General features: G+C 35.4%; 81 protein-coding genes (2 of these 81 running past the window's edge). 50 read left to right on the top strand and 31 right to left on the bottom strand.

Going from position 1 to position 115343, the window contains the following annotated elements; genetic code table 11:
- The 14 genes from LNP81_RS16520 to LNP81_RS16455 form a co-directional block, all read left to right on the top strand.
- A protein-coding gene (locus LNP81_RS16520) for a histidine kinase (RefSeq protein WP_230037690.1) crosses the window boundary here: on the top strand, nt 1-20 show its end. It extends 1543 nt beyond the left edge of the window; 20 of the gene's 1563 nt are visible here — the last part of the coding sequence; its start codon lies beyond the left edge, outside the window; it ends in the stop codon at nt 18-20.
- Nucleotides 21-125: 105 nt separating this feature from the next.
- Nucleotides 126-2726, top strand: a complete 2601-nt coding sequence (locus tag LNP81_RS16515) for a zinc-dependent metalloprotease (protein ID WP_230037688.1) — start codon at nt 126-128, stop codon at nt 2724-2726.
- A 25-nt stretch (nt 2727-2751) separates the two neighbouring features.
- Entirely contained in the window at nt 2752-6096 is a 3345-nt protein-coding gene (locus LNP81_RS16510) for a SusC/RagA family TonB-linked outer membrane protein (protein ID WP_230037686.1), read from the top strand.
- Between the two features lie 11 nt (nt 6097-6107).
- Nucleotides 6108-7427 carry a RagB/SusD family nutrient uptake outer membrane protein gene (locus LNP81_RS16505; RefSeq protein ID WP_230037684.1) on the top strand — a complete coding sequence of 440 codons (1320 nt, stop codon included), beginning with the start codon at nt 6108-6110 and terminating at the stop codon, nt 7425-7427.
- Between the two features lie 59 nt (nt 7428-7486).
- Nucleotides 7487-8245 (top strand): LytR/AlgR family response regulator transcription factor, encoded by a 759-nt coding sequence (locus LNP81_RS16500; protein ID WP_230037682.1) that lies wholly within the window; start codon nt 7487-7489, stop codon nt 8243-8245.
- Between the two features lie 154 nt (nt 8246-8399).
- Entirely contained in the window at nt 8400-9044 is a 645-nt protein-coding gene (locus LNP81_RS16495) for a hypothetical protein (RefSeq protein ID WP_230037680.1), read from the top strand.
- Between the two features lie 130 nt (nt 9045-9174).
- Nucleotides 9175-9627, top strand: a complete 453-nt coding sequence (locus LNP81_RS16490) for a carboxymuconolactone decarboxylase family protein (protein WP_230037678.1) — start codon at nt 9175-9177, stop codon at nt 9625-9627.
- A 310-nt stretch (nt 9628-9937) separates the two neighbouring features.
- Complete coding sequence (locus LNP81_RS16485) at nt 9938-10276, top strand: YciI family protein (RefSeq protein WP_230037676.1); 339 nt, start codon at nt 9938-9940, stop codon at nt 10274-10276.
- 70 nt (nt 10277-10346) lie between these two features.
- On the top strand, nt 10347-11597 hold the full coding sequence (locus LNP81_RS16480; protein WP_230037674.1) for an RNA polymerase sigma factor: 1251 nt from the start codon (nt 10347-10349) through the stop codon (nt 11595-11597).
- Nucleotides 11598-11761: 164 nt separating this feature from the next.
- Nucleotides 11762-13435: a circadian clock protein KaiC gene (gene kaiC / locus LNP81_RS16475; protein ID WP_230037672.1), complete on the top strand. Its 1674-nt coding sequence runs from the start codon at nt 11762-11764 to the stop codon at nt 13433-13435.
- A gap of 6 nt (nt 13436-13441) precedes the next feature.
- A complete protein-coding gene (locus LNP81_RS16470) occupies nt 13442-13738 on the top strand; it encodes a circadian clock KaiB family protein (protein ID WP_055092894.1) in 297 nt (98 codons plus the stop codon).
- A 4-nt stretch (nt 13739-13742) separates the two neighbouring features.
- Nucleotides 13743-14039 (top strand): circadian clock KaiB family protein, encoded by a 297-nt coding sequence (locus LNP81_RS16465; RefSeq protein ID WP_230037670.1) that lies wholly within the window; start codon nt 13743-13745, stop codon nt 14037-14039.
- 1 nt (nt 14040) lies between these two features.
- Nucleotides 14041-15297 carry a sensor histidine kinase gene (locus tag LNP81_RS16460; protein ID WP_230037668.1) on the top strand — a complete coding sequence of 419 codons (1257 nt, stop codon included), beginning with the start codon at nt 14041-14043 and terminating at the stop codon, nt 15295-15297.
- 1 nt (nt 15298) lies between these two features.
- The gene (locus tag LNP81_RS16455) at nt 15299-15703 is read left to right on the top strand and encodes a response regulator (RefSeq protein ID WP_230037666.1); all 405 of its coding nucleotides are present in this window, start codon (nt 15299-15301) and stop codon (nt 15701-15703) included.
- A gap of 92 nt (nt 15704-15795) precedes the next feature.
- Here LNP81_RS16455 and LNP81_RS16450 read toward each other — a convergent pair whose 3' ends face one another.
- Both LNP81_RS16450 and LNP81_RS16445 read right to left on the bottom strand, forming a co-directional pair.
- On the bottom strand, nt 15796-16809 hold the full coding sequence (locus LNP81_RS16450; protein ID WP_230037663.1) for a zinc-binding alcohol dehydrogenase family protein: 1014 nt from the start codon (nt 16807-16809) through the stop codon (nt 15796-15798).
- Between the two features lie 177 nt (nt 16810-16986).
- On the bottom strand, nt 16987-17865 hold the full coding sequence (locus LNP81_RS16445) for an NmrA family NAD(P)-binding protein (RefSeq protein WP_230037661.1): 879 nt from the start codon (nt 17863-17865) through the stop codon (nt 16987-16989).
- A gap of 83 nt (nt 17866-17948) precedes the next feature.
- Between LNP81_RS16445 and LNP81_RS16440 the strand changes: the two genes are divergently transcribed.
- From LNP81_RS16440 to LNP81_RS16420, 5 genes are all read left to right on the top strand, one after another.
- A complete protein-coding gene (locus LNP81_RS16440) occupies nt 17949-18314 on the top strand; it encodes a winged helix-turn-helix transcriptional regulator (RefSeq protein ID WP_230037659.1) in 366 nt (121 codons plus the stop codon).
- Between the two features lie 80 nt (nt 18315-18394).
- On the top strand, nt 18395-18826 hold the full coding sequence (locus tag LNP81_RS16435; RefSeq protein WP_230037657.1) for a DoxX family membrane protein: 432 nt from the start codon (nt 18395-18397) through the stop codon (nt 18824-18826).
- 254 nt (nt 18827-19080) lie between these two features.
- A complete protein-coding gene (locus LNP81_RS16430) occupies nt 19081-19296 on the top strand; it encodes a hypothetical protein (protein WP_230037655.1) in 216 nt (71 codons plus the stop codon).
- Between the two features lie 714 nt (nt 19297-20010).
- The gene (locus tag LNP81_RS16425) at nt 20011-20847 is read left to right on the top strand and encodes a sulfite exporter TauE/SafE family protein (RefSeq protein WP_121319401.1); all 837 of its coding nucleotides are present in this window, start codon (nt 20011-20013) and stop codon (nt 20845-20847) included.
- A gap of 4 nt (nt 20848-20851) precedes the next feature.
- Nucleotides 20852-21241: a DUF1634 domain-containing protein gene (locus LNP81_RS16420; protein ID WP_228520443.1), complete on the top strand. Its 390-nt coding sequence runs from the start codon at nt 20852-20854 to the stop codon at nt 21239-21241.
- A 191-nt stretch (nt 21242-21432) separates the two neighbouring features.
- Here the strand turns inward: LNP81_RS16420 and LNP81_RS16415 are convergent, their stop codons facing one another.
- Nucleotides 21433-22848 carry an aminotransferase-like domain-containing protein gene (locus LNP81_RS16415; protein ID WP_230037653.1) on the bottom strand — a complete coding sequence of 472 codons (1416 nt, stop codon included), beginning with the start codon at nt 22846-22848 and terminating at the stop codon, nt 21433-21435.
- Nucleotides 22849-22909: 61 nt separating this feature from the next.
- Nucleotides 22910-23293 carry a hypothetical protein gene (locus LNP81_RS16410; protein WP_230037651.1) on the bottom strand — a complete coding sequence of 128 codons (384 nt, stop codon included), beginning with the start codon at nt 23291-23293 and terminating at the stop codon, nt 22910-22912.
- A gap of 329 nt (nt 23294-23622) precedes the next feature.
- Between LNP81_RS16410 and LNP81_RS16405 the strand changes: the two genes are divergently transcribed.
- Nucleotides 23623-24645 carry an LLM class flavin-dependent oxidoreductase gene (locus LNP81_RS16405; RefSeq protein WP_230040920.1) on the top strand — a complete coding sequence of 341 codons (1023 nt, stop codon included), beginning with the start codon at nt 23623-23625 and terminating at the stop codon, nt 24643-24645.
- Nucleotides 24646-24876: 231 nt separating this feature from the next.
- Here LNP81_RS16405 and LNP81_RS16400 read toward each other — a convergent pair whose 3' ends face one another.
- A complete protein-coding gene (locus LNP81_RS16400) occupies nt 24877-27267 on the bottom strand; it encodes a TonB-dependent receptor (protein ID WP_230037649.1) in 2391 nt (796 codons plus the stop codon).
- Nucleotides 27268-27570: 303 nt separating this feature from the next.
- Between LNP81_RS16400 and LNP81_RS16395 the strand changes: the two genes are divergently transcribed.
- Nucleotides 27571-28851 carry an acetyl-CoA C-acetyltransferase gene (locus tag LNP81_RS16395; protein WP_230037648.1) on the top strand — a complete coding sequence of 427 codons (1281 nt, stop codon included), beginning with the start codon at nt 27571-27573 and terminating at the stop codon, nt 28849-28851.
- 217 nt (nt 28852-29068) lie between these two features.
- On the opposite strand, the gene LNP81_RS16390 is transcribed toward LNP81_RS16395, so the two are convergent.
- Nucleotides 29069-29680, bottom strand: coding sequence for an FMN-dependent NADH-azoreductase (locus tag LNP81_RS16390; protein WP_230037646.1), 612 nt, complete (start codon nt 29678-29680; stop codon nt 29069-29071).
- Nucleotides 29681-29786: 106 nt separating this feature from the next.
- Between LNP81_RS16390 and LNP81_RS16385 the strand changes: the two genes are divergently transcribed.
- The 5 genes from LNP81_RS16385 to LNP81_RS16365 all read left to right on the top strand — a co-directional run bounded on the left by LNP81_RS16385 (nt 29787) and on the right by LNP81_RS16365 (nt 38185).
- The gene (locus LNP81_RS16385; protein WP_230037644.1) at nt 29787-30164 is read left to right on the top strand and encodes a winged helix-turn-helix transcriptional regulator; all 378 of its coding nucleotides are present in this window, start codon (nt 29787-29789) and stop codon (nt 30162-30164) included.
- Between the two features lie 339 nt (nt 30165-30503).
- Nucleotides 30504-31607 carry a hypothetical protein gene (locus tag LNP81_RS16380; RefSeq protein WP_230037643.1) on the top strand — a complete coding sequence of 368 codons (1104 nt, stop codon included), beginning with the start codon at nt 30504-30506 and terminating at the stop codon, nt 31605-31607.
- A 154-nt stretch (nt 31608-31761) separates the two neighbouring features.
- Complete coding sequence (locus tag LNP81_RS16375; RefSeq protein ID WP_230037642.1) at nt 31762-34683, top strand: PQQ-dependent sugar dehydrogenase; 2922 nt, start codon at nt 31762-31764, stop codon at nt 34681-34683.
- 827 nt (nt 34684-35510) lie between these two features.
- Nucleotides 35511-37421 carry a fumarate reductase/succinate dehydrogenase flavoprotein subunit gene (locus tag LNP81_RS16370; protein ID WP_230037641.1) on the top strand — a complete coding sequence of 637 codons (1911 nt, stop codon included), beginning with the start codon at nt 35511-35513 and terminating at the stop codon, nt 37419-37421.
- A 17-nt stretch (nt 37422-37438) separates the two neighbouring features.
- On the top strand, nt 37439-38185 hold the full coding sequence (locus tag LNP81_RS16365) for a succinate dehydrogenase/fumarate reductase iron-sulfur subunit (protein WP_230037640.1): 747 nt from the start codon (nt 37439-37441) through the stop codon (nt 38183-38185).
- 103 nt (nt 38186-38288) lie between these two features.
- Here LNP81_RS16365 and LNP81_RS16360 read toward each other — a convergent pair whose 3' ends face one another.
- Nucleotides 38289-39620 (bottom strand): S41 family peptidase, encoded by a 1332-nt coding sequence (locus tag LNP81_RS16360; protein ID WP_230037639.1) that lies wholly within the window; start codon nt 39618-39620, stop codon nt 38289-38291.
- Between the two features lie 730 nt (nt 39621-40350).
- Here LNP81_RS16360 and LNP81_RS16355 point away from each other — a divergent pair.
- Entirely contained in the window at nt 40351-41205 is an 855-nt protein-coding gene (locus tag LNP81_RS16355; RefSeq protein WP_230037637.1) for a helix-turn-helix domain-containing protein, read from the top strand.
- A 109-nt stretch (nt 41206-41314) separates the two neighbouring features.
- Nucleotides 41315-41713 (top strand): nuclear transport factor 2 family protein, encoded by a 399-nt coding sequence (locus LNP81_RS16350; RefSeq protein WP_230037635.1) that lies wholly within the window; start codon nt 41315-41317, stop codon nt 41711-41713.
- An 85-nt stretch (nt 41714-41798) separates the two neighbouring features.
- Here LNP81_RS16350 and LNP81_RS16345 read toward each other — a convergent pair whose 3' ends face one another.
- On the bottom strand, nt 41799-42548 hold the full coding sequence (locus LNP81_RS16345; RefSeq protein ID WP_230037634.1) for a 4-hydroxy-tetrahydrodipicolinate reductase: 750 nt from the start codon (nt 42546-42548) through the stop codon (nt 41799-41801).
- Nucleotides 42549-43243: 695 nt separating this feature from the next.
- Here LNP81_RS16345 and LNP81_RS16340 point away from each other — a divergent pair.
- The 6 genes from LNP81_RS16340 (at nt 43244) to LNP81_RS16315 (ending at nt 50453) form a co-directional block, all read left to right on the top strand.
- Complete coding sequence (locus LNP81_RS16340; protein ID WP_230037633.1) at nt 43244-43678, top strand: DUF1810 domain-containing protein; 435 nt, start codon at nt 43244-43246, stop codon at nt 43676-43678.
- 148 nt (nt 43679-43826) lie between these two features.
- The gene (locus LNP81_RS16335) at nt 43827-44177 is read left to right on the top strand and encodes a hypothetical protein (protein ID WP_230037632.1); all 351 of its coding nucleotides are present in this window, start codon (nt 43827-43829) and stop codon (nt 44175-44177) included.
- Nucleotides 44178-44627: 450 nt separating this feature from the next.
- On the top strand, nt 44628-45323 hold the full coding sequence (locus tag LNP81_RS16330) for an ABC transporter ATP-binding protein (protein WP_230037630.1): 696 nt from the start codon (nt 44628-44630) through the stop codon (nt 45321-45323).
- Nucleotides 45324-45353: 30 nt separating this feature from the next.
- The gene (locus tag LNP81_RS16325) at nt 45354-47648 is read left to right on the top strand and encodes a TonB-dependent siderophore receptor (protein WP_230037628.1); all 2295 of its coding nucleotides are present in this window, start codon (nt 45354-45356) and stop codon (nt 47646-47648) included.
- A 5-nt stretch (nt 47649-47653) separates the two neighbouring features.
- Nucleotides 47654-49105 carry an ABC transporter permease gene (locus LNP81_RS16320; RefSeq protein WP_230037627.1) on the top strand — a complete coding sequence of 484 codons (1452 nt, stop codon included), beginning with the start codon at nt 47654-47656 and terminating at the stop codon, nt 49103-49105.
- Nucleotide 49106: 1 nt separating this feature from the next.
- Nucleotides 49107-50453: a DUF3526 domain-containing protein gene (locus LNP81_RS16315; RefSeq protein WP_230037625.1), complete on the top strand. Its 1347-nt coding sequence runs from the start codon at nt 49107-49109 to the stop codon at nt 50451-50453.
- A gap of 169 nt (nt 50454-50622) precedes the next feature.
- Here LNP81_RS16315 and LNP81_RS16310 read toward each other — a convergent pair whose 3' ends face one another.
- Together LNP81_RS16310 and LNP81_RS16305 are read right to left on the bottom strand one after the other, a co-directional pair.
- Nucleotides 50623-52551: a glycoside hydrolase family 97 protein gene (locus LNP81_RS16310; RefSeq protein WP_230037622.1), complete on the bottom strand. Its 1929-nt coding sequence runs from the start codon at nt 52549-52551 to the stop codon at nt 50623-50625.
- A gap of 171 nt (nt 52552-52722) precedes the next feature.
- Nucleotides 52723-53763: an aldose epimerase family protein gene (locus tag LNP81_RS16305; RefSeq protein WP_230037620.1), complete on the bottom strand. Its 1041-nt coding sequence runs from the start codon at nt 53761-53763 to the stop codon at nt 52723-52725.
- Between the two features lie 137 nt (nt 53764-53900).
- On the opposite strand from LNP81_RS16305, the gene LNP81_RS16300 reads away from it, so the two are divergent.
- From LNP81_RS16300 to LNP81_RS16285, 4 genes are all read left to right on the top strand, one after another.
- On the top strand, nt 53901-54809 hold the full coding sequence (locus LNP81_RS16300; RefSeq protein WP_230037618.1) for an AraC family transcriptional regulator: 909 nt from the start codon (nt 53901-53903) through the stop codon (nt 54807-54809).
- A gap of 128 nt (nt 54810-54937) precedes the next feature.
- Nucleotides 54938-56347, top strand: coding sequence for a sugar porter family MFS transporter (locus LNP81_RS16295; RefSeq protein ID WP_230037616.1), 1410 nt, complete (start codon nt 54938-54940; stop codon nt 56345-56347).
- Nucleotides 56348-56365: 18 nt separating this feature from the next.
- Complete coding sequence (locus tag LNP81_RS16290) at nt 56366-59677, top strand: DUF5107 domain-containing protein (protein ID WP_230037614.1); 3312 nt, start codon at nt 56366-56368, stop codon at nt 59675-59677.
- A 524-nt stretch (nt 59678-60201) separates the two neighbouring features.
- Nucleotides 60202-61176 carry an IS110 family RNA-guided transposase gene (locus LNP81_RS16285; RefSeq protein WP_230033283.1) on the top strand — a complete coding sequence of 325 codons (975 nt, stop codon included), beginning with the start codon at nt 60202-60204 and terminating at the stop codon, nt 61174-61176.
- A 104-nt stretch (nt 61177-61280) separates the two neighbouring features.
- Here LNP81_RS16285 and LNP81_RS16280 read toward each other — a convergent pair whose 3' ends face one another.
- The 10 genes from LNP81_RS16280 to LNP81_RS16235 all read right to left on the bottom strand — a co-directional run bounded on the left by LNP81_RS16280 (nt 61281) and on the right by LNP81_RS16235 (nt 83870).
- The gene (locus LNP81_RS16280; RefSeq protein WP_230037612.1) at nt 61281-63548 is read right to left on the bottom strand and encodes a GH92 family glycosyl hydrolase; all 2268 of its coding nucleotides are present in this window, start codon (nt 63546-63548) and stop codon (nt 61281-61283) included.
- 221 nt (nt 63549-63769) lie between these two features.
- Entirely contained in the window at nt 63770-66109 is a 2340-nt protein-coding gene (locus LNP81_RS16275) for a glycoside hydrolase family 95 protein (RefSeq protein WP_230037610.1), read from the bottom strand.
- An 84-nt stretch (nt 66110-66193) separates the two neighbouring features.
- Nucleotides 66194-69133 (bottom strand): discoidin domain-containing protein, encoded by a 2940-nt coding sequence (locus LNP81_RS16270; protein ID WP_230037608.1) that lies wholly within the window; start codon nt 69131-69133, stop codon nt 66194-66196.
- A 194-nt stretch (nt 69134-69327) separates the two neighbouring features.
- Nucleotides 69328-70860, bottom strand: coding sequence for a RagB/SusD family nutrient uptake outer membrane protein (locus tag LNP81_RS16265; RefSeq protein WP_230037606.1), 1533 nt, complete (start codon nt 70858-70860; stop codon nt 69328-69330).
- Nucleotides 70861-70885: 25 nt separating this feature from the next.
- Entirely contained in the window at nt 70886-73912 is a 3027-nt protein-coding gene (locus LNP81_RS16260; protein ID WP_230037604.1) for a SusC/RagA family TonB-linked outer membrane protein, read from the bottom strand.
- Nucleotides 73913-74978: 1066 nt separating this feature from the next.
- Nucleotides 74979-76571, bottom strand: a complete 1593-nt coding sequence (locus LNP81_RS16255; protein ID WP_230037602.1) for a solute:sodium symporter family transporter — start codon at nt 76569-76571, stop codon at nt 74979-74981.
- 3 nt (nt 76572-76574) lie between these two features.
- Nucleotides 76575-77591 (bottom strand): GntR family transcriptional regulator, encoded by a 1017-nt coding sequence (locus LNP81_RS16250; RefSeq protein ID WP_230037600.1) that lies wholly within the window; start codon nt 77589-77591, stop codon nt 76575-76577.
- A gap of 62 nt (nt 77592-77653) precedes the next feature.
- Nucleotides 77654-79858: an alpha-galactosidase gene (locus LNP81_RS16245; RefSeq protein WP_230037598.1), complete on the bottom strand. Its 2205-nt coding sequence runs from the start codon at nt 79856-79858 to the stop codon at nt 77654-77656.
- Nucleotides 79859-79873: 15 nt separating this feature from the next.
- On the bottom strand, nt 79874-81844 hold the full coding sequence (locus tag LNP81_RS16240; protein WP_230037596.1) for a sialate O-acetylesterase: 1971 nt from the start codon (nt 81842-81844) through the stop codon (nt 79874-79876).
- Between the two features lie 10 nt (nt 81845-81854).
- A complete protein-coding gene (locus tag LNP81_RS16235) occupies nt 81855-83870 on the bottom strand; it encodes an alpha-amylase family protein (protein ID WP_230037594.1) in 2016 nt (671 codons plus the stop codon).
- 787 nt (nt 83871-84657) lie between these two features.
- On the opposite strand from LNP81_RS16235, the gene LNP81_RS16230 reads away from it, so the two are divergent.
- From LNP81_RS16230 to LNP81_RS16195, 8 genes are all read left to right on the top strand, one after another.
- A complete protein-coding gene (locus tag LNP81_RS16230) occupies nt 84658-85257 on the top strand; it encodes an RNA polymerase sigma-70 factor (RefSeq protein WP_230037592.1) in 600 nt (199 codons plus the stop codon).
- A gap of 67 nt (nt 85258-85324) precedes the next feature.
- Nucleotides 85325-86428, top strand: a complete 1104-nt coding sequence (locus LNP81_RS16225; protein ID WP_230037589.1) for a FecR family protein — start codon at nt 85325-85327, stop codon at nt 86426-86428.
- A gap of 10 nt (nt 86429-86438) precedes the next feature.
- On the top strand, nt 86439-89795 hold the full coding sequence (locus LNP81_RS16220) for a SusC/RagA family TonB-linked outer membrane protein (RefSeq protein WP_230037587.1): 3357 nt from the start codon (nt 86439-86441) through the stop codon (nt 89793-89795).
- Between the two features lie 3 nt (nt 89796-89798).
- A complete protein-coding gene (locus LNP81_RS16215) occupies nt 89799-91280 on the top strand; it encodes a RagB/SusD family nutrient uptake outer membrane protein (RefSeq protein WP_230037585.1) in 1482 nt (493 codons plus the stop codon).
- Nucleotides 91267-92736 carry a hypothetical protein gene (locus LNP81_RS16210; protein WP_230037583.1) on the top strand — a complete coding sequence of 490 codons (1470 nt, stop codon included), beginning with the start codon at nt 91267-91269 and terminating at the stop codon, nt 92734-92736. Before LNP81_RS16215 ends, LNP81_RS16210 begins: the two co-directional genes overlap by 14 nt.
- Nucleotides 92737-92943: 207 nt before the next feature.
- Complete coding sequence (locus LNP81_RS16205; RefSeq protein WP_230037581.1) at nt 92944-94086, top strand: cytochrome-c peroxidase; 1143 nt, start codon at nt 92944-92946, stop codon at nt 94084-94086.
- A 368-nt stretch (nt 94087-94454) separates the two neighbouring features.
- Nucleotides 94455-95105, top strand: coding sequence for a VOC family protein (locus LNP81_RS16200; protein WP_230037579.1), 651 nt, complete (start codon nt 94455-94457; stop codon nt 95103-95105).
- Nucleotides 95106-95167: 62 nt separating this feature from the next.
- Nucleotides 95168-95566 (top strand): tautomerase family protein, encoded by a 399-nt coding sequence (locus LNP81_RS16195; RefSeq protein WP_230037577.1) that lies wholly within the window; start codon nt 95168-95170, stop codon nt 95564-95566.
- Between the two features lie 69 nt (nt 95567-95635).
- Here LNP81_RS16195 and LNP81_RS16190 read toward each other — a convergent pair whose 3' ends face one another.
- The 5 genes from LNP81_RS16190 to LNP81_RS16170 all read right to left on the bottom strand — a co-directional run bounded on the left by LNP81_RS16190 (nt 95636) and on the right by LNP81_RS16170 (nt 104181).
- On the bottom strand, nt 95636-97642 hold the full coding sequence (locus LNP81_RS16190) for a heavy metal translocating P-type ATPase (protein ID WP_230037575.1): 2007 nt from the start codon (nt 97640-97642) through the stop codon (nt 95636-95638).
- A 410-nt stretch (nt 97643-98052) separates the two neighbouring features.
- Nucleotides 98053-99336: an efflux RND transporter periplasmic adaptor subunit gene (locus tag LNP81_RS16185; RefSeq protein WP_230037574.1), complete on the bottom strand. Its 1284-nt coding sequence runs from the start codon at nt 99334-99336 to the stop codon at nt 98053-98055.
- 1 nt (nt 99337) lies between these two features.
- Nucleotides 99338-100597: a TolC family protein gene (locus LNP81_RS16180; protein ID WP_230037572.1), complete on the bottom strand. Its 1260-nt coding sequence runs from the start codon at nt 100595-100597 to the stop codon at nt 99338-99340.
- 13 nt (nt 100598-100610) lie between these two features.
- Nucleotides 100611-103760, bottom strand: coding sequence for an efflux RND transporter permease subunit (locus LNP81_RS16175; protein ID WP_230037570.1), 3150 nt, complete (start codon nt 103758-103760; stop codon nt 100611-100613).
- Between the two features lie 97 nt (nt 103761-103857).
- Nucleotides 103858-104181, bottom strand: coding sequence for a DUF6660 family protein (locus LNP81_RS16170; RefSeq protein WP_230037568.1), 324 nt, complete (start codon nt 104179-104181; stop codon nt 103858-103860).
- Between the two features lie 305 nt (nt 104182-104486).
- On the opposite strand from LNP81_RS16170, the gene LNP81_RS16165 reads away from it, so the two are divergent.
- Together LNP81_RS16165 and LNP81_RS16160 are read left to right on the top strand one after the other, a co-directional pair.
- Nucleotides 104487-105608 carry a hypothetical protein gene (locus LNP81_RS16165; RefSeq protein WP_230037567.1) on the top strand — a complete coding sequence of 374 codons (1122 nt, stop codon included), beginning with the start codon at nt 104487-104489 and terminating at the stop codon, nt 105606-105608.
- A gap of 10 nt (nt 105609-105618) precedes the next feature.
- Entirely contained in the window at nt 105619-106395 is a 777-nt protein-coding gene (locus LNP81_RS16160) for a porin family protein (RefSeq protein WP_230037565.1), read from the top strand.
- Here the strand turns inward: LNP81_RS16160 and LNP81_RS16155 are convergent.
- From LNP81_RS16155 to LNP81_RS16135, 5 genes are all read right to left on the bottom strand, one after another.
- Nucleotides 106392-106985: a chemotaxis protein CheB gene (locus LNP81_RS16155; protein WP_230037563.1), complete on the bottom strand. Its 594-nt coding sequence runs from the start codon at nt 106983-106985 to the stop codon at nt 106392-106394. The genes LNP81_RS16160 and LNP81_RS16155 overlap by 4 nt on opposite strands.
- Nucleotides 106967-107776, bottom strand: a complete 810-nt coding sequence (locus tag LNP81_RS16150) for a CheR family methyltransferase (protein ID WP_230037561.1) — start codon at nt 107774-107776, stop codon at nt 106967-106969. The genes LNP81_RS16155 and LNP81_RS16150 overlap by 19 nt, the downstream gene beginning before the upstream one ends.
- A 7-nt stretch (nt 107777-107783) precedes the next feature.
- A complete protein-coding gene (locus LNP81_RS16145; RefSeq protein ID WP_230037559.1) occupies nt 107784-108149 on the bottom strand; it encodes a response regulator in 366 nt (121 codons plus the stop codon).
- Between the two features lie 244 nt (nt 108150-108393).
- Nucleotides 108394-111963 (bottom strand): response regulator, encoded by a 3570-nt coding sequence (locus tag LNP81_RS16140; RefSeq protein ID WP_230037557.1) that lies wholly within the window; start codon nt 111961-111963, stop codon nt 108394-108396.
- Nucleotides 111964-111978: 15 nt separating this feature from the next.
- Nucleotides 111979-113193, bottom strand: a complete 1215-nt coding sequence (locus LNP81_RS16135) for a hybrid sensor histidine kinase/response regulator (protein WP_230037554.1) — start codon at nt 113191-113193, stop codon at nt 111979-111981.
- A 301-nt stretch (nt 113194-113494) separates the two neighbouring features.
- Here LNP81_RS16135 and LNP81_RS16130 point away from each other — a divergent pair, with 301 nt between their 5' ends.
- Complete coding sequence (locus LNP81_RS16130; protein WP_230037552.1) at nt 113495-114343, top strand: SDR family oxidoreductase; 849 nt, start codon at nt 113495-113497, stop codon at nt 114341-114343.
- A gap of 201 nt (nt 114344-114544) precedes the next feature.
- Entirely contained in the window at nt 114545-114808 is a 264-nt protein-coding gene (locus LNP81_RS16125; RefSeq protein ID WP_230037550.1) for a SemiSWEET family sugar transporter, read from the top strand.
- A gap of 438 nt (nt 114809-115246) precedes the next feature.
- Here the strand turns inward: LNP81_RS16125 and LNP81_RS16120 are convergent, their stop codons facing one another.
- Nucleotides 115247-115343, bottom strand: the final stretch of a protein-coding gene (locus LNP81_RS16120; protein ID WP_230037548.1) for a hypothetical protein. It continues 734 nt past the right edge of the window; only the last 97 of its 831 coding nucleotides appear in the window; its start codon lies beyond the right edge, outside the window — the gene reads right to left on this strand; its stop codon occupies nt 115247-115249.

The following is a 115343-nucleotide window of genomic DNA, read 5'->3' as shown; positions in this document are numbered from 1 at the left end:
TTTTACCTTTAATTGGATAAAAAAAAACATTCACTCCCGAAAAAAAGCCACTCACTCCATTTTGCTTTTTTTAACGTAATTCATGCAATATTTTTAGCCAAAAATTAACCTAAACTTAACTTTCTATGAGAGAAAAGGCATTGTTGAGAAGTCTAAAAAATATCGCTTTGGTGGTATTGGTACTGAATACTAGTACTATGATTGCTCAAAAAAAGAACAAAAAGAATAAAGAAGACAAAACAGAACAAGTTAAGGATTCATTAAAAAATGCGAAAGGACAAAAATATGATGACCTTATTAAAAAAGGTACATTCAAAAAAGGTCTTTTCAATACTATTCAGGTAAAAACAGATCTTTATCTGGAGATCAACGATTCACTTTTTCAAAGAGAATTCTTAGTCGTTAATAAAATTTCAAATGTTCCTTTACCTGTTAATGATGCAGGTTTAAACAGAGGAATGAATTACGAGAATAAAATCATCACGTTTCATAAAGATTTGGTTGCCAAAAAAGTTTGGGTAAAATCATCTGTACCAAAAGTTTCATCGCCGGTTGGAGACGCTATTACAGCATCTGTAAACAGTAACTTTTCAGAATCGATTATCGAAGTTTTTGATATCGAAACTAAAAACAACGATTCGACATCGGTAGTAATAAAAGCCAATAAGGTTTTTGACGGAAAGCAAAAAAGCTTTAATGATGTTTTAAGCAATATTGGTTTTGGAGGATCTGTAAAATCTGAACTTTCGTATATAGAAAATGTGAAAACGTTTCCTAAAAATATTGTGGTTAAATCGCAGCTGACTACTTCTGTAAGCGAAGGCGGTCCTGCCCTTTCGGTTACTTTTGGGGTTACTTCTAATATTGTTTTATTGGATAAAGTACCTATGCAAGTTCGTTTTGCCGACAAACGTGTTGGATATTTCTCAGAAAAACACTGGTATTTCAGCGACAGCCAACATGCAGTATTAGAAAAAGAATTGATCACGCGTTGGAGATTAGAACCTAAAAAAGAGGATATCGAAAAATACAAAAGAGGTGAATTAGTAGAACCTAAAAAACCTATTGTTTATTATATCGACCCATCTACACCTAAACAATGGCGTTCTTATATTATAGAAGGTGTTCGCGACTGGCAGGCTGCTTTTGAAAAAGCAGGATTTAAAAATGCTGTAATTGCAAAAGAGCCTACAGAAGAAGATACTGATTTTGATATTGATGACGTACGCTATTCGGTTATAACTTATGTAGCGTCTCAAAAATCGAATGCTATGGGACCTGCAGTTGTAGACCCAAGAAGTGGTGAAATCATCGAATCTGATATTATCTGGTGGCATAACGTAATGACTTCATTACAAAGCTGGATGCGCATTCAGACTGGCGCAATCGACCCTAAAGCAAGAGGAAACAAATTTAGTGATGAACATATGGGAGAAGCAATTCGTTTTGTATCGTCTCATGAGGTTGGACATACTTTTGGTTTAAAACACAATATGGGGGCTTCATTTGCTTATCCGGTAGAATCATTAAGATCACCGGCTTTTACAGCAAAAATGGGCGGAACTGCTCCATCAATCATGGATTATGCACGTTACAATTATATCGCTCAACCGGAAGATAACGTAGAAGCGATTACTCCAAAAATTGGTGAATACGATAAATATGCTATCGAATGGGGTTACAGATGGTATGGGGATCAAACAGAAGAGCACAATGCTTTGAATGCATTGATTACAAAACACCAGGATGATCCGGTTTATTTTTACGGAGAACAACAAGATGGTGACGCTACGATAGATCCGCGTTCGCAATCTGAAGATTTGGGTGATGATGCGATGAAAGCGAGCGAATACGGACTTAAAAACTTAAAAAGAGTTGTGGGTAAAATCCTTGAATGGACGTACGACAAAGACGAATCTTACTACCAGACGGGTAAATTATATATTGGTGCAATTGGCCAGTGGAATCTATATAACTATCATGTATTGACCAATGTAGGTGGTGTTTACCTGAACACAACGGTTCACGGTGATAACAAACAAAGTTATGTTGCGGTTCCTGCAGCAATCCAGAAAAGAGCGGTTTCGTACTTATTAAACAATAGTATCAAGCTTCCGGAATGGTTGTTTTTTAACCCGATTTTAGATAAAACAAATCCGTTGAAAGATTCTCCTCTTGGACCTTATGAGTATACTCCTTACACATTGGCAAGAGAATTACAATACGGAGTTCTATACAGTTTATTAAGCGACGATCGTTTGTTGCGAATTACCGAAAACGAGTTGTATCAGCGCAACGAAACCAAAGAAAATGTGTTCACTGTAACACAATTATTCAAAACATTACACCAAAATATTTTTGCTCCTACCATTCAGAATAAATCGCTTACGATTATGGAGCGTATGACTCAGAAAAATTATGTTGATGTACTGATTGTTTCGACAAATAAACTTTTTGAAAAAACTGACGCGAAAAAAATCATTCAGTTAGAAGAAACATTAAGCATGCCTCATTTGTGTGATTATTTAGATGAATCTAAAATGGCGCGTAACATTAATCAATCTTCTCTAAAAAGAGTTTCTGAAGTGACATCTGATAAAAAAGGCGAATTGAATCAGGTGTTACAATTACTGAAAACGAAAAGAAACATCGGAAATCAGGAAACCAGAAACCATTATTTTGATTTGATTCAACGTATTGAAAAGGCTTTAAACAACACACTATAAATTAATACAATCCAAAAACAACCCAATGAAGAATTTATTTTACATGCTGAGTTTCCTTGTTGCCCTTTCGGGGTATGCGCAGGAAAGGACTATTAAAGGAAAGGTACTTGATGCCAAAGACGGACTACCGATACCGGGAGTTACTGTTTTTGTCGAGAATAGTTCCATATCTAACAACACAGAACAAAAAGGGGTGATCACGAGCGCAAGCCTTGGTACCGTAACTGATTTTGATGGTGCATTCGAATTCAAAATCAACAGTAATATCAAAAGTTTAAGAGTCTCTTATATGGGATATCTGCCTTATACAATTGATATTACAGATAAAAACCAATACACTATTTCTTTAAAATCTGACGTAAGCGAATTAAAAGAAATCGTGGTTACAGGTTACCAAAAGATCGAAAAAAGAAAACTGACATCAGCTGTTGCAAAAGTTGAAATGGCAGATATCAAACAAGCGGGTGTGGCGAGTTTAGATCAAATGTTAATTGGTCAGGTTGCGGGTGTTGCCGTAACACAACAAACGGGAGCTCCGGGAACGATCTCAAAAATCAGAATTCGTGGTACTGCATCTCTTAATGGTGCACAGGATCCGTTATGGGTTTTAGATGGTTTACCTCTTGAAGGAAATGATGTTCCTCAAAACTACGACAAAGACAATATCGATGTTTTAAGCAATTTTTCTATCGCAGGTTTAAATCCTGAGGATATTAAAGATATTACCATATTAAAAGATGCTGCTGCAACTGCCATTTACGGGGCAAGAGCTGCAAACGGTGTTATTGTGGTAACGACTAAAAAAGGAAAAAAAGGAAGCATGAAAGTAGATTTGAATGTGAATACTTTCGTGACTCAAAAACCTGATTTTTCTAAATTAAACCTTTTAAATTCTTCTCAAAAAGTAGATTTTGAACTTTCGCTGGCTTCAAGAGAAGATTTGACTTACAGAGACGGTAACGGAGAAATTTCCCGTATTCTTAAACAGGCTAATGAATTAGGAGCCTACAGATCGGGAGGTTTTTCGTCTCTAAGTCCAACAACACAAAACTCAATCAACGCTTTAAGAAACACCAATACCAATTGGGGCGATTTATTGTACAGAAGCGCCATCAACAAACAATATACATTAAGTTTATCTGGTGGTGGAGAAAAATCTGATTACTATTTCTCTTTAGGAGCTTACAACGAAGAAGGTGCTACTATCGGAACTGGTTTTGACAGATACAACCTTACTTTAAAAAACAACTTTGATGTAACTGATAAATTGCATGTTGGAGTTGGAATTTTTGGTACACAAAGTAAAAAATCATCTTATATTTCAGATACAGACACTTTTACAAATCCTGCTAATTACTCCAGAAATGCAAATCCATACTTAGCTCCATTAAACGCTGATGGAAGTTATAATTATGATAAAGACATGACCGGATATGGAAATGGAACTGTATATATTCCTTTTAATTACTTAGAAGAAAGAGAAAATACCAATTACGAATTGACTACAAGATCTATAAAAGCATTACTTGATGTTGATTATAATATTACAAAAGGATTAAAAGCAAGTACACAAATTGGTTTACAGTTTGACAACAATGCTTCTGAAAAATATGCTGGTAAAGACACTTACTTTACAAGAAAAGAAAGAGAAAAAACAAGTGTATTTGCAAATGGAGCTTATACTTATTTCCTTCCTGTGGGCGGAATTATTCAAAATTCAAACACTGACTTTTTTCAATATAACTGGAAAACGATGTTAAACTATAGTACTACTCTTGGAGGAAAACATGAGTTAGAATTTATGGTGGGTAATGAATTAAGAAAAAACAAAAGCACAGCTATTAATACAAAAGGTTTTGGTTTCGACCCGAAAACATTGACTACAACTCAAATTGTTTTTCCAACTCAGGCTTATGCATCTAATTTAAACTATAGAACGTATTTAAAGAGTGAAAACGAAAATGCATTTGCATCATTGTTCGCAACAGCATCTTATACTTATGACAGAAAATATACTTTCTTTGGAAGTGTTCGTTACGACGGTTCAGATTTATTTGGTGTAGATCCTAAATACAAATACTTACCATTATGGGCAGTTTCTGGTTCATGGGCAGTATCTGAAGAAAATTTCTTAAAAGGCAGCGAAATAGTTTCTAATTTAAGATTACGTGCGTCTTACGGTTTACAAGGAAATATCGATAAAAATACTTCTCCGTATGTCGTTGGAACAAATCAAACAACTATTATTTTACCGGGACAATCAGAACCTATTATTACTGTAATTTCTCCTCCAAATGATAAATTAAGATGGGAAAAAACGGAGAATACCAACTTTGGGATGGATCTTGGTTTATTCAACAATCGTATCAACATTGTAACTGATGTTTACGGAAGAAAAAGTACTGATTTAATTGGTTTACAATCACTTCCTGTTGAAAACGGTTTTGAGTTTACAAATGCTAACTGGGCTCAGGTAACGAATAAAGGATATGAAATTTCTTTGTCTACAAGAAACATTGACCGTCCGAACTTTAAATGGAACACGACTATTAATTTTGCTCATAATAAGAGTACTGTTGATCGTATCCAGATAAGATCTAACAGCTATTTACCTTCAAGACAAGGATTACCTGTTAATGCCGTATTTGCATTAAAAACTAACGGAATTGATGAAAGTGGTTTCCCTTTATTTGTAAATAAAAAAGGAGAAACTGTAAACACCCAAACTCTTTTTGGTCTTTTTGATCCTTATGCAGATTTTTTCCCTGGAGTTTTCTCGCAATCAAAACTTACAGATGAACAAACAAGAGATTTGTTTACTTATGTTGGAGATGCAGATCCTAAATTTACTGGTGGTATTATCAACACATTTAAAGTTCATAATTTTGATCTTACTATTGCTACCACTTTCAATCTTAAACAAACTGTTGTTGAAAGACCAAATTTTAATGGTACACAAGTAGATCGTGGTCAAAACTACACTACAGATATACTTAATGCATGGTCACCTACTAATACAGGTTCGCACATACCTGGAATTACTAGTGAAACTTCAGGAACAGGAGATTCATGGATGGCTTTCCAATGGTTTTCTCCAGCAGGAGCACCACTTAATGTTTACAACTATTTAGATACTTGGGTTCATGAAATGAGCTATATGCGTTTAAGCAGCGTTCGTTTAGGATATTCATTACCTAAAACAGCAACAAAAACATTGTTTATGGACAGTGTTAGATTTAGTATAGAAGGAAGAAACTTATTTGTAATCAGCTCTGATTATAAAGGTTACTTTGACCCTGAAACATACGGAAATATCTATGCACAACCAATCCCAAGATCAATATCTTTAGGATGTAACCTAACTTTTTAATCTGATTTAAAATGAAAAATATATTAAAATACGTATTCTTTGCCGGTGTAGCCATTACTACTGTAAGCTGTGATCATTATCTTGATGTTGAGCCGGTAGGTAAAGTAATTCCGGAAACTTTAACTGATTACAGAGCAGTAATGACAAGCGGCTATTCTACAACTGCTATTCATAAAGCATTATCTGCTATTAGAGCAGACGAATTGGTTTTGGATGAATTTAATGATAATGCTACTTTTTACAGAGATCATTATATCTGGAACGATGCTAATCCTGATAAAACTACAAACAGTTTTCCTTATGCTGCTTTGTACAACAGAATTTTCTATACGAATGTTATCATCAATGAAGCAAGTGCAAAATTAGCGCCTTCTGCAGAGAAAGATCAACTAATAGGAGAAGCTTATGCACTAAGAGCCTTAACTTATTTTGATTTATTGAATATCTTCAGTAAACCTTTTAATGCTGCAACAGCTGGAACAGACAGAGGTGTTCCGTTGGCTTTACAAATAGATTTAGAGCAGGCTTACATTCCTCAAAGTGTTGCTGTTATTTACGACCAGATTTTATCTGATAATGAAGAGGCTAGAAAATTATTAAATTTAGACACTCAGACAGCGGGTATTAACTACCGTTTTTCTAAGGCTGCATTATATGCTATGGAATCTCGTATTTTCTTATACAGAAAAGAATGGGCAAAAGCCATTGCAGCTGCAGATAAAGCAATGACATACAAAAGTGCTTTAATCAATTTAAACACAACTGCTGCTTTACCTAACCTTTATAACGGTCCGGAATCTATATTAGCGCTTGAAGATCCTTTTATTAATCTTTTGAAAGGAGCGTCATATGCTGCGCCAACTTTAACAGGCGTTTATGATAAAACAAACGACTTGCGTTTTGCTTTGTATTATCAGGCAAGCGGAAGCAGATACAGATTTAGAAAAGGTGGTGATATCGCTCAAAAATGTACGTTCAGAACATCTGAATTGTATTTGACTAAAGCAGAAGCATCAGCACAATTAAGCGATCTGCCAACCGCAAGAACAACTGTAATAACTTTCATTAAAAACAGATATACTGCAACAGCTTTTAACACATTAAGTACTTCGATTGCTGGCATGACACAAACTCAGCTTCTTGATTTTATAGCTAAGGAAAGACAACGTGAGTTTGCTGTAGAAGGTCACCGTTGGTTTGATTTGCGACGAACAACACAACAACAAATCAATCATACTTTTAATGATCAGGATTATACATTAATAGAAAATGATCCGCGTTATACGCTTCCATTCCCTCTTGATGCCCGTTTAAATAATCCTGATTTGTAAAAAAATTAGCTCCGTTTTTAACGGAGCTTTTTTTTTAACTTTACAGAAAATTAAACGTCATGAAAGTAGTTATTATTGAAGACGAACATTTGGCTTCAAGCTATCTCAAATCCATCTTAGAACAGCAGAATATCATTTCGATTAATGAAATAACGGTACTGAAATCTGTAAAAGATGCCGTTGCTTTTTTTAAAGTAAATACTGTTGATCTTGCCTTTATGGATATTCATTTGGGCGACGGTAAAAGTCTTGACATTTTTGAGCAGGCAAGTGTTTCATGTCCCGTTATTTTTATTACCGCTTACGATTCTTATGCCGTAAAAGTTTTCAAACATTTCACTATAGATTATCTTCTAAAACCTTACGAAGAAGAGGAATTACACGAAGCTTTACTCAAATATAAAAACATAAAAGAAACTTTTAATACCAACCTGATTGTCGAATCTTTGGTCGAAATTGAAAATCAAAGCAGCGTTCAGCATCATTTTTTGGTGAATCACAGGGATAAACTTCTTTCTATAAACGATACTTCTATCACTTATTTTTATGCTACAGGAAAACATCTGTATATTTATACTAATTCCGGCAGCAGTTATTTGTATAACAGCAATCTAAAAGATTTAATTAATAAACTTAATCCTGATATTTTCTTTAAAATAAATCGAAAATACATCATCAACCGCCATCATATTCAGGAAATCATAAAACATTCGAGCCAGAAAATAGAGATTTTATTGAATGTTGTGCTTCCGGATAATGAACCTATTATTTTAAGCAAAAAGGAAATTAATAATTTTAAGAATTGGCTGGATTCTTAATACAGTTTGCGCTTAGTTTTTTTTATAAAACACATAGAGACATAGATTTTATAGCTGAAAAAGTCATTTCATTTGTAATAAAACTCATAGCGTTATGTGAACTGTAATTTTTAATTCGTAATTTTTAATTTTTAATTCACATTTATCCGAACAAATGAAAAAAATACTGCTGATTTCTGTTATTGTTGTAATTGCTTTTTATGTCTTAAAAGAAAAAGTCTACAAACCTTATATGTGGAAAAAATCCCTGAATACCAAAGAGCATCAACTGCAACTAGGAAGTTTTATTTTTAGCAAAGAAACGGGTATTAACGGAAGTCAGAGTTATCAAAAATATTATTTTGTTTTTAAGGTTACCGAAATCAATGGCGATTATGTCCGATTGTCGGTTATCAGGCAGTTATCTGAAAAAGATAATTTGAAGGAATCTGATTTTTCTCCCACTTCAGATCAATACAAAAGTTTAAAGCAGAATATTAAAAGTCTGACTATTACTCCTATTTTATTTGATGATTTATACAAAGGTGATGGCCCGAGATTTACTTTAAATGAATATTTACTAAACAAATATCCGGTTTTAAAAAAATCCAGATATTATTATGAGGATATTCCCGAAGAGTCCAAAAATAAACCAATGCCGGAAAATCCAAATGATTTAGAAATGTATTTTAGTATGGTTTATTCTAAAAAAGAAATCATCGAAAATGGAAAGCTTGTACCGTGGACAATGACGAATAGTTTTAATGGCAAACCTTTATTGTCTAACTATTCTAAAAACATCGATTTAATCATCAATTAAAAACACATTAAACCCCAGTAAAATCAAGGGTTTAAAAAACAATTCAAAAAATTCTATATTTTTTTTCGAAAATTTGTCCAATCCTGAAAGTTCAGTTGTCATTAGGGTATAACATTAAAAATTATACATTATGGAAACTAGAATCAATGCATTCGAAAAAGGTCAAAAAGCGTTAAGTACTTTATTTGCCATTACCGGTTATATCAAAAAATCAGGACTTGAAAAATCATTATTAGATTTAGTCGATTTTAGAGTATCACAAATTAATAGTTGTGCGTATTGTTTAGACATGCACTCAAAAGAAGCTTTGGCGACTGGCGAAACTCCGCAACGTTTATTTGGTTTAAGTGCCTGGAGAGAAACTCCGTATTATACTTCAAGAGAAAGAGCTGCACTCGCTTGGGCCGAAGCTGTAACAGCTTGTCAGGTTCATGATGAAGTTTATGTTATTGCAAAAAGCGAATTTTCAGACGAGGAACTAATCGATCTTACACTTGTAATTACCACCATCAATACCTGGAATCGTTTTAACCTTGCATTCCCTAATACTCCGGGAACTTACAGAGTGGGACAATTTGGATAAATACATCAGGCTGTTTTTTATTTGGGGTAAAACACTAAATTTATATCTCAGATAAAAGACAGCCTTAGTATCATATAATAATGGAGCTTTTGGTTATATATATTAGTAAAAATATATTCTAACACATAGAAACATAGATTTTACAGTATAAAGAGTCCTAAAAAAGAAATCTATTTCTTTCAGATAGATCGCTATGTGAATTTGAAATAAGTGAAACGCCTTTTTTGAATTTACAAAAACTATGTTTCTATGTGTTAAAAACCATTATGCGCAACAAATTTGATTAGTGATAATTTTAAAACAAAAAACAATGAACGAATTCATATTAATATTTAGAAGAGATTTTACGACCAAAGAAAATCAGCCTTCGCCGGAAGAATTGCAACAACATTTGCAACAATGGCAAAATTGGTTTGGAGGTTTGGCCGCACAAGATAAACTAGCAAGACCTTTGCAAAAATGGGACGGACAGGGAAAAATTGTCAGCAAAGCAAAAGGCATTACAGACGGACCTTTTGTAGAAATTAAAGAATCTATTGGCGGATTGATTATCATAAAAGCCAAAGATTATGACGAAGCTGCCAAAATTGCACAAGGTTGCCCGGTTTTGAACTTGGGTGGAAATGTAGAGATACGTCAGGCGATGTAGAATATTTAAAATTCCAATCACGAAATTCCAAATTCCAATATGATTGGCCACGGGTTTTAACTTTACTTTTATGAACCAGGAACTCATCCCTCATTTATTCAGAACCGAGTATCAAAAAATCGTTTCGGTTTTATGCAGTCTGTTTGGCATTCATCATATTGAGATTGCCGAAGATATTGTGAGCGATACTTTTTTGACGGCATCCGAAACCTGGGCGATAAAAGGGATTCCTGAAAATCCAACGGCGTGGTTGTATACCGTGGCCAAAAATAAAACCAAAAACTACTTTAAACGAAATGACATTTTCGAAAAGAAAATTGTAACCGAAATAAAATACAATTCCCCAATAAACAATCCCGAAATCGAAATTGACTTATCGGAACAGAATATTGCTGATAGCCAGTTGGCAATGATTTTTACGGTTTGTAATCCCTGTAATTCTGATGAAGCTCAGATTGCGCTTGCCTTAAATCTATTATGCGGTTTTGGAATCAACGAAATTGCCGATGCTTTTCTTTCTAATAAAGAAGTGATTTATAAAAGAATAAATCGCGCCAAAGAGAAACTTAAGGAAGAAAACATCAAAATTCAAAACCAAAACCCAACCGAAATACAAGAACGAATCGATACGGTTCTTAAAACCATTTATCTTTTATTTTCTGAGGGCTACTACTCTACTTCCCAAAATACTACTTTACGAAAAGATCTTTGTGCCGAAGCCATGCGCCTGACTTATTTATTAATTCAGAACAAAGCGACCAATTTACCGGCAACGAATGCGTTAATGGCTTTGATGTGTTTTCATTCTTCAAGATTTGAGGCTCGAACAACTGAAAACGGGGAAATCATTTTATATGAAGATCAGGATGAATCACTTTGGAGTAAGGAATTGATAGACCAGGGAACTTATTTCCTGAGTCAATCATCAACTGGAAATACACTTTCAAAGTATCATCTCGAAGCTGGAATTGCGTACTGGCACACGCACAAAAAGGATACTGCTGAAAAGTGGCAGCACATTTTAGAATTGTATAATAATCTAATTATTTTAGAATATTCGCCAATTGTAGCTTTAAACAGAACCTATGCTTTATCTAAAGTAATGGGTAAACAAGAAGCAATTACTGAAGCAGAAAAACTACAATTAAATGATAATCATTTCTATTTCTCTTTACTTGGACATTTATATTTGGGGCATGATAATCAAAAAGCTTTACAACATTTTGAAACTGCCTTTGGCTTAGCCAAAAATGTTTCAGATAAAAAAGTTGTCACTAAAAATATTGAACAACTTATTCATAAAAATCATAAAACAGAATAATTGTTTTATAATTTTTCTTAAATTTTACATTATTCCCATGTTTACATGCAAAGTATTTGTGAAATATTTCATTTTACACTAAACAGCTGTTAAATCTTTAATAAATATTAATTGTTAATATTCTAGGAAAACGTATATTTGAGTAACATAGAATATTATATAGCGTGCAAGAACAATCAAAATCACATAGTTTTATATTTCCCAAAACTCCTACGGGAGTAGACGGCCTAGATGAGATTACTGATGGTGGATTCCCTAAAGGACGACCAACTTTAATCTGCGGTGGTGCCGGCTGCGGAAAAACATTGTTATCGATGCAATTCCTTATTAGAGGTATTACAGAATATAACGAACCCGGAGTTTTCATGTCTTTTGAAGAGCCTTCTGATGATCTTACTTTAAACGTAAAATCACTTGGCTTTGATCTGGAAAAGCTGAAAAAAGATAAAAAACTCGTTGTAGATCACGTAAGAGTCGAAAGATCTGAAATTGAAGAAGCAGGCGAATACGATCTTGATGGTTTATTCATCAGGTTAGGACACGCCATAGATTCGATAAAAGCAAAACGCGTTGTACTTGATACTATAGAATCTCTCTTTGCAGGTCTTGACAATCAGGCGATTCTAAGAGCTGAGTTGCGAAGATTATTTCATTGGCTAAAAACCAAAGGCGTAACAGCAATTATTACAGGAGAACGTGGTGAAGCAACTTTAACCCGTCAGGGACTGGAAGAATATGTTTCAGATTGTGTAATTGTGCTGGATCATCGTGTTATTGAACAGGTTTCGACCAGAAGACTTCGTATTGTAAAATACAGAGGATCAACGCATGGTACAAACGAATATCCTTTTCTTATTGATGAAGACGGGATTTCGGTATTGCCTATTACTTCATTAAAACTGGATAACGAAGTTTCTTCGGATGTTATTTCGACCGGAGTTCCGGGATTAAACGAAATGTTTCAGGGCGGAGGATTTTATCGCGGAAGTAATATATTAGTATCAGGAACAGCAGGAACGGCTAAAACCACCATTGCATGTTACTTTGCTAATGAGCAATGCGAAAAGAAGGAAAAAACAATATATTTTGCGTTTGAAGAATCACCTCAACAATTGGTTCGCAACATGAAATCGATCAATGTTAATCTTCAAAAGCATCTTGACGATGGTACTTTACAAATACATTCGTCACGTCCGTCGTTAAACGGTCTTGAGTTGCATTTGCTTACGCTTCGAAAATTAATCAGGGAGTTTAAACCTACCACAATTATTATCGATCCTATTAGTAATCTAATTACCGTGGGAAGTGAACACGAAGTACGTTCGATGATGGTAAGGCTGATTGATATGCTGAAAGCAAACAATATTACGGCTCTTTTTACGTCATTAAATAAACAAACGGATAACTTTAGACCCGATCTTGCAGAAGAATCTGTATCCTCACTGGTAGATACCTGGATTACAGTTCGTGATATGGAAGGAATTGGCGAAAGAAACCGCGGTATATTTATTGTAAAAGCCAGAGGAATGGGACATTCTAATCAGGTAAGGGAATTTGTTATTACCAATAATGGTATAGAATTACTGGAAGTAGAATTGGGTCCACAGGGTATTTTAACAGGTGCTGCAAGAAAAACGCATCAGTTCAAGAAAACAATATCAGATATTAAACTTCAGAACGAAATTAGCAGGAAAGACAGGGAAATTGAGCGAAAACGCAGAGTTCTTGAAGCTAATATAGAAGCACTTAAAAATGAATTCGAATCTGCAGAGGAAGAATTAAGTATCCTGAAAGCGACAGAAGAATTGCAGGAAAAGATGTCTTCGAAAAAAAAATAGAGTAAAATGAAAAAAGAAGCTGTAGCCGAATGGCAATTACGATTATATATTGCGGGTCAAACGCCAAAATCAATAACGGCACTGGAAAATATAAAAAAATATGCCGAAGAACATTTGAAAGGAATTTACAGTATCGAAATTGTAGATTTACTTAAAAATCCGCAATTGGCAGAAGGTGATCAGATTTTTGCTGTACCTACATTAGTTAGAAAATTTCCAGAACCTATTCGTAAGATCATTGGTGATCTTTCGAATGAGGAACGAGTACTTGTTGGGCTTAATATAAAACCCTTAAACTCTTAAAAAAATGGACGATTCAGCTGATGGCTCAAGTAAAAAACATCAATTTATGCTTTTTGTTTCGGGTATGTCTGTTAAATCAGGTCATGCTATCGAAAACCTGCGTAAAATATGCGACCAATATCTCAAGGATAATTACGAGTTAGAAATTATAGACATTAGCCGCGATACAGAACAGGCAGTAATACATCAAATAGTGGCGATACCTACCCTGATAAAAACAAATCCTGAACCAAGACGAATAATTCTTGGCGATTTATCAGATAAAGAAAAGGTATTGAGAATCCTAAACATACGCGAATAATTTGAAGGAAAATAATACAAATATAGAATCCCTACAAGCTGAAATAGCTACCCTAAAAGAACAACTTTATGAATCTAATAGTATTGTTGATGCCATAAAAGAGGGAGATGTTGATGCATTGGTGGTCAATACAAACGGGACCCCACAACTTTATTCGTTAGAAACTGCCGATTATACTTTCAGGCTCCTGATCGAAAAATTTGGACAAGGTGCACTGAGTATTTCGAGAAACGGACTGATATTATATTGCAATGATTATTTCTCGAAATTGATAGGCTTACCCGCCGAAAAAATAATTGGAAACTACCTTTATGATTACTTTAATAGTAAGGACAATTTTGTACCTATCATCGAAGCTCTAAAATATGGTATTACCACACATGAAATTGTATTTAAAACAGAAACCTACAGAAATACTTTTCCTGCCTATATAGCTGTAACAGATCTTGAACCCGCTGTTCAGGGAATTGGAATCGTGATCACAGACCTGACGGAGAAGAAAAAACACGAAGATGCTTTGATACAACATCAAAAAGATCTGGAAGAAAAAATTCACGAATTGAACCGAATAAATGCAAATCTGGAGGAATTTATTCATGTAATATCGCATGACCTTAAAGAACCTCTTCGAAAAATTGTAATGTATAATGGTCGAATAGATGCCAGCTATCTTTCTGAAGCTGATGCTAAATCTATGAATGTCATGAAATCAGCTGCTTTAAGATTAAATTCGCTGGTAGATGATTTAGTCAGTTATTCGTCTCATACTGCACAGGAAGAACGTACAGACGTTAATCTCGTCGATATAATAAGGGAAGTATGTGATGATCTCGAAATTATAATATTGGATAAAAAAGCAGTTATTCAAATAGGAAAATTGCCTACCATAAAAGCTTCGAGAGTGCAAATGCGTCAGCTTTTTTCTAATCTTATTTCAAACGCTATTAAATACAGCAAAAAAGAGGATTTTCCGCTGATTCAAATTTCTCAAATTGATAATTTTGAATCTGAAATTCCAAATCAACCTGAACAATACCTGAAAATTCAGATTAAAGACAACGGTATCGGGATGGAACAAAATCATTTGCTTAAAATTTTTACTATCTTTCAGCGTCTGCATGCCAAAAATGAATATTCCGGAAACGGAATAGGTCTTGCCATTTGCAAAAAAATCATGGAGAACCACTCAGGAAATATTACTGTACAAAGTAAACTGAATGAGGGTACTACATTTAACCTTTATTTCCCAATCTTATAAAATGCCACATTTATATAACTTACATATTATTATTGCCGAAGATGATATCGATGATGCAGATATTATCTGCCATAGCTTTAATAAAAATCCGGATTTTGCAAAAGTAAGTCTTGTCGCAAATGGTGAAGAACTTTTAAACTTTTTAGAAAATGCTTCAAACGAAACACCCGACATTATTCTTACCGATATCAACATGCCTATACTTGACGGCATTGAGGCATTACAGCAAATTTTAAATAACAACAACTTAAAAACGATTCCCTGCTTTGTTTACTCGACAAGTATAAATCCTGTTTATAAAGAAAAATGCGATTTGATGGGTGTAAAAGCCTATCTGATCAAACCATATTCTATCGAAGGATTTGATGAAATTCCTAAAAGTATTGTTTCTATTATTGAACAGTAATTCGATTTCGAAAGTATTAAAGGAGTATACTATTCAGTATTGATAAAAAGGAGGTTCGTTTTTTGTTAACCTCCTTTTTATTTCTATTTTATCTACAACTTAATAGCAATCTTCCCAATAGTTCTCCCAGATTCCAGTAACTCATGAGCCTTTTTAAAATTCTCTGCAGTTAATCCCAATAGAGTTTCGTTAAGGGTTGTTTTTAAAGTACCATCATCCAGAAGATCAGCAATTTTATTCAGGATATTATGTTGTTCCTGCATATCATCAGTTTCAAACATCGAGCGAGTGTACATTAATTCCCAGGAAAATGAGGCGCTTTTGTTTTTTAGTTTATTTAATACAACTGGATCACTGCTTCCGGTAATCGAGGCAATATGTCCTTGAGGTTTGATCAATTCGACCATCGTGTCCCAATAGGCATTGGTATCAACAAAGTCCAAAATAAAATCTACATATTCAAATCCCGCTTCGCGAACCGATGCAACCAAATCTTTATGATTTACAACAAAATCAGCACCTTGCTTTTTACACCAGTCGATAGTTTCCGGACGGGATGCCGTTGCAATAACCGTTAAACCTGCAATTTTTTTAGCCAACTGAATCGCAATAGAACCTACTCCACCGGCACCACCAATGATTAGGATAGATTTTCCTTTGTCCTTTTCAGGATTAATCCTGATACGATCAAATAATATTTCCCAGGCAGTTAAACCTGTTAACGGTATAACAGCAGCTTCTTCGAGACTTAATGATGTTGGTTTTTTACCCACAATTCGCTCATCAATAACCTGATATTCGGCATTGCTTCCTTGTTTCGTAATATCCCCGGCATAAAATACGGGATCGCCTACCTCAAACAAACGCACATCTTCTCCTATTGCTTCTACAATTCCTACGGCATCCCAGCCAATAATCTTAGGAGTTTCCAGAACAGTATCTTTTGCACTATTCTGACGAATCTTAAAATCAACCGGATTTACAGACACAGCACTTATTTTTACTAACAAATCACGTTTACCCGGAATTGGTTTTGGAGTTTCAAATGCTATAAAGCTGTCTTTTTCAGCAATGGGCAATGAAGTTTTAAATCCTATAGCTTTCATATTTTTAATTTTAAGTTGTCTTATAGTACAAAGATACTAGCAGATCAAATTTTACAAATGGTATAAGTTGATTGTATATCTGTATAAATTTACCAAATCTAATCGGCTTGTATCAATAAAAATCGAAAACAAAAAAAGCCGATTGTACAATCGGCTTTTTTCTATAATATGATTTGCTTAAAATCTTGCAGCAAATTCCTTCGCAAAATCTTCTAACTTAATTTTTCCGTCAACAGCAATTGTATTACTTAAAAAATCATGCTGAATTTTACCACTTCTTAAACCTGAACCCATTTCGGTGTATAATCCTGCCATTTCCTCAGGTAATCCGGCTTGCGTCATTCCGCCAAGCGCTTGCTCATCTGTAAACTCAATCCATGGTAATTCTGGTTGGGCAATAGCAGCACCTAAAACTTTTGCAACATCAATTGGAGTTCGTACATCACTTACAATATAACGAATGTTTTTTCCTGACGGTGTTTTTTGCAATTCTTCGGCAACGGCAGCTGCAATATCTTCCGGATGTACAAAAGGAATTTTAGCGGTTGATGGATAATTAGATCCAATAATTCCTGCTCCCTTAATCATCGGAACATCATTATACAAATTCGTATAGAAAAATCCCGCACGAAGAAAAGTCAGCGATACGTTTTCTAAACCTTCGTATATTTTTTCGATATTATAAAGTCCAGCAATTGGTCCTGTACCTTCTGGCAAATCGGCACCAATACTGCTTAACATTACAACGCGCTTCACTCCTGCTTCGCTTATTGCCGTTGCCAGCGCTTTACCCGCAGCCGTAGTATTCGCAATAATATCAGATCCTCCTAAGTTTGGCGGCGTCATCGCAAAAACGGCATCAGCATTTGTAAAAGCATTTTTCAAAAAAGCAGCATCGCTTACAGAACCTACAGCAGCTTTTGCGCCTAAAGTTTCAATAGCTTCAACTCTGTCATTATTACTTGTAATTACGATTACTTCATGGCCAGAAGCAATTAGTTTTGCAGTTAGAGGTTTTCCTATATTTCCTAAAGAACCTGAGATTGTAATTTTCATAGCTAAATTATTTTTTTATTATCTGTAACAAAGGTATATTTGTACTTACTTTTATACAAGTACTTACCCTAAAGTATGCACAAATGACAGCAATCAAAGAATCATCTACCATTCAGGAAAATAAGCAATATGCCTTACAACAATGCCCTGTAACTTATGTTATGGAAAAAATTGGCGGATATTGGAAACCCATTATTATCTATCATCTTTCTGGCGGAAGCAAACGCTACAGCGAACTTAAAAGAGCGATTCCTGCAGTTACAGAGAAAATGCTCATTCAGCATCTTAAACAACTCGAAGCAGATAATCTGGTGATTCGCGAGGCAAAACCGGTTGTTCCGCCATTTGTGACCTACAAACTCAGTAATGCAGGACAGGGTTTAATGCCCGTTATCGAAGCAATGGCAACATGGGCTTTTAAGGATAAAGAAGACGGATTTAAAAAATAATCTGGGCTGTAGCATTTATAAAAACTGGACTGTAAAGTTATTTCTCATCTTGTTATATTTACGTAAAAATAAATACAAAAATGAAAAACATAGCAGTACCACAAGCAGGCTTAATTTTACGAATAGTGTTAGGAATCACCATGCTTTCAGCCGTTGCAGACCGTTTCGGACTTTGGGGTGCACCCGGGGATCCCGGAGTTGCGTGGGGAAACTGGGACAACTTTATCACCTACACCCACACCTTAAACTCTTTTGTTAATAAATCCGTTGCAGGAATTTTAGGCGCTTTGGCCACATTCTTGGAAATCTCTTTTGGGCTTTCCTTAATCATCGGGTTCAAAACTAAATATGCCGCTTTAGGAACCGCAGGATTAATGCTTCTTTTCTCCATCACCATGGCCATTTCAGTTTCCGTAAAAGCCCCTTTTGATTATTCTGTTCTCACAAGTGCCGCAGCTGCTTTATTGCTTTCTGCTATCGACAGAACTTCTTTTGCTCTTGACAATAAATAAAAATTTCAATTTAATAATTAGAAGCTAATCCAGCCATCCACTGTATCTTTTGTGTTGAACCCCACCACAAAAGGATGCCGCTCCTGTCTGGGCTAGGGCACTCGTTTTCATAAGAAATTTTCAGTTTTTAATAATACATATTTAATTCACTAATAATGAGTATTTTATAAAACAAAATTAAGAATCATGTAAAGGATTAAAGACCTAAACCTCTAATTTTGAAATAATTAATTATTAACGAAATAAATGAAATTATGAAAACGCTAATCAAATCAAAAATCACATTTCTTTTTATTTTAATCGGACTTTCGTTTTCCTGCAAGAAAACCGATACCATTCCAGCCGATAATACCTATGTTGATTCTACCGAAACAACAATTGATAGTGTAGACGCTACATTAGACACAGCAACTGTAATTACAGATACATCTGCTATAAAAAGAGATTCTATCGCAAAAGCAAAAAAATAGATCATGATCCCACTTTATAAAGGATTCAGACTATTATTTTCATAAAAACTCCATTGCAATAATGGAGTTTTTTTGTGGTTTTTATTATGATTACTTTGCTTTTAATGGCACACGGATGATACAGATTCGCTGTCGCGAAAACGCAGATTTACGCGGATTTTTTACACTCGATTTTTGTCAGGCTGAGCGTCTCGAGACTTTGTGAGAAACACAGGTTCCAATTGGTGCACCTTCCACTTCGCTACTATTGACGTTTTTAATTTTTCACAATCCCTTAGCGATCTCAAAGCAAAGCGAAATAAAGACAAAGCTTAGTGAACTCTGCGCAAAACCTTTGTGCACTTTGCGGTAAATGTCATTTTGTATTACTTTTTTTAGAATAAAAATTATTCATCCGGAAGACAAACGAGATGTTAATCTTAAATTGTCTTATGAAAAGGATTGCTTCGCCAGTTCGCACTTTCAGGCTCGGTTGCGGGATCAGCTCCTCAAAAAAAAATTGGTTTTATAATAGAAATAAAAATGACAAAATTGTGCATAGTTGAAGAAACTCTTAGAAATTTAAAAACGAAACAAAATACCATATCTCACTAATTAACAATATTTTACACTGACACAAATTAAAGACGCCTCATTTTTAAGGTATATTTAAGCTCCTAAATCCGTCCTGAACAAATATCAATTCGTAAATTAGCACCAACAAAATTTATCCGAATGACAGTACTTACATTTACCCTGATTATGATTCTTGGTGCTTTTTTAGCAGGTTTTATTGGCTCATTATCAGGCTTGGGTGGCGGAATCATCATTATTCCCCTTTTAACAGTCATTCTTGGCGTCGACATTCATTATGCAATTGGTGCAGCTTTGGTTTCTGTAATCGCAACTTCCTCAGGTTCAGCTGCAGCTTATGTCAGGGAAGGAATTACGAATATGCGACTGGGAATTTTTCTCGAAATTGCCACAACAATAGGAGCCGTTTGCGGAGCTTTACTTTCGACCATCGCACCTACTTCATTCATAGCTGTATTATTCGGACTTACTTTGATTTTCTCGGCTATAAATTCACTTCGAAAAAAGGAAGAACATATTGTTTTAGAATCATCTCCTTTGGCTAAAAAATTACGACTGGAAGGAACTTATCCAACTCATGACGGGCAAGTGGTACATTACGGAACCAAAAACGTAGTAGGCGGTTTTGGAATGATGGGAATTGCCGGTATGATGTCAGGTTTATTAGGTATTGGTTCCGGTGCTTTTAAAGTTATTGCAATGGACAATATCATGAGAATCCCGTTTAAGGTTTCTACCACAACGAGTAATTTTATGATGGGAGTTACGGCAATGGCGAGTTCTGTAATCTATATCCAGAAAGGATATATCGAACCTGGAATTTGTATGCCGGTGGTTATTGGTGTTTTGTTTGGTGCTATGGCCGGAGCAAAAGTACTGGTAAAAACCAACCCTAAAAAACTAAGAATCTTTTTTGCGTGCCTGATTTTTGTGCTTGCAGTAAACATGATATACAACGGACTTAATGGAAAAATCTAAGACAATGCAACACGAAAAATTTGGAGAAAAAGATTTTCAATCCATAATTGGTAATTTATTACGCTACGGTGTCTGGATCTCATTATCTGTAGCTTTTATTGGCGGAATAGTATATTTGATGGGACACAGCAACGATATCGAAAACTATTCTGTTTTTAAAGAAAACGACCGTAATATATTCGAAGTAATTTCAACAATTTATAATGGAGCTATTCAGGGAAATGGAGAATCGCTAATCTTCGTTGGGATCATCTTACTTTTCCTTACGCCTGTATTACGTGTTTTACTATCGCTGTTTTCTTTTCTTTTAGAAAAAGATTATCTCTATGTCGTAATTACATTAATCGTTATTGTAATCATTCTGATCAGTGTTTCTTTTGGATTTTCTCATTAGATAACAATCGCTTTTTTTTATTAAAGACGTAGAAACATAGGTGTTATGTGTAAATAAAGAATTCAAAAAAGAAACCCATTTCTTTCACATAGCTGTCTGGCTGGCTATGTGAATTTAAAATAAGTGAAACGCCTTTTTATAAGTTTACAAACGCTATGTTTCTATGTGTTTAATAAAAAAATCGCAGTTCGTTAAAGACTATTTTTTACTAATTGTCCTAATCGTTTTAGATCCAGTTCTACTTTTTCCTTCCATTCCAAACCAAAATTAAGACGCATACAATTATGGTATTGATCATGTTGCGTAAAAATTCTGCCCGGAGCAAAACCTATTTTCTGCTGAATCGCAGTATCATATAAAACAGCGGTATCGATACTTTTATCCAGTTCAAGCCAAAGAAACGAACCTCCCTGCGGTTGCGAAATTTTAGTATTTTCAGGGAAATGATCCTCAATGGTACGCTGAAAATGCAATGAATTGGTATATAATGTACTTCTTAAATTCCTTAAATGATGATCATATCTTCCGTGTTCTAAGAAATCGGCGATTACTTCCTGATACAACGAAGGCATACAAACCGTCTGCGCCATTTTTTGCCTGATGATTTTATCTTTGAATTTTCCCGGTGCCACCCAACCTACCCGATATCCCGGCGCCAAAGTTTTAGAAACTGATCCGCACCACATCACAATTCCGGCTTCGTCGTAGTACTTGCAAGGTTTTGGCCTAACAGTTCCAAAAAACAAATTGCCATACAAATCATCTTCAATCAAAGGAATATTATGATGCGTGAGCATTTTCACCAATTCTTTTTTATGTTCATCGGGCATTAAACTTCCTAAAGGATTACTGAAATTGCTCATAAAACAGCAAACATCTACTTTATGAATCACTTTCTTTAACGCCTCTAAATCTACTCCTGTGGTAGGATGCGTAGGCAATTCGATTATGTTAAGTCCCATATTTTGGGCAATCTGAATAATTCCAAAATAAACCGGACTTTCAATCGCGATAGTATCGCCGCGTTTGGTAACGGCCATTAAACAATTAAAAATAGCATTCATAGCTCCAGACGTGGTTACAAAATCATCTTCGGTCAATTTTCCTTCTAATACAATTGCCCATTTTGCCACATTTCGTCTCAAATTGGCACTTCCCTGAACAGGTTCATAACTTGTACCGCTTTCTGCCAGATTACGTACCACTTTTGCAAGACCTTTATTAAGCTTTGCAATAGGCAAAAAGCTCGGATCCGGAACTCCAATCGAAAATCTGGTGATATCTTTATCGCTCAAACTATCAAAAACCTTGGTGATTAAATCCTCAGAAGTTGTTTTTTGCTCTGATAATTTCAATTTGTTCATTGAAGGAATCAGTAATTTTCTATTCGAAGTTTTACTGACATAAAACCCTGATTTTGGACGGGATTCTATCAACGATTTGCTTTCTAATTCTAAAAATGCTTGTTTTATGGTATTCATGCTTACATTATGCAATTTCTGAAAAGCACGAATAGACGGAAGTTTATCTCCAATTTTTAAAGTTTCGGAGAATATTTGTTCCTGAATTGTATTTGCAATTTTTTGATATAAAACCTCTCTTGCCATTTTCTAATCGTTATCTGTGTCCTGTAAATTTACTAAAATTTAATCTGTATCCTTTGTTATATTAATTACAAACATTTAACCAATTGAATAATTTTTCGGCAGCATTTTGAATTTTATTGGTGCGAGTTTCAGGATCTTTAAATGCGGTAAAAAAAGTATTCTGAGCATGAAATTTTAAATCCTGCTCTACCTCAATACTATAAAATTCCTGCTCCCAATACGATTTAATTTCCGGTTTTCCCTCGTTATTAATCAAGACAAAAGCATAACCAATTACGCGATTATCAAAAGAGGCAATACTTAAAGGAAGACCAAAATGCTCTGATGATTTTATGAATTTGCTTTCGGTATCGTTCACCTTACTTTGGTAAATATTTACAACAGATTTCAAAGACGATATGTTGATTGAATCAAATTGAATGTTGGCTGTGTTCGTGGTATCCATTGCTGTAGTTGTTTAATTTCTTAACAAAATTAGGAGGTAAAACAGATCAGATACAGATACAAAAATCATTTAATTTCAGGGTACAGATGACAAAATAATTATAGCCTTAAAAATTGTAACTCGCAGATAAGTTTAAAATAACACGAATTTCACGAATTTGCACAAATGATAATTGGTTAGCCTTAGTTTGTGAAATTAATTTCACAAACTAATTCGTGCAAATTGGTGAAATTCGTGTTTAAAATTGATTGATATTTATTCCGAATGCTACTCCTTAAAGCCGTTTTTTTAATAACAGAAAAAATAAATTTTAATATCTTTACTAGATGATAGAAATTGGTATAGACAGTTTTGCTTCGGCGATGTACGGAGACAACAACACTTTGAGTAGTGTCGATGCGATGGAACAATTATTACAAAGAATCGAGTTGGCTGATCAGGCCGGACTTGACGTTTTTGGAATTGGAGAGCATCATAAAAAGGAGTTTTTAGATTCGGCTACAGCCGTAATATTAGGCGCTGCTGCCGCACGAACAAAACGCATCAGGCTAGCAAGTGCTGTTTCGGTTTTAAGTGCCGCTGATCCCGTTCGATTGTATCAAAATTTCTCTACGCTGGATCTAATATCAAAAGGAAGAGCCGAAATTGTTGTAGGCCGCGGATCTGCAATTGAAGCGTATCCTCTTTTTGGCTATAGTCTCAATGATTACGATGCTCTTTTTAGCGAGAAATTAGATCTTCTTTTACAAATTAGAGATAATGAATTTATTACCTGGTCGGGAAAATTCCGTCCGGCTTTGAATAATCTGCCGGTATATCCCAGAGCTTTACAGGAAAAATTACCTATATGGCTAGGCGTTGGCGGAACTCCGGAATCTTTTATACGCGCAGGATCTTTAGGTTTGCCTTTGATGGTTGCTGTAATTGGCGGACAAACATACCGTTTTAAACCTTTGGTAGATTTGTACCGTGAAGCCGGAAAAGCAGCAGGATATAAACCCGAAGAACTTAAAGTAGGTTTACATTCGCCAGGTTTTGTAGGAAGCACAACGGCAAAAGCCATCGAAGAATATTACCCGGGTTACGCCGAACTTTGGACAAAACTAGGAAGAGAACGCGGTTGGCCGCCCGTAACCAAAGACAAATTTGACGGACTTATTGATGATCAAGGTGTTTTAATTGTGGGAAGTCCGGAAAGAGCAGCAGAGAAAATACTGCGTCACAGCGAATCTCTTGGCGGAATCTCAAGATTTACATTCCAAATGGATAATGCAGGACTTACACACACGCAATTAATGAACGCTATAGAACTTATTGGCTCAAAAGTAATTCCATTAATTCATAAAGGATAAATTAGACGATTTTTTGGCCCACGGATGTCGCGGATTAAGCAGATTTACACTGGTTTTTATTTTGCCAATCTCTAGCTAAAAAACAAAAAGCATCCGTCGTTATGGCGGATGCTTTTTTGTTTTTAATGATTTTAGTCAACGGATGGTACGGATTTAAACAGGTTTTTTTATTACTAATTAAATAAAAATCAGTGAAAATCCGCTTCACCCGTACAATCCGTGGGCTAAAAATTAGAATTTATAGGTTACACCCACTCTAAAGTTTCTTGGTGCTTCTGTTTGCCAGTAGTAAGATTCAAGCCACTCATAGTAAGAACCGCTGTAAAGATATTTATCCAAAATATTAAATACGTTTGCAGTAATTTTTATTTTTCCTGTTTCATAAGATAAACCTCCATCAAGTTTAAAATAATCCGGTAATCTTTCTGATGCTACACTCCAGGTATCTGTTTCACGACCTACAAGATAAGTACCTCCAATAGAAGCGCCTAATCCTTTTAGTTTTCCGTTTTGAACTGTATAATTTAACCATGCATTGGCTGTATGTTTAGAATATCCCGGAACAACAGAACCTTCTTTAATAGTTGTAACATCTGATTCAAGTACAATAGATTCTGTAAAAGCGTAATTAGCAATTAAATTAAGACCATCAAAGATTTTTCCTCTTACGTCAAATTCAATACCCTGAGCTCTTTTTTCTCCAAGAACAACACTATATTGTTGCCCACCCGGAATATTATTCGGGTCAGAAGTAAGCTCATTTTTCTTTAAAATATTGTAAGCAGATAAACTAGTATTCCAAGAACCATCAAACCAATCTTTTTTGATACCAAATTCAATATTATTTCCTGTAAGTGGTTTTACTTTACCATCTTTAACAATACCTGACTGTGGTGTAAAAGCCTGATCGTATAATCCGTATACAGCCAAATCATCCGCTACAGAAAAACTAACCCCTACACGTGGTGTAATATGGCTGTCTTCCTGTGTTTCTCCATAACTTGACTGAGTAATCCAGGTATATCTTGCAGCAAGAGTCAATCTTAATCTATTTTCAAGAAAACCAAGTTCATCCTGAATATATGCTGCTGCATATTCTGAATTTATTTTTCCGCCAGCTCTTACTGATAGCGGCGTTGTACGATCAAAAGCTGGCATACCATTTACCGGTGGGCCATAATTTGGATTATAAACATTAAATGGATTTGCAGGAGTATCAAGCTTATGCGATTGTCCCCAATCTGCCATATAATCTTTGCTTCCTAAATCTACACCACCTAAAACTTTATGGGTAACTGGTCCGGTAGTAAATTTTCCGTTTACAAAAATCTGACCTAAGTACATATTGCTTTCTGCATCCCAAATACTAACATTTCGTATAATATTACCTACTCCTAATGCATTTTTCTCAGAACCTACAGCACTTGGCCATGAACTATATCCTTCTTGTAAATATTTAAAATAAGACGTTTGTGCCGTCAGTTTCCAGTTGTCATCAAACTTATGTTCGAACATAAAGTATCCGCTATGATCCTGAATATTAGTATCAGGCAATCCCGGTTGTGTCATAGTAAAATCAACCGGTAAAGTCGCATATCCTTGAGATTGAGGGCCAAATACATAATAAGAACCAACCTCGGTCATGTTCGCATACTGAAAATTATATTCGGCAGTAATTTTTGTTTTATCATCAATTTGATACGTAATCACCGGAGCAATTACATAACGGTCATTGTGCTCGTATGCTCTATGTGAACCTTTATTTTGTGCCGCTGCATTAAAACGGTACAATAATTTTCCTTTTTTATCCAGTTTACCGTCAAGATCAATACTTGCTCTGTAAAAGTCATAACTTCCAGCAATTACAGAAGCTTCACCTTTAGTAATTCCGGTTGGTTTTTTAGTTACCACATTATAAAGTCCGCTTGGATCACCGCTCGAAAGCATAAATCCTGCCGGTCCTTTTACAAACTCAATATGATCTACAAAACTCATATCTTCAGTAAGAGGTCCCCATGAAGAAGAAACTACATTAAATCCATTACGGAAAGCCTGAACCTGAGAACCACGCATTTTAATATTTGTGTATAAATCTCCCCAATGTTCTGAACGTACAGCACCACTCACGTTTCTGATCACTCCATCGCTCATACTTGTAATTTGCTGATCTTTTAGAGTCTGAGCACTTACAATTTGAATGTTTTGCGGAATTTCAAGTACCGGAGTCTGAAGACGTAACGACAAAGAAGGTTTATCTTGTTTGTACTTATTTTTTGTAATAACTACTTCGTCAAGATCCTGCTGACTTTCAGAAAGTATGAAGTTTTTTGTTAGCGTTTGTTTTGCATTTACTGTAATTTGAGCTTCTACCGAATGGATACCCATAGCGTGAATACTAATCGTATACGTAGCCGGCTTAACATTTTTAATTTCGTATTGCCCATTTTCATTGGTAATGTCACTATGTCTTGTTCCCTTAAGAGCAACAGAAACACCTTCTGCCGGAACGTTTCCGCTTAAAGAAACTTTTCCTATTACTTTTCCTGCGTCCTGAGCCATCATTTGCAATGAGGTTAAAAACATCAGGCAAAACAATGCTCTTTTAATAGTCAATATGTTCATTTTGTATCTCGTTTTGATTTCGATGGCAAAAGTAATAGCTAAATCCTTCTTAACCAAAATTATTTTTAATTATTCTAAATAAGGACCTAAATTAACCCTAAGGTTTTCTAAATAAGATTTTTCAATCATCATAAACATCTAATTTTCAAACACCTTAACTTTATATAATTATTTTAAAATTATTGATATAAAAATCGATTTCCTCCTAACAACTATGCATTTTTTATTTAAAATATCTAAATTATAACCAACTCCGCTTATCTTTAATCTGGAAAAAATCGTCCGAAAACAAAAATATTAGCTATGAATACCACGCAAACCATTAGAAAAGTTGCCATTGTTGGATACAATAGAATTCCGTTTGCGAGAGCGAATACGGCCTACGCCGAAGTTGGAAATCAGCAAATGATGACGGCTGCACTTGACGGACTCATCGATAAATACAATCTAAAAGGAAAACTATTGGGAGAAGTTGCCGGAGGTGCTGTTATCAAACATACTTACGACAATAATTTGATCCGGGAATGCGTCATGAAAACATCTCTCGATCCTGCAACTCCTGCATGCGATTTACAACAAGCCTGCGATACCGGAATAGAAAGTGCTATTTATATTGCCAACAAAATTGCTTTGGGACAAATAGAATCCGGAATTGCCGGCGGTGTAGATTCTATTAGCGATATGCCAATTGCGGTGAGCGAAAAACTGAGAAAAATTTTACTGAACGCCAGAAAAGCGAAATCATTAGGCGAAAAAATAAAATGGTTTCTAAAACTTCGCCCCAAAGATTTATCGCCTTTGGTACCTAAAAACGAAGAGTCTCAAACAGGACTTTCTATGGGCGGACATACTGAAATTACTGCCAAACATTATCAGATTTCACGTGAAGACCAGGATAATCTGGCGCTTAAAAGTCATTTGAATATGGCTAAAGCCTACGACGAAGGTTTTTTTAATGATATGATTACTCCATTTAACGGATTGGATAAAGACAACAATCTTAGAAAAGACAGCACAATCGAAAAATTGGCCAAACTAAACCCCGCTTTTGATAAAGTAACCGGAACCTTGACGGCAGGAAATTCGACTCCGCTTACAGATGGTGCTTCCTGCATACTTTTGGCCAGCGAAGAATGGGCAAAGGAACAGGGACTTCCTATTTTAGCCTACATTACTTTTGCCGAAATTGCTGCGATCGAATATGTCAAAAACCAACAAAACCTTTTGTTAGCGCCCTTATTTGCAGCCAGCAGAATGCTCGAAAAAGCCGGATTGACTTTGCAGGATTTTGATTATTATGAAATTCACGAAGCTTTTGCCGCACAGGTTTTAGCCACTCTAAAAATTTGGGAAAGTCCTGAGCTAAGTGCACAATTAGGTTTAAAGAAAGCGCTTGGCGCGATTGACAGAAATAAACTCAATGTAAAAGGAAGCAGTCTTGCTGCCGCCCATCCTTTCGCCGCAACCGGAGGAAGAATCATTGGTGTGATGGCGAAATTACTAAACGAAAAAGGTTCCGGAAGAGGATTTATCTCCATTTGTGCAGCCGGAGGACAAGGTGTTACTATGATAATTGAGAAATAGTAAATGTAGATTTCTATATTTTTTTGCCACGAATTTCACAAATTCGCACTAATTTTTAATCGCATTGGTTTAAAAATAATTTGTGAAAATTTGTGAAATTCGTGGCTAAAAAAATCTATTACAAAACAGTTTAAACCCAACATTCCTAGATCCTAAGGATCGAAAATGTCGGGTTTATGCATACGAAAATGTCCAACTCCCGTACTTTTATTTTCATTTAAAAAGCAAACTCTTCGACAGCTGCTAAAGCATTTGGCAAAGCACTATCGGCAAAATCAGGAATTGAAGTTCCTTCTACTCGAAAAGTAGTGACATCGGTTATACCTAAAAAACCCAAAACTACACGCAAATACGGTTCTGCAAAATCATAATTTTTATAAGGCCCATCAGAAAAAACAGCTCCTGAAGCAACAGATAAGAATACTTTTTTACCGCTTATTAAACCTTTTGGTCCATTCTCATCATAACTAAAAGTCTTTCCTGCTCGCGCTACCTGATCGATCCATCCTTTTAATAATGCCGGAATTCCAAAATTATACATGGGAACACCAATTACGATAATATCAGCTTCCAATAAATCTGTTATTGCATCATCAGAAAGCTTAATAGACTCTACCTGAGCCGTTGTGTGTGCTTCTTCGGGAGTATAAAATGCACTAAGCTGTACTTCATTCAAATAAGGTAAAGGTGTTTTAGAAAGGTCAAAAGTTTTTACCTCGCTTGCAGGATATTCTTTTGTCAGTTTTTCCAGAACTGCGTTGGATAATTTATTACTAAATGAAGCATCACCTTTGATGCTTGTTATTATATTCAGAATCTTTTTGCTCATTTTTTTACTATTTGTTTTATGATACAAACTTATATACATTTGCTATCTCTTTTATAGTACTATCCTCAAGGATAGCGCTATCCTTGAGGATAGTAACATGAGAAATATGAAAACAAAGAGCGAAATAACAAAAGAAATGGGCTGTGGTGGCCAACCGGAAGAATGTCTTGCTGCATTATTGCCGGTAAGAGATGCTTTGGAAGTTTTAAGCGGAAGATGGAAGTTACCAATTTTAATAGCACTATCAAACAGACCCAAACGATTTAAGGAGATTTCTAAAGATATAAATGGAATTACAGATAAAATGCTTTCGAAAGAACTTAAAGATTTGGAAATAAACAAACTCGTAACCAGAACTGTTTATGATACTTTTCCGCCAACTGTTGAATATGCAAGAACAGAACACAGTCACACTTTGTACAATGTGATTGGAGCATTGAATGAATGGGGAACTTTGCATCGAAAAGAAATTATCGGGCATTAAAAAATAGAATATTCGGTTGATATCAATCCAATTTTTATTAAACACTTAAAAGGAGAGATTTTAGATTAAAAAAGAATACAAAAGCTATGTTTCTAAGCGTTTAAATATTTTTTCACGCAAATTTTAAAAAGATCCAGGCAGATCTGAACAGATATTTATCTAAAATTAAATCTGCTATAATCTGCAAGATCCGTGTGCAAAATCTTTTCTAAATTTCTATATCTATGCTTCTATACATTGAAGCCATTAACTAAACGAATTAATAAAAACTGTAACAACGGCTAAAAATAAATGTCTTTATAAATAAAAAACGCTGTAATCACTTTATATCTTTTGTTTATGAGAACTCTAAAACTAGCAGCTTTACTTATTCTTAATTTAGTTTCACTTTCGAAAATAAATGCTCAAACCAATCAAAATGATAGTATCAAGTTTGATTATACTCGGATTTATTCTTTTGCATTAGACGGAAATCCTAAACAAGCTTTGCCTTTATTAGAAGTTGATCCTTCAAAAAAAATATCTGAAAAGGATTTAAAATTCAAAACCGATTTTGAAAACCGATTTAAATTTGAAGAAGATAAAAGTGATTTTTTAGCAACCCGAAAATCTAAAATTGATCAGCTATTAAAAATTTACAGGGATTACTGGCGATTCTCTTTCCTGAATAAAGAAAAGAAAAATGACAGCCTGATCATGAGAAATGTTTCTAATTTTCTCAAAGCAAACTTTCCTTCCGCAGAAAACTTAACCGTTAATAAGGATAGCATTGATGTTTATCAAAAAAAATACATTTCCAGTTTAGGCTATCACACCACAGGATTTGGAAAAACCGGAGGTCTCTATGATTTATTGGTTTGGAAAACAGAAAAAGACACCATCTATAACCTTAACTATGACGGAAAGAAAACGCCAGTAAAAGTTTATTTTATGGATGATTTTGTCACTTTAGGCTGGAGCGAATATGCGACTTTAGGACGTTATTATCCTGCTGGATGGGCCACGAAAGAAGCTTTATTTTGTGTAAAAAAAGCTTATGATTTAAAATCAGAAAATTTTAGAGTGAGTTATATTGGGCACGAAGGCAGGCATTTTGCTGATTATAAATTATTCCCGAATTTAAAAGGAGTTGGTTCTGCCGATTTAGAATACAGAGGAAAATTGACTGAGTTATCTCTTTACTCTCAAGACGGACTTTACAAAAGATTGCAGTTTTTTATTAATAATGGCAATTACGACAGCGAAAACGGTCATTCGATTGCTGCTTTTTGCGTGATAAGAGATTTATCCCGACTACTATTTGATAATGATTACGAAAAAGATATCGATAAATGGAAAACAATTCCATCTAAAAAAATAAATGAAGCTGCGACTAAAATTCTGTCAGAAAACACAAAATCATTACAGAAAATTCCGAATGTAGAAAAATTTATCAAACAATAATTTCAGCTAAAGAATACATCAAATCCTTACACAAAAGCGACAAAACAACTAATAATCAATAAATTACACAAGTAATTAATATTAGAATCTAAAATAATTATAAAGAAAAAGATTAAATTTGGTTACCCAAATTATAAATTCATTCTGAATAATTATGAAAAAAAATCTACTTAAAAAATTTAAAGAGAGGCAATTTTCGCATCTATTTTATACTTTTTTTCTCTTGCTTTCGTGGCAGGGACACTGCCAGTACATCACGCAAAACGTTGCTCCTACAGCCGTAATTAAAGAAGGCTTAGCAATAGAACAAGCTCCAGACGGACGAATATTTATTGCAGAAAGAGCCGGTATTGTAAAAGTGTTTCAAAACAATGCTGTTTCAACTGTATTTACAGTAACCACTATTACAGATAAAGAACAAGGATTACTTGGTTTAACGCTACATCCTGATTTTGCGACAAATGGTTATATGTATGTATTTTATGCCATTGTTGATGGCGCAATAATCCGACACCGAATAGAAAGAGTTCAAATTAATAATGCAAATCAGGTGGTGAGCAGACAGGAAATATTGCTGTTAGAACCCGTTGGCGACGGATTTCATAATGGTGGCGACTTAAAATTTTTTAACGGATATTTGTACGTAACTGTTGGAGACAGTCAGTTAAACACCAATGCTCAAAATCTTGATACCTACAAAGGAAAAATCCTGCGCCTTACCGAAGATGGACTGCCAGCGCCCGGAAATCCTTTCTACGGAAGCGGTTCTATCCAAAAACAAAGCATCTGGGTTTACGGTTTTAGAAATCCGTGGAGGCTGGTTGCCAATAAAACAGCCAATAAATTATTTGTTTTGGATGTTGGAACTTCATGGGAAGAAATCAATGAAATCAGTAATCCCACTATTCGTAACTACGCCTGGGGACATCCGCAGGGTGGTGACGGAAAACAAACTGAGATTAATTTATTTACCAACCCCATATTTACATATGCCACCGGAAGTATCGGGAACGCTTTGACCAATGGTCTTCTCTACAACCCTACTACACCACGTTATCCTAATCTTGAAGGCAAATTTATTATTAAGGATTATGTTCGAAATGAAATTCGTTCTTTCGATCCCAATATTGCTGATCCGGTTTCGACCGAATTTTATTTCGCACCACAAAAACAAGCCCTTGGAATGATGTTAGGGAATGATGGCTATATTTACTATTGTGCTTACGAAAATAACGGAGCCTTAATCAAACTTGATTATATCGCCACGGCAGCTCCTACTATCGTAAATCATCCGTTATCTCAAACGATCATGCAAACTACGCCTGTTACTTTTACGGTTTCGGCAAGTGGCGTGGGACTTGGTTATCAATGGCAATTTAATAATGTAGATATTCCCGGAGCAACTGCCGCAACTTACACGATTCCTGCTGTTGTACCGGCAAATGCAGGCGCTTACAGAGTTATCGTTACCAATACTGCCGGAAGCGCAACGAGTAATCCGGCGATATTAACGGTAACACCTTTTAACAATACACCAACTGTTACAATTGTTTCTCCGTTACCAACCTTAAAATGGAATGCTGAGGATATCGTTCATTTTGAAGCAACAGCAACAGATATCGAAGACGGAGTATTACCAGCAAGCGCTTATTCCTGGAATATTGATCTTTTTCACGAAGATGTTCCCGGAGCCGGACATTCACATCCTGGGGGAAGTCCGCAAGGCGTAAAATCAGGCGATTTTACAGCCTCAAATCAAGGTGAAAAAACGCCAAACGTTTGGTATCGATTTACTGTAAAAGTAACCGATAGCAACGGCTTGACAGGAACTGCTTTTGTAGATATTAAACCTAATTTAGTCGATGTAACCGTAACGAGTTCACCCGCTTTACTGGCTTTAGAATTCAATCAAAAACCAGTTACAGCGCCTGCAACAAAACAAGTTGTGGCAAATGCTGCCGTACAAACCTTAAATGCCCCTACTCCACAATATGTTGGAAACATCAGATATGATTTTGACCATTGGAATCATGGCGGAGCTGCCAACCAGACTTTTAAAGCTCCTGCAACCGGAACGATAACTTATACAGCCGTTTACACTGCGACAACACTGCCTAATGCTCCATATTTAGGAGTTATTGCACAGATTCCGGGAGTTATTGAAGCCGAAAATTACGATATTGGCCCTGGCGCTTATTTTGACATTAATGGCGGCGGAGATACGGCTTACAGGCCTGGCGATGGCGTGGGAACTGAAGTTTGTAATGAAGGTGGTTTTAATCTTTCTTACGTAGCCAAAAATGAGTGGCTGAAATACACTGCAAGAGTAAACACGACCGGAAATTATAATATCAATTTAAGAATTGCATCTCCTTATGCTAACCGAAAAGTACGTCTTGAAGTCGACGGCGTTAATGTCACAGGAACAGTAAATAGACCTAATACAACAGGTTTCCAAAATTGGCAAACCGTTACAATCCCCAATATTCCTTTAACACAGGGCACAAGAGTTATTACTTTATTTTTTGAAGAAGGCGACATCAACGTTAATAAAATGGAATTTGTACTCACCGGAAGTACAACGGCTCCAATTGCTGATTATGAGGTAAGTCCACAAATGGGATGTCTTAATGCGCCCGTTCTTTTTACCTCTGTTTCTATAGGTACGATCGATAATTATCTTTGGAGTTTTGGCGAAGGTGCACAACCGGCAACCGCAACAGGAGTTGGTCCTCATACCGTAATTTATGGTACTGAAGGGATAAAAGCTGTTTCATTAACCGTTAGCAATACCATTGGAAGTAATACAAAAAACAACTCGCCTTTTACGGTACATAACTGTAATCTGGGTGTCGAAAACCCAAATGAAGAATGGAATAAAATCACTGTTTATCCAAATCCTTCAACTGGTTTATTTCATTTATCGAAAGAACTGGAGTGGAGTGTTTATTCGCCTTTAGGCATCAAAATAAAACAAGGTTCAGGAAATACAATCTCTATTTCTGAACATCCAACAGGAATTTATTTTGTAAAAATAAACGCTGCTACTAAGGCTATTTCGATTAGTAAACAGTAATAATTCCCCTTTTGGGACAATCATTTTAGCACATAGATTCTGATTTTAAAATTAGATCTATGTGCTTTTTTTTCACAAAGATTGAGCAGGTATTTTATAATGCCTTTATCCCCATAACCCAATGTCATTAAGTTAATGAAAAATCTATAAAATCATTTAACCATTTAATCAGGAAAGCAATTAGAAAAATCCGTTTTTATCCGCGTTTTCGCTTTAGCGAATCAGTAAAATCAGCGTCTAATTTTGACGCAGATAAAACAGATTTACTTCGTAAAAACGCAGATAAAAACGGATTTGATTTGCAATAATTTTATTTTCTAAAAGCTTAACTTAATGAAAAATCTATAAAATCATTTAACCGTTTAATCAGGAAAGCAATTAGAAAAATCCGTTTTTATCCGCGTTTTCGCTTTAGCGAATCAGTAAAATCAGCGTCTATTTTTGACGCAGATAAAACAGATTTACTTCGTAAAAACGCTGATAAGAAGGGATTTGATTTGCAATAATTTTATTTTCTAAAAGCTTAACTTAATGACATTGCCCATAACCGTCGGGATAAAGATATCTATGTTCTCGCATAACTTCGTGATTGTACTATGCGATAATATTTCAAGTGAAACGCCTTTTAGTATCCCTAAAAGCTATGTTTCTATGTGTTTAATTTTTTTCACGCAGATTTAGCAAATCAAGCAAATTTTATTTTTTAATCTATTTGATTTTTTAATCCGTGGATTTCTCCAAATCCTTCAGGTTTTCTACTCCAAAAGTCAATATTTTGTAGTAAATTACAGCTTCTTAAAGATCCGTTTCATTTTAAATAAATAAAAATGATAGACTCCAAAATACCGGAAGGCCCATTAGCAGAAAAATGGAATAATTATAAAGCGAAAGCAAAACTTGTAAATCCGGCCAACAGAAAAAAACTCAACATTATAGTCGTAGGAACTGGCCTTGCAGGTGCTTCTTGTGCGGCATCGTTAGCAGAACAAGGTTATAATATTCAATCATTTTGCTTTCAGGATTCGGCCAGACGAGCCCATTCTGTTGCGGCGCAAGGAGGAGTAAATGCTGCCAAAAACTACAAAAATGATGGAGACAGCACCTACAGAATGTTTTACGACACCATAAAAGGCGGTGATTTCAGGTCCCGCGAAGCCAATGTTTACCGTCTCGCGGAATGTTCAGCAGCTCTTATAGATCATGCTGTAGCACAAGGCGTACCGTTTGCCAGAGAATATGCCGGATATCTTAATAATCGATCTTTTGGAGGGGTTCAGGTTTCCAGAACGTTTTATGCCCGCGGACAAACCGGACAGCAGCTTTTGCTTGGCGCTTATCAGGGTTTATTACGTCAGGTTTCTTTAGGAAAAGTAGCTTTGCATACGCGTCACGAAATGCTGGAATTGGTTGTAATTGACGGAAAAGCAAAAGGAATTATCGCCAGAAATCTGGAAACCGGAGAACTCGAACGTCACGTTGCTGATGCTGTAGTTTTAGCCTCAGGAGGTTATGGTAAAGTGTATTATCTTTCTACTTTGGCTATGGGCTGCAACAGTTCGGCCATTTGGAGGGCACATAAAAAAGGCGCTTATATGGCAGGTGTGAGCTGGATTCAGTTTCACCCTACTTCACTTCCGCAACACGGAGAAAATCAATCTAAACTTACGTTAATGTCGGAATCGCTTCGAAATGACGGACGAATTTGGGTACCTAAAAAAGCTCAGGACGACAGAAATCCTAATACAATTCCGGAAGACGAACGCGATTATTACCTGGAACGTAAATATCCTTCTTTCGGGAATTTGGCTCCCCGCGATATTTCGTCAAGAGCCGCAAAAGAACAAATCGATGCCGGACATGGCGTTGGTCCTATGAAAAATGCCATTTATCTTGACTTTTCGGCTGCGATTAAAGCGCAGGGAAAAGACAATATCGAAGCCAAATACAGCAATCTTTTTGCGATGTACGAGAAAATTACCGGAATCAACGCTTACAAAGAACCGATGTTAATTTCACCCTCAGCACATTTTACAATGGGCGGTCTTTGGGTAGATTATGAATTAATGACCAGTATTCCGGGTTTATTTGCATTGGGAGAAGCCAATTTTGCAGATCATGGCGCGAACAGATTAGGTGCAAACTCATTGCTTCAGGCTTGTGTTGATGGTTATTTTATTGCGCCTTATACGATCCCTAACTATTTGGCCGGTGAATTAAACACTCCAAAATTAAATATCAATCATCCTGCTTTTGATGAAGCTGAAAATGCTGTCAGAACTCAACTTGATAAATTTTTAAATAGCAACGGAACGCTTTCAATAGATTATTTCCATAAAAAAATTGGCCGATTATTATATGAAAAATGCGGACTTTCCAGAAGTAAAGAAAAACTCGAAGAAGCCCTAAATGAAATCCAATTACTGAAAGCATCTTTTGAAAAAGACCTCTTAATTACGGGCGACGATACTTTAAACAGCGAACTCGAAAAAGCCGGGCGCATTGCAGATTATATCGAATTGGCCGAATTAATGTGCCATGACGCCTTGCAAAGAGAAGAATCCTGCGGCGCACACTTTAGAGAAGAATATCAAACTCCGGACGGAGAAGCTGTTCGAAATGACGAAGACTTTTGTTATGTCTCGGCCTGGGAATGGAAAGGAAAAGATCAACAACCGGAATTGCACAAAGAACCTTTGGTATTCGAATCGGTTGAACTGGCAGTTAGAAGTTACAAATAAATCAAAAGCATCAGAATATGAAACTATATCTTAAAATATGGCGACAACTTAACGCTTCCGCGAAAGGAGAAATGGTAAATTATGAAATTGACGGAGTTTCTGAACATATGTCTTTTCTGGAAATGCTCGATCTTTTGAACGAATCTTTAATTCAGAAAAAAGAACGCGTGATAGAATTTGATCACGATTGCCGCGAAGGAATCTGTGGTCAATGTGGCGTTGTCATTAATGGAAGAGCGCACGGACCTTTAAAAAATACGACAACCTGCCAGCTTCATATGCGAAGTTTTAAGGATGGAGACACCATTTATATCGAACCTTTTCGTGCCAAAGCATTTCCGGTTTTAAGAGATTTAAAAATCGATCGTTCTGCTTTTGATGCTATTATTGAGGCGGGCGGTTTTATTGGCGCTTCGACAGGTCAGGCTCCCGAAGCCAATAGTATTCCAATATCCTACGAAACTGCCGAAGCTTCTTTTGATGCTGCGGCCTGTATTGGTTGTGGTGCTTGCGTAGCGACTTGTAAAAATGCCAGCGCAGCTTTGTTTGTTGGTGCCAAAATAACACATCTGGCGTTGCTTCCGCAAGGAAAAATCGAAGCATCAAAAAGGGTTTTAACGATGGTGGACCAAATGGATGCAGCAGGTTTTGGAAACTGCTCGAATACCGGAGCATGCGAAATCGAATGTCCACAAGGGATTTCTATTCTTTCGATCGCTAAAATGAATGCGGAATATAGTAAAGCTTTGATTTTTAGAAAGTGATTTACATGAATAAAAAATCTCTCGTAAAGTCGCAGAGTCGCAAAGTTTTTTCTTTTTAAGTTTTTTAAACGTGGCGACTTTGCGAGATTAAATTCTAAAACCTTTACTCTTTTTTATAAAACTTCTCCTGCCCGTCCTGATAGATTCTTTTAAATCCTGTTACAACATTATTTTCTGAAACAATTTTTATGCGGAATTCATCTATTCCATCAAGCAAAAATAAATCCTGTTCCAGCGGAATCAATAACAAAGTGGCGATATTGTTCCATTTGTAATACAAGTTATCATTTTCGTATTTCAGTTCAACTTTGCCATATTTACCTTGGTAAGACTTTAAAATTACAGCATCAACATTGGCCTTTTTTTGTCTATTTTTAACGATAGGAACATACCAATCAAGATGGTTTGCTAATTCTTTGTTTTTTGCCGAAAGCTTTTGCAAAGCCAATATGTGAGAGGTATTTACCGCTTCTTCGCTTTTGCATAAAACATCAGGCGTAACCCCTTTTCCTTCAAAATCCGTATTCGTAATCGGATCTTTTACTTCTCCAAAAGGAATATTTACAGAAAAACCATTTGGTAATATCTTTCGATCAATCGGATGCGCGCCACCGGCTGTTTTTTCGCCCACAATCGTAACACGTTTTAAATTTTGAAGCGAATAACTCATCCATTCAGCAGCAGAAAAAGTAGTGTTACTTGTTAGGATATAAATGTCAACATCCTCCATACGTTTTCCCGGTACAGATGGCAATAACCACATTTCTCTTTCGACTTTTTTTCTATTTTTGTCATTAGTGTAATATTTATAAAGAGGTAATTCTTTACCTGAATAAAAATAACTGCTTAAAAATTGTCCCATTTCCATAGCGCCGCCATTGTTTTGACGTAAATCGATAATTAGCGCATCAGTACTGCTTAAAAATTGCATCGTCGCTGCTGCAGTTTCACTTCCTATTGCCGGATCTTCAAAATAATCAAACTTTAAGTAGCCTATATTTCCTTCTAAAATTCGTGCTTGCTGAAAACCGAAATTTTTCTTTTTGGCTTCAGCCAATTCCACTGCTTTAATTTTTTTCTGTACCTCTTTATCCCCTTTTTTTAGCTGACTTTCTGTCCATTCCGGATCATATCGTACTGCAAAATGTAAGTCTTTACTAGCCTCTATAAGATCTGAGCTTAGTTTACCGGCAAAATCATTTGGTTTATTGATGTTTTTGTAAAGCCCTTTTTTATAATTCTCATTCAGTTTCTTTTTAATATCTCCAACGGCATTTGGTCGTATATAGAATTCTTCAAGTTGTTGAGCCAATGAATCAATAATTTGTTTTTTATTTAATTCAGTAAGCTTAACTTCTTCTTTTGGAGCTGACTGATTTTGGGCATAGGAACCCATTGAAAATGTTAGAAATAATAAGGCAAATAGGTGTTTCATTTTTTATGAAGTTTTACAGTTTAAAATTATTTTTTGAGATTTTATCTAATAATTGGATTTCGTCAGGAAATAATTCGTCAAGTGCGGTTTTTCCGATTGAGTTTAAAAACAGGATTCAGCAAGAAAATTGTTCTATGCCATTTTTTAGCGATTTCCAGTTTGGTTTTTCTTTTATCCAGTTCATCTGTTTCTCTGGTCAGATAATCCATTTTAACCATTAAAGTACCTTTTCTATTGGATTTTTCTGACTCATATTAAATCCCTTAAATTTATTTGATATATCAAAGATAATTATTTATTTGATATATCAAATAAATTCGAATTAATTATTATTAATATTGAATTAGCGCATACAATAAAACCCGACAGTTTTTTAGGCCTGTCGGGTTTGAATATTGAAGTTTTTTTTTGCTATTGTTGGGAGAATTTCGGGCAATCCTGATGTTTATGTGGAGCAGAGTTGCAAAGGATTTTATTAAAGCCACAGATTAGAAAGATTAAAAAGGTTTTTTTTGTAAGCAGTCACGATAGCTATCGGGAGCAGATTGTAGCAGATTTAATTTTAAATTATTATTAAAATCTCTTCGTATATCTGTTTAAATCTTTTAAAATCTGCGTGAAACAAAAAAACTCTGCGCCTTAGTTCCCGATAAACATCGGGATTGCGAGATTAAATGCTAAGTTTTTTAATCGGGATAACTATCTTTACAATACTTTCAAATCTTTACTTATGCATTCAAAAAAAGATATTCCTGTATATAATTTAGAAACGTTTTCTAAACGGGGAATCTTTATTAGAAATATGTCCGGGAACATTGCTAGTACTCGTGTTAAACAAGCGCATAGAGACGAAAATTATATTTTTATTTTTCAGGAAAGCGGAACGAGTTCTTTGATGATTGATTTTAAAGAAATTAAACTTGATAACCGTGTTGCATGTTGTATTTTCCCCGGGCAAGTGCATTATGAGATTTCTAATTTTGAATCGAAAGGATATCTTATCGCTTTAGATAGTGATTTGGTTCCTGATTATGTTCGCAATATTTTTGACCAGTCGTATAGCATAAATACTTCTTGTGAATTTGATGATGGCTGGGCAATGAAAATAAAAAACACTATTCAGCTACTGGAATTAATGATCCTAAATCCTCAATCTGAGGAATATGATTTTAATATTATAAAATTCCTTGCTAATGCATTAGCGGGTTTATTTGCTGGAACATTTGACCAAAAATTTCAGAAAAACGAAAACTCTGATCATTCTGAAACACTGACATATCAATTCAAAAAGTTATTGCAAAAGGAATTCAGAACTATAAAAAGTCCAAAGGATTATGCCGGCAAACTTAATATATCGGCTGCGTATCTTAATCAGGTGGTAAAAAAGAATACGGGAATGCCTCTTAGTTACTGGATTCAGCAGGAAATAATCCTTGAAGCAAAACGATTACTGTTCTTTACAACTTATACAGTTAAAGAAATTGCCTTTAATCTGGGTTATGAAGATCCTGCCTATTTTTCAAGATTGTTTTTAAAATTAACCGGTCTCACTCCTCTTTCCTTTAGGGAAAATAGTAGAAAATAAAAGTAATTATTCATTCGAACTACAAATTGTCCAATCAAAACCTTATTTATGATATTGCGGACCATTCTGCCTAATCATTTCTTTGCAGTCAATTATAATCACAAAGGAAATGAATATCAAAAACAAACAATTAATAAAAGATGTATTTACGCAGGTAGTAGAAAGCACTGTAGTAGACGAAAAAATTATTGCCGATTTTTTTCATCCGAAATATCAGCAAAATGTTGATGGCGTACAACTTGATTATTCAGGTTTTATTCAGCATATGAAAGCGCAAAAAGGTATTATTAGTAACATCACTGTGAATTTCAGGAATATTGTTGCAGAAGATGAACTTGTTTTTACCAATCATGACGTTATCGTGACAAAAAATGATGGCACTATTATAAAAATTCATGTATTAGGAGAATTTAGAATAGCTGAGGGAAAAATTATAAGTTGCGATGAATTAACCCGACTTGAGCAAGGTGCTCCTGAAGATCATAATATTGGCTCGATGACCGAATAAAACAGAAATAATTAAATCAAATCGGAATAATTAGTGCTATTCCGATTTGATCATTGTTATAATTTATTTTGAGATTAATCAAGATCTAAACTGCAAAATAAGGAGTCAGAATATCTTCAAAATTGTATAATCCTTTTTGTTTGTGTTCCAGATTTTCAGCCACAAATACAACTCCGTTTCCAAAAGCTTCTCTCGAAATAGATTCATGAATCAATCGAACGGTTTGATACGGAAAACCAAAAATCACTTCATGTTTCCCAACGATTCCTCCTGCCCTGACCGAATTGATATTTTCTTTATCAATATCTAAAGCTTCTGCAATTTTAACCGCCGTTCCAGATGTTCCTTGTTTCATTTTAAAATGCTCTTCATTGACTTCGATATCCACCCACGGTGCAATTTTCTTTAAAAATTTAGCTGCAAAAAGTAAATAATTCACTCCAAGTGTAATATTCGGCGACCAAAATACGGTGGTTTTATGGGCTAGTTTTTTTAATAATTGCAATTCTTTGTCTTTATAATGTGAGATTGCCGAAATGATTTTAATGTTTCTGCTTGCGGCAAGTTCTCCATAAGTATAAATCCCTTCATTAGACGAAAAATCGATAATTACGTCAACCGGATGTTTGTCTAACAACTCTTCCATCGTAGTTTTTGAACTGGAATAGATTAATCCGGGTTCGTCTGACTGAATTCCAAAAAATTCGGGCACTGATCTGTGTTCTAAAACAGTACTTTGTCTTAAAACCCATTCCAGGCAAAATTTCTTGTTTTCAAGTAGTATTGATGCTACTGATTTTCCAGTTTTTCCAAATCCGATTAATCCTATTTTCATATTTTATTTTTTTATTGGGCAGAACGCCCGTTACAGAAATTGACATTTTTTGAAACTAATGTCAAATCAAAAAATTCATTATTATCTAAGCAGATAATCATACTCTATGAGTAAAAATAGAAATATTATAACAAGATTTCTAACCATTTCCCGGATATATAACAAAAAACAGCTTTGTTAACAGGAATAATAATGTTAAAATATTTTATATAATTAGAAGTTTAGTATTATTCGATTTTTCTTAACCGCGAAGATCGCAAAGGTTTTTCGCAAAGATCGCAAGGTTTTATTTTGTCACAGATTAAAGGATTAAAATGATTTAAAAATCAAAATAAAAACTTTGCGACTCTGCTGCCGACAACCACCTAGATTGCGCGCGATTATTTTAAAGCTACTTTTATATACACCTACAATTTCACGCAAAGACGCAAAGGCGCCAAGTTAAAAACTTAAAAGAATCAAATAAAAACTCTGCGACTCTGCTGCCGATAGCTATCGGGATTGCGCGAGATTATTTTCTTTACTTCTAAAACAAATATTGCTCTCAAACCAGCAAAATTTCCGATAAATACTACAGATAATTTCCCGCTTAATATATAGAAAAAAAAGAGACGTAAAAAAACTTTCAGAATACTTAACTCTATTTATTTTCAGTAGTTTTACGACCTGATTGCCCCAAATAAAATCAGTAAATAATGGCTTACAATAATAAAGAATTGGTTCGTTTTCTTGACGCGCAAAATAAATTATACCTGTCTGCACTTTCAGAAATAAAAAAAGGAAAGAAAGAATCTCCGTGGATGTGGTTTATTTTTCCGCAGATAAAAGGACTTGGATCTTGTGATACTTCGAAATTCTACGAAATTAAAAATGCTGATGAAGCAATCGCTTTTCTCGAACATCCAATTCTGGGAAAACACCTTATCGAAATTACTGCCGAATTAATCAAAACAGGTGAAAAAACGGCTGAAGATATTTTTGGAAATCCTGATAACGAAAAATTACAATCGTGTATGACTTTGTTTGCCAGCGTTCAGAATTCCGAACCCATATTTGAGGAAGTATTAGATAAATATTTCGACGGTTCTTCTGATTTTCATACACTTCAATTGTTGTACAGCAATTTTTAAGAAGTAGCATTTACTATGTTCAGTTTCTATTTTTAAAATTAATATTCAATTCCGGTACTTTTTTAATTAAGATATCTATCTTTGCAACCGAGTTGCGTTAGTTAAAAACTCATGTACTCGCCATAAACAAAGGATTTCCAAAACAAGAATGAAAAAGAAAATTATCATAATTAATCTTTTTATGTCTTTGACTGTATTGTTCGCAATGCTGTTTCAGACTGTGCATTCTTATGAACATATTTACAAGCAACTAACAGAGAAACCTTGTGATCATCAATATGTTGAAGGGCAAAAACAGATTACACACAGCCATACTGTTGATAGTAATTGCCACGTTTGCCACTTTGCTTTTAGTACCTTTATTCCAAACACATTTCAATCTTTGTCTTTTCACAAGATAAATACTGAAACTACTTATGTATTCTTTTATACAAAAATCTCTTCAACTTTCTTTAAAGGCAGTCTTTTTGCCCTTAGAGCACCTCCTGCCCTAATTTAGTTTACTACATTATTCGAAAAATTAAGAATATTTCTTAAGGATCAACACACATTTTAGCTTTAGAATTAAGCATTTAAAAGCGAGAAAGAATGCAATATTCTCTTTTTATTATTTTAATAATAGCTTAAGATTTCAATCTTGAGATAAGTTATTGACAATGAAATCTCATATTGAAAAATGTCATATTGAAGTGTGATAATATAAGGTCATAATATAAGGTGACAATAAATGCGCACCAACGGTTGAAACCGTTGGCTATGTTTTTGCACTTTGTGGAGACTGGACTGCTGATTCTTATTTTCAAAGACTATTAATTTCTTTCTACAAAACCGTAGTAAACTATCCCTATCCTCGCAATTTAAACTGTGACTGCGACTGTCAATAACTGAGACTGAGACTGAAAACAGCGACTAAAAAACTAAATTAAATCACTCCAAATACATAAAAACTATGCTTATAGCTGAAAACCTGACCAAGAAATATGGCCATCATACTGCTTTGAATAAATTGAATTTAACCATTAAAGAAGGCGAAATCTTTGCGCTTTTAGGTCAGAATGGCGCCGGAAAAACAACTACAATTAATCTCTTTCTTGGTTTTATTGAGCCAACAGAAGGAGAATTGAAAATCAACAATATCTCGGTTATAGACAATGCTCAGGAAACCAAAAAATATGTTGCTTATATTCCTGAAACCGTAATGCTGTATCCTAATCTTACCGGTTTAGAAAACCTGAAATTCTTCTCGTCTCTTGCCGGATTTAAATATTCTACAGGCGAACTAACTTATTTCCTGACTAAAGCAGGTTTACAAGTGACAGCTCACGAACAAAACCTTGGCGGATATTCTAAAGGAATGCGTCAAAAAGTAGGTATTGCCATTGCCATTGCTAAAAAAGCAAAAGTATTGTTGCTGGATGAACCTACGAGTGGATTAGATCCAAAGGCTTCAAACGAATTTTCGCAAATCCTGAAAGAACTTTCTGCAGACGGAACGGCAATTTTAATGGCTACACACGATATTTTCAGAGCCAGGGAAGTTGCTTCACATATTGGGATCATGAAACAAGGCAATCTGGTAACAGTTATTGAAGCCGATAAAATATCGGCAAATGAACTGGAAGATTTGTATTTACAAACGGTATAAAAAAGGAAGTATAATTTCCATTAACATAAAATGAAACATATATATCCTTTTATATTTTTAATCATTGGTACTCAATGCGTACAATCTCAAATCATTAACAAAAAAACCAAAGACAGCATTGCGCAAGACTCCGTAAAAGTAGCCAGAAATGAATTGCAAACAGTTGAAATTGTTGGTCGTTCATCAAAAAAGTACAATAGTGATTACTCGTTTGCTGCTACCAAAACTGCCGCATTAAACAAGGATATTCCGCAATCTATATCGACCATAACCAAAGAATTAATTGCTGATAAAGGAGCTTTTTATCTTGCCGATGCCGTGAAGATGGCTAGCGGCGTGATTCCGGCGAGTTATTACAATCAGTACACGATTCGCGGTATCAGTCAAAATGAAGAAGGACAGATCATCAACGGAATGCGAACGCGTCAATATTACTTTTTACAGCCTTTAACTACTAATATCGAACGTGTTGAAGTGATTAAAGGCCCATCGAGTGCCACATTTTCTTCTGTAGATCCGGGCGGAAGCATCAATTTGGTGACTAAAAAACCTTTATCTATTGATCGAAAAGAAGTGAGTCTGAGTGTAGTAAGTTTTAGTACTTTCCGCGGAAGCTTAGATTTTACAGGACCTCTTAACGAATCTAAAACTCTTTTATACCGTGTAAACGGAGCGTATCAGGAAGCCAAATCATTTCGTGATTTGGTGAATAATAAGTCGTTTTTGATTTCTCCGTCTTTCAGTTATATCCCAAATGAAAAAACGGCGATTAATACTGAATTGATATTGAGTGACATGACCGGAATTCTCGATCGTGGTCAGCCTATTTTTGGTGCGGTTGCAGGAGTTACGAATTTAAATAAAACACCAATTAGTTTGAATCTGGGCGCTCCCAGCGATTTTTTCAAGTCGAAAGAAATGATTTTTACGACGAGTTTGACCCATAAATTCAGTTCTAAAATAGGTTTTAATGCCCAATACATGAAGCAATCCTGGACAGAAGATCTTCAGGAACACAGAACGACAAACGGTTTTGCGGTTGATATGAACAATCAGCCTGTAACCAGTCTGGCCATGATGCAATTTGTACAACGCCAGCAATATTGGGATATCGATAATTTGAGTGCGTATTTTAATTTCGATCTAAAAACCGGAAAAATCAAACATAAACTATTGGCTGGATACGATTTAAGCTCCTGGAATAAAACCAAAGGCGGCGGACAAAATGCAGCAAGAGGTTATGTACTAAAAGACGGAACTGTAGCGAGTACTTTTGTTCCGGCAAACGCTGCCAATTATCAAACGACGACGATTGACGGTGTGATTTTACCAAAACCCAATGTCAATTATTTCAATCTGAATAATCCAACGTATACCATTACAAGCGCAGATGATTATACCTTAAATGTTAGAACAGCGCTGCCATCAGCATTGACAACTACAAATGCCATTTATATTCAGGATCAGATTCAGTGGGAGCAATTTACTTTTTTACTGGGTTTGAGAAACGAATGGTTTGAAGACATTACCAATTACGAATCAAACAATGAGTTGACGGTTAAAAAGTCGGCTTTATTGCCTCGCGTGGGTGTCACTTATGCCATTAATAATGAAATTAATGTCTACACAACTTATCTAGAAGGTTATCAGCCACAATCGAATACCGTGACTTTGATGCCACAAACGGGGTCTTTACCTGCCGGAAGTTTGTTTGATCCGCTAGAAAGTAGTTTGAAAGAAGTGGGTTTAAAAGCGACTTTCTTCAATAATTCGATGAGTTTTAATGCCGCTGTTTACGAGATCAATCAGCGTAATATTTTGATGAATGCCAATGATCTAGCCAATCCCGATTTACTGGTCACCAGAGGTGCTGAAAGAAGCCGTGGTTTCGAGTGTGACCTGGCAGGATATATCACGGCCGACTGGCAAATAAATGCTTCGTACAGTTATATCGATGCCAAAATTACAAACGATCGTGATGCTTCGCTAATTGGTGCCAGAAAGCAAAATACACCAAAAAACAGCGCCAATTTATGGACACGTTATAATTTCAATTCCGATTCGGGTTTGAAGGATTTAGGAGTTGGTTTTGGCATGCAATACCAGAGCAGCAAAGTGCCCTGGTTTACAAGAGCTTTTACACTTCCTGATTTTACCGTTTTTGATGCCGCTGTATATTACAAACCCAACAAAAGCAATATGCAAATTGCGCTTAATGCGGGTAACGTATTCAATAAAACCTATTGGTTAGGTGCTCAGAATTACCTGAGATTATTTCCCGGTGCTCCCAGAAATTTTAGCCTGACTGTAACTTATAAATTTTAATTGGTATGAAATCACTACACACAGAAATTTTAATCGCCAAACATTTAAAGAACTCCGTTTTTAAGAATTCGGCAGTTTTTATTATCACCCTTTTTATTGGGATCATTTTACTTTATGCTGCGTTTTCAGGTTGGGAAAATTATAGCAATCAAAACGAAACCAGCGAAAAATACCAACACGAATCCAGAGAAGACTGGTTAAAAAATCCGGACAAAAACCCACATCGAATGGCGCATTACGGGAATTTTGCCTTCAGAAAAAGTACGCCTCTAAGTGTTTTTGAATTTGGAATGGAACCGTTTTTCGGGAATGCCATTTTTCTCGAAGCGCACAAACAAAATACCGCCAATTTCTCTGAAGCAGGATTTTCGAACAGTATGCTTCGATTTGGAGAAATAAGTATTGCCATGGTTTTACAAATTTTATTGCCGCTATTGATCTTTTTCTTAGGTTTTAATGCGGTCGCAGCCGAAAGAGAAGACGGAACTTTAAAATTGCTTTTAAGTCAGGGAATTAGCTGGAAACAATTATTAAGAGGTAAAATACTCGGAATTGCCGGCGTGATCATGATTCTTTTTGTTCCCACGATTATTGTATTGGTTTTTATCTGGTTACTGCTTCAGAATTTTAGCATTTCTGCTGATGAAACCATCAAAATGCTGTTGTTTATTGGGTTTCATTTTGTTTATCTGATCTTCTTTTGCATCATTGCCGTTTTAGTTTCTGCATCAAGCAAAACATCAAAAAAAGCATTGATTTCATTAATCGGGATTTGGCTGGTTTTTACGATTATTTTACCAAGAACCACTCAGGCAATTGGAGCATATATTTTTGAAGCACCGTCTAAAATCCAGTTTCAGAGTGATATCGAAAAAGATATTCTAAAACAAGGAGACAGCCATAATCCGAATGATTTGCATTATAAAGCCATTAAAGATTCCCTTTTAAGTGTTTACAAAGTCGATTCGGTACAAAAACTGCCTTTTAATTATTCCGGATTTATTATGACCGAAGGCGAAAAAATAAGCTCGAGAATATACAATCAGCATTTAGAAAAATTACTTGAAGTGTATAAAAAGCAGAATAGTTTTTCTAAAACCGTTTCTTTCTTAAATCCCTATATCGCAATAAAAAACGTATCGATGGGATTATCGAATACCGATTACGATTCGTATATCGATTTTCAAAAACAAGCCGAAGAGTATCGCTACAACATGGCGCAAAAAATGAATGGTTTACAGGTAAAATATATCAGTAATAAAAAGCCTGGTCCTAATGACAAACCTTTAACAATCAATAAAGAACATTGGGCTGATCTAGCCGAATTTCATTATGAGCCCAAAGGAATTCTGGAGGTTTTAAAATCCGAAATTGTTTCTGTTATCTCTATAATTCTCTGGATAATAATGCTTTTTGTTTTGATTCGAATTGCAGCTAAAAACCTTAAAGCCATTTAATATGTTAGCATTACTTTTTAAAAATTTCATACGATCTAAAGGAACCAAAATTGGACTGATTTTCCTTTTAGTAATTTGTTTTATAAGCCTTTTGATTGGACAACAATTTCAGCAAAAGCAACAAAATAACATCAAAGAAGCGGCACTTTATCAAAAAGAACATATTGCCCGAAATGCTGCTTTTCATAAAGATGAAATGGGGCTTCTGCTCTATTATATTAAATTTTCGCTGGTTAATGCAACTTTGCCCGTTAATAGTCTGGCAATTGGTCAGCGAGATGTAAACCCGTCCATACAAAGTGTTACAATTCGCGGTTTAGAAGGTCAGAAATACGATTCGGAACTTAACAATCCTAATAATCTTTTGTCCGGAAATATCGATTTTAGCTTTGTTTTGATTTATCTTTTTCCGCTTTTAATCATTGCGTTTTCTTATAATCTGGTTTCAGAAGAAAAAGAAAGCGGCACCTGGAAAATTGTGGCTACTCAAAGTCAAAACACTTTTTTGTATATTCTGAAGTTGTTTTATATCCGAATTTTAAGTCTGATTGCACTTTTAACGATCGTACTTTTTATAGCCATTCTGTTTTTGAAAATCCCGTTAAACCAGTCACTTTTTACATTTTACGGGCTCGGAATTCTGTACATTCTTTTTTGGTTTGCTATCAGCTTTTTCATTGTTTCCTTACAGAAGAATTCCAACTTTAATGCGGTTATTTTATTAACGATTTGGTTGTTTTTGATTATTATTTTACCGGCAATCATCAATACTTATATTGTCAATAAATTCCCAATTCCCGAAGCTCTGGAACTAACAGTAAAACAACGAAATGCCTATCATGAAAAATGGGATATGGATAAAAAAATAACAATGGATAAATTTTACAATCATTATCCGCAATTTAAAACTTATCCTTTGCCGGATAAAGAATTCAGCTGGCTTTGGTATTATGCCATGCAACAAGCAGGCGATGATGATTCGGCGAAACAATCTCAGGAATTAGAGCACAAATTACAGCAACGTAATAAAGCGAGTCAGATTATCGCGCAATTCATTCCTACTTTGCATACGCAGCTTCAACTCAACGAAATTGCCCAATCTGACTTAGGAAATCAGCTTTTGTTTTTGAAAGAGACAAAGCAGTTTCACGAAAAAATGCGTTTGTATTTCTATCCAAAAATCTTTGATAATGCCGATGTCAGTAAAGAAAACTGGTCTAAATTTAAAATAGAAACGTTTAACGATCCATCAGAAATTAGTTTTGCAAAAGCCTTTTTGCCTTTACTTTTTTTTAATTTATTATTGATTGGTTTTGGATGGCGAAATTTTAACCGCAAGGTTATTTAACTGCACAAGTTTTTTTACCGCAAAGTGCGCAAAGGTTTTCTTTTTAGAGGGTTTTATAAAAGAGCAAAGTTCGCAAAGCTATATGTTGAAATAGCTTTGCGAACTTTGCGTTTTATAAAATCCTGCATAGCAAAAAAATTGCGTGCTTTGCGGTTAAAAAAAAACTTACTTACTTTATAAATTGAATAATAAATCCGCCTTTAGGAGCTAAATTATATTTCCAGTTTGAAGTTAAAGGATACGTTTCGACTTTAAATTCCATTAAAGGATCTTTTCCTTCGGAGATAACTCTGAATTTTGAAAAACCTTTACCGTATTTTTTAAGATCTATAGAAATTGGCTCTGCTGCATTTGTACCATTTATCCCAACAATATAAGAAAGATTGTCTTTCTGACGGGATAAAACAATCGTTTTCCCCGGATCTGCAATTATATATTCTGTTTTATCCCAGGTTGCAGGCATCTCTTTCAATAAATTCTTAAGCGCATCAGGAAGTGAATTAAAAACCTCCTCAGAATCGGCAAAATGAATAATACCTGACGTATAAATCATCGCCATAGCAAGCTCGTGTGTTGCAGTATTTAAGCGCTTATATTTTCTAAAAGTTAACGCAAATGGCGTATAATCAGCAGGTCCTGCTACGTTTCTTGTAAACGGTAATACCGTATTTTGTTCTGCTGCTTTTTCAGGAAATCTTGGCTCATAAAAATAACTTTCTGTTCCTAAAATAGCTTCTGCCGTTACAAAATTAGGCCATGTTCTGTGCCATCCTCTTGGTATTGTTGTGCCGTGTAAATTCACTAACAAATGTTCTTTAGCCGCATCTTCAAAAACGCCTTGCAGCGCTGCCATAACCTCTTGCCTGTCTGAGCACCAAAAATCTATTTTAACACCTTTTACGCCCATACTTTCCAGTTCCTTAAACCTGTTTTTTCTTTTTTGTGAATCAAAATATTCTGCTGAATATCCCCAAACTAATGGCTGAACTCCTTTAGACAAAGCATAATCAATAATTTTTCCTTCTTTATTCGCCTTTTCCCATCCGGCATCAAAAAGCGTATATCTGAATCCAAACGAAGCCGAAACATCCGTAAACTTATTATACATTTCAGGCGTGAAATCTTCAGGATGTGACCACCAAGACCAAGCCGCTTTTCCCGGTACAATCCATGAAGTATCTTCAATTTTAGAGGCCGGAGCCAAATCGGTAATCATCGTCGACAGTAATATATCTCCTGCTTTATCACCAATCATGATCACTCTCCAAGGCATTGTCCATGGTAAATTTGATTCTGGATAAGCTTCTTTATCCGGTAAAGGCAGGGTAAATTTTTCGTCTTTTTTAGCAAATCCTATGCTGTAAATTCCATTCGTAGAATCCGGTAATAAATGACATCCCGGAAATGTGCCGTCTGCTCCTGATTCTGCAATCAGCACCCAGTTTTTAGTATTATTTACATTAAAAAGCGCCGGCATACACCAACCTATAGATTCATTTCGCGCACCAGTTATTGGATCACCTGACTTTACATTTACATAAAAATCTTCATAACCCGGCGTATAATCTCCTGCTTTATTATACGGTTGAAGCCAGCCTTTTGCATTTTGTTCGATATGAAATCCTGTAATTTCATTGGTAACCACTCTCTTTTGTGGCTCTTTGTCAGTGAATTTATATCTAAAAGCAACGCCTTCTGCGCCCGCAATTAAATCTATTGTCATTAAAGCGCCTTGTTTGTTTTTGAAGGTTACGCTTTTACTTTTAAAGACGTGATCTGCAACTTTATTATTAGCCACTTTAAGCTCATACTTTTCACGTTTTTCTTCAATAGCTGAAACTTTTACAACCGATAAACCTGATGTAAAATCATTGTTTTCAAAAGTCAAACCAAGCGGAGAATCTAAAATTATGGTTTTATCCTTGCGGGTAACATTATAAAACAACTTTCCTCCCTCTGCCAAAGACAATTCAATTTTATTTAGATTGTCTTTTGACTTCAGAGAAAGTCCTTCGTTTTGTGCTTTAACGCTGACCTGAGCAAGAAACATTGCAGGGATCAGCAAACTTAAAGATCGGTGAATAAACATTTTTTTCATTTATATAGTTTTTAGAGATTAGTTTTTAAATTTTAGCGGTTTGTAAAGTTTTTAAGCAAAATTTTTCAGCCACGACCCGAGCCTGAAAGAGCGAACAGACGAAGTAATTTCACGAATCAGCACGAATTAATTTGTGAAAATTTGTGTAATTTGTGGTAGAAAAAAATCATTTTAATCTGTCGCATATTTTGAAATCATAACATCAAAAGCATAAGTAATCGTTTCGTTATAAACTTGCCCTGCTTCGAAAATGACATTAGGAAAATGAGCATGATTAGGACTATCCGGATAATATTGGCATTCTAAACAAAGTCCGTCAAAAGCTTTGTAACTCTTTGAATGTTCTCCCATTGTCGCGCTGTTTAAATAATCTCCGGTATACAATTGCACGCCAGGATACGAAGTATAAACACGCATTAATCGCCCTGATTTTTCTTCAAACAATTCGCAGACCGCATTTTCATTGGCCGAATTTCGATCAAAAACATAATAGATGTTCAATCCGTTATTTTGCATGACATCGATTAGTTTATAATTAAAAAGCAAATAATTATCTGCCGGAATTATTTTTCCTGTCGGAATATAATCCGGAGTACTTTCGAGAATTCTAGTTGCCTGAATATTCAGTTTATGATGGTGTATTTTTTCGGCGCAAGCGGATAAATTAAAATAAGAATGATTGGTAAAATTGAGCGGTGTTGGTTCATCGGCAACAGCCAAAAATTCAATTTTGAGTTCGTTTTTATCTGTCCATTTATAAATGACTTTTGTGCTTACATTTCCGGGAAAACCGCCTTCTTCATTTTTACTTTCTAAAGTAAAAACTACAGAATCTTCGTTTATAATAAAATCAAATACTTTATCATTAAATCCAGCCGAACCGCTATGATTGTTGTTTTTACCGTCATTTTTATCGAGATGAAAAGTTTTATTTTCGATCGAAAACTCGGCATTATTGATTCTGTTGGCAAAACGCCCAACCGTTGCTCCTATATAAGAAGTGTCTTTTAAATATCCATCTAAAGTTGAAAATCCAAGAACCACGTTTTCTTTATTTCCGTTTTTATCCGGCACTACTATGGACTTTACTACGGCACCATAATTAAGCAGTTCAACGCAGTTTCCGTGAACATTTGTTAGTTTGAATTTAAAGATTTCTTTGTCATCACAAACCCCAAAAGGTTCGTATACAATCTTATTAATAGGATTCATATTGTTTTAAAAAAGAGATTGAAAACATCATTGTTATTCTAATGTTTCAAATGTAATCCTGATTATTTTCATCAAAATGGACATTTTTTCCAAAAACATGGATTAAATTACGATATTTGAAAAATAGTCTCATCAAAATGAAGAATTTAACACAAAAGGAAAAAATAAAAGTTAAGGAAGGCTTTTTAGGGCAACGCATGATTGTGATTCCTAAAAACATACTTTCGGAAATAAAAAATAACGGACTTATATCAAGTTTGTATTTTACCGATATTGGCGTTTTCCCAAATGCAAGTCATCACTCGATGAAACGAAAACACGGAAGTAAACAATATATATTGATTTATTGTTATAAAGGTGAAGGCATTATTAGTAAAGAAAATAAAACAATAACGCTCAAGGCGAATACCTTTTATATAATACCACCGGAAGTGGCTCACGATTATTATGCTTTAAAGCAAAATCCATGGAGTATTTATTGGCTGCATTTTACCGGACCGCAAGCGCCACATTTCTATGAAAAATTCATCACCGAATTTCCGGACACAGCGCCCCAATTATCGCTGGAGGAAAGACGTATCGAGCTTTTTGAAAACATACTCGATGTTATGGAAGACGGCTACAGCGCCAGTAATCTGGAATATGCCAATCTCTCGTTATGGCAATTACTGAACGCTTTTTTATATGAGCGATTTTTCATCAAAAAAAACAGGATATTTTCAGAGGATAATACTATTGAGTCTGCAATTGACTATATGAAAAAGCATTTGGATTTATCCTTAAAAATCAATGATGTAGCCACGTATTTTAATTATTCATCTTCGCACTTTTTTACCTTGTTCAAGAAGCAAACAGGCTATTCACCCATACATTATTTCAACTATTTAAAAATGCAAAAAGCCTGTCAGTATCTAAGCTTCACTACTATGAGTATAAAGGAAATAAGCTTTGCTTTGGGGTTTAATGATCCGTTGTATTTCTCTCGTTTATTCAAAAAAATAATGAGTACATCACCCATACAATATCGCACTGAATACAAGCAGTAGCGCAATTGTTTTCGTATTTTAGGATAAAGCACAAAAAAATCGTATTATAGTCCATCTATTCAAAAAAAATATCCATAAATCAAAGGTTCCTATTCCGCTAATTTTACAAAAGCTATTAAAACCTTTTTATGAAAAATTATAATTATACCTTTTTACTATCAATTAGCCTTGTTGCAGCATTGGGTGGTTTACTCTTTGGTTACGACTGGGTTGTAATAGGTGGTGCAAAACCATTTTACGAAATTTATTTTGGCATTTCAGATTCTCCGGCTTTACAAGGCTGGGCAATGAGTAGTGCACTTGTAGGCTGTGTTGCGGGAGCTGCTGTTGCCGGAAAACTGGCAGATAATTACGGAAGACGTCCTATGTTGATCGTTGCCGCAGTATTATTCTCTATATCGGCGATAGGTACAGGAGCTTCAGAAACCTTCACAATCTTTATTATTTGGAGAATTATTGGCGGAATCGGAATTGGGATTGCATCGACAATTTCGCCTTTATATATTGCCGAAATCGCGCCACAAGAAACCCGAGGACTTTTTGTATCGATCAACCAACTTACCGTCGTTATAGGTATTCTTGCTGCGCAAATCACTAATATGCTGATTACCGAAGTCATTCCGGCTGATTATTCTCACGCTGAAATTCTGGCTTCCTGGAACGGACAAACGGGATGGAGATGGATGTTTTGGGCAGGATTTTTTCCCGCAGTTTTATTCTTTATTCTAATGTTTTTAATTCCGGAAAGCCCAAGATATTTGGCTAAAAAAGGAAAATATGATTCGGCAGAAAATACACTTACTAAAATTGGAGGTTTGGCTTACGCCAAAGAAGCTTCGGTAAAAATAAAAGAAACGTTCTCTCATGAAACAGAGAAAACCGATTTCAGAATGTTACTGGACAAAAAAGCTTTACCAATTCTAACAATTGGGATTGTTCTCGCTGCTTTCCAACAATGGTGCGGTATCAATATCATTTTCAACTACGCTCAGGAAATCTTTGTTTCAGCGGGTTACAGCATCAATGATTTGTTTATGAATATTGTAATTACCGGAAATATCAACTTGATTTTTACGTTGGTTGCGATGGGTACAGTAGACAAAATTGGCCGTAAAAAGTTAATGCTTTTTGGCTCGGGCGCACTTGCTGTAATCTACGCTTTATTGGGTTATTTTTATTACACGAATGTCACCGGTTTCCCTTTATTATTACTGGTATTACTGGCGATTGCTATTTATGCCATGTCCCTTGCTCCTATTACCTGGGTGATTTTATCTGAAATTTTCCCTAACCGAATCCGTGGTGTTGCGATGTCAGTTGCCACATTTGCGCTCTGGATCGCCTCTGCTCTTTTAGTACAAACCTTCCCTATTTTCAACGAATATCTGGGCACATCAGGCACTTTCTGGTTGTACGGAATTATCTGTGCCTTAGGATTTGTGTTTGTATTTAGAAAACTTCCTGAAACCAAAAACAAAAGTCTCGAAGAGATTGAAGAACTGATGGTTTCTGATAAAAAATCAAAGAATATTCTATAATTTAAATTTCATTACATCATGCAAAAAGTAAATGTTTGGAAGGAAAAAATAATCCTGCCAACCTATGAGGTGGGCAAACCTGAAAAAAATCCTGTATTTATTGAGAAAAGAGTATATCAGGGAAGTAACGGATCTGTATATCCTTATCCGGTTATTGAAAAAATCGCAGACGAAAAAATCGACAAAGAATATCAAGCTGTTTATCTTGAAAATGAGTTTGTTAAAATAATGATCCTGCCTGAACTTGGCGGGCGCGTTCATATGGCGTATGATAAAACCAAAGAACGTCATTTTGTATATTACAATCAGGTTGTAAAACCAGCATTAGTAGGACTTACAGGTCCGTGGATTTCTGGCGGAATCGAATTTAACTGGCCGCAGCACCACAGACCAACGACTTTTGATCCTGTTGATTTTACGATCGAAGAACACGAAGACGGAAGTGCAACAGTTTGGTGCAGCGAAGTCGAGCGTATGTTTAGAACCAAAGGTATGGCGGGTTTCCGATTGTATCCAGACAAAGCGTATCTGGAAATTAAAGCGCAATTGTACAATAGAACTTCGTTTCCTCAAACTTTTTTATGGTGGGCCAATCCTGCTGTTAAGGTAAACGATGATTATCAATCAGTTTTTCCGCCGGATGTGAATGCTGTTTTTGATCATGGTAAACGTGATGTATCTTCTTTCCCGATTTCGAAAGGAACGTATTATAAAGTCGATTATTCGCCGGGAACAGATATTTCGCGTTATAAAAATATTCCAGTTCCAACGTCATATATGGCGATTGCATCCAAATATAATTTTGTGGGCGGATATGAAAATGATTCGAAAGGCGGATTATTGCACGTCGCCAATCATCATGTTTCTCCGGGAAAAAAACAATGGACTTGGGGTCACGGCGATTTTGGCCGTGCCTGGGATCGTAATCTTACCGATGAAGATGGTCCGTATATCGAATTGATGTGTGGCGTTTACACGGATAATCAGCCTGATTTTACCTGGATTATGCCGGGTGAACAAAAAGATTTTACACAGTATTTTATGCCGTATCGTGATTTAGGAATCGTAAAAAACGCGACTAAAAATGCGATGGTTAATCTCGAAAGTATCGACAATAAATTGGTGATTAAAGCCTACACAACGGGCGTTTATCCGAATACTACAGTTACTTTAAAGAATAATGATACAGTTTTATTCCAAAAACAATATGATGCTTCGCCGTACAATTCATTCGAAGAAACGATTGATTTTGAAAATACGTCTTTAGAAGGATTATCGATTTCTGTAACGGATGCTGATGATAAAATTTTGGTTGATTGGATTTATGAAGGACAAAATGAAGACGAAATTCCTGAAGCTGCAAAACCTGCCCTTGCTCCTGAAGATATTGAGAATAATGAACAATTGTTTTTAACTGCACAACATTTAGAACAATACAGACACGCGACTTACAGTCCGATTCCGTATTATAAAGAAGCGATAAAACGCGATTCAGGCGATATTCGTTCTAACAATGCGATGGGATTATGGTTGATGCGTAGAGCAAAATTCGCAGAAGCAGAACCTTATTTTAGAGCAGCTATTAAAACATTGACACAACGAAATCCAAATCCGTATGAAGGAGAAGCTTATTTCAATCTGGGATTGTGTCTGAAATATCAAAATAAAAACAAAGAAGCTTACGATGCTTTCTACAAATCAACATGGAATGCGGCCTGGCAAAATCAGGGCTATTTTTATGTGGCGCAATTGGATGCTTTAAATGGCGATTTTGAATTGGCATTGGCACACATTAAAAAAGCAATTTCTAAAAATACCGAAGATCATAAAGCGCTGCATCTGCAAGTGGCTTTTCTTAGAAAGTTAAACCAACAAGAAAAAGCGCTTCAATTGGCGAATACTTATTTAGAAAATGATTGTTTCAATTTTGGATTGCTTTACGAGAAATACCTTTTAAGTAATGACAAAAAAGACCTTGCGTATTTCAATTTGTTGATTAGAAATAACATTCATACGTATATAGAATATGCTTTAGATTATGCTGCAGCAGGTTTATATAATGAAGCTGCAAATTTATTATCTGAAGGTTTAAAAGACGAAGAAACATACCCAATTGCGTGGTATTATGCGGGTTCTTTCTATGAAAAATTAAATGATTTCGGTCAAGCCGAAGAATGCTTCAAAATGGCTTCTCAGGCAAAACCGGACTATTGTTTCCCAAATCAGATTGAAGCTGCTTTAGTACTTCAAAATGTAATTAAAAAACAAACTAATGATGCAAAAGCGTTGTATTATTTAGGAAACTTTTGGTACGCTTCTAAATATTATGATGATGCTATTTCTTGCTGGGAACAATCTGTTGCGATCGATGATCGTTTCCCAACTGTGCATCGTAATTTGGCTTTGGCGTATTATAATAAATTAGAAGATGAACAAAAAGCGCTTTCTAGTTTAGAAAAAGCATTTTCGTTAGACTTGACAGATTCCAGAATTTTAATGGAACTGGATCAATTGTACAAACGTCTGAACAGAGATTTAGTTTTCAGATTGGCTTTCTTAGAAAAACATTTAGAATTGGTAATTCAGCGTGATGATGTTTACTTAGAAAGAGTGGCTTTATACAATCTTTTAGGAAAACACGACAAAGCGCTAACTTTATTACAAAACCGAATTTTCCATCCGTGGGAAGGCGGCGAAGGAAAAGTAAGTGGACAATATCTTGTTTCTTTAACCGAAATTGCTAAACAGCAAATTTCAGAAGGAAATTACGATAAAGCCATAGAACTTTTGGAACAAGCACAAACGTATCCTGATAATTTAGGTGAAGGAAAATTACCTGGCGCTCAGGAAAATGATATTCATTATTGGTTGGGTGTTGCTTTCGAAAAGAAAAACAATCCTGAACAAGCTAAAAACTGGTGGAACAAAGCAACGCAGGGATTAGATGAACCAACGGCAGCGATTTTCTATAACGATCAGCAACCGGATAAAATTTTCTATCAGGGCTTGGCTTTCTTAAAATTAAACCAGCAATCTGAAGCTGATAAACGTTTTGAGAAGTTAGTCGCTTACGCTAAAAAACACCTCAACGATCATGTTACAATTGACTATTTTGCAGTTTCACTTCCTGATCTTATGATTTGGGAAGATGATTTAGACAAACGAAATAAAATTCACTGTTTATATATGCAGGGATTAGGGCTTTTAGGTTTGGATAAAAAAGCGGAAGCTGAGGAAGTTTTTGAAAGTGTTTTATCTGAAGAAAAAAGTCATTCAGGAGTTACAATACATTTGTCTTTATTGAAGAATGAAGAATCGGTTTCTGTTTAAGTTAGTAGTTTAAATATTAGACCTGAGAGGTTTTGAAACCTCTCAGGTCTTTTGAAACAAAAAAGGTTTGATGATTAATTTCATCAAACCTTTTTTTATTGTCATAATCTTGTTATTCTTAGAATGGAATATGGCACGCGGATGTTACGGATTCGCTTCGCGAAAACGCGGATGAAAACGGATTTTTTATTTTACTCATAATTTACGTAATCTTATCATCCTAAGGCACGAAGGATCGCAAAAGAAGCTCGACAAAGATTGACGATTTTGCATGCGGAATTTCTTGTGTGATCCTTCGTACCTCCTTTAGATTTGCTTTTTGAAATTTAATTAAATTTATGATTGAGAAAGGAAGCAAAAGTAAACTATTCGTTCCTCTGAGTTTGTGACTCATATCTTGATTAAGACTTTCGCTTCCCTTTCATCAAAGACTCAGATAGAAATTTGGGCTAGAGACCCGTTATCAAGGAGTTGAGCTTATGATGAATTTCTCAAATCATTTGTTGAATCGTAAAAGCAAAGTTATGAAAAACATTATTATCGGCATTGATATCAGCAGTAAGACTTTGGATATCTGTATTAAAAATGAGACAGTAAGCTACTTTTCCATTGAAAATAAAGTACCTGTTATTAAACGTTTCTTCAAAAGCTACTCGGAAGAAAAGGTAATTATAGCTATGGAAAATACAGGCAGATATAATTGGAATCTGTTTGAAGTGCTTGAAAAATTTGATTTTAAAGTTTATGTAATATCAGCTTTACATATCAAAAAAAGTATAGGACTTGTTAGAGGTAAAAATGATAAAATTGATGCTCTTCGCATTTGTAATTTCATCGAAAAAAATCATCAGGAAAGCAGAGAATGGAAGCCATGTTCTTGTTCGATTAAAAAGATAAAAATACTATTAACCGAAAGAGCTTCAAGAATAAAGATTAAAAAGCAGCTAATAGTACAGCAGCATGATTACAAACTCATGAAAAGTATTGGCTTAGATAAACACCTAAAAGACTTAAATATTAAGCTTCTTAGAGATATTGACGTCCAAATTAAGATAATAGAAAATGATATTGAAAATATAATCCAAAACCAAGAGAGCCTTAATCAGAAACAGAAATTGATTAAATCTGTTCCTGGAGTAGGTCAGGTTTTATCATGGACATTGTTGTCAAAAACAGAAGGATTTACAACTATAACTGATCCTAGGAAAATGGCATGTTACAGCGGAGTAGTTCCTTTTGATTTTCAATCTGGAACATCATTAAAAAGAAGGCCTGGAGTATCAATGCTTGCTGATAAAAATCTAAAAACTATTCTGCATCTGGCAGCGATGAGTGCGGTCCGATCAGATAATGATTTAAAAACATACTACATTAGAAAAGTTGATGAAGGAAAGAATAAAATGAGCGTTTTAAACGCTGTGAGAAATAAAATAATCCATCGAGTTTTTGCGGTAATAAAAAACCAAATCCCTTATCAAAAAGATTTGGTTTTATCATAGAAATCAGGATGACAAAAATATACATACAAATAGTAAAAAAAAATCAGCTAAAATCCGTTTAATCCGCGTAATCCGTGGCTAATTTTTCTCATCGAAATTCAAATCTACTCAACTGGTCTGTCTTCCAATTTCGTTCCCCATTTCTTATTCTGTTTTGATGACATAACAAATTCTAAAGTTCCGCCGGTATCAATATCCGCTTGACGGATAAATGTTTTGGTATACGATTTACCATTTAGTTTGGCACTTTCGATATAAATATTTTTATCAGAAACATTGTTTGCTATAACTTTAAAAGCCTTTCCATCTTTCAATTGAATAGAAGCTTCTTTAAGAATTGGTGTTCCTATAACATAAATACTACTAGCAGGATTAACGGGATAAAATCCCATTGCGCTAAAAACATACCAAGCCGAAAGTTCACCGCAATCATCATTTCCGGAATAACCGGATGAAGTTGTATTGTACATTTTCTTCAAAATCTCTGCTACGTATTGTTGGGTTTTCCAGGGTTGACCTGCATAATTGTAGAGATAAGCAATGTGATGGCTTGGTTCGTTTCCGTGTGCATATTGACCAATGAAACCTGAAGCGTTATCATTTACTTCTTCGGGTTTATCTTCTAATGTAAAAAAAGTATCTAGTTTTTTAGTGAAAAGATTATCTCCATCAACTAAACCAATAAGTCCTTTTACATCTTGCGGAACGTACCAAAAGTATTGCCAGCCATTACCTTCTGTAAACGGATAGCCACCGTTTGCGCCATATTTTAAAGGATCAAAAGGACCTATCCAATTGCCTTTATCATCTTTTGCCCTGAAAAAACCAATTTTTTTGTCATATAGATTTTTATAGAATTGAGAACGTTTTGTAAAATGATTGTAATCATCTGTTTTACCCAATTTCTTTGCCAGTTCTGCCACACACCAATCATCATACGCCATTTCTAAAGTCAAAGAAACTGATTGTGATTTTAAATTCTCAGGAACATAACCGTACTTTTCCCAAATACCAAATGGTGATCCCGGATGTTCAAGTGTTGCTGAATTCTTTACAGCTTCAAAAGCCAAATCGACATCAATGCCTGGCAAGTTTTTAAGTACAGCATCAACCACAACCGGAATGGCGTGATTGCCTATCATACAATAATTTTCCTGTCCCCATAATTGCCAGATTGGCAAGTAACCAAAGGCTTTATAATACGCCAACATACTATTTACAAAATCGGCAGAACGTTCTTGTTGCGTTATCGTATATAATGGATGTGCGCCACGATACGTATCCCACAAAGAGAATGTCGAATAATAAGGTTTGGGTGAATTTCTAACCGTATAATCAGCTGATGGATAATCTCCGTTAATATCTGACAAAGTGTTGGGCTGAATAAATGTGTGATACAAAGCGGTGTAGAAAATCTGCTTTTGCTCTGCTGTAGCTTCTATTTTTATTTTGCTTAATTCTTTTTCCCAAATGACATCGGCAGCATTTACAGTTGCATTAAAATCCCAGGCAGGAATTTCAGCTTGTACATTCAAACGTGCATTTTCGATACTGGTTGCCGAGATTCCAACTTTTACCAAAATCTCTTGTTGTTTTGATGTATCAAAATCTAGAATGGCTCTTATTGCATTTCCGTTTACTATTTTGGCATTATCATAAACATTTCCACCATCTGTAACATGATTGTGAATGATAGGCTGTGAAAACTCTGCATGAAAAAATACTTTTCGCATTGGTGCCCAACCTGTAATGATACGATATCCTTCAATCGTATGATCGTTAGGAAATGACAATTGAGACGCAATGATACGCGTATTCCAATCGGATTTTTTCATCGAATGATCTAAATCGATGACGATATGTGCTTCTTTATTTTTAGGAAAACTATATTTATGAAAACCCGCGTGCGTTGTTGCCGAAAGCTCTGCTTTTATCTGATAATCTAAAAGTTCAACGCTATAATAACCCGGTTTTGCGGATTCTTTTTCATGAGAAAATTTAGATTGATAGGCATTTTGTCCTGCTTCTTCTTTGACAATTTCTCCACTAAAAGGCATCAACATAACGTCGAATAACTCGGCTACACCAGTTCCGCTAAGATGTGTGTGACTAAAGCCTGCAATTGTAGTATCATTGTAATTATAGCCGCTGGCAACGCTCCAATCGGGTGTGTTGCGTGTATCAGGACTCAATTGCATCATCCCAAACGGAACTGTTGCTCCGGGATAATTATTTCCTGAAAGCGGTGATCCTTGTGCTGCGCCTGTTCCGATAAATGGATTTACGTGAGAGGTGATTTTATCAGAAGTTTGTGCTCCAAGAACTATTGAACTTAGTAAAGTCCCAAAGAGTATTATTTTTTTTATTTTCATTGTATGGAATTTAATGAAATATGATTTCATGATTTTTTGAATAGACTCTAGCTTTAGCTGGAGATCAAAAGAGTCGAATATAAAAATGGCTTTAGCCGAAATACAATAAGATTTCGGCTAAAGCCATATTGCATATCATTTTATTACCCCCCAGCTAAAGCTGGGGGCTATTCATATATTAGAATTAACAGATTTTTTAAACCTGTTGGGTCTTGTTGGTATTACAATTTAGATGAAGTAATTTCTTTTAATTCTCCATTAACCTTCACTTTTACTTTTGTTGGTATTGGAGATAGAATCTCATATTTGGTTACTTTACCTTTTTCCCATTTGATGTTTACGGTAAAGTTTCCTTCGGCTTTAAGCCCTTTTACTTCACCTTGGTTTAACCAAACATCTGGCATTGCAGGCAATAATTCGATAAATCCGGCATGACTTTGAATCAACATTTCGCCAATTCCTGCAGCTGCTCCAAAATTTCCATCAATTTGAAATGGTGGACCTGCAGAAAGTAAATTGGCATATACACCACCACCAGGACCATAATTAATATTGGTATCATGTGTTTGTCTAAGTATTGTCTTAAATAATTTATAAGCTCTGTTTCCATCTTTTAAACGAGCCCAAAACAGCATTTTGTATGCAATTGACCAGCTTGTTCCATCATCTCCTCTTACTTCAAGCGTTTTTTTAATGGCGTCTACCAATTCTGGTTTGTTTTCAGGAGTAATCAAAGATCCTGGATATAAGCCATATAAATGAGAAATATGACGGTGTTGAGGATCTTCTTCCTTATAATCTTTCAACCATTCCATGATTCTTCCATCTGGACTAACAACCCCTGGAGGCGGTAATAATTTTAATTGTTTGTCTAATTCAATACTCAAATCATTATCTAAACCAAGTTTTTTAGAGGCGATGATCACGTTATTAAACAATTCGCGAATAATTTGATTGTCAATTGTAGGTCCCATACAAACGTGCGACGCATCGCCATTTGGTAATAAAAATGAGTTTTCCGGAGATACCGATGGTGAAGTTACCAACCAGCCTGTTTCAGGATCTTTTACCAACATACTTTTGTAAAACTGAGCCGCACCTTTTAAAATTGGGTAAATTTCAGCTAAATAAGCCTGATCATTGGTATACAAATAATGGCTCCATAAATTGTTGCACAACCAGCCTGAACCTGATTTTGTGATTCCCCATGAAGCACTTTCACCTGGTTCTGTAAAACCCCAAACGTTTGTGATAACATGTGCCACCCAACCATCAGCATTGTAATAGGCTTTGGCTGTTTTTTCTCCATTTGGTACAAGATCTTTAGTCAAATCTTTTAATGGAAGATTCAATTCTGATAAATTGGCGGTTTCTAATGCCCAGTGATTCATCTGAACATTTACATCCAGATGATAATCGGCGTTCCATGGCGTTTGTACTTCTTTCGCCCATAATCCCTGCAAGTTTGGCGGCAACAATCCTAATCTTGTGCTGCTGATACTCAAATAACGACCGTATTGATAAAACAAAACAGGAAGTCCCTTATCTGTATCTGGTTCTTTTATAAAAGTATCTAAACGCTCATTTGTTGGTAATGTTTTCTTTGCGCTTTTTCCGAAATTTAAAGTCAAACGATTGAATAACTTTTGGTAGTTTTCAACGTGTTTTTTCTTCTGATCCTGATATTTCGTTTGCATCGCTGCATCCAAAACTTTATCTGTAGTAGTTTCGAAATTTTTATCTTTATAATCTGTTCCTGCAGAAATAAAAATCACAACTTCTGTAGCATTTTTTATTTCAATTTTATTGTTGGTATATAAAGCATTTCCATCTACTTGCTGAGTTTTTACTTTTGCTTTATATTTCATTCCTTTTCCGTCGGTTCCGTTGTTAAGCTGACCTGTCATAACAAGCGAATTATCAGAGCCATTTACAGTTTTAAAACGTTCTGGTCGATCTAACTGAATAGTGAAATTTAGTTTTCCTTTTTTGCTCGAAGTCAATTTTATAAAACCTGCATCATCTCCAAATCCTGTAAAATATTCACGCTTATACGTCACGCCGTCAATTGTAAATTGAGTTCCGGCAACTGCGGTTTGAATGTCCAGATTTCTGCTATAATTAACCGGTTTTGATTGGGTTTTGTAATCAAATTTTAATGTCATATCTCCCAAAACCTGATACGCTCCAAAGGGTACATCAGCTCCGTTTCCGCTTCCTGAACCTGCTCCTGTACAGATAAAATGCTGGTCGATTAGTTTTTGGGCTTCTTTATTTTTATTCTCCAATAACAATTGTCTTATTTTTGGCAAAAAAGAATATGCTTTGTAATTATTGGCATCTTGCGGACCTCCGCTCCATAAAGTAATTTCGTTCAAAACCAATTTTTCGGTTGTCACTCCTCCGCCCGGCATAATTCCTAAACGTCCGTTTCCTAGCGGCAATGTTTCTTCCCATTGAGAGGCAGGTTTGTTATACCATAATTCTAATGGGTTATTTTGCGAATAGCCTAACAAGGGCAATAGTATAAAAAGCAGTGCTTTAAATTTTTTAATGTTCATAATTCTATTTTTAAAGTATTTTGCAATGTTTATTAAACCTGACAGGTTTTAAAAACCTGTCAGGTTTGTGTTTAGAATAATTTCTTATTTATTGTATGGAATAGCTTTTATAACCGGTTTTTCACCGTTTTTCAAAAGTGTTTCATCAAATTCTACGGTAATTTCTTTACTTTCTCCTTTTAGTAGAGTAAAATAACTATCGTTTATAATTGCCGGTAAAATCTGAGCTCCGGTTTTATCATTTAATGTTTGAATATGGATTCCAAATGCAATTCCTTGTGGGCTTGAAACTTTTGCCTTTATCACATATTTTCCGTTTTGTTTTACCACTTTGCTGGAAACATTTACGTTTGCTTTTGGCAATTTATTCAGTTCTGTAAAATCTTTCATGTTGATTCCTCTCCAATAAAAATTCTCGCTGATTAATTTATTCTGAGCATCTTTCAATTTTAATCGAATAAAATGTACCGGACTTAAATCTGAAGTATTGGCATCGGCACCAAAAATTTTAAAATCGTAAAGTGAATATCCCCAACCTGAACCGCGTTTTATACCCAACATTCGAACATAACGGGCTTTTACTTCGTCAAACGAAATGGTTTCGAGACCTTGTTTTCCTTCTTTTATAACACTTGCGTCTGTCCAGTTTTTCGCATCGGTACTTACCTGGATTTTATATTCTTTTCCAAAGGCATTTTCCCAGTTTAAAACTACTCTGTTTATGGTATATTCTTTTTCAAGATCTACATAAATCCATTCGTTATCAGTAGCATTACTTGCCCAACGACTATTAGAATCGCCATCTGTAACGTCTCTTAGATTTCCTCCATCTGTAGAAGAAGCTGTTGCATTTTTTTGAAACGCAAGATCTTTTTGATTGGAATAAAACGGAATCACAAAACTTTCTGTCGCTGTATTCGGATACGAATCGATGGTTGCATTTTGTTCGAATTTTGCTACTGATTTTCCATCCATATTAAATACTTCGGCTTCAGCCTTTAAATTCTTGAAATCAGTTCCTGTAGTATTAATTACTTTAACCGAATTATTTACCGAATTCCATTGAATATGCATGGGCTCACAAGCTGATTTTACACCCCAATATGCTCCTGTTAAGTCATAGTAATAGTCATACGTTTGCCAAACCATACTAGGATAAGAGGATTGACTCATCCAGATCATAATCCCTGAAGCATCTTCCCACATATGATCTAACCAGCCTTCGTACATGGCTTTGTTGGTTTCGATATTTAATAATTGGGCTTTTGTGGTATATTCTTCGAGGTTATTGGGTTTTCCGTAACGTTCATTTATGCTATTATCATAATTATCCGGCGAAGCATTAAAGGCTTTTTCTCCAAAGAAATGTTTGTCCCACATTTCGTTTCTTGGCCACCAGTCTTTTTCAGGAATAAATTTCTTAAAGCTTTCAATATTAGGGAAAACTGCTGTACCAATTTCAGTTCTTAAACCCCAACTTGGGCCATCGCCCGTTCCTACATAAGCCGCAGGATATTTGGTAAAATAAAACCTCGGATCTTTATTGCCCCAAAGTCCGCTGCCGCTTAAGTTTCCTGTGTTTGAGCAAGGCTGATAATATCTGTCGTTATTATCAAAAGTCTTTATGTTTTCGGCAATCCAGCCGTTTAACGGAGGTTGTGGTAATCCTTCGTTATTTCCGCACCAAACTGCAATACTGGCATGATTTCTTACTCGTTTTATTTTCTCGATTACATTGCTATTAAAAACGTGAATGTCTAATGGTAAGTTAGGATTTGCGTTGAGCCAAAAATCATCCCAAACCATGATCCCATATTTATCACAAGCCTGATAAAATTCATCATCTGTAGTAGAACCTAACCAGTTACGAATAATATTGTAATTCATTTCTTTGTGCAGTTTCACTTTAAGATCGTATTCGTCTCCTCGGCAACGAAGCATATATTCGCTCATTCCCCAGTTTCCACCTTTTAGAAAAACACGTTTTCCGTTTATCGAAACATGCAGAACACCGCCCTCTGTATCGTAAGTATATTTTTTGATTCCGAAGGTTATTTTTTGAGTATCCGAAACTACATCTCCAATTTTTAAAGTAAACTGACACGTATATAAATTAGGATCTCCGTAACCATTTGGCCACCATAATTTAGGATTCTGAATCGAAAGTTCCGGAAATTGTTCTTTGTTAAAATGTACGCTTGTAATTCCGTTTGCATCTAAATTTATTTTTTTAGAAAAAGTAATATTTCCGGGCATAATTACACCTGTCAGAACTGCTTCCTGATTTTGTGCCGATGAATTTTTCATTTCTACTTTTACATCAAGATCTGCTCGTGCATTCGAAGGTAAATTGCTATGAATCCACGGATCTACAATCGTAATTTTGTTTGTATTGCTAAGAAAAACATCATCTGTAATTCCGGAATTTAATCCCGGTACATACGGCATCCAATCCCAACCGGCGCTTGAAATATAGGTTGGACTTCCGTAATTATTTAAAGGCGTTTTCGGGATACTTACCAAAACTGCCAGAACATTTTTATCGTTGCGATGCGCCAACTTAGTAATATCAAATTTACCACGTTGCATCATTCCGCTAAGTGTGGCTATTTTTTTTCCGTTAAGGTAAACATCTCCTTCGCGGTTGATTCCTTCAAAATTTAACCAAATAATATCTTTTGTAAAATTTTCAGGAACCTTAAATTCGGTACGATACCAGAAACTGCGATCGTATTTTGCTTTATCTACCTGATAAATATTATCGCCAAAATTAGGATCTTTCTCTAATCCGTTTACAACATACGAATTGAAAATTGTACCCGGAACAACGGCATTTACCCAATTTGTTCCGGAATAATTTGGGGCCAATATTTTAAGACTGTCCTGCCCTACTTCTGCTTGCGGTTTGACTTTCCAAACGATATCAGAAGAGTTTAAACTTACTTTGTTTTGAGCATAAATACTTAACGAAAAAGCATTTAAAACTAATAACCATATAAAAAAGTGAATATTATTAAACTTCATATTACTATTTGATTCGTTTACATTTTTGTAAACATTAAAAAAAAGAATGCCATTTTGGAATAAGTTTTTTCTAACAGAAAACTTTGTACTGTTATTACCTAAATCCAAAATGGCATTGCAAATCAAAACTGTGACTAACCAAAAATCACGTGACCAAAAAATAAAAAATTACATTAAAACTGTCTTCAAAAACATTAATATCCTGGATTTTGGTTTTCCGGACCAATTTCATCATTAAGCTTGATCTCTCCGATAGGAATAGGATAAAGGTTATGAAATGCGGCAATAGTACCGTTTTGTTTTGCCCATTTGTTACGGGCACCTACTAATTGTACCAATTTCCCTGTACGAATAAGATCCATTCTTCTCCAGCCTTCAAAAGCTAATTCACGCATACGTTCGTCAAGGATTTGATCTCTAAACTGAGTTTGCGAAAGTCCGCTCCATTTCATGGCTTCAGGTAATGTTCCTCCAAAAGCTCTTGTACGAACCTGATTTACATATCCTTCAGCTTCTGTTGTATTTCCTAATTCATTTAAACATTCTGCGTAGTTAAGTAATACATCTGAGTATCTGATATAAGCTTTATTTTTTCCTGAATTCCAAAATGATTGTTTTCCTTCTACACGAATATCTTCAAATTTTTTAATGTGCGGATCTAACTCATCACCACCAAAACCAGCAGGAAGTGTTGGTTTAACTCCTTTATAAGTAAAATCATAACGAATACTGGCATCTTTACGCACATCACCTGGTTCCCATATTCCGCCATCCGTTTTATCTTTATAACAATATTGAGTAGGAAGTATAAGATCATAACCGCCAAAATAAGCATATTGGTTTATGTTAGCTAAAACTCTTGAACCTGTCTGCCATTGTATCTGGTTGTTATCAGGCCAATTATTAGTATACTGCCATTCATATAATGATTCTGGAGAATTAGCGTGATCCGGACTAAAAACATCTGCGTAATTAGGCAGTAAACTATACTTCCCGGAAGTAATAACTTCTCCAAACCATTGCTTTGCTTTAGTATAATCTCGGTATCCTGAAGCTTCTGGAGCATATAAATATACTTTTCCTAAAAGTGCCTGAGCTACTCCTTTTGCAGGAAATGCAGGATTGCTTTGTGATACAGGAAGTTTTTCAATTGCTCTTTCTAAATCGGCAACGATATAAGAATAAACCAAAGGCAAAGGCTGACGTCTTAAACCAAATTCTGCTGTTTTTGCTTTATCATTAATAGGTATTTCTCCCCAATATTGTGTTAGCTCAAACATTAATGTTGCTCTTAAAAAACTAGCTTCTCCCATCAAAAGATCACGTTTTGCACTATCGTCTTCAGTATTGGTTCCTAATGCTCTAATAGTTTGCGCAGCTACTTCGATTACTGGCCATCTGTCATTCCACAATTGTCCAATTGCCTGATTCTCCTGACTTAGAAAACCATTGTACAAATCAAGTCCTGCCTGGTTTGCATCTCCGGTTACCTGCAAAGCACCTTGTTGTGCTTCGTCTGTACCAAGAGAAGTATAAAGGCCTGCACGGTCTTTTTGCATATTTCTCCAATTCGTTATCGCTCCCAAAAGAACAGGCTCTATTTTACCTAAACTGCCATATGCCTGTGCAGCAGTAAGTGAACTTTTAGGCTCTTCCTCTAAAAAATCTGAAGAACAGGAGGCTGAGAATATTGCCACGGCCATAAAGGCTATAATTTTTGCTTTCATAAAATAATTTTTTAAATTAATTTGATTAAAGAGATACATTTAATCCCATAACTACCATTCTGGAAATTGGATAAGAATCTCCTCCCTCTGGATCATAACCTTTATATTTAGTTACAATAAATAGATTTGATCCCGTTACATAAAACCTTACATTTTTAAGAAAAACACTTTCTGCAACCTTGTCTTGTAATGTATACGATAATGTAAGTGCATTTAATCTTAGGAATGAAGCATCTTGTATTGCCTTATCGGTCTCACCCAAAGTATATCTTCCTCCTCCATAATAAGCTCTTGGTACATCTGTATTGGTATTCGTAGGAGTCCAGCGATCTAAAAGATCTGTATGTGCTGCACTCATACCTCCTGAGTTCATATAGCTTTCGTAGGTACCACTTGGTCTTTTACCTCCTATTGAATAAGAAAATACGGCGTTTAATGCAAAACCTTTATAATTAAGATCTGTAGAAAAACCTCCATAATAATCAGGATTCAAATCACCAACCACATATCTGTCCTGATCGTTTATTACACCATCGCCATTGCGGTCTTTAATTTTAATATCCCCAGCCTGAACAGTTCTACTTCCGTAATTTACTCCGGTAAGGTTTTCTCCTTGCTGAGCTATACCATCATATTGAAATACATAAACTGTGTTTACCGATTGGCCTAAGAAAAAGTTTCCGGTACGTTGGATCTCATTGTTGCTATAACCACCCAGGTTATAGATCTCTGTAGCATCTCCATAAAGTTTTGTAACCTTATTTTTTGCCGATGATATGTTGGCAGAAACATTCCATTTAAAATCTTTGTTTCTAATAATGTCACCTCTAAGTTCTAATTCTATCCCTTCATTAGTTGTAGCACCAATATTATCCAGTTTATATTTATAACCTGATGAAACCGGCATATTACGTAACATTAAAAGGTCGTCATTATTTATATGAAAATAATTAGCACTTGCAGTCAGTCTGTTTTGAAAGAAACCAGTATCTAATCCAACATTAAATTGTTTTTGTTTTTCCCATCTTAAATCAAAATTATCGATATAATTATCAGACACATAAGTACCTGAATTATTACTAACTTGTGCATTATATAAGGCAAAATACCTGTAAGCATCTACATTTTGATTCCCCACCATACCATAACCTACACGAAATTTAAGCTGATCTAATTTTTCAAATCCTGAAAGGAAATTTTCTTTGGCAATATCCCAACTTCCTGCTATAGAAGGAAAGGTTCCCCATTTGTTATTAGGGCCAAATTTAGAAGAACCATCTCTTCTTACTGTACCGGTAATAGTATATTTACCATCATAAGTATAGTTCGCTCTTGCAAAATACGATTGGTTTGAATAATCTGTAAAATTCGAACTTAACTGCGCATTATCCTTTTGGTATGCACCTGATAATGCCATATAGGTCAAATCATCACTAACAAATCCGCGAGCTCTTACATCAGTACTATTACCTGAATTACTCATTACAGAAAATCCTCCCATAAGACTTACATCATGCTTTGCAGCAAAAACTTTACTATAACTTACGGTATTATCCCACTGGTAATTGAATTGTGAATATCTATAATGATGTGCCTCCCCATCCATAGAATTTCTAAGTGACTGTCCTGTGGAACTTGGTACATAATCAAAATTTGCCTGATCTGCAATGTCTACAGACAATGTAGTTCTGATATCAAGTCCTTTTAGCGGTTTTGCACTTAAAAAATTACTACTTGTAAGTCTGTTACGTGAGCTTGTATTGATGATATCAAGACTTCTTATCGGATTATAAAGATTCTGGTCAAACACTTCACCATATCTAAGATAAGTAGCCTTAGCGTCTATAGGCAATAGTGGATTTGCTCCCAATGCCACACCAAAAGCACTACCTTCCTGATAATTGCTCTTGCTTCTTGAAAAAGTAGTATTGGTACCAAACTGCAGCCATGATTTTAAATCCTGCGTAAGGTTAATTTTTCCGTTATATCTTTTAAAATCAGAGTTTTTAAGAAGTCCCTCCTGGTTAACATAATTAAAACTTACAAAATAAGTTCCTTTTTCTCCTCCTCCGCTAAAACTTAAATTATGATTCGTTTGAAAACCAGAACGTGTTACCTGATCTAGCCAGTTGTAACTTTTGCCCTCTCTGTAAGAGTCTAATTCATAAGGCGCAAATACAGTCGAACCGTTTGACTTAATTTGATTAACATAAGCAGCACGATCAGCCCCTGGATTTTCATCCATATAACGATTTGCATAAGCATCGACCCTAAGGTCAAATAATTGCTGGCCATTCATCAACGGGATCGTTCTTGCAAATTCAGAGACACCAGTCCATGTATCATATTGTATTTTTGCTTCTCCAGATCTTGAACCTTTTTTTGTTGTAATTACGATTACTCCATTTGCCGCTCTTGAACCATATAGTGCAGTAGCCGAAGCATCTTTAAGCACTTCCATACTGGCAACATCATCAGGGTTAATGTTTTCAAAATTGCTATCGGTAATCAAACCATCTATTACAAATATTGGGTTACCGCCAAAGTTTAGAGAATTATTTCCCCTAATTCTTATTGTACCTGACTGACCGGGTACAGCACTTTGTTGTACATATACACCTGATGCACGTCCTTGTAGCGCCTGCACTACGTTTGGAGTAGGAACCTCTCTAAGTTTATCACCAGAAACACTGCTTACAGCACCTGTCAGATCTCCCTTTTTCATTACAGCTCCAACTATTACAACTTCATTCAATTCCTGTGAGCTTGGTTTTAAAGATGCATTTACAACCGCATTATTGGCAGAAACACTTTGAGTATTAAATCCTATGAAACTAAATTCTAAAGTAGATCCAGTTTTAACATTGGCTAATTTGTAACTTCCGTCAATGTCAGTTACAGTTGAGTTCTGTGTACCCTTTACTACAACTGTAGCGCCAGGCAAGGGTAAATTTTCATTATCTGTAACTTTACCGGTGATGGTTTGGGAATAAAGTGTACCGGCGGACATCATAACTACTAAGAAGCATAAGTATCTTATTGCAATTCTCATAATGATTTGGTTTTTAGTTAATAAAATATTGAGTTGGTTTTTTTGAATTATTGAGCATTTAAAATATGAGAAAACGAATTGACTTATACTATACTATACTACAACAATACAAACATGCAAATATTTTCATAACAACCAAATTTATGTTTTAAGAATTTGTTATTTTTTTCGGCCTTTTATTTCGGCTTTACTATAAATAAGATCATTTAAAAAGGAAAAAGAAAAAAAAGAAAGCAATAAAATAAAGAAATCTCACACAAAAAACTATCAATTCCTAGTTTTAAACAAAGAAAATAACCACTTTACAACGATTTCGGCTACATTAATTTTGTTAATCAATAATGGCAATAAAAGTGAAATTTCTAAAAAATTATTACTAAAAACATTATAAAAAAATCTCAATTAAGGGCTCAAAATGGTAAAACAAATGCCTAATTTCTTTGTGTAAAAACGACACATTGATGGGGATTTTTGCATTAAAAGATATATCTTATGATTAATATATTCCGTTTTTAAAAGTAATTTTTGCTGATATTCTTTGTCATAGCACACAGATGACACGGATTTGCTTCGCAAAAGCGCGGATTAAAACGGATTTTTACCATTTGTCATTTGCTTAACATACAGTAACCGCAAGCTTGTCATCCTGAACGAAGGATCACACTAGTAATTCCGTAAAGTGATGGACCAATCTTTGTCGAGTTTCTTTGTCGAGCTTCTTGTGTGATCCTTTCTGCGTCAGGATGACAAATACTTTGGGGTTATGTTGGGTGTAAAGTGTTCAATGCAAAGTAACCACAAGCTTGACACTAAGGATGACAAACAAAAAATCCGCGTAAAATCCGTGTTTTTGCGAAGCAAATCCGTGTCATCTGCGTGCCATGACAAAGAAATTCTATAAAGATTGTTGATCATAATTGTGTAAATTTCTTTGCGTTAGACGCACTGCTGTGCGTCTCTACAATAAAACCCTCCTTCATAATGAAACAAAAAAAGGGCGCACAACCGTACGCCCCTATATTAAAACCTTTGAACCTTTGTCCCTCAGAACCTTAGAACCTTCCTCCTAAGCTATCCCCCATTTCGAGAATAAAACGAAAATACTCACCATACCCATCAAAAGTAAAGCGAAATACCAGTAACGGTTTTTCCAAGGCGATAATTCGACAGATTCAATTTTGATTTCGGTGTATTTATATTTTGGATAAAACTTAGCAACCACCAGCATACATATTGTGGTAAACACAAATAATAACGCCAGCATATGCAAATAATGCAGTTTGATATCAAGGATATAATTGAAGATGATATAACTAAAAATAAAGAATATCATTCCGATTTTGGCTGCTTGTGGCGGAACTTTTTTAGAAACAAAACCAACCAGAATAATCGTAAAAATAGGCACGCAAAACATTCCGCCCAATTGTTGCAAATAGGTATAAAAACCCGCTTTGCTAAACATGATAAACGGAGCCGAAAACATGGCTAAAGCCGAAACAATAATTTCGAATTTTCGTCCGGTGTACACCAAATGTTTTTCTGTAATTTCTTTATTTCTTTTTTCTAACCACGGTTTATAAAGGTTGAGCACAAAAAGTGTACTGCTGCTGTTTAAACCAGCATTAAAAGTACTAATGGCAGCGCCCAGAACCACTGCAGCCGTAAGACCAATCATAATACCAGGCAATGTATCTTTTACAACCAAAGGAAAAACCTCAGCGGTGTTTTCGAGATTACTATAGAGATGAACCCCAACCAATCCCGGAATATTGATAATAAACGGACATAGCAATTTTCCTAAACAAGCCAATCCCATCCCTTTCTGGCTATGCGATAAACTCTTTGCAGAAAGTGCCTGCTGAACAATAAACTGCTCCATTCCCCAATAATACAAGTTCATGATAAACATACCGGTAAAAATGGTACTCAGCGGAATTTCGTCTTTTGGACCTCCAATAGCATTGAGATGTTTTGTATGTTGAGACAGCAAAATATGAAATCCTTTGAACCAATCGCCATTACCCAGAAATTTAAATCCGAAGTATGGAAAAGCAATCCCAATGGTTAATAACCCAATACTTAAAATGGTATCACTTATAGATATTGCTCTTAAACCTCCTAAAACCGAATACGCGCAACCTGTTAGCCCAATCACCCAAACCATAATCCAGATGTTTTGCCAATAGCTTAATTGTAAAGGCTCTATAAAATTGAACATTCCGGTAAGTGCAACTGCGCCACCGTATAAAACGGCTGGCAATAAATTCACGACATAACTGCACAGAAATACAATCGACACCAGTCTTTTGGTCGAATTATCATAGCGTTTTCCCAGATAATCCGGAATTGTCATGGCTCCTGTACGAAAATAAATAGGCAAAAAGAACTCTGCTACAAGCAACATCGCCAGCACAGAACTTACGCCCCACGCCATAACGCTCATATTGTTGGTGTATATGGATTCGTTTTCGCCTATAAATTGATTCGCACTTATATTACTTAATAATAAGGCTCCTCCTACTATAAAAAAATTGTTGTTATGATCTGCAAAAAAAAGTCCGTTTGTAGTTTGGACCTTTTTTTTACGTGTTTTTAAAGCTGAAAATAAGGCGATAAAACCCGTAATGAGCAAAAAACTAACAATCGACAATACACTCATACATTACAGCGAATTTCTATCAACTAAAATTGTTGGAACAATCTCCTGAATCTTTTTACGATTCAAAACAAAATTAGCTGCTTTTTTTCCCATTTCAGAGAAATCTGTAGAGAATGTAGTTACTCCGTCAAAAATAATTTCTTTTACGATATCATCATTATGCGAAATAAAACCAATGTCTGAACCTATTTTAAGCCCTTTGATTTTGGAGTCTTTCAGCATTTCCCACAATTCAAGATTGTGAATCGTGAAATACACTTTTCCTTTTTCAAGAGAACCGGATACATACTCTTCTTTGATAACTCCTTTAATATCATAATCCTTCATGAATCTTTTAAATGAATTTAAGATTTCATCAGGTTCTGCAGATGATGGTTTAAAGAAGAAAATGATCTCGTCGTATTTTTTAATTTTATCTTTAAGCTGCACAAAAGCATTGTAAGAAGAATCTCCAAACTCTTGTGCAACATAATTATAATCTTCATCTGTTTCTATAAAACGGTCTACCAGTAACACTCTATTGGTAGGCAATTGTTTTAAAACAGCCGGTGTTTTTTTACTCGGAATTGGAGCAATAACAAACATGCCGTATTTTCCTTTTATATTCTGAACAATACTTTCGAACGTATCAAAATTATTGTGGTGAAAAAAGATATCCAGCTGAATGTTCTTTCCAAGACCTTTTCTGAAATTCTCGTAAAACGTTTCCTGAAAAATATCAAATGCAAATATTAGCAAAGCCACTTTTAGCTCTTGTTTTACATCATTGGTCGCAACAAAATAACCCAATCGGTTTTTTGACTCGATAATTCCTCTGTGCACAAGTTCTTTATAAGCTTTGGCAATGGTTTCTCTCGCAAAACCCAATTCACTTATAAATGTATTTACAGATGGCAGTAAATCGCCTTTTGTAACCACTTTTTCATCAATGGCATTAATTATACCCTGAACCAATTGCTCATGTTTAGATAAGGAATTGATGGATTCCAGATTTTTTATCTGTTGGATAATTTGCTTCATAAAACGTTTTAATAGGTATTTATTTAGAAATCAATTACAAATATATACTAATGTTTGAGATTTTAAGCCTTTGTAATTTTTAAAACAACACTCGTATTAGTAGAATTCACATTCGGGTTAATTCCTACCTGCATTAAAAAATCACCTGAATATGTGGCAGTTTCTACCACCGGCTTTTTATCCGGATATACATTGATTTCTTCTACTTTATAGTTTTGTCCGGCTTGTAAACCTTTTAATTTTATTGGTAAATGTGTTCCTGCTTCGTAACGGGAATTAACAGAATAAGTAAAAACTACCGCTTCATTTCCGTTTTTGTTGACAAACATTACCGATGCCGCATCATTACCCCAAGGGTTTTGCAAACGGTATTGGTCTCCCTGCCAGATCGTGTTGCTCAATGCATTATAGTTTTTAATTGCCTGCTGAGCAAAAGTTAAATCTTTCTCGTTCAGATCTTTTACTACAATATCAAAACCTAATCTTCCCATCATAGCAACATCGGTACGGTATTTTAAAGGTTGTTTTCCCCAATCTGTAACGTGTGCAGCGATTGTTAATGCAGGATAGAAATAAGAGTATTCCCATTGCATATATACACGCTCTAAAGGATCTGTATTATCACTTGGCCAGAATTCTGTAAAGTATTTCAATGCCGCATAATCTACTCTTCCTCCACCACCGGAACAAAGCATCATAGGTACTTTTGGATATTTTACTCGAATGCGCTCCAGAACTTTATACAATCCTGTTACATAATCTGTATAAAAATTATTTTGTTTGTCTTTTAAATTGCTTGAATAGGCATTATAAATCACCGCATTACAATCCCATTTGATATACGCCAATTCCGGATTTTCTGTAAAAAGATTATCCACAACTCCATAAACAAAATCCTGAACTTTTGGGTTTGATAAATCTAAAACCAATTGGTTACGGAAATAATGTTCTGTTCTTCCCGGTTGTTTGATAATCCATTCCGGATGTTTTTTGTACAAATCACTCGCCGGATTTACCATTTCAGGCTCGATCCAGATTCCGAATTTTACCTGATTGTCTTTGGCTGTTTGTACCAAAGTTCCAATTCCGTTTGGTAATTTCTTTTTGTTTACGTCCCAATCTCCAAGAGCTGCATCATCATTATTACGAGGAAAATTATTTCCGAACCATCCATCATCCAATAAAAACATATCAACGCCTAGTTTTTTACTATCGGCAATAAGTACTTTTAATTTATCTTCATCAAAATTAAAATAAGTAGCTTCCCAGTTGTTTAGCAATGTCATACGGCTTCCTTTTCCGTCTAATATTTTATAATTTCTTGACCAGTCGTGTAGGTTACGGCTTGCGTTTCCTTTTCCTTTAGAAGATAAAGTATACCAAAATTTAGGCGTTGTAAAAACTGTGTTTTTTGCCAATGAATAAGCCGCCGCTGCATTATTAATCCCTGAAATAACACGAAGATTATTTAACGGATCTAATTCAAGATCGGTACGAAAATTTCCTGACCATTCTAAACCTGCAAACAATACTTTTCCTTCATCCTCTGTAGCTGGTTTATCCAAAGAAACCATAAATACAGATGGCTGAAACAAGTTGGCACGCGCTCCTAATTTGGTGTCCAAAACTTTAATTCCGTGCGTTAGTTTGGTTTCTTCAGGCTGCATTTCTTTTGCCCAGTCACCATGATATTGGTTCAGGTAAAAGTTGTTATATCCTTTCAAATACAAATTGGCCGAAGCATATTTGTTTAACGTAATATTTCCTTTTTCAGAATGCTTAATCGTTGTCCATTGTTCGATAACATCAGTATCATAATACGACTGAATAAACATGTGAACCTCGATTGGGTAAACATTATCTTTTAGTGTGATTTCGGTTTGAGAAACTCCTGTACTTATCGTTGTTGTTTTATGATCTACATATAACAAATCCAGTGAAGTATTTCCGTCAGCGTGTGTTACGGCAATCGCCGGTTCCAATAAGTTTTTAGAACCTGATGGTGTATAAGCTGCATTGTAAATTCCTGAATAATCTGTTCCTTGTTTGAACTGACTTTGTATTTTTACGTAATCAAAATCGTTTGCTAATTTTTCTCCTAAATAAATGGTGTTCACTTCTTTTCCCGGAGTTACCTGCAAAACAAGCGCATTACTTTTTGTTTTTACTGATATAATTTGTTGCGCCGAAACCGGGCTGCAATAACTCGCCAGCATAAAAAATGCTATCCCAAAAGATTGCCTTAAAGTGGTAATGTGTTTTTTCATTTTATTATATTTTTTTTATTTCTTTTCTTGTGTAATTCCTGCCCAAACATCTGTTCTAAAGGATGATGCAGGCAATCCCGATTCGTTCGTTAAATTTCCGTCAGGATTATCAGCCCAATTGTATCGAACAGCAACCGGATTTAGTACTTCCTGAGCATATACCTCGACTTTGCCGTTTACTACTTTGGCTACAGCCCAATAAAACTTTTGGTCTGATCCTGCAATACTAAATCCTTTAAGCGTATCGTCTCTGGCTTTTATGTTTTTATTAAAATCAAAATCAACCGTAACTGTATTTCCTTTTATGTTGTACGATTTATACAACGGTCCCGAATAATCGATTTTGGTATTGTACACTTTTGCTAAAGCAATACTCGCCAAACGACCTCCTACATCTTGTTTGTTTTTTGGGTGAATGTCTTCTCCGTTCCCTATATCGGTTGTAACGGCCATTCCGGTGTTCGATAGTTTCAAAGCTTTAAATTGCGCTTCTCTCAACTCTGCCCAATCTGAATCTCCCGGTTGTTCTTTTTGTTGTTTGTAATTCGCCAATTGAACAAAGAAAAACGGTAAATTTTTATCTTTAAATTTGTCTCTCCAATCGTTTATCAACAGTGGAAATAACTTCTGGTATTGATGCGCTCTTTCGGCATTACTTTCTCCCTGATACCAGATTACTCCTTTTATTTTATAATCAATCAAAGGTGCAATCATCGCATTGTATATCGCGCTTGGTCTGTTTTGGCCTTGAGCCAAATAAGGTTTAGCAGGCAAATCTTTGATATCTGCGCCAATATTATATTTCCAGTCTCCGGCTAATGAGATGGTTTCTTTTCCTGATTTTAAAGTGAAATTCTCATCTCCGTAAACTCCGCCGTTTCCTGCTCCGTCAAAAACTCTTATTGTTATAAAGTTCTCGCCTTTTTTGAGGAACTTTGACGGAATTGTATAATGACGTTCTACATTATAACCTTTGGTTTCGCCAATATAATTTCCGTTTACCCAAATCATATCGTCATCATCTGCCAAATAATTTAGGGTAAAGTCGGCATTGGTTGAAGTAATATTTACTTTTTTTCTAAACCAGACTACGCCATCAAAATTGGATAATCCTTTATTTTCAAAAAATGCCGGCAATCGCATAGTTTTCCAGGATGAATCATCAAAATTGGCTGTTGCCCAAATAGCTTTTGCGTTTTGGAATCCTTTATCTGAATCTGCTAATTTCTTTTCCCAGATGGTCATATCGGCATTATAGTTTTTCAGTAAAGCCTCCTGATCAACTTCAGATTTCATCGCCTGAATTTCGGCATCAAAATCATGAATGGTGGTTAACGCTCCGGAACTTGTCCAGGCTTCGATAAGTGTTCCTCCCCAGGAAGAATGAATTAACCCAATTGGAATCTTTTTTTCGTTGTAAATCTTTCTTGCAAAAAAATAAGCCGTTGCGCTAAAATCAGCTATAGTTGCAGGACTGCAAACATTCCACCCGTCGTGTTGTACTTTTAGTGTGTTTACTGGTAAAGTACTTTCTATATGTTCTGCCTGTAATAATCGTATTTGTGGATAATTGGCATTGGCTATTTCTTCCTTATAATTATTGATTTTTCCCCAACCTTCCAGCGGCATTTCCATATTACTTTGTCCGGAACACAACCAAACTTCGCCAATTAAAATATTGTTGAGCGTTTTAATTGTTCCGTCATTTATAGTAATCGTGTACGGTCCTCCATAAACCGGAGTTTTAAAAACTACCTTCCATTTGCCATTTTCGACATTGGTTTTGTATGTTTTTTTATCCCATGAAGTCGTAATACTTACTGATTTCGCATCGCTTTCTCCCCAAAACGGAACGGCGCTTTTTTGCTGCAGCACCATATTATCTGTAAAGAAAGAAGGTAATGATACTGTCGCATTAACCGCATTTGACGAAAGGATTAGTAACGTCAATAATAGCATCGTTTTCTTAAAAAACTGTTTTTTCATAAGCATTAAGTTAACGATTTACAATTTTAAATAAACGAGCATCTTTAGAACCAATACTTAAATTGATACTGTTGTTTTTTACGTCGATATTTTGAGCGGTAAAAACATCCTGCAATTTATAGTTGCCCTTTTTCACGCCTAATCTTTCTAAAGGAAGTGCATAGTTTTTAGGCATATTTCCGTAATTCAAAACAGCTATATACCAATTGTTGCCAATTTTTTGTTCGAAAACTTCGGTGGTTAATTTTCCTGTATTTCCTTCTACAGGACGGAATGCTACTCCATTTTCGACAATTTTAAGCATCTCTTTATTCTGAAGCCATTCTTTTGCACGTTTGCTCCAGATTCCGTCTTTACTGTAATCGTCTCCCGTAATTAAAGTACCTGTAATAACAGACGAAATTAATCTCGCACGGTTTTCTCCTTCTGTAACATCTGCAAAAACCACGTGATCTGCATCGATATAATCGTATGAATACGTTTGCCACCAACCATAATTGACACTATTTAAGGTGTATTGTGTTTGCTCGATCGTTTTCCAGGCATCGCACGCAATACGACGAACGTGTGCGTAACGTGAAGTGGCCATATTGGGAGAAATCGCAGCATAAATCAACATTTTTCCGTCTAAAGTATTGACTAAATGTTCCATTCCTACTTTGTAAGCCTGCATTCCTGTCGTTACATCCTTATCGTAAAACGAAGTAGATTCCGCGGCAGCGTGTCCTAAAAAGTCGATTTTAATCATTTTAAAACCGCATTCTTTTAGTTTATTGATCACATAATCAACACGTTTAAGCGTTCCCGGATGTGTAGGATCGATAGCACGTGCACCATCAAAATCAAAATAAGTATTTCCGGTTTTCGTCCACATTTCGCCAAACGTATAATCGCTTCCTTCGGCTTTACGGTTAGGACCATCTTTCCAGCCCCAATCTGTAAAAGGTGCCCAATAGGCTCCCGGTTCTAAACCTTTCTTTTTACAATAATCAGCAAATTCTTTTAGTTTACTAAAATCTCCGGTAAAACCACCTTTTACCATATTGTCCCAAAACGAATCAAGGTCGATATAAGCGGTATTACCAACACGAAATTCCGGAACCGAATTAGTAAAGAAATCTGCCACTTTCGTTGTGTTTTCAAAATTGATTTTCTCCATCAAAACTCCCCAACTGTTCCAGCCTACCGGAGTTGGTTTGTCCCAGGCAAAAACATAGGGTTTCTCTACGATACGATTGGTTTTTGCATATTCTTCCATCCCATTTCTCCAGTCTGAATAATAACCCACGAAAAATTTTGGAGAAGCTACTCTATCGCCTTTTACAATACCATGCGCAATACTATCTCGCGTATTTTCTTTCTCTGAATATCCAGCCCAGGCAGAAAACGAAGCTTGTTTGTTTTGATTGATGGTTTTTACGGCACTTTTCCAAACTGTATGTTCAAGCGAACCTACAATAAAACCGTTACGGGATTTGTTATTGAAAATAATTCCAACCTCACCACTTGTATTTTGAGCGATTGTATCTAATTTTTTAGAATTGTAACTGATGAAGGCATCATTATCATAAGGAACAAAAACCGTTTGCAGATTTTCTATTTTATCGAAAGCTATTTTTCCTAAATCTAATGGCGCAATATAATTGGTTGCTACTTTTTGTCCGTTGCCTAAAATTTCTATTTGAGTTATAAAATAGCCCTTATTGTTATAAGTTAAAAAACTTTGGACTACTGTAGGCTTGCTATTTTCTTTATAAGTAAGTGTATATTTTAGTCCTTTTCCCAAATCATCATTAATTGTTTCTTTCGCAAAAACAGCATCAGGATATAAACTTGCTGCAATTGTTTTTCCATTTACTACTACAGCAGTTTTTGCTCCGCTAAACACATTTACCCCGTGTTGAGTAACAGCAATTGTTTTCTGTTTTACATCATAAGTAATTATGCCGCTTTTGCCAAATGTCATTTTAATACTTTTTTGTGCCAAAGCCGGAATGCAAAAAAATACCGTTAGTAAAACGGACATAAACAAGCTCTTTAGTAGGAAAGGATATTGTTTCATTAAATAAAAATTTAAGTTATTATACTATTCTATACTACAATGATACAAATTATAATTTAGTTACCAATAGTTGAGTGAAAAAAAATTCAACATCTGAGTTAAATAAGTACATATTAGAGTTGTTTCGCACAATTTCGCACTATGAATAAAAAGTTTTTTTTCCACCATATAAGTTATATAAGTTCATATTAAGGTTGTGTTGTATATTTTTACAAATCGACGTTAAATATTGTGGAGAAATATAAAAATTAAATTTCCCAATTATTATTAACGCAGAGAACGCAAAGATTTTTCATCAAAGAATTCTTTTAAAAGTACATAGGAGTCCGCAAAGCTAAATCGAAAGCTTTGCGAACTTTACTTTTTTGTAAAAGCTAAGAATAATAAAAAAAATAGCGTTCTCTGCGATATTTTTCTCTTTGCTAAGGCTTTCATATTCATTATTTATTTCAACTTCATCAACAATGATTATTACTTATATGACATTCTACGCTTCAAAATACACAAAGCTTACATTTACTTATATAACTTATATGGTTAAAACAAACGCGCAGCAACATTAAACTTACTTATAACTTATAAGATAAACGAGTTTTTTACACTTATTCTGAATAATATTTTTTGAAACGATGTTTATTTGAATTTTATTTAGAATTAATATAAATAAACTTTTATATTTGCCGCTTTCTGTGCAAAAAAGGTCTTTTTATTAAATTGCCTATATTGCTTTCTAAAAAGTGATTCTCTTATAATGAACAATAATACCAGTTTCGAACTACATCTTTTTGAATCTTTCAAAGAAGGAGACGAAACTGCTTTCACTTATTTTTACGATAAATACTTTCGCAGAATCACCGCTTTTAGTATTCAGTTTATTTATGATAAAGATGAAGCTGAAAATCTGGCGCAGGAAGCTCTTGTGTATTTGTGGCAAAATAAGGAAACTGTCGAATCGCTAAATGGTATACAATCTTTTTTATATACTTATGCCAAATCGAAATGCCTGAATATGATTCGTCATAATAAGGTAAAGGATAAATTCAAAAGTGAAGTTTTAAACCAAAAAGAAAGAGAACTGGATATCGAAATCTTAAACTCCGTGCAGTTTGATACTTTAGAATTGACCGAACTTGAACGTTTAATTCAGGAATCGATAAGCGATCTTCCGCCCAAAACCCGCGAAGTTTTTATAAAAAAACGTTTCGAGAATAAAAAAAATGCAGAAATCGCCGAAGAAATGCAAGTAACCTTAAAAGCTGTAGAAGCCCATATGACAAAGGCTTTGAAGATTTTAAAAACCAAATTATCAGATTATCTGTTCTTAATTTTTATCCTTATTTGTAATAATTAAAAATAAAAGGTAGGGTATTTTATTTCTGAAGTGTACTTACTAAAACGAGAAGTTCAAAAACTTAAATATGACATCGGAAATCATTTATAAATACCTTTCGAACGAAGCTTCAGAACAAGAAGTTCAAATGCTGTTTGAATGGATTGATGCTTCGGAAGAAAATAAAAAGCATTTTATTACGCTAAAGAAAACTTGGGCATTAACAGCACTTTCTGAAGATATTTCGACAGCATCAACTCCGGTAATTGCTGTTCAGCCTAAAAAGAAAGCCATTCAGTATTTGAAATATGCCGCTGTATTTTTGTTTTTATTTGGTTTAGGAAAACTGGCTTTCGATTTTAATCAGAAAACAAAATCATCAAAAGAAATTGTTTTAGAATTAGCCGATGGCCGCTCTGAATATATTACGAAAGACAACCAAACGAAATTAGTAAACGACAAAGGCGATTTGATTGCGAAGAAATTTCCAAACCAAATTATTTATTTTGGAAAAGTTCAGGATCAGGAAGTGGTTTACAATACGCTAAAAGTTCCTTACGGGAAAAAATTTAAACTTACCCTTTCTGACGGAACTGTTGTGAGTTTAAATTCAGGAACAACTTTAAAATATCCGGAACAATTTGGCATTAACGGAAAAAGAAATGTGTACTTAACCGGTGAAGCTTTTTTTGAAGTCGCCAAAGACAAACAGCATCCTTTTATTGTAAACGCCAATCAGGTTGATATTGAAGTTCTGGGAACGAAATTCAATGTAAGTGCTTATCCTGAAAACCCAACTGTAAATGGTACTTTGGTCGAAGGAAGCATTGAGATGTATGAAGTCGACAACAAAATAAATGCGGTTTTGCTTCAACCCAATCAAATGGCAACCTGGAACAATAACTCCAAAAAAATTACAACAAAAGAAGTTGACCCAGGCTTTTATTCGGCTTGGACAAAAGGTGAACTTGCTTTTAAAGATACCCCATTCTCTACTATCGCTAAAATAATTCAGCGTACCTACGACGTTGAAATTATCAATGAAAATGCTGTTTTGGCCAAACAGAATTTTACAGGAACGATTAAAATTAGCGAATCCAGTGTCGAAAACATTTTAGAACTTCTAAAACGTGACACGCCATTTAATTATTCCGTTAAAGGAAATACGATAACCATTACCAATCTTCGATAACTAAATAAACATGACTTTTACGATACACGATTTAAGGAAAATTCTATTTTTCCTAGCCTTGCTTTTATCCAGTTTTAAAGGTTTTTCTCAGAATAAAAACATCACTTTGCAGCTAAAAAACAAACCTATTAGTTTGATTATTAAAGCTATTGAAGAACAAACCGATTTTAGGATTATTTATAACGCCCGAAAAATTGATGCTGAGCAACTGGCAGATATCAATGTTCAGAATGTGAGTTTAGAAACTGCTCTAACGCAACTATTTGCCGGTAAAAATATTTCGTTTTACATCCAGAAAAAACAGGTTTTATTAACGAACGCTGCTCCTGCCACAACAACTGCGACATCTTCTGATGAAAAAGAAAGATTCATTAGCGGAACGGTTTACACTGCCAAAGACAAACAACCGCTTCCCGGCGCGACGATTCGCATAAAAGGAACCGGAATGGGCGCTATAACTGATTTTAACGGAAAATTTGTATATCAGCTAAAAGGAAATGACATCAATAATCTGGTGCTTGAAGCTGGATTTTTAGGAATGATTTCTCAATCTGTAAAAGCAGATAATAAAAAAGAATTTACTTTTTACCTTGAAGAATTCACAGACGAATTGAGTCAGGTAGTCATTACTTCATCTTATGGAACGAAAAAGATGAAAGAGGAAATTGTGGGAAGTATTTCGACCATAAATGCCAAAGATATTCCGGTTCAGCAGGCTTCTGAAAGTATAGACAAAATGCTTGAAGGGCAAGTTGCAGGTGTTTTAATCGAGAATACTTCCGGAATTAGCGGTCCTGTAAAAATAAATATTCGTGGTCAGGGAACCTTGAAACCTTTAAACGGAAGTTTATTAGGAACTTCAACTCAGCCTTTAATTATTGTGGATGGCGTGATTATGAATGAACAAAAAGGAATAGACAACGAGGCTTTTGATGGAAGAGGTGGCCTTGGAGAAAATTTATCTAACCCACTCGCTTTTATTTCTCCTGATAATATCGAAAGTTTTACGGTCCTTAAAGATGCTGCAGCAGTTGGTATTTACGGGGCCGACGGAGCAAATGGTGTTATTTTGATTACAACCAAAAAAGGAAAACAAGGAAAAGCTAAGTTTCAATTTTCAAATCAGCTTGGGGTTTCTACTGCGATCAATCAAATTAAATACCTGAACGGAGAGCAGTACAATGAAATAAACAATGCTTTTAATGCCAGTACAACAGCTGACTACGTTCCTACTCCTTACAACGGAGTGAATACCAATTGGTTTGATCTTTTAAACAATTCTGGAATCTATAATAAATATAATTTTAGCGTTTCGGGAGGAACTTCAAAAATTACATATCGTACTAATATTACGTATTTGAAAATTGATGAACCTCAGTTAGGCAATACAACAAAACAGTTAAACGGTGGACTTAATATAGGGTACAAACATTCTAAATGGGATATCAATTTATCTTTTAACCCAAGTTATGTCAAAAAAGATGCGCCAAATATTTATTATGATTTTGCCTATCTGCCAACTATTGCTCCTTACAACCCAGACGGAACGTATTCTAAATTGGGTTTAATTGGTTCAACCGGAGGAAATCCTCTCGCTGCTATTGAACAAAATAAAAATGAAACCGACTCTAAAGCTATCTTAGGAAGTTTGAATTTGGGATATGAACTTAATAAAAACATTAGATTTACTACTTTATTTGGTATAGATTATCTGGATAAAGTACAAGATCGTTATTTCTCTGGTGAGAATGAAAGCGGACAACTTAATGGGAGCTTTGTTTTAGACAAAATTAATTATCCTAACTACGGAAGAAGATTGTTCAATAAACGAAACTCGACCAAATGGAACTGGCAGGGAAATATGTTGTTCAATAAAGAAATCAATAAAAATAATAGTATTGATGGTGTTGTGGGATTTGAGCTTTCTGATGAAAAAACCAATTTTAACTCTGCTTCTGCAACAGGATTTAAAAACCCTAACGTAATTAATAATATCGAAGATGCCATTCAGGACGATAATCCCAATACTATAATTGACGAAACTTACGGAAGGCAGACCTACAAAAGCGATATCAATTATAATTCACGAGTTTCTTTCTTTGGACAGATTAACTATAATTATAAAAAGAGATACTATGTTTTAGCAAATATTCGACGTGATGAAAGTTCTGTTTTTGGAGATGATACTAACGTAGCTTTAAACAGCGGCGCAGGTTTGGCCTGGATTCTTTCTAATGAAAATTTCTTAAATAACTCTTCGTGGATTGATTTCCTTAAACTAAAAGTAAGCTACGGTTCTACCGGAAATTCAAGAATTGGTTCTTATCGCGCCAAAGGATTATACAATGTTCTTCAGAACGGATATAATGGCGGATCGTATGCAACGCCTAGTGCTTCTCCTAACGGAAATTTAAGCTGGGAGAAAAACAAAAAGTTCAATGCAGGAATCGACTTTAATGTATTTAATGCCGTACAATTATCATTAGAATATTATTATGATGACTTAAACGACCTGATTACAAGCCGGGAAATCCCTACCGAAACAGGTTACGGCTCAATGCAGCTAAATGCTGCAAGTATGTACAATAAAGGTTTTGAATTGACTGCCGCAATAAAATGGTTTCAAAAAGGAAAATTCAAATGGACATCGACATTCAATATCTCAACCGTCGACAATAAAGTCACTGATTTAATAGGTTTAGGAAGTGATTATTCTATAGCTAATATTGCTCTTGCTCAAAAAATTGGTTACAGTACAACCACAATCTGGGGAGTGCAGTGGGCTGGTATTGATCCTGGAACAGGACGCGATTTAATTAGAAAAAACGGACAGATTTATGATGCTGTTACTTATAAAAGTTTATTTAATGAGAGCGATTGGGAACCTATTGGAGATTTGCAACCAAAAGCATTTGGAGGTTTCAGCAACAGTTTCTCTTTTAATAATAGCATTAGTTTAACTATTACAGGTGCTTTTCAATTGGGAGGTGACAAGTTAATTTCAGATGAAATTATTTCAAAATATAATAATCTTTCTAATCGAAATATGTCTGTAAATGCATATGATTACTGGAGAAACCCTGGCGATATTGTTTCGCAGCCGGCACCAAGCAGAAACACACTTTTACCTAACTTAAGTAAATATGTATATGATGCGACTTACTTTAAAATTAGTAATATCAACCTGAGTTATAATGTACCTATCAAAAATACTTTCCTGGATAGTCTGGTCATTTTTGGCGATGTTTCTAATGCCTTTTACTGGTACAAAGAAAAAAGTCCGTCAGGCATGAACGGAATTAAAGAATTAAGCTTTAACTATCCGCAAGCCAGAACCATTTCATTAGGAATTAATACAAAATTTTAAAAAATGAGACATTTTAAAAATACAATTCAGCTTAAATTTACTTTGCTTTTCGCATCTCTTTTACTGTTGCAAAGCTGTAGTGATTTTCTGGAACAGGAACCTGGTACTCAAACTTCGATCACAGAGCAATTGAAAGATAAGCAAGGCGTTTTGCAAGCCTTAAAAGGACTTTATGGCAAACTTGAAGCTGTCGTTCGAACTGAACCGTTTACCGTTTATGCCGACTTACAAGGCGGAAATTTAAAGTTTTCACCTTCATTAAAAACGGGAGCTTCAAAAGGTTTAATTGCTAATCCAGACAGCGTTGCAGGAATTTACGCCTTTGGTGATCGGTCTGATGCTTCGAATGTATCTTCATTTTATGCAAGCTGTTATGATGTTATCAATCAGACTAATTTGTTTTTAGAATTTACAGATGCACTGCCTGATGCAACCGATGCAGAAAAAAACCAAATAAAAGCAGAAGCTTTGACTATCAGGGCTTATGCGCATTTTTTACTGAGCGAATTATTCAGTCAAAATTACAGTTATACTGCAGATGCTTCTCATCCTGGAATTGTTTACAGCAAAGCTTCCGTAAACGAAAAACTTACTTATCCTTCGAGAGAAACAGTTGCTGATACCTATGCTTTTATTATTGATGATATTACAACGGCATTAAATCTATATTCTGATACTGCTTTACTTAGCGGGCCTGCTTATTCTTATTTTAATAAAACTAGTGCCAAAGCTTTATTGGCAAGGGTGTATTTATATAAAAAAGACTGGAAAAATGCTTATGATACCTCCAGCGATATTATTGCAAACTCGGGTGTTACTTTAGTAAGTTCAGACAATTATATCGCGCAATGGGAACAAACTGATCTTCCGGTTTCAGAAATTTTATTAGAATTTTCTATTCCAAGAAACGATGAAGGAAATTCAAGTCTTTCAATGTCTACCTTCTACGGATATACTTCCAATTCAAACTATGGCAATTATGTTGCCTCTATGGATTTAGTAAATCTATACGAAAATGACGACATCAGAAAACAATTGTTTTTAGTAAGACCACTTGTTACAATTGTCGATCTAGAATCGGTTACACTTAATTATAATTTTACGAAAAAATTTCAAAACAATCCGGGATATGTAGCTTTTCGATTAAGTGAACAGTATTTAATTCGTGCCGAAGCTGCTCTTGGACTTGATAATCCGGAACAGGCCAAAACAGATATTAATACGATTAGATCCAGAGCAAAAGCGACCTTACTTACTGATACTAATAACATTGCAGATGCCTTATTTTTAGAACGCAGAAAAGAACTTTGTTTTGAAGGACATTTGTTTTGTGATCTTGCCCGAAATAAAAAAGATGTTTCCCGCAACGATGGTTGTATTTCACTGATTTGCAGTCTTACCTACCCATCTCCAAAATATGTTTTGCCAATACCACTTCGAAATTTAAACCTTAACTCAAACTTAAAACAAAATGAATCCTATTAAAATTATATCTGCATTAAGTATAGTTTCGCTATTATTTTCATCTTGTTCGAAAGATGATTACAAATTAGAGTCTAAAAATATCGAGCCTTTTATCCGCTTCAATTTCATGGCAAATGATGCCGGAACTCCATTAGAATATCCGGCGGTGAGTACTACTATTATTCCGTCAGCTGTATATGAAAATAAGTCTGTTAAAACACTTAAAGTTCCTGTTACGCTAAGTTCAGCAATTTTAAAAACCGCTGTTAAGGCAAATTTCAGTACGGTAAATACGGGTGATCCGGATACTTTTACAATAGAACCTGTGAGCGAATTGTTATTTCAGGGCAATAAATTAACAGATACTATTTATCTTTCTTTTGATAAAAGGTGGAAAGAAAAACAAACTATTACATTAAAACTAGAAAGTATATCAGACTCCAATATTCATATCGGAAACCTAAATACAGCTACTCCAAATGATATTTTCACAATCAATTTAGGCGAAGTGGTAACGCCTTATACTTTTCCTGTAAAAGATTTTAACATAAAAGGACAAATGGGCGAAACGATCACTTTTAAAGTTAATTTCCCTAACGGATTTGTTCCTTCAGAAATTGATGAAACTAGCATATTCAAGTTTGTAAACGGATTTGAATATTCCCTAACGCATGACGATTATGGAGATAACCGAAGTTCAATAACGTATCATCTTACGCTACTTGAAGACATTCAAAATGATGATGTTCGTTACGAAACCAAAATATCGCTCGCTACAACGACCAATTATATTGCTACCGGAAATATTACATTAACCATTGCAAAACCTATAAAATCACCAAGAGATATTCAGGCCAATCCAGCTTCTAAGTTTTATGATTTATCGAATCAGTTTTATTTGACTTATGGCGAAAACTGGTTTGACAAAAGCGGAACCTGCGCATGGCAGGCATTTAATGCTTTTACTTTTCCGGTCGTAGTAAACAAAGATACCGATGGTGCTATTTTATACAGTGACAAAGGAACAGCAAACCCTAACGATGATGTATATCACCATGCTTTTAAAATTGGTTTTAATGTTGTTACAGGAACTTCAACAACCAATTCATTTAATTTAAAAAGATGGTTTACCAACGAAGCAATAGCATCGGCGAGTTCTCCGGGATTTAATATTACATCAGCATTAGAATTTTTCCCTGATAACGGAAACAGTAAAACCAGTGGTAAAGTTTTAGTAATTCCTCAGGATATTACCATTGCCGGAACGAACAAAAACAGTTATATCATCGCCATTTCGGGAGATGGAACATATAAGGAAATAAGCGCAGGTTTATTTGAAATTTCTTTTGAATTAAAGTTGACAAATGATAAACTTTTTGGAGGCACCGTTTCCGGACAGTATAAAATTTATAACAATAAAACCTATCCGAAAATTGCTCCTTTAAGCGAAGATTGTCCTAAGGAAGTTACGCTTTAGATTTTAGTCGAAGTCGAAGTCGAAGTCGAAGTCGCAGTCGCAGTCGCAGTCGCAGTCGCAGTCGCAGTCGCAGTCGCAGTCGCAGTCGCAGTCGCAGTCGCAGTCGCACTAACTTTGTCAAAGTTTAAAACTTTGACAAAGTTTTCTGAAAACGCAAACTGAGACTGAGACTTGAAACCTGAAACAAATCAAACAAAAACAAAAAAATTGAAAAAACTAATCCTCCCACTCCTATTCCTCCTGAGTTTAACGGCTTACAAAAGCGTTGAACAGCCTGATTATATAGACATTCAGGAATTGCGAAAACTATATTCCAGCGGAGATGCTACGAAATGGCCCGCAGCAGAATTACACGAAAATGTCGATAAAGCTACATTTCAGGATATCGGCGTGCTTCCTACGGTTCCTTATCCGGATTATAACCCCTATTCGAAAGAGAAAGAAAGTCTGGGTAAAATATTGTTTTTCGATCCCAGATTGTCTCTTAGCGGACAAATTGCCTGCGCTTCATGCCATAATCCTGAATTGGGCTGGACAGATAATTTAACGCGTTCTTTTGGGCACGATCGTCAAACAGGAAAACGTAACTCAATGACGATTTTAAACTCGGCGTATGCTACTTCTTTATTTTGGGACGGGCGCGCAAAGAGTTTGGAAGATCAGGCACAATTCCCGATTGGAGATCCGCTTGAAATGAATGAAAAACTGACAATTGCCGTTGATAAAATCGCTAAAATAAAAGGCTACAATACTCTTTTTACTGATGCTTTTGGAGACAAAAAAGTTAATTTGCAAAGAATACAATATGCCATTGCAACTTTCGAAAGATCGATTAATAGCCCAAAAAGTAAATTTGATAATTTCATTAGCGGAAAATCTGAAGCCTATACAGATGCTCAGGTAAAAGGACTGCATTTGTTCAGAACCAAAGCGCAATGCATCAATTGCCATAATACGCCTTATTTCAGCGACAATCAGTTTCATAATGACGGTCAGACTTTATTCGGAACAAAAAATGAAGATTTCGGACGCTATAATGTGACCCAAGATGTAAAAGACATTGGCAAATTCAGAACGCCAACATTACGTGAAGTGGCCAATACAAAACCCTGGATGCATCACGGACATTTCCCGACTTTACTGGATGTTGTAGAATTGTACAACTTAGGAAACCCGTCTCCTGTTCAGAAAAAATATTTGGGAACGCCAAGAGATTCACTGATTCCAAAAGCAGATCCTATGCTTAAAAAACTGAATTTAAACAAAGAAGAAATCAGCGATCTTTTGGCTTTTATCGAAACTTTGAGTACGCCAACACGAAGAATTATGACGCCAACAATGCCGAAATAAAATGATTTGTAAATTGCCCCAAAGTTTTCAAATCTACAAAGCCTGTTTCTTTTATGAAATGGGCTTTTTTTATTTTTAAACACATAGAAACATAGCTCAAATAAATGTAAAAAGACGTTTTGCTACAAATAAATCTCATAGCACTTTGTGAAAAAATCATGATTTTCTAAAAGTATCTAAATTGCTGTTTTTAAATCTATGTTTCTATGTGTTTAAAAAATTAGGCATTACAATAAGAGAAACTTTAATCATATTTTATTATCCTTCCATTGAAGTATAAAATAGCTTGTATATCATAGTCCTTCCATCATTTCTTAAATTTGTTTGAAACGAAAGAAGCTTTTTTTCTTCTTATAAAAAATACCACCATGAAGTTAGCGCATATTCAAATTCAATCCAGCAATATAGAACAAACTACCACTTTTTATAAAGACATTCTTGATCTTCCTATTATAGAAAAAACCAAAGAATCGGTGAGCATTCAGGCAGGTAATTCAGTTCTGGAATTCGTTGAAAATCCTGAGTTTAAATCTATTTATCATTTTGCTTTTAATGTTCCGAAAAACAAGTTAGACGAAGCCATTGATTGGTGTAAAAGCAAAGTAGATTTAATTTTTATTGAAGATCAAAAAGTCATTACCAATTTCGAAAACTGGAATGCCAATGCGGTTTATTTCTACGACAATAATGGTAATTTATTAGAATTTATTGCCCGTCATGAACTTGATAATGCGCAAACAGAAGCATTCAGCTCAAAAGCTATTCTAAATATAAGCGAAATAGGGATTGTGAATGAAAATCCATTAGCATTAGGGAATCAATTAATCGAAGAACACGGTTTAGAATTCTTTAGCAAAAATGCCAATAGCGAACTTTTTGCTGCCGTTGGTGATGATGAAGGTTTATTGATTATGGTTAAACCAAATAGAAACTGGTATCCTACGCAAACACCTTCTGAAAGTAATAAAACAGCCATTAGAATTGAGGACAAAGGGAATAAAATAGAATTAAATTTTTAATACGATTCTTATTTCCATCGCTTACTATTCCTTATTTTTATAAAAATTTAAATTTCAAAAAAATGCCATTCGTTAGAATCAGCCTTCCCAAGAAGCTTTCATTAGAAACAAAAAATACTATTTCAGAATCTGTTCATGAATCTTTAATAGCCGAATTTAATATTCCAAAAGACGATTATTTTCATGTAATTGAAGAATTAGAATCGCATCAGATAAAATATCCTGAAACTTATCTCGGGATTTCACATTCTGAAAATATTGTTTATGTTCAAATCACGGCAGGACAAGGAAGAACATTAGAACAAAAGAAAAAATTATACCATCAGATTGCGACACGAATTTCGACTTCGACCGAAATTTTGATCAGTAATGTGATCATTGTTTTACTAGAAAATAATGGTTTAGAAAATTGGTCTTTTGGTAATGGAGAAATTCAGGTACCAACGCATTTGAAGAAATAATTCTATAAATAAGAAAATCCCAATTCAAAATTAATGAATTGGGATTTTGTTTTATTTGAATGAAATAATTTAAAACTTCATTTTCTGAATTCTCACGGCATTTAATATTGCCAACAACGCTACTCCAACATCGGCAAAAACAGCTTCCCACATTGTGGCAAGTCCGCCGGCACCCAAAATCAGTACAAAAGCTTTTACGACAAAAGCCAGGGTAATATTCTGCCATACGATTTTTTTGGTTTGTTTCCCGATATTGATGGCCATCGCAATTTTACTTGGTTTATCATCCTGAATCACAACATCGGCCGTTTCGATCGTGGCATCACTTCCTAAACCTCCCATTGCGATACCTACGGTGCTTAAGGCGATAACAGGAGCATCATTTACACCATCGCCCACAAAAGCTACGGTTTCGTTTTTGGCCTTAATCTCGTTGATTTTATTCACTTTATCTTCCGGAAGCAAATCTCCAAAAGCATTTGCGATGCCTAATTTATCCGCAACAAATTGCACTACATTGGTTTTATCACCGCTTAGCATGGTAACTTTAACGCCTAATGCTTTTAGTTTGCTTACTGCTTCCTGCGCATCTTCTTTAATTTCATCTGCAATAGTCAAATATCCTGCGAACTTATTATCGTATGCAATGGCAATCGTGGTGTAAACAACCGAATTTGGATCAATATCATATGAAATGTTGAATTTATCCATCAATTTGAAATTCCCCACATGCAATTCTTTTCCGTTGATTTCGGCTTTTAAACCATGTCCGGAAATTTCTTCTACGTTTTTCAATTCGACTGAAGCATCAATCTTCCCTACATGATTATGAATTGCCGTTGCCACAGGATGTGTACTCTGACTTTCGAGAACATTAACGAGTTTCAGAATCTCAACTTTATCAAAACCTTCCTGAATAATAACTTCCTGAACTTTAAAAACACCTTCGGTCATGGTTCCGGTTTTATCCATCACCACATTTTGAATGGTTGAAATACTATCGAGAAAATTACTTCCTTTAAACAGAATTCCGTTTTTACTCGCCGCGCCAATTCCTCCAAAATACCCTAACGGAATACTGATGACCAAGGCACAAGGACATGAAATTACCAGGAATACCAAAGCTCTGTACAACCAGTCACTAAAGACATAATTGTCTACAAAAAGCCATGGCAATACACAAATCGCAATCGCCAGATACACCACGATTGGCGTATAAATCTTGGCAAATTTTCGAATAAACAATTCGGCAGGTGCTTTTTTAGTGGTTGCGTTTTGTACCATTTCTAAAATTTTAGAAAGTTTACTATCACTATAAGCGACTGTTATTTTTACCAGTGCAACGGTATTTCCGTTGATCATTCCCGCCAAAACAGTTTCTCCTTTTACTTTGGTATCCGGTTTACTTTCTCCCGTTAATGCTGCGGTATTAAACGAAGCGGTATCAGACAACAGTTCTCCGTCAAGACCTAATTTTTCTCCGGCTTTCAGCTGTATTATTGATCCTATCTTTGCATCAGCTGCTTTGATTATTGTGGCAATGTTATTTTCTACAATACTGACCTCATCCGGACGTTGATCCAATAAACTTTTAATATTAGATTTGGCACGGCTTACCGCCAGTCCCTGAAAGTTTTCTCCAATAGTATAAAACAACATTACGGCAACACCTTCGGGGTATTCGCCTATTGCAAAAGCGCCTATTGTTGCGATACACATCAGAAAAAATTCCGAAAAGACATCGCCTTTTATAATGCTTTCATACGCTTCTCTCAAAACCGGAAGTCCAACCGGTAAATAAGCCACGATATACCAGGCAATTCGAACATAACCCGTAAACCAGGTCTGCGGGAAATAATTGTCAAGCCCAATCCCAATAAGCAATAAAACAAACGAGATTATCGCTGGTAAAAATAGTTTAAACAAACCGCCCTCAGCATTATGTTCATGATCGTGACCGTCTCCGTGATCGTGTCCGTCATTATCAGAATGAACGGGTTCCTCATGTGAGCAACAGCAGGCGGATTGTTTTGTTTTCTTTTTTGTTATTTTTTCTTCTGTATGTATATGTTCCATAAAATGAGTTTCAAGTTTTATTTGTTTCAAGTTTAAAGTTTTAAACTTTGTTTAAATATGTTCTAAATTTACGGATTTTGAGTCAATTGTTTATAGGTAGCGTTTTATTTTAATCTCGCAAAGACGCTGAGTCGCAAAGTTTTTTAAGTTTCTTTTGATTTCAGTACTATAAATTGAATAGCCTCCAGTTTTAACTGGAGGGTTCATTAAACCAATTTGAAAGGCTTTAGCCGAAATGTGTATTTGGCTAAAGCCATTATTATTAGCTCTTTTAATTCCCCTAGCTAAAGCTAGGGGCTAGACAATTAATCAACTTAAAAAACTTTGTAAACAATAGGAGTCGCAAAGTAATAGCTTTTGGAGCTAAGCTAAAAAAACTTAGCATCTTAGTAACTTAGCACCTAAAAAAATTAGTGACTATGCTCTCCCCCGCCTTTCATGGCCGAAAGCAGATAAAAAGCACCTTTGGTCACAATCTTAGCTTCCTCATCAATCTTATCTACAAATTTTACTTCGGTAAAGCCTAAATCTGTTGTTCCGGGAATTACTTCAATGGCTTTAAAATGAATTTCCTTTTCGTGCACTGCGCCTTTTTCCTCTTTTCCTTCTTCATGTTGATGGTCGTCTTTATGATCATCTTCCTGAACAAAAACAAAATACTTATCTGCATTTCGCACTACGGCATCTTTTGGCAATGCCGGCACGGTGGCATTTATGATATTGATATTGGCCGAAACATACATTCCCGGAATCAGTCCTTTTGCATCATCTGATTCGATTTTAGCATGAACGGCAACGGTTTTACTTTCGTTAGAAAATGATTTGTTGATTCCGAATATCTTTCCTTTTATCGATTTATTCGACTGATTTGTCAGTACAAAATCAATCACTTGTCCGATCGAGATAGAACCCAAATCTTTCTCGTACACATTCAGATCCAAATGCATCTGGCTATTATCAACCACTTCAAATAATGTGATTCCGGTTTGTGCGTACGCTCCTTTTGCAATTTTGATGTTCCCCACATAACCGCTTATTGGCGCTACAATGGGTACCAGCGAAGTACTTCCTTTTGTGCTTACATGCAAAGCATCCAATTTGTTTTTTGCTGCCTGCGCTCTCGCTCTTTCTGCTGCCAATTTTGATTTTACTTCCTGAAAAACTTTTCTTGGGTTTACATTTTCATCGCTTAAGGTTTTCTGGCGATTGTATTCTAATTGCAAATATTCAATATTGGCTGTAGCCGAATGATAATCTTCCTGCATTTCGATCACTTCCAGATTCTGAATCGTAGCCAGAACTTTTCCTTTGTTGACATAAGTGCCTTCGAGAACAAAAATATCCTTCACGGTTCCTCCTATCAAAGTCGAAACTTCGGCAGAGTTTTGCGGCGGAACTGTGGTATAACCGTTGGCTTTTATGACTTTATTTAAGTTTCTGTTTTCTACAAATCCAGTTTCAATCCCGACAGTTTTATATTGAGATTCGTTTAAAGCTACTTCTGTTTGTGAACTTTCTTCTTCCTGGGGTTCTTCTGCTTTCTTTTCATTGCAACTTACTATTATAACCGCAAGGCACGCAAAGACAGAAAAGCGCAAGGCACGCAAGGAAATTAAACTTTGCGACCTTTGCGATAAAACTTTGCTCCCGATAGCTATCGGGATTGCGGTTAAGTTTTTAACTATATTTTTCATTTTAATTATTTTTAAGAGATGGAAATTGAAGTTCGATAGCACTTTGATTAAAAGTATGGGTTGCTTCTGTATATTGCTTTTTAATATCAATTGCCTGATTCAAAAAACTGATGTACGCCCAATAACTCATATCGCCATTGGCATAACTTTTTTGTGCCGTATTGATGATCTGATCTGCGTATTGCAATCCTTCTTTTTGATAATAATCTAATGCTTTTTGCTGTTTCTTGAAATTATTTTCTAATTCTTGTCTTTGCAGATTGAGCGTTAATTTATTTTTATCTAAAGCCAATTGCGATTGCGAAATACTAATCGCCGAAGCCTGGGCTCTGGCCGTATTCACGCCTCCAAATAACGGAATTTGCAATCCGGCAGTAAATCCCTGATACAACGATTTGGTGTCGATGGTTTGGGCAAAATAACCCACTCCTATTTTCGGAATTCGCATGGCTTTATACGTATTGGCTTCTTTTTGAGAAACCGAAATCTGCTGTTGGTAATAATCGGTTATTAGACCTTCTGCTTTCGAATTTCCTGCTTCTTTTAGCATCGTATATTGTAACGCTGTTTTGTCATCGGGAACTATGTTTTCATTAGTCTGAACAAAAAATTGCAACTGCTTTTGGTAAATCGCCAAATCATATTCTAATTGTGCTTTTTGCGTTTCGATCTCTTTTACTTTCGCTTTAGCGCTAATAACTTCAATATTCCCGCTTTCTCCGGTTTGAAAACGCAGTTCGGCATTCTTTAAGAATTTGGTATAAATATCATTCAATTCCGAATTCAATTTCTGAATCGAAACGCCGTATAGATATTGGTAATACGACAACGTAACGGCTTTTTCAATTTCGTAAGCAGATAAAGCTTTTCGTTTTTCGGCCAGTTTTACCAATTCTTCCTGCAATTGACGATTGGCTTTGGTGATACTTCCCATCGGGAAAAACTGCTGAACCGAAACGTTGTGGTCGTAATCGGCACTATTGAATTGTCCGCCCTGATATTGTACCTGCAATGGTTCGGGCTGAAATGCTGTTTTCTTTAGAACCGTTTGCTTTTCTATTTCTTTATCGGCTATTTTTAAGTCGATGTTGTTTGATTTAGCAAGTTCTATGGCTTTTTCTAAGCTGATTTTTTCTTGTGCTGATATATGCGTGGTGGCTAATAGTAATGCAATTAACCGCAATCCCGATAGCCATCGGGAGCAAAGGTTTTTCGCAAAGTTCGCAAAGGGGTTTGCGATTATTTTATATATTGAATTCATGTTTTTTGATCTTTTAATTTTCATTGCGTTCTTCGCGTAAATCTTCGCGCTCTTTGCGGTTAAACTTCTCCAGCATTAAATACAAAATCGGTAAAACGATCAGCGTCAATAATGTGGCAGAGAAAAGTCCTCCAATAACCACAGTTGCCAAAGGTTTTTGTACCTCTGCTCCTCCACTCGTTGACAATGCCATTGGTAAAAACCCTAAAGAGGCTACGGCTGCGGTCATTAAAACAGGACGTAATCTGGTTTTGGTTCCTATTAAAACTCTTTGCAGCGGATCTAATATTCCTTCTTTTTTAAGCTGATTGAAATACGAAATCAATACAATTCCGTTTAAAACCGCGATTCCGAAGAGGGCAATAAAACCAATTCCTGCCGAAATACTAAACGGCATTCCGCGCATCCAGAGGGCAAAAACACCACCAATGGCAGATAACGGAATGGCGGTAAAAATTAATCCTGCTTGTTTGAAACTTTTAAAGGTGAAATAAAGCAATACTAATATTAATCCTAAAGCGATTGGCAACGCTATCGAAAGTCGTTTGGTAGCTTCTATTAAATTCTCAAACTGTCCGCCGTAGGTTACGTAATAACCCGCAGGAAGTTTAAAGTTCTTATCCAGCTTTTGCTGAATTTCCTCAACTACACTTTTTATATCACGGCCACGAACGTTTAATCCAACCGTGATTCTGCGTTTTCCGTCTTCACGAACTACTTGCACCGGACCTTGCTCATAATCTACTGTGGCGACTTGAGAAAGCGGTACTTGTTGCCCATTTGGTAGCGGAATAAACAAATTACTCACATCGGTAATATCGGCGCGATTGTCCTGATTCATTCGCACTACAACATCAAATCTCTTACTTTCGTCGTAAATTTTTCCGGCGCTTTCTCCGGCAAATGATGAACGGATAATTCTGTTGATATCAGAAATATTTAATCCGTATAAAGCGATTTTATTGTAATCGTATTTTATCGTAATTTGAGGTAAACCGGTTACTTTATCGGCTTTTAAATCTCCAATTCCTTCAATGCTTTTTATCTTCGAAATTAACTCGGCAGCTTTAGCATCCAGAATTTCCAGATCATCACCAAAAATTTTGATGGCAATATCACTTCGGCTTCCGGTCATTAATTCGTTGAAACGCATTTGTATAGGCTGCGAAATCTCAATATTGGCACCCGGAATGACTTCCATTTCTTCTTTCATGGCATTGGCCAATTCTTCCCAATTGTGATATTTTCTTCCCCATTCTTTTTTGTCTTTTAGAACAATAATCAAATCCCCGCTTTCAATAGGCATTGGGTCTGTAGGGATTTCTCCGCTTCCAATTTTGGTTACGATCGTTTTGATCTCTGGAAATTTCGCTTTTAATATTTGCTCGTATTTTGTGGTCGTTTCTACCATCTGCGTAAGCGAACTTCCGGTCATAATGGTGGCATTTATAGCCAAATCGCCTTCTTCGATCGTAGGGATAAATTCTCCTCCCATACTATTAAAGACAATTAATCCGAAGGCAAATAAACCAACTGATATTCCCAGAACAATCTTTTTAAATTGAAGTGCTTTTTCTAGTAATGGTGTATAAAAGGCCTCTAAACGAGCCATCATTCTGTCGCTGAAATTTTCTTTGTGTTCTGTATTTTTCGATAAGAATAAAGCGCTCATCATAGGCACATAAGTCAGCGAAAGGATAAAGGCTCCAGCAACTGCAAAACCTACGGTCATTGCCATGGGTTTGAACATTTTTCCTTCGGTTCCTATCAAAGCGAGGATTGGCAGATACACGATCAGAATGATGATTTCTCCAAAGGCTGCACTGTTTCTGATTTTCGAAGCCGAATTGTAGACTTCAACATCCATTTCGCTTTGCGATAATTGTTTTTTTCGTTTCAGTTGCTGCAAATGATGCATCGTAGCTTCGACAATAATAACGGCTCCGTCGACAATGATTCCAAAGTCAATTGCGCCCAAACTCATTAAATTTCCGCTTACGCCAAAGGCATTCATTAATATAATAGCAAAAAGCATAGCTAACGGAATTACCGAAGCTACAATTAAACCGGCACGAAGATTACCAAGAAATAAAATCAGGACAAAAATCACAATCAAAGCTCCTTCTAGTAAGTTTTTGGTAACGGTTCCCATCGCATTATCGACTAGTTTTCCTCTGTCAATAAAAGCTTCGGCAACAACACCTTCGGGCAGACTTTTATTAATCTGAATCATTCTTTCTTTGATTCGATCTACAACGGCGCTGGAGTTTTCACCTTTTAACATCAAGACCATTCCGGAAACTATTTCTCCTTTTCCGTCTTTGGTCGATGCTCCGTAACGTAAGGCAACGCCTTCGCGGACTTCGGCAACATCGCGGACTAAAACGGGAGAACCATTTCGGTTTTTTACTACCACATTTCCAAGATCATTTATTCCCTTTGCCATCCCGACACCGCGAATAAAATACGCTAATTGGTCTTTTTCGATATAAGCACCGCCTGTATTTTGGTTGTTTTTTTCAAGTGCATCAAAAATCTCTGTAATCGTAACGCCCAAGCTATTTAGGGTATTGGGGTTTACGGCAATTTCGTATTGTTTTAGCTTTCCTCCCCAGGTACTTACATCTGCAACGCCTTTAACGCCTTGCAATTGCGGAATAATAATCCAATCCTGAATGGTTCTTAGTTTTACCGCATCGTATTTGTTTTCATAACCTTTTTTGGCATACACATCGTATTGGTAAATTTCGCCTAAACCTGTGGTAATAGGCGCTAATTCAGGTGATCCTGCATAATCGGGAATGTTTTCTTCGGCTTGTTTTAAGCGTTGAAAAATTTGTTCCCTTGCCCAGTAAATATCGACATCGTCTTCGAAAACAACGGTAACAACCGATAATCCGAAACGGGAAATACTGCGGAGTTCTATAATATCCGGAACTGTTTTCACGGCTTGCTCGAGCGGATAAGTGATTAATTGTTCGACTTCCTGACTGGCCAAAGTAGGCGCCGTTGTGATGATTTGTACCTGATTATTGGTAATATCAGGCAAAGCATCCAGTGGTAAGTGTTTGAGCGAATAGCTTCCCCAAGCTATTAATACAAGGGTAAATAGCAGTATAACGAACTTATTCTTTATACTGAATTGTATAATTTTATCTAACATTTTAAGGGTATAATGACGTGAGAAATTAGACAAAGTTTTGTCTATTACTTCTGTGGAAAATCCACAACTCTCTAACCTGAACTTAATCAGGCAATCATTATGCTATTTGTGGGGGTTGCCAAATACTTCCGTAGAAATTGGAAGCAAAAACCGAATTGTAGTTGGGTAATGGTATCGAAATGATAGTATGCTGTACAGGAAATTCAAAAATTACAGCAGTCTGATAACTTAAAACCTGCGCACCACAACAGTTACAAGCGCAAAAAGGAGAACATAAATCATTGTCTTTATCATGGGTATGATTTGCTTCTGATGAAAATTGTGCGGTTTTATGAGCAGCACTATTTACCTCCATATCTGCACAAGGCATATTGGAAAGCGCCATTAAATAAATCGACAATATGATTGTTATCCATTTCACAACACAAAAGTAACATTTATTTCTATTATAAAAATCTAAATATTTGAAAATGATGTTTGTAAAAAAGATAAACTTTCTGAAAATTCATTCAAAAAAAAATCTCCCTTTCTTAAAAAATATTGTAATCGGTAAGAAAATTTATTTAACTTTAACAATAATTAACATATAAATTAAGTTCATCTCTTTAGAACCTAATTCCTTATTCGCCTATAATACAAAAAGATAAGCCAAAATCCCTCAAGAATACATTAGTACCTATTTATTTTACGCAGTTCTATTAATTAACATTTATAAAACCGAAATCAATGAAATATAATACACTACTATTAGCCTTTTTATTATTCTTTAGCATACAAATTTTTGGACAAGTCTACACCGATAAAATCGTAGGAGAAAAAAATCAGGAACTAAAAGACAGTCTCTCTACTGTAAAATATCCTTATGCCCTACCTATTTGGGGAGAAAAAGTAGCACAAAAAGGATACAATCTACCCTATTCTGCCGGACTTTCGATAAATTACTTTTGGCAGGATTCTGAAATCAACATTACAGACTTACAGGTAGGTTTTAATAATGGTCCTTTATATAATTTAGACGAAATTGTTCGTTTTGATAAATCTTCTGTCGAAGTTGGCGCCCTTACCATTAGACCTGATATCTGGCTGCTTCCGTTTTTAAATGTCTACGGAATTTTTGGAAAATCAAATCCAACTACTAAAATAAACGCGGGAATATGGATTCCTGATGCGGATAATAACTGGTCGCAAGTAGCGAGTTTTAATACCAAAGCCAATTTTAGCGCTACCACATTTGGATTGGGGTTAACCCCAACTATTGGTATTGGCGGTGGTTGGCTGGCTCTGGATATGAATATGTCCTGGAGCGATGTTAGTGCACTGGACAAACCTGCTTTTTCTTATATTTTTGGGCCAAGGCTGGGGAAAACTTTTAAACTTCGTAAACCCGAAAGAAATATTGCGGTTTGGGTAGGTGGTTTTAGAGTTCATATTGAAGGAAATACTCAGGGAAATATTGCTTTATCTGATGTTTTAAATCTGGATGGTGCTCAGCAAAAAGTAGATGACGGCTTGACAAAAGTATCTGAAAACCAATCAAAAGTGGATACCTGGTGGGACGGATTGACGGCAACTCAGCAAAAAAATCCGGCAAATATTGCCAAGCACGATACGGCGAACAGGGCATTACAATCAGCAGGGAATTTTTTAAATACTCTTGATGGAGCTTTGAGTACTGCCGAATCATCCACAGTACAATATTCTTTGCATAAAGCGCCAAAGGATATGTGGAATTTTATTGTAGGATCTCAATTTCAGTACAACAAACATATTATGTTTCGTGTAGAAGCTGGTTTTTTAGGAACCCGTACACAGGTTTTAGGTGGTCTTCAGTATCGTTTTGGACTTTAAACCCAATTATATGAAAAAAGGTTTATTACTTCTTATCGTTTTCTTTAGCGTTACATCTGCACATTCGCAAGTTTTAATTTCCTTGATTTTTGGAGATAAATTAAATTCTCCTTTCCTGGAATTTGGACTCGAAGGCGGCGTGAATTTTTCTGATATTTCGGGTCTTGAATCTTCGGGAACTAATGCGGGTTTTAATCTTGGTTTTTATTTTGACATTCGATCTAAACAAAATCCTGCCTGGATGATCAATACGGGAGTAATTGTAAAATCGCCTATGGGTGCGCACTCAATTCCGGTTTACTCGTTGAACGATGTGAATCTGGATAATACTTTTGCGGGCGGAAGTGTGAATCGGGAAATCAGGTATTTTAATGTTCCTATTTTAATTAAGTATCAGTTTAAAAATAGAATATATCTTAAAACCGGACCTCAGTTTGGTTTATTGGCTAAAGCTTTTGATGAATTTAAACAAGAAGTTGATAAGGATGATGTGATCTACAAAAAGAATATCCGCGATCAGATACGGGTTCTTGATGCTGGTGTGGCATTTGGTGCAGGTTATCATATGAATGTAGGTAACGGCTTAAACGTTACGGTGCAATACTATTATGGCCTTGTTCCTGTAATGAAAGGTGACGGACCTAATGTGTACAACAGATCTTTGTATCTAACGGCTGGAATACCAATAGGTAAAGGAAAAGCAGCGCAAAGAAGGGCCGAAAAAGAAGCGGAACTGAATAAAGTGGTTCTTCCTGAAGATGAGGAAAAAACGAAGCCTAAAAATTAATCCTGCGGACTATTTATTAAAGTTATTAATCGAAGGATTTCCTGATTCGTAAGCACAAAATCCGGTGTTGTATTTAAAATCGCATTATGAGGCATAAAAGGCATCTCGGCCACGGTTGGGTTTTGTACCACAACGGTTCCTTTTGCTGCCTGAATCGCTTTTAATCCCTGAGTTCCATCTGTATTCGAGCCTGATAACAAAATTCCTACCAGAGAAGATCCGTAAATTTCTGCCGCAGATTCAAAAGAAACATCGATACTGGGACGGCTATAATTGATTTTCTCTGAAATATCTAACGAAAGTGTCTCGTTTTTTTCGAATAATAAATGATAATTAGAAGGCGCAACATAAATAAAACCTGGTAAAAGAGGCACTTTGTCCTCGACTGGTTTTACTGTTATACTTGCCTTGAGCGCAATAAGTTCTTCTAATGTCTGATCATCGGTACTTTTGCGATGCAAAACAATTACGATCGCAAAATCTTTTAATTCTGGCAACTCAGGTAAAATTTGCATTAAGGCATTTAAACTCCCAGCAGATCCTCCTATAATTACTACTTTACAATTTGATATTATTTTATCTTCCTCCATATTTTCTCTTTGTCCAGCTGTTTGTATTTACTCATTGATATAGAATATTTTATAGTTTCTTTTGTACCTAAAGCTAAGAAACCTAAAACGGCCAGACTTTCATCGAATAAATTAATGACCCTTTTTTGAAGATCGTTGTCAAAATAAATTAAAACATTACGACATAATATGATATCAAATTCGTTAAATGAAGTATCTGAAACTAAATTATGTTGTGAGAAAACCATCTTTTCGGCCAGTTCTTCATTAAACTTGGCAATGCCGTAATTGGCAATATAGTAATTCGAAAAATCTTCTTGTCCGCCTGCATCACGATAGTTTTCCGAGTATTCTTTCATCATTCGTAAAGGAAAAATTCCTTTTTTGGCCGTTTCTAAAACCGTGGCATTAATATCTGTTGCATAAATTAAGGATTTGTGCAATAAACCGGCTTCTTTGAGCATAATGGCCATCGAATAGACTTCTTCGCCTGTAGAACATCCTGCATGCCATAATCTGATAAAAGGTTTGGTGCCTAATAATGGCAATATTTCATTTCTAAGCACGGCATAAAAAGCAGGGTCACGAAACATCTCGGTTACATTAACCGTGATTTCGTCGACCATCCTTTTATAATATTCAGGGTCATAACGAACTCTTGAAAGAAATTCATGAAAATGAGTAAATCCGTCTAAATGAAATAGCCTGTTTACCCGTCTTTTTAATGAAGCTCTTGAGTAGCTTCCAAAATCAAAACCATAATATTCATAAACATCATTAATAAGCGTTTCTAATTCGATATCCTCAATCATACTTCCTTCACATTTTGCTCAAAATAAGCAGTAATTTATCTACATCAACAGGTTTTGAAATATAGGCATCTGCCCCAGCCTCAAGACATTTTTCTTTATCTCCCGTCATCGCCTGCGCTGTTACCGCAACAACATAAGTTGATCGCCTGTTAGGCAATGCTTTTATCAACGGAATAGCATCATAGCCATCCATTTCGGGCATCATCATATCGATCAGGACAGCATCAATTTGTTCATCAGTACTCAATAATTTCAATGCCTCTTCGGCACTTAAACAAGACAAACAATCGAATGATTTTGCACGTAAAGTGTGTTCTAAAGCAAAAATATTTCTAGAATCATCATCAATAATTAAGAGTCTTTTTTTATTCATTTCGTCCACTTTTTATTTGGTTTATTTTTTTTGTAACGAATTATTTTTTTAAGTTTTTTATTTCAAAGATTAAAACATTTTTGTTTCACGCAGATTTTACAGATTAAAGCAGATTTAATTTTAGATTTTTATTAAATTAATCTGTGCAAATCTGCTTGAATCTTTTTAAATCTGCGTGAAATTAGCATCAAATAATCTGCCTGAATTATTTTAATCTTTGGCTAACTTTTTCTTTGTAATCTATTTATATCTTATCATACAGCCACACTCGCAATAACGAAAGCAACTGATCAATATCGACCGGTTTGGTAATATAATCTGATGCGCCTGCTTTGATACATTTTTCCCTGTCTCCTGTCATTGCTTTTGCTGTAACGGCAATAAGTGGTAAATTAAGGAATTTAGGCATGCTGCGAATTTTTTCGGCCGTTTCGTAACCGTCCATGTTAGGCATCATCATATCCAGTAAAACAATATCAGTATCTGTGTGTTCTTCCAAAATTTTGATGGCTTCTTTACCATCAAAGGCTGTAATTACATTCATTTTAAAAACTTCTAATGCTTTTGTCAACGAATAAATATTACGAACATCGTCATCTACAATTAATACCTTTTTATCGTGCAGGATATTATTTAGTAAATTTAGCTTTTTATGGCTTTCTTTTTTGTCTTTTGGGTCTTTTTTATCTTCAACTAAATGTAAAAAAAGCGAAACTTCGTCTAACATTCTTTGGTAAGAATGCGCCGTTTTTACAATAATCGAATCGGCGTATTTTTTAATTTTTACTTCTTCTTTCATCGATAAACTTTTTCCTGTAAATACAATTACCGGAAGGTTTTCTAATCCCGGAGATTTCTTAACGCCATCAAGAATTTGATACGCATGTTTGTCCGGAATTCCCATATCAAGAATCACACAATCTACTTCGGTTTTATTCAAAGCTTCTAATCCTTGCGAAACTTCGCTTTTTATTTCTGAGTTAATATTATACGTTTCCAGGAAATAAGCCAAAGCTTTTGCATGTTTTGGATTATCTTCTATAATCAAAACTTTTTGCGCTTCTTTATTTATGATATGTTCGATTCGTAAAAATACATCCGGAATTTTCTCGAAAGCCACCGGTTTGTCTAAGAAATCTACTGCTCCTTTTAGTAAACTTTCCTGTTTTAATTTGTGCGATGACATAATATGAACCGGAATATGTTTGGTAGCTGAATGATTTTTTAATTCTTCTAAAACTTCCCAACCACTTTTTATCGGCAATTCTATATCTAATAAAACACCAACCGGATTATAAAGCAAGGCAAAGTTTAAAGCATAATCTCCACGTACAGAAACTACTCCTTTGTATCCTTTTTTTCGGGTAAATGTCAAAAGCGATTTAGCAAAATTAATATCATCTTCTACAACCAGAATTACTTTATCTCCAGGAACAATTGAATCTCTGTCGTCTTCGATTTCATCCGGAATAAAGGCACTTAAATATTTGTTTTTTACAGGTGGTTTTTCCTCTGCTTCTAATTCTGTAAATTCTGTTGGCGGAATTTTCTCTACATTAATTTTATGAATTGCAGATCCAAAAACCGGTAAACATAAAGTAAACGAACTTCCTTCATTCTCCTTACTATGCAATATAATTTCTCCGCGAAGCAGTTTCGCCAATTCACGGCTAATCGACAATCCTAAACCAGTTCCTCCGTATTTACGTTTGGTAGAACCATCGGCTTGCTGAAACGCTTCGAAAATTAAAGGCTGTTTCTCTAACGGGATTCCAATTCCGGTATCTTTTACGATGAAACAAATAATTTTGTCATCGTCTGTATTAATTTTAATTTCTAAAGTTACTTTTCCTTTTTCGGTAAATTTAATGGCGTTTGAAATCAAATTTTTAAGAATTTGTTCTAAACGCATTTTGTCTGTTTTAATGACAACCGGAGCGTCTTTTGCAAGAATTTCAAATTCAATTCCTTTTTCTTTCGCTACCAGATTAAATAAATTCCATAAAGTATCTGTGATTTCTTTGGTCGAAACATCCAGGAATTCAAGCTCCATTTTACCGGCTTCAATTTTAGACAAATCAAGAATTTCATCAATCAATCCTAACAAACTATTTCCTGAACTCTGGATTACTTTGGCAAACTCAATTTCTTCTTCGACCATGCTTTTGTTATTATTTTCAGATAACAAACGGCTTAAAAGCAAAATAGAGTTTAAAGGTGTTCTTAATTCGTGCGACATATTCGCCAAAAACTCTGATTTATAACGAGTTGTAAGTTCTAAAGCTTCAGATTTTTTCTGGATTTCATTATTTTTTTCTTCCAGTAAAACACTTCTTTCAGACAATTCTTCGTTCGTTTGCTCTAATTCTTCCTGCTGTACACGCAACTCTTCTTCAGAAGCCTGAAGTTTTTCTGTTTGCGCTTCCAATTCGGCATTAATAGCTTCAAGTTCGCTGTGCTGCACCTGAAGTTCTTCTGACTGAGATTTGGTTTCTTCCAGCAATTCCATCACTCGTTTTCTGTTTTGAGTCGATTTAATGGCAATTCCTATATTATTAGAAACACTTTTTAGAAATTCTAAATGCAGATCCGAAAATCCGTAAATACTCGCCAATTCTATTGCACCTTCGATTCTGGTATCCAATAACGGAACGGCTACAATATGTGTTGGTTTTATTTGCCCTAAAGCATAATTTATCTGAATATCATCTGGAGATAAAGCTTTTAGTTCCAGAATTTTTCCTGAAATAATGGCCTGACCAATCAATCCTTCCCCTTTTTGCATGCGCTCACGATTTTTGCTTGGAATGTAGCTATAACCACCGGCAACAAAAAGTTCATTATCTTCTAAAATGTACAAAACTCCCGCGCTGCTATTGGTATATTGGCACACAAATTCGATCACATCTTTGGCTAATTTTTGCATTGGTTTATCGCCCAGCATTACATTATTAAGATTTGCAATACCGGTTTGAAGCCATTCTTTTTGAGATAATAAATCGAAAGAGCTTTTTAAGGAAACTCCCATACTATTTAGAGATTCTCCCACACTTCCTAAAGCATCGGCCTTGTTATCATCTACCCTGATATCATAATTTCCATTTGAAATATTACTCGCAATAGAACTGATCGCTTCGATTCTTTGCGCAGTTTCACGGTCTTTTTTCTCTAATTCATTTTGAAGTAAAGCACGTTCGTTGAAATCTTTCAAAATTCTGATCAAAAAGACAATCGAAATAAAGAAAGCAATTATAAAAGCAACGATAATCAGGACAATGCTGTAAGTACCATAACGCTCTGAGTTTTCGTTGCGTACTTTTAAAAGGTTTTGTTCTGTACTTTCGACCGTTTTTATTTGCGCTCGTAAATCACTCATCATATTTCGACCTTCGGTAAGATCAAATGTAGCAGAGTTTTTCCCGAGACGTTTTTTTACAATTTGATTGTTCAAGTACTTAAAAAAGTTTTCTCGCAGCTCTTTTAGCTCCTTTAACTGCATTTGTTGCGACGGATTATCAACTGTAAGTTCTGCAACCTTGTCGAAAAAAACTTTAGATTTTGCCTCAGCATCATTGTATCGGTCTACAAATTGTTCGTCGCCCGCAATCAAATAGCCACGCATACTGGTTTGCGCCTCAGTAATTATAGCCGAACCTTCGTTAAGATTATAAATAACCTCTTGAGTATGGTTTACCCAGGAATTACTGTCTAACAAGCTTTTTATACTAAGAAATGAGGCCGTGGAACTGACCATTAGCACCAATAATGACACTAATGAACTGATTAACAAATTTCTTTTAAAATTACTCTTCATGTTTTTTGGTTATATTTATTCGTATTTTAAAGGGAGGATGATAATAAAGCTTGCGCCCTGTCCTACCTGACTTTTTGCCGTAATTAATCCGTTGTGTTTTTCTATGATTTTTTTTGCAATTGCCAATCCTATTCCGGTTCCTTCGTATGACTGGCGATCGTTTAAACTTTGGAAAATAATAAATATCCTGTCCAGATAAATTTCATCAAAACCAATTCCGTTATCTTTTACTGTAATTCTGCAAAATTTCCCTTCCGGGGAAGTTGGACTCTCAAACGATTTATCCAAAATGATTTCCGAAGTTATTTCGATTAAGGGATGTTGCGAATTTCCGGAGAATTTTAAGGCATTCCCTATCAAATTCTGAAAAACCTGCCTTAGTTGACTCGGAATACTATCTATCGTAGGAAGTTCATTCGATTTTATAGTAGCGTTTTTTCTTTCGATTAAATAATCAAAATCAGATAAAACTTCCTGCAGTACCACATTCAAATCTGTTACTTCGGGTTTTACCTGCGACGATAATCTTGAGTAAGCCAATAAATCGGTAATTAAAGTCTGCATTCTTTCAGCCGATTTTATGGTACGATTTACATAATCAACTGCCTTTGCGTCATCGGCCAGATAAAGTTCTTTGATGATTTTTATAAAGATTTGGATCTTTCTTATGGGTTCATTTAAATCGTGCGAAACTACCCAGGAAAATTGCTGCAGTTCGTGATTTTTCATCTCTAATTCTTCGTTTTTCAAAACCAGTTCTTTGGTTCTTTCAGCGATTTTAATTTCGAGATTATCCTGAGCTTCTTTTCTTATGATAATCTCTTTAGAAAGAAGTTCTTTTATGCCTTTTAATTCTCTTTGCTGTTCGTATAGTTTTAAAAAGGTTTTTACTTTCAAAATCAGCAAATCACTGTCGACAGGTTTGGTAATGTATTCGACAGCTCCGGTTTCATATCCTTTAAAAATATACTTTTTTTCGATATTAAGCGCCGATAGAAAAATAACCGGAATGTCTTTGGTTCGTTTATTACCCGAGAGAATTTTCACGACTTCAAAACCGTCAAGTCCCGGCATCTGAACATCCATGATGATCAGGCAATAATCTGTCTTTAAAATTTTTTTAAGGGCTTCTTCACCAGACTCGGCAGTATCTACATCAATATCATGTAGCTCTAATGTTTTCTTCAAGGCAATAATATTTGCCTTTATATCGTCAACGATTAATACCATACTGGTTGGGGGAGTAAAGTTTTATTGAATTAAAATTTGTTTTTAGTTTGAAAATTACTTTGAATATCTCATTTAAAACATCTGATCCTATTTTAAATAACGACAGTCAAACCTTCAAATTTATAAAAAAAAAAGAAACAGCACTTTTATTGAAAATTTAATTCGTTACATAATTCCCATGTTCAATATTCAAATTATATAACGCTTCTTTATTGCGATAATCTTAAATTTCTTTCGGTTAATGACTTGAATTATCATTAACTATTTTAGGGTCAGATTAATTGCTTTAAAATTACAAGTTATGAAAAAGACGAAAACATTTCCCGAACAAAAACAAAACCTTCCGGGCAACGAACATCTAATGCATCCGGAACCTGAAGTAATAAGAGAAAACTATGTTGGAAGCGGAAAACTTTTAGGAAAAGTAGCTTTTATAACCGGAGGCGATAGCGGTATTGGACGAAGTGTTGCCGTACATTTTGCCCGAGAAGGTGCCAATATTGCCATTGTTTACCTTAAAGAAGACAAAGATGCCAAAGATACCAAAGCACTAATTGAAAAAGAAGGGCGAGAATGCCTGATTATTAGTGGAGATTTGAAGGATGAGAAATTTTGCAAAAGTGCCGTAAAAAAATGCCATACGCACTTTAAAAAACTAAACATTGTAGTAAATAATGCCGCAGTACAATTCCCTCAAACCGAACTGGAAGACATAACCGCCGCACAACTTCATAAAACATTCGAAACCAATATATATCCTTATTTTTATATTACAAAAGCCGCGCTTCCATTTTTAGAAGAAGGCGATACTATAATCAATACAAGTTCAGTCACAGCGTATCGCGGCAGCGAACATCTTGCAGATTACGCCAGTACAAAAGGTGCAATTGTAAGTTTTACCAGATCATTATCGACCATGCTTGCCAGGAAAAAAATCCGTGTAAACGGAGTAGCTCCCGGCCCAATATGGACTCCGCTGATTGTGGCGAGTTTCGATAATTTATCTGATTTTGGAAAAGACAATCCAATGGAAAGAGCCGGTCAGCCCTCTGAAGTTGCTCCGGCTTATGTATTCCTGGCTTGCGAAGACAGCAGTTATATCACCGGACAATTTATTCATATTAATGGCGGTGAAATGATTGGGGGATAGTTTTAAAAAAAAAGATGCTAAGTTGCTAAGTCTTTAAGTTACTAAGCTTTAATTCATGCACTTAAAAAAAAATCAGCCACTTAGTATCTCAGAACTTAGTAACTCAAAAACAAAAAAACTTTGCACCCGATAGCTATCGGGATTGCGAGATTAAAAAACTCAGCAACTTAGAAACTTAGTAACTCAGTAACTTAAAAAGAAATGAACTTAATAGATATTGTTGGACTCTTCGCCGGAACCTGTGTTACAATATCAGTGGTTCCGCAGATTATTAAAGTCTGGAAAACTAAAAAAGTGAAACAAATATCACTTAAAACCTTTGGTATACTCACTTTCGGGATTTTGGTTTGGATTATTTATGGCATTTTAAAAAAAGATTTGCCTATCATAATTACCAACAGCGTCTCGTTATGCCTGAATTTGATTATGGTGTATTTTATTATTTATTATGAGAAAGAGAGTTAGGATTAAAGGTGCTGAGACTCTAAAATACTGAGATTCTAAGATGCTAAGGTTCTAAGTTTTTCTTTTTGCCACGAAGGCACTAAGTCGCTAAGCTTTTTCTATTATAAATTACAAAGACTCAAAATAAAAATCCGCGCCAATCTGTGTTTTTGCGAAGCAAATCCGTGTCATCCGTGGCCTATTTTTATCTAATTCTAAGATACAAAGCTTGTTTAAGTTTACATCATAAAAATCCGCGTCAATCCGTGTTTTTGCGAAGCAAATCCGTGTCATCCGTGGCCTATTTTCATCTAATTCTAAGACACAAAGCTTGTTTAAGTTTACATTATAAAAATCCGCGCCAATCCGTGTGCCATTTACCACAATTCAAAACATAAAAAAAACAGCTCGTAGAAAAGCTGTTTTTTTTTCGTAAAGAAGTGGTATATATAATGCTTATTAGCTAGCTAATTTTTGATTGAATGGCTTATATGATAAATGGTATTTTTCTTTAAAAATACGTGGCAAATAGTGTCGGCTGGCTAATCCTGCAGCA

The organism is Flavobacterium piscisymbiosum, from assembly GCF_020905295.1.
GTDB classification, from domain to species: Bacteria; Bacteroidota; Bacteroidia; order Flavobacteriales; family Flavobacteriaceae; genus Flavobacterium; species Flavobacterium piscisymbiosum.
This window is presented reverse-complemented; position numbering and strand designations above follow the sequence as displayed.

What these genes read in the sequence shown, in the direction of transcription:
- LNP81_RS16515 (WP_230037688.1), top strand. Translation starts at nt 126, where the DNA reads ATGAGAGAAAAGGCATTGTTGAGAAGTCTAAAAAATATCGCTTTGGTG.
- LNP81_RS16510 (WP_230037686.1), top strand. Translation starts at nt 2,752, where the DNA reads ATGAAGAATTTATTTTACATGCTGAGTTTCCTTGTTGCCCTTTCGGGG.
- LNP81_RS16505 (WP_230037684.1), top strand. Translation starts at nt 6,108, where the DNA reads ATGAAAAATATATTAAAATACGTATTCTTTGCCGGTGTAGCCATTACT.
- LNP81_RS16500 (WP_230037682.1), top strand. Translation starts at nt 7,487, where the DNA reads ATGAAAGTAGTTATTATTGAAGACGAACATTTGGCTTCAAGCTATCTC.
- LNP81_RS16495 (WP_230037680.1), top strand. Translation starts at nt 8,400, where the DNA reads ATGAAAAAAATACTGCTGATTTCTGTTATTGTTGTAATTGCTTTTTAT.
- LNP81_RS16490 (WP_230037678.1), top strand. Translation starts at nt 9,175, where the DNA reads ATGGAAACTAGAATCAATGCATTCGAAAAAGGTCAAAAAGCGTTAAGT.
- LNP81_RS16485 (WP_230037676.1), top strand. Translation starts at nt 9,938, where the DNA reads ATGAACGAATTCATATTAATATTTAGAAGAGATTTTACGACCAAAGAA.
- LNP81_RS16480 (WP_230037674.1), top strand. Translation starts at nt 10,347, where the DNA reads ATGAACCAGGAACTCATCCCTCATTTATTCAGAACCGAGTATCAAAAA.
- LNP81_RS16470 (WP_055092894.1), top strand. Translation starts at nt 13,442, where the DNA reads ATGAAAAAAGAAGCTGTAGCCGAATGGCAATTACGATTATATATTGCG.
- LNP81_RS16465 (WP_230037670.1), top strand. Translation starts at nt 13,743, where the DNA reads ATGGACGATTCAGCTGATGGCTCAAGTAAAAAACATCAATTTATGCTT.
- LNP81_RS16455 (WP_230037666.1), top strand. Translation starts at nt 15,299, where the DNA reads ATGCCACATTTATATAACTTACATATTATTATTGCCGAAGATGATATC.
- LNP81_RS16450 (WP_230037663.1), bottom strand. Translation starts at nt 16,809, where the DNA reads ATGAAAGCTATAGGATTTAAAACTTCATTGCCCATTGCTGAAAAAGAC.
- LNP81_RS16445 (WP_230037661.1), bottom strand. Translation starts at nt 17,865, where the DNA reads ATGAAAATTACAATCTCAGGTTCTTTAGGAAATATAGGAAAACCTCTA.
- LNP81_RS16440 (WP_230037659.1), top strand. Translation starts at nt 17,949, where the DNA reads ATGACAGCAATCAAAGAATCATCTACCATTCAGGAAAATAAGCAATAT.
- LNP81_RS16435 (WP_230037657.1), top strand. Translation starts at nt 18,395, where the DNA reads ATGAAAAACATAGCAGTACCACAAGCAGGCTTAATTTTACGAATAGTG.
- LNP81_RS16430 (WP_230037655.1), top strand. Translation starts at nt 19,081, where the DNA reads ATGAAAACGCTAATCAAATCAAAAATCACATTTCTTTTTATTTTAATC.
- LNP81_RS16425 (WP_121319401.1), top strand. Translation starts at nt 20,011, where the DNA reads ATGACAGTACTTACATTTACCCTGATTATGATTCTTGGTGCTTTTTTA.
- LNP81_RS16420 (WP_228520443.1), top strand. Translation starts at nt 20,852, where the DNA reads ATGCAACACGAAAAATTTGGAGAAAAAGATTTTCAATCCATAATTGGT.
- LNP81_RS16415 (WP_230037653.1), bottom strand. Translation starts at nt 22,848, where the DNA reads ATGGCAAGAGAGGTTTTATATCAAAAAATTGCAAATACAATTCAGGAA.
- LNP81_RS16410 (WP_230037651.1), bottom strand. Translation starts at nt 23,293, where the DNA reads ATGGATACCACGAACACAGCCAACATTCAATTTGATTCAATCAACATA.
- LNP81_RS16400 (WP_230037649.1), bottom strand. Translation starts at nt 27,267, where the DNA reads ATGAACATATTGACTATTAAAAGAGCATTGTTTTGCCTGATGTTTTTA.
- LNP81_RS16395 (WP_230037648.1), top strand. Translation starts at nt 27,571, where the DNA reads ATGAATACCACGCAAACCATTAGAAAAGTTGCCATTGTTGGATACAAT.
- LNP81_RS16390 (WP_230037646.1), bottom strand. Translation starts at nt 29,680, where the DNA reads ATGAGCAAAAAGATTCTGAATATAATAACAAGCATCAAAGGTGATGCT.
- LNP81_RS16385 (WP_230037644.1), top strand. Translation starts at nt 29,787, where the DNA reads ATGAAAACAAAGAGCGAAATAACAAAAGAAATGGGCTGTGGTGGCCAA.
- LNP81_RS16380 (WP_230037643.1), top strand. Translation starts at nt 30,504, where the DNA reads ATGAGAACTCTAAAACTAGCAGCTTTACTTATTCTTAATTTAGTTTCA.
- LNP81_RS16375 (WP_230037642.1), top strand. Translation starts at nt 31,762, where the DNA reads ATGAAAAAAAATCTACTTAAAAAATTTAAAGAGAGGCAATTTTCGCAT.
- LNP81_RS16370 (WP_230037641.1), top strand. Translation starts at nt 35,511, where the DNA reads ATGATAGACTCCAAAATACCGGAAGGCCCATTAGCAGAAAAATGGAAT.
- LNP81_RS16365 (WP_230037640.1), top strand. Translation starts at nt 37,439, where the DNA reads ATGAAACTATATCTTAAAATATGGCGACAACTTAACGCTTCCGCGAAA.
- LNP81_RS16360 (WP_230037639.1), bottom strand. Translation starts at nt 39,620, where the DNA reads ATGAAACACCTATTTGCCTTATTATTTCTAACATTTTCAATGGGTTCC.
- LNP81_RS16355 (WP_230037637.1), top strand. Translation starts at nt 40,351, where the DNA reads ATGCATTCAAAAAAAGATATTCCTGTATATAATTTAGAAACGTTTTCT.
- LNP81_RS16350 (WP_230037635.1), top strand. Translation starts at nt 41,315, where the DNA reads ATGAATATCAAAAACAAACAATTAATAAAAGATGTATTTACGCAGGTA.
- LNP81_RS16345 (WP_230037634.1), bottom strand. Translation starts at nt 42,548, where the DNA reads ATGAAAATAGGATTAATCGGATTTGGAAAAACTGGAAAATCAGTAGCA.
- LNP81_RS16340 (WP_230037633.1), top strand. Translation starts at nt 43,244, where the DNA reads ATGGCTTACAATAATAAAGAATTGGTTCGTTTTCTTGACGCGCAAAAT.
- LNP81_RS16335 (WP_230037632.1), top strand. Translation starts at nt 43,827, where the DNA reads ATGAAAAAGAAAATTATCATAATTAATCTTTTTATGTCTTTGACTGTA.
- LNP81_RS16330 (WP_230037630.1), top strand. Translation starts at nt 44,628, where the DNA reads ATGCTTATAGCTGAAAACCTGACCAAGAAATATGGCCATCATACTGCT.
- LNP81_RS16325 (WP_230037628.1), top strand. Translation starts at nt 45,354, where the DNA reads ATGAAACATATATATCCTTTTATATTTTTAATCATTGGTACTCAATGC.
- LNP81_RS16320 (WP_230037627.1), top strand. Translation starts at nt 47,654, where the DNA reads ATGAAATCACTACACACAGAAATTTTAATCGCCAAACATTTAAAGAAC.
- LNP81_RS16315 (WP_230037625.1), top strand. Translation starts at nt 49,107, where the DNA reads ATGTTAGCATTACTTTTTAAAAATTTCATACGATCTAAAGGAACCAAA.
- LNP81_RS16310 (WP_230037622.1), bottom strand. Translation starts at nt 52,551, where the DNA reads ATGAAAAAAATGTTTATTCACCGATCTTTAAGTTTGCTGATCCCTGCA.
- LNP81_RS16305 (WP_230037620.1), bottom strand. Translation starts at nt 53,763, where the DNA reads ATGAATCCTATTAATAAGATTGTATACGAACCTTTTGGGGTTTGTGAT.
- LNP81_RS16300 (WP_230037618.1), top strand. Translation starts at nt 53,901, where the DNA reads ATGAAGAATTTAACACAAAAGGAAAAAATAAAAGTTAAGGAAGGCTTT.
- LNP81_RS16295 (WP_230037616.1), top strand. Translation starts at nt 54,938, where the DNA reads ATGAAAAATTATAATTATACCTTTTTACTATCAATTAGCCTTGTTGCA.
- LNP81_RS16290 (WP_230037614.1), top strand. Translation starts at nt 56,366, where the DNA reads ATGCAAAAAGTAAATGTTTGGAAGGAAAAAATAATCCTGCCAACCTAT.
- LNP81_RS16285 (WP_230033283.1), top strand. Translation starts at nt 60,202, where the DNA reads ATGAAAAACATTATTATCGGCATTGATATCAGCAGTAAGACTTTGGAT.
- LNP81_RS16280 (WP_230037612.1), bottom strand. Translation starts at nt 63,548, where the DNA reads ATGAAAATAAAAAAAATAATACTCTTTGGGACTTTACTAAGTTCAATA.
- LNP81_RS16275 (WP_230037610.1), bottom strand. Translation starts at nt 66,109, where the DNA reads ATGAACATTAAAAAATTTAAAGCACTGCTTTTTATACTATTGCCCTTG.
- LNP81_RS16270 (WP_230037608.1), bottom strand. Translation starts at nt 69,133, where the DNA reads ATGAAGTTTAATAATATTCACTTTTTTATATGGTTATTAGTTTTAAAT.
- LNP81_RS16265 (WP_230037606.1), bottom strand. Translation starts at nt 70,860, where the DNA reads ATGAAAGCAAAAATTATAGCCTTTATGGCCGTGGCAATATTCTCAGCC.
- LNP81_RS16260 (WP_230037604.1), bottom strand. Translation starts at nt 73,912, where the DNA reads ATGAGAATTGCAATAAGATACTTATGCTTCTTAGTAGTTATGATGTCC.
- LNP81_RS16255 (WP_230037602.1), bottom strand. Translation starts at nt 76,571, where the DNA reads ATGAGTGTATTGTCGATTGTTAGTTTTTTGCTCATTACGGGTTTTATC.
- LNP81_RS16250 (WP_230037600.1), bottom strand. Translation starts at nt 77,591, where the DNA reads ATGAAGCAAATTATCCAACAGATAAAAAATCTGGAATCCATCAATTCC.
- LNP81_RS16245 (WP_230037598.1), bottom strand. Translation starts at nt 79,858, where the DNA reads ATGAAAAAACACATTACCACTTTAAGGCAATCTTTTGGGATAGCATTT.
- LNP81_RS16240 (WP_230037596.1), bottom strand. Translation starts at nt 81,844, where the DNA reads ATGAAAAAACAGTTTTTTAAGAAAACGATGCTATTATTGACGTTACTA.
- LNP81_RS16235 (WP_230037594.1), bottom strand. Translation starts at nt 83,870, where the DNA reads ATGTCCGTTTTACTAACGGTATTTTTTTGCATTCCGGCTTTGGCACAA.
- LNP81_RS16230 (WP_230037592.1), top strand. Translation starts at nt 84,658, where the DNA reads ATGAACAATAATACCAGTTTCGAACTACATCTTTTTGAATCTTTCAAA.
- LNP81_RS16225 (WP_230037589.1), top strand. Translation starts at nt 85,325, where the DNA reads ATGACATCGGAAATCATTTATAAATACCTTTCGAACGAAGCTTCAGAA.
- LNP81_RS16220 (WP_230037587.1), top strand. Translation starts at nt 86,439, where the DNA reads ATGACTTTTACGATACACGATTTAAGGAAAATTCTATTTTTCCTAGCC.
- LNP81_RS16215 (WP_230037585.1), top strand. Translation starts at nt 89,799, where the DNA reads ATGAGACATTTTAAAAATACAATTCAGCTTAAATTTACTTTGCTTTTC.
- LNP81_RS16210 (WP_230037583.1), top strand. Translation starts at nt 91,267, where the DNA reads ATGAATCCTATTAAAATTATATCTGCATTAAGTATAGTTTCGCTATTA.
- LNP81_RS16200 (WP_230037579.1), top strand. Translation starts at nt 94,455, where the DNA reads ATGAAGTTAGCGCATATTCAAATTCAATCCAGCAATATAGAACAAACT.
- LNP81_RS16195 (WP_230037577.1), top strand. Translation starts at nt 95,168, where the DNA reads ATGCCATTCGTTAGAATCAGCCTTCCCAAGAAGCTTTCATTAGAAACA.
- LNP81_RS16190 (WP_230037575.1), bottom strand. Translation starts at nt 97,642, where the DNA reads ATGGAACATATACATACAGAAGAAAAAATAACAAAAAAGAAAACAAAA.
- LNP81_RS16185 (WP_230037574.1), bottom strand. Translation starts at nt 99,336, where the DNA reads ATGAAAAATATAGTTAAAAACTTAACCGCAATCCCGATAGCTATCGGG.
- LNP81_RS16180 (WP_230037572.1), bottom strand. Translation starts at nt 100,597, where the DNA reads ATGAATTCAATATATAAAATAATCGCAAACCCCTTTGCGAACTTTGCG.
- LNP81_RS16175 (WP_230037570.1), bottom strand. Translation starts at nt 103,760, where the DNA reads ATGTTAGATAAAATTATACAATTCAGTATAAAGAATAAGTTCGTTATA.
- LNP81_RS16165 (WP_230037567.1), top strand. Translation starts at nt 104,487, where the DNA reads ATGAAATATAATACACTACTATTAGCCTTTTTATTATTCTTTAGCATA.
- LNP81_RS16160 (WP_230037565.1), top strand. Translation starts at nt 105,619, where the DNA reads ATGAAAAAAGGTTTATTACTTCTTATCGTTTTCTTTAGCGTTACATCT.
- LNP81_RS16155 (WP_230037563.1), bottom strand. Translation starts at nt 106,985, where the DNA reads ATGGAGGAAGATAAAATAATATCAAATTGTAAAGTAGTAATTATAGGA.
- LNP81_RS16150 (WP_230037561.1), bottom strand. Translation starts at nt 107,776, where the DNA reads ATGATTGAGGATATCGAATTAGAAACGCTTATTAATGATGTTTATGAA.
- LNP81_RS16145 (WP_230037559.1), bottom strand. Translation starts at nt 108,149, where the DNA reads ATGAATAAAAAAAGACTCTTAATTATTGATGATGATTCTAGAAATATT.
- LNP81_RS16140 (WP_230037557.1), bottom strand. Translation starts at nt 111,963, where the DNA reads ATGAAGAGTAATTTTAAAAGAAATTTGTTAATCAGTTCATTAGTGTCA.
- LNP81_RS16135 (WP_230037554.1), bottom strand. Translation starts at nt 113,193, where the DNA reads ATGGTATTAATCGTTGACGATATAAAGGCAAATATTATTGCCTTGAAG.
- LNP81_RS16130 (WP_230037552.1), top strand. Translation starts at nt 113,495, where the DNA reads ATGAAAAAGACGAAAACATTTCCCGAACAAAAACAAAACCTTCCGGGC.
- LNP81_RS16125 (WP_230037550.1), top strand. Translation starts at nt 114,545, where the DNA reads ATGAACTTAATAGATATTGTTGGACTCTTCGCCGGAACCTGTGTTACA.